Consider the following 115,343-nt stretch of genomic DNA (forward strand, 5'->3'; position numbering starts at 1 on the left):
CCTTCATGGGCCTGCTCCTGGTCTACGGACTCAACACCTGGCTGCCGAAACTGATGAACGACGCCGGATATCCCGTACCGGCGGCCGTGACACAGCTCCTCATCCTCAACGCGGGCGGCGTCGTGGGCCTGCTCATCGGCGGGTACGTCGCCGACCGGCGCGGCATCAAACGCACGGCGCTCCTCTGGTTCGCCGCGGCGGCGGTGATGCTGGGGAGTCTGAGCGTACGGTTCCCCAGCGATCTGCTGCTCAACACCGTCATCTTCCTGACGGGGACGTTCGTCTTCTCCGCGCAGGTGCTGCTCTACGCCTACGTCACCCAGTTCTACCCGGCGGACATCCGCGGCACCGCGCTCGGCGCGGCCTCGGGTCTGGGCCGCATCGGCTCCATCGTCGGCCCGTCGATCACGGGCGCGCTGGTGTCGGCGGGATTCGGGCACCCGTGGGGCTTCTGGTTCTTCGCCGTGGTGGCGGTGATGGCCTGTCTGGCGGTCGCCACCCTGCCCGTCACCGTACGCTCGCGCGACGCCGAGCCCGCCGGCTGACCGGACGGCGGAAGGACGGCGGCAGGACCCCGCGGTGGCCTTCCAGGCCGGGCACCGCCTCTTCCCCGCGGGTGATCCAGCGAGGCGTCACCATTCCGGAAGTCGGCCGAATAACGCCTCACTCGATAGATGAACACGGGTTTGCCCCTCTGCCGGGGTGTCAAGAGTTCCCATCGGATTCAGTTCAAGGGAGGGCACACCATCACGGCCGCAAAACGCTTGACGCCGAGGTCATGAAGGATGTCGGTACGGACGGAAGAGAATTCCGCCTGACATTTTCAGCTGACTCCATCGCATGGTGTGCCGCCCCAGGAAGCCGTTTCGACTCCACCGACACAGGGAGAAGAAGATGCGATTTTCCGGAAAACTCACCTCGGCTCTCGCCGCCGGTCTCATCGGCGCCGCGCTCGCGGTGGTCCCGGTGGCCCAGGCCGACGCGACACCGTCGGACGCTGCTGCCGCCGGCGTCAGCGTGGCGGCGTACAGCGACTGCCGTGCCGGGTACATCTGTTTCTGGTCGGAGAGGAACGGAACCGGGCAGAGGTGCCAGTGGAGTGAGAACGCCCCGAACGCGCGGCCGATGTGCTCGTGGATGAACTCGGGGACCAATGCCCGCTCCGTGTACAACCGCACCGGAAGTAGATTCCACTACTATCACCGGGCCAACTACGTCGACCGGATCGGGAGCACGGTCGCCGGAGACAGCGGAAATCTGGCCGGCACCTACACCATCGGTTCTCTGTGTGCGGGAAGCTGTCCCCGATAGTCCGCGCGGGAGATGATCGAGTCCGGGGACTGAGAATCGCTTCGATTGACAGACCCGCTAGCGGAGGATGAGTTTTTCGTTGGTGTGCTGCCAGCCGTTGCGTTGATACTCCCGTGGCGACATCCCGTGGGCGCGTGTGAAGACTCGGCTGAGGGCGGAGGCATCCGCGTAGCCGAGTGTCCGTGCGGCTTGACCGACCGGCATGCCCTCTTCGAGGTACTGGCGGGCCAGGGTCATGCGGAACTGAGCCCGCCACTGTGCGTAGGTCTGACCGGTGGCGCCGAGGAAGTCAAGACCGAGTGTCCTGGCGTCCACCCCGAGTTCCGTGCCCCACTGGACGAGCGTGCGTCGGCTCGCGGGTTCGCGTCGGAGTTCCTCGATGATCCGGCTGACGGCGGAGGTGACCGATCCGTCGGCGGTGGTGAAGAGATCCGGCGTGGAGGAGAGTTCGAGGAAGCGTCGTGTGATGCCGTTGGGATCATGTTGCTCAGGGCGGATAAAGCTGTAGTTCGCGACGGCCGTGTGCAGAAGGCAGTCCTCGGCCTGCGGCGGGAAGCTCTGGACGAGGACGTCTCTCGGCGAGGTCGCCGAAGGCCCCGGACGGGAGCCGAGCGGGAGCAGGAGCGCGCCGCGCGGGAGCGTGATGCTGTTACGCATTCCCGCCGGCAGCCATGCGACATCGCCTTGCCGCAACCGGCGCTTCCGTCCTCCGACGACGAGCCGCGCGGTCCCGCGGTAGGCCCAGACGAGCACATGGAAATCGTTGATCCGGTTCCAGGTCCGCGACGCCGGTATCGACGGCGGCTCCCCGATGACCCATCCGTCCGCTCCGCTGTGCACGCGGGCGTCGATCTGCGCTTCGAGAGGGTTCGGGAACGGTCTGGTTCCGGCCGGTCCGTCGCGACGCTGTTCCTTGTACTCGCTGGGGGTGACTCCGGTGTGCGCGCGGAACGCCTTCGTGAATCCCGCGGGGGTGGAGAACCCGACCTGTCTGCCGGTCCAGCCGATGTCGTGGCCGAGATCGAGATAGCTCGCCGAGGCGGCGACCCGTGCGGCGGTGCGCCACCGGGTGAAGGGGAGTCCCGTCTCCTTCAGGAACTGCTGCTGGAAGGTGCGGACGCCGATGCTGACCGACCGTGCCAGCTCATCGATTCCCGCTCTGTGGCTCGGATTCTGGAGCAGCGTCCGCGCGACGGTAAGGGCTTCGAACGACACGGGCAGCGGCGGGGTGGGCAGCGGGCCGCGGTGGTCGTGCGCCGGGTCTGCGGGGTGCGCGTTGGCCACGAGGTCGAGCAGCCCGCTGTCGTTCGCGGCGCCGCGAAGATAGCCGAGGCTGCGGGCGAACTGATAGACGAGCCAGTCGGACCAGCCGTCCGGGAAGTCGACGCGGAGAGGACGGTCGATCACGGTCGCCCCGGAGCGCGCGGCGGGGAAGATCGGAACCGCGACGGAACCCGCGTCGACATCGACCTCGTAGGGAAGACCGGCGGGCACCCAGAGGCCCTGGCCCGTCGTGAGGAGATGCCGTTCCGTTGCCGTCCGTACGCGGGCGGTGCCCGTGTGCATCCAGATCAGGGCCGGCTCACGGACGTTTCCCGGTGAGATCGCCCGAGCGGCAGGGACTTCCGGGGTCGGCGCGGTCTTGAGTCGTCGGCGTGTGGCCATGTCATCCCAGGTTCATCAGTCCATGAAACGTGCACATCAGGATAACCACCGGCCGCCAAGCAAGGTTAGCCTTACATAACTGGCCCCTGTGGCGATCTGACGCCTTGTCCCCCAGGCCCTGTCCCGTTCTCTCGAGGAGCTTCTCCGTGTCCGTCCCCGCGCGCCCGATGACCATGATCCCTGTGGCCTTGCGGGAACTGGCCGTCGCCCGGATCGTCGACGTCACGGCGGGACTGCGGCGTGTGACCCTGACCGGTGACCGGCTGGGTGCGTTCACCTCCGCGGACGGGACGCGGTGGCCGGCGTTCAGGTCGCCGGGTTTCGACGACGACATCCGGCTGCTGTTTCCGTACCCGGGTGAGAGCGAGCCCGTCCTGCCCGTCATCGAGGACGGACGTGTGACGTTCGCGGAAGGACGCCGGCCGATCGCCCGCGCCTATACGGTGCGCCGTCACGACCCGGTCGGACGTGAACTGGACATCGATGTCGTTCTCCATGGCGACGGCGTCGCGTCGAACTGGGCTCGGGCGGTGGCGCCGGGAGACCGCATGCACATCGCCGGTCCCGGGAAGACGCAAGGGATCCCGGTGGGCGCCGACCGGCTGCTGATCGCGGGCGACGACACGGCGATCCCCGCGATCGCGCGTCTGCTGGAGGAGCTTCCCGACGACACCCGCGGACAGGTGCTGATCGACGTCGAGCACGCAACGCACGCACAGGACCTGCGCGGCCCCGCGGGGGTCGACATCACCTGGCTCCCACGGGACCCGTCCGCCGTGTCGCGCCCCGGTGCGCTACTGGCGGCCGTCCGCGCGATGACCTGGGCGGACGGCGAATGGTTCGCCTGGCTGGCCGGTGAGCAGTCGGAGATCCAGAGTCTCCGCCGGTATCTGGTCCGCGATCGCCGTATGCCCAAGTCCGCGATCGACTTCACGGGCTACTGGAAACGCGAGGACGCCAACAGCACCCGCGCCCACCGGTCCTGACGCCCCCGCACCAGAGCCGACCCACTGTCCCGCCACTCACTCCGGCGTCCCTTCGTCGGCCGTCGGGGCAGCCCTGCCCTGTCCGTCCCCACTCCCGAGACAAGAACGGCACTCATGAACATGACCCGACGCGGCAGCTTCACCGCCTTGATAGGCGCGGCGCTGGCCGCCGCTCTCGTACTGACCGGATGCTCGTCCACGGCGGCACCCCAGAAGGCGTCGGCCGGCGACAAGTCGAGCCGGCTGCCGGCCGCCGAAGGGCGCACCTCCTACCCGCTGACCTTGGATTCGCCCTTCGGCAAGACCGTGTTGAAGAAGCGCCCCGAACGGATCGCGGCGGTCGTGCCGAACGCGATCGACACGGAACTGCTTCTCGCACTCGGTGTGACCCCCGTGCTCAGCTCCAGTTTCGTCAGCGAGGGCGGATACCTCGGCGAGCACGGTGGGGACGACATCGCGACCTACGAGTTCGTGATGGGGGAGAAAGTTCCGGTGGAAGCGATCGCCGCGAGCGATCCGGACCTCATCGTCGCCGTCGGTTGGACGGACGGCCTGGGCGGGGTGAAGCTCGCCGACCACTACGACCGGCTGGCGACCATCGCACCGGTCGTCACGAGCCCGGACACCGCGTCGCAACTGCTCATCCCCTGGCAGGACTCGGTTCGTGTGCTCGGAAAGGTACTCGATCTCGCCGATGCGGCGGAGCGCGTCGTCGACGACCACGAGAAGCACTTCGCGAAGGTACGTGAGGAGAACCCGGAGTTCGCAGGGCTCACGGCGACCTGGGCGATCAACTACGGCGCCGCCAACGGGCTCCAGTACCTCTCGCGGCCCGGTTCGGCACCGGAGGCGTTCCTGGGTGGGCTGGGCTTCGCCAAGAATCCGGGGGCAAAGGAGTTCTCCCGCGAGGCCAAGGTGAGCGACGAACTGCTGTCGAAGATCGACGCCGATGTGCTGCTGCTCGGTCAGAGCGCGGCCGCGCAGGACAAGGACATGCGGGAGCTGACCGGTCGCGATCTGTTCCGGAACCTCAAGGCCGTGTCCTCCGGGAACTTCGTACAGCTTGCTCCGAAGACCGATGACGGCGGGGATCTGCTGTGGGCGATCAGCAGTGGCGGGCCGATCGGGAACCGGTGGGCGGCCGGGCATCTCGTCCCGCTCATCGCCGACGTCCTCTGACATCCCGCGCGGGCGGGGCGTGCGCGTTGCCGCGCCCCGCGTCCGCCTGACCGAGGAGGACCATGACCACGGACGCGGCGCTCTCCGGCCCGTTGGAGAGGAAACGCACGGAGCGACTCCCGCACACCCGGCGGCTGCTCGGACTGGTGGCGCTGATAGGCGTACTCGCGGGTGTGCTGGCACTGAGCGTGAGCTTCGGAGCGAATCCGCTCCCTCTCCGGGACGTATGGCGGAACGTGTTCGATCCCGACGGGTCCGAGGCGGCGTCGATCGTCTGGAACCTGCGGGTGCCCCGTACCGTCGTCGGCATCGTCTCGGGTATCGCCTTCGGAGTCGCGGGAGCGCTGATCCAGGCGATCACCCGCAACCCGCTCGCCGACCCGGGCATCCTGGGCGTGAACGCCGGAGCGGGATTCGCCGTCACGATCGGTGTGGGCCTGTTCGGGGTGTCGGGCGTCACCGGGTATGTGTGGTTCTCCTTCCTCGGCGCGATCGTCGCCACGGCGGCCGTCTACACGATCGGTTCCTCTGGGCGCGGTGCCGCCTCACCGGTCACGCTCGTCCTCGCCGGTGTCGCCCTGGCCGCGGTACTGACGGCGTTCTCGACCTTGGTGATGCTCATGGACGAGGAGACCTTCCGGGCCTTCAGGAACTGGGGGCTCGGATCGATCGCCCGTACCTCGATCGCCGACACGCTCTCCGTGCTGCCGTTCATCGCCGTCGGGCTGGTGATCGCCTTCTGCCTGGGCGGAGCGCTGAACGCCGTCGCTCTCGGCGACGACCAGGCGGCGTCGCTGGGCGCCGGCGTCATCCGTACCCGCGTCGCCGGGATAGCCGCGGTCACACTGCTCGCGGGCGGGGCCACGGCCCTCACGGGAGGAATCGCGTTCATCGGGCTGATGGTCCCTCATGTCGTGCGCTGGTTCACCGGGCCGGACCAGCGGTGGATCATCGCCTACACCGTCCTGGCCTCGCCGACCGTGGTCCTCGCCGCCGATGTGATCGGGCGTCTCGTCGCCCGCCCCGGAGAGATCGAGGCAGGCGTGCTGACAGCCCTGATCGGCGCCCCCGTGCTCATCGCACTCGTACGCCGTAGAAAGGCGGCCGGACTGTGAACCGCTCCACCTCCCCGCCGAAACCGATCGACTTCGGCTACCGGCACTTCCACCTCCGGATCGGCGGCCTCGTCGCGGCACGCTTCAGCCTCCGAAGCCTCGCCGTCAACGCGGTACTCACGACGATCGCCCTCGGCGTCGCGGTACTGTCCCTCGGCTTCGGCGACTATCCGCTCACCCCCGTCCAGGTCGTACGAGCGCTCGCCGGGCAAGGCGACGACTTCCACCGGATGATCGTGGCCGAATGGCGGCTGCCGATGGCGATCGGCGCGGTCCTGTTCGGCGCGCTGCTGGGGATCGGCGGGGCGGTCTTCCAGTCCCTCACCCGCAACCCCCTCGGGTCGCCGGACGTGATCGGATTCGACGCCGGCTCCTACACCGGCGTCGTCATCACGATGCTGCTCCTCGGCTCCCACCACTACTGGTCGGTGGCGACGGCGGCGATCGCGGGAGGTCTTCTCACCGCGGGCGCGGTCTATCTGCTCGCCCATCGGCGGGGTGTGCAGGGGTTCCGGCTGATCATCGTCGGTATCGGCGTCTCGGCCATGCTCGGATCGGTCAACGCCTACCTCATCACCCGTGCCGACATCGACGACGCCATGAGCGTCGGGTTCTGGGCGGCGGGTTCACTGAGCCGCGTGGGCTGGGACGCCCTCGTCCCCGCCCTGATCGGCGGAGCGCTCGTCCTCGGATGCGTCACCGCACTCGCCCCGGCGCTACGACAGCTGGAACTGGGTGACGACGCGGCCCTCGCCCAGGGGGTCGGCGCCGCCCGCGCCCGGCCGGCGCTCCTGATCGTCGGGGTCGCCACGACCGCGCTGGTGACCGCCGCGGCCGGACCGATCGGATTCGTCGCGCTCGCCGCGCCGCAGCTCGCCCGCCGTCTGACCCGCACTCCGGGGGTGACGGTCGCCTCCGCCGCGTTCATGGGCGCCGCCCTCGTCGCCCTCGCCCACGCGTCCTCGCTGGCGATCGCGCAAGCGTACCGGCCCGTGCCCGTCGGCCTGATCACCGTCTGCCTCGGCGGCCTCTACCTGATCTGGCTGCTGATCCGCGAAACGAGACGAAGCATATGAGCCCTTCCCCCACCGCGACGCGCGTACAGCCGTCGAACCGTCCCCGGCTACGCGCGGAGGATGTGACGATCGGATACGGCGAACACCCCGTCAACACGCGGCTGTCCGTGCGGATCCCGGACGGATCGTTCACGGTCGTCGTCGGCCCGAACGCCTGCGGGAAGTCCACGCTGCTGCGCGGACTCGCCAGACTTCTGCGGCCCACGAACGGACGGATCGTCCTCGACGGCCAGGACATCCACACCTACAAGGCGAGGGACGTCGCGCGGCGGCTCGGGCTCCTTCCGCAGTCCTCGCTCGCCCCCGACGGCATCCGCGTCGCCGACCTCGTCGCCCGCGGCCGCTACCCGTATCAGAGGCTCATCCGCCAATGGACCGAAACCGACCAGCGGACCGTCGCCGAAGCGATGGCCGCGACCGGCGTCGACGAGCTGTCCGCGCGCCTGGTCGACGAGCTCTCGGGCGGGCAACGCCAGCGCGTCTGGGTCGCGATGGCGCTCGCCCAGCAGACGGACATCCTCCTCCTCGACGAGCCGACGACCTTCCTCGACCTGACCCATCAGATCGAGCTGCTCGAACTCTTCACCGACCTGCACCTGGCCGGCCGGACCCTCGTCGCGGTGCTGCACGATCTCAACCAGGCGGCGCGGTACGCGACACACATGATCGCGATGAAGGACGGCACCGTCGTAGCCGAGGGCCCGCCATCCGATGTCGTCACCACGGAACTGGTCGAGGACGTCTTCGGGCTGCGATGCCTCATCGCCGCCGATCCCGTCGCCGGCACCCCCCAGGTCGTTCCGATCGGACGCGACCGTCGGACGCGACCGTTCGATCCGGCGGGAGGACGCCCATGAAGCCTGAACACGAGAGCCGGTCGCGGCCGACCGGGCGCTCGCCTCTCGCGCGTGCGCTGCTTCCCAGCCTCCCGACGCTCGGCGTCGCCGCGTTCCTCGCCGCTCTGTCCGGGCTCTGCGGTCTCGGCGCGCTCTGGTTCACGGTACGGCTCCTCACCGACCCGACGCCCGCGTACGCCGTCCGGGCCTGTGCCGCGTGGATCACCGGCGGACTGCTGTCGGCCGTGTCCTCATGGACGGCTCACCGGGGCGAAGCGCGTTTCGCGGCACGCCTGCGACACGACGTCGCGGAACACCTCGTCCGGATGCCGACGAGTGCTCTGGCCAGGCGCGGCGGTGACGCGCTGCGCCGCCTGGTCTCCGACGACATCGCGGCGCTGCATCACACCGTCGCCCACCTGCCCGCCGAGACCGCGACGCTCGCGGTCGTCCCCCTGGCGAGCGCGATCGTCCTCCTCACCGTCGCGGGGCCGGCCGCGCTGCTCGCCCTCGTCCCGGGGCTGCTCGCCGCCTGCTACCACCTGCTCGTCGTCCCACGGACCTCCGCACGCCACGGGGCCGAGAGCGCCCGGGTGATGAGCGACATCGTCGCCGCGGTCGACGACCACGCCCGCGGAGTCCGGATCTGCCGCGTCTACGGGGCCCAGGGCGGCGCGGCGGCCGGATACGCGGCGGCGACCCGGCACTTCACCACGGGAATGGTCCGCTGGGTGGGACGGGTCGCGACGCTCGCCGCCGTCGCGGGAGCCCTGCTCCAAGCAGCCGCGACCTACGCCGTCGCGTACGCCGTCGGCCACGGCGAGGAACCCGCGACGCTCGCCGCGATGCTGCTGTTCGGCCTGGCGACCGTCACCCCGGCGCTGCGCCTCGGCCATGGGCTCGACTACGTCCGGGCGGGCCGCGCCGCCGCGGACCGCATCGCCGAGGTGTTCCGGGAACCCACCGTCACGCTCTCCTCGCGTCGAGCCGGCGAAGAGGCGACCACCACGGGAACGGCCCTGGTCCGCCTCACGGTCGGGAACCCCGAACACGTCCTGGTCCACGACGTCACGCATACCTTCGAGCCGTCGACGATCACCGCCGTCACCGGACCCAGCGGAAGCGGCAAGACGACACTCCTCCGGGTCGTCGCCGGACTCGAATCGGCCACCGCGGGGACTGTCGTCCTCCCGCCCGCCTCGACCGCGCGGTCATCCGCGCACGCGCCGTCAGGACCGGTTCTCCTCGTTCCGCAAGGCGGCGACGTACTCCCCGGGACGGTCCGCGACACCCTCCGCCTCTCCGCTCCCGACACGGACGACCGGGACCTCACCGAAGGGCTCCGGCGGGCACAGCTCGACATCCCGCCCGGAACGGAGACGACAAACCTCTCCGGCGGCGAGAGACAGCGCGTCGCACTGGCGCGGGCCTTCCTCACCGACGCGCCCGTGATCCTCCTCGACGAACCCACCAGCGCACTCGACGAGCGGACAGCCGCCCGGGCCATGGCCGAGCTGCGGCTCCTCGCCGACGAAGGGAAGACGCTGATCATCGTCACCCACGACCTCCGGCTCGCCGCGGCCGCGGACGAACGACTCACGCTCACCGAGGGGCACCTCACGACCACCGGAGGACGTCGATGATCACGCCCCCGCCCCGGGCACTGCCCGCCGCGGCGAAGCGGCGACTGATCCGGATCTCGTTCGGCTGGGCGGTCGTCGCCGTCGCGGAAGCGGCCGCGTACACGGCACTCGCCACGGCCATGACGAACGGACAGCCGCCCGGACCGGTGCTCGGCGCGGCGGCCGTGGCCGTCGCGACGACCGTGCTGGTCTCGCGCAGCGGCTATCTCACCGGCGCCCGGCTCGCGGGCGACCTCTACGACGCGCTCGGCACCGCGTTCGCGCGAGCCAGGCTCTCCTGGTTCACGGAGACCAACCGCGCACTGACCGGGACCGTCGCCGGACGCGCCATCCCGACGCTGATGAGCGTGCCCGCACATCAGCTGCAGACCTTCATCCTGTCGCCGCTGATCCCCCTGCTGCTGCTCGCGGGCATCGGGATCGTCAACGGGCCGTCCGCGATGCTGTTCGTGGGCGCGCTCCTGGCCGTGGCCTTCGTCGCGCAGAGCGTCGCCCAGCGCGCCCTGGCAAGGGCGGACGCCGACCGGGGCGAAGCCGAACAAGCCGCCGCCACGGCGTCACTGGAGTTCGTCGATCATCTCGAACTGCTCCGGACGGCCGCGGGCCCCGAGCGAGCCGTCGCCCGCCTCACGGCCACCTGGCGGGCTCAGGAAGCCGCACTCGCGCGCACGAACAACGCCTCCGCACCGGCGACCCTCGTCTCCGGCCTCGCCGGCGCCTTTCCGCTCGCCGGAGTCGTCGTGCTCCTCGCGGTCACGGGAATCGACGACCCCGCGGCGGCGCTCGCCCTCGTCATCCTGACCGGGCGGGCCGCGGCACCGCTGGACGCACTCGCCCTCGCGGGCCTGACGGTGAACGACCTGCGCACCACGGTCCGGCAGTACGGCACCGTGACCGGCGCGCCCACTCTGCCGGAGCCCTCGCGGAGCGCCCCGCGCAAGGGCCACGAACTGGAACTCGCGGGCGTCTCGCACGCGCCCGTGCTCCGCGATGTCTCCGCCGTCATCCCCGAAGGGGCGAGGGTGCTCATCACCGGCCCGACAGGAAGCGGCAAGAGCACCCTGCTCAACCTGCTCATGCGCTTCGACGACCCCGAGCAGGGGCGGGTGACACTGGGCGGAGCCGCCCTGACGGACCTGCGTTACGAAGACCTCGCCGCGCACATCGCCTACGTCCCTCAAGATCCGATCGTGTTCGACGGCACCATCGCCGAGAACATCCGGCTCGGCAACCCCACGGCCACCGACGACGAGGTCCTCGAAGCCTCCCGAACGGCACAACTGGACACCGTCGTCACCCGGTCTCCGCACGGCATCCATCAGCACGTCGGACACCACGGAAGCGCGCTCTCCGGCGGGGAACGCCAACGCGTCGCCATCGCTCGCGCCCTTCTGAAGAACGCACCGATCCTCATCCTCGATGAGGCGACGGCGGCACTCGACACGGCAGTGGAAGAGCGCATCGTGAAGTCGCTACGGCAACTGCCCAGTACGATCATCGCAGTTTCCCATCGCGACACCGGCGTCTGGGACGCCACGGATGTCATCACCCTTCGTGGGCACACCCCCTGCGCACGAGGCGACGAGGACCGACGCCGATGACTCGAATCGGGTGCGGCAGGGGCGCGGCACGACGAACCAGGGGTACCGGCACCGCTCGCGCTTGAGCCGTGCCTGTGCCCTGGTGACGTCGTACGAAAGGCTCTTGGCCCGCTGATGATCGAAGAAGCCCGGCGGAGCCTTCGAGGACACCGAGGCATGTCGCCTGCGCGTCGGTACGCCTGCGCAGACACGGCGTACCTCGGCCGCGGTCGGGACGCCTGCGCGGACGCGCCGTACCTCTCAGGAGAGGTACGGCACCACGGCCGCGGCGACCAGACCGCAGCCGAGGTAATGGTCCAGCATGTGGAAGTCGACCGCGGCGATGTGCTCCTCGTGGTGGGCGTCGACGTCGAACCGGTCGCCGAGTCGCCGGGGGACGGCCACCAGGTCACCGGGGTCCGCGATGTTCACCCAGCGCGCCAGGCGGGACGGTCGGCTGCCTCGCCCGTCTCGCGGCGTCGGATCCAGCATCTCGAACACGCCGCCGGGCAGCCCGAGCGGCGATCCGAGGGTCACCAGCAGTTCGACCTGGGGCAGCGCATGGGCGTGCAATGCCTCGTAGGCGACGATCGAACCGAGCGAGTGGGCGATGACCACCTTCGCCCCCGACGCCTGCACCGCGTCCGCGACCACGCGGCGGGCACCCTTTCGACGCGCCGGAGAAGCCAGGTAGCCGTACACCTCGGGCAGCAGGGCGACGGCCACCCGGGCCGTTCGCTCGGCCGACGCGGAGCCTCGCTGGGCGAACCATGCCAGCGCCTGACGGACCGGCATCGTGCCGAATGCCTGCCCCTCGGGCGGGTCCTCCGGCAGACCCGCCGCACGCAGCCAGGCCAACAGCAGAGCCTGTTCGTCGGCACTGAGATCGTCCACGTCGTCCACCACGGACTGTGCTTCGGCGTCGTTGAGGAGATCGGCGTAGTAGGCGGCATGAACGCGCGGTGAGGCCACGTGCCCGAGGCCGGCCGCCCGGTAGCCGTTCGCGAGGGCCCCGGCCCACTTCTCCGCGAGCACGGCCGCGGCCTCGGTCACGGGGACCCCCGGCAGCCAGTTCCGTACGCCGTGAACGACGACCACGTCGTGCTGTGTCACCTTGTTTCCTCCCCTGAAGCGGACCAGTCGAAGTACGAGACGCGCGATCCGGACGCGGCGAGCATCCCCGAGGAGGAGACCGCCAGCGGGCCCGTCCCGCCCGGAACCCGGACTTGTCCGAGTGGCTCCGATCGGTCGAATGGCGCCCAGGCACGGATGGTTCCGTCGTAGGAGGCGGTCACCACCCGCATGCGCCCGCCGCGCCGTGCGACGTGCAACCGCTCGAGCGGCAGGTCGGTGGCCTCGAAGGAGAACGCCGGGCGCCGGTCGGCGGTGAAGTGTCCGGTGACCCACCCTGACTCCAGCCCGCGCACCAGCACCGGCTCCCCCTCGTGCAGTCCGTACAAGGCGGCGATCACCTGTGGCTCCTCCTGGAATACAGGAACCTCCGGAAAACCCGGACCGTCGTTCCCGAGACCCGACAGCTCCGTGCGGATGAGTACGGGCAAGGGCTGTCCGACGTCGACCCGCCGGAGTTGTTCGGGGTGTTCGGCGTCCGCGAGGTACAGGCTGCCCGTGAAGTCGCGGACAGCCAGGAGGGGTCTGCCCCCGAGACTGGTCCAGAACAGGTGGCGTGGCCGTACGGACCAGCGCCAGGAGTGCCGGACGCTGCCGTCCGTCATGTCGACGGCCCGAGCCGTCCCCCTGACGTCGCCCACGAAGGCCACAGGCCGGTCCCGCACGACTCCCGCCGTGGCCGACTCCGCGTACGGATACCGGCCGGTGGACAGGCAGAGCCCGTCCTCGGTGTCCCAGGTGTGCAGCGCACCGCTCACGTCCAGGCTCAACGCGAACTGCCGGTCCCGGTGGCCGGTCATGGCGACACAGATCACGTCGTCGTCGTGTCCCTCCCAGGGGGCGAGCCGCTCCGCACTGTCGATGCGGTTGAGCACGATGACCCCGTGGTACTTCGACTCGGCGACCGCGAGCAGCCGGGCACCGTCACCGGCGAGGGCCCGCAGTCTCGTGCCCGCCGGGTGGAGGTGGGACCGCACGAGGCCGCCCGGCAGCGCCGGGTTCCGCAGCGAACGGACCTCGACCCGCTCGGCCCGTCCGATCGCGAGATGCTCCTCGCCGTTGATGTCGAGCAGCGCCGTGACCTGGTTCATGCCTGCGGAGTCCGGTACGTCCAGCACGGTGCCCGTGTCCATGTTCAGGACGCGGACACCGTCGTCCGCGCAGGTGACGACCGTGCGGTCGGTGCCGTTCCGGCTCGGCAGGAGGGTGTGCACGGAGGCGGAGTGCACGCGTCTGCTGCGATGGTCGCCACCGTCGGCGTCCCACAGTTCGACCGTGCCCACCGAGGTGCCCACGATCACCGTGGGGGTGCCGTCGAGTTCCGCGAGGGCGACCACGTCGGCCGAGGCGGCATGCTCCATCTGGAGCATGTACGGGTGTTCCTCGTCGCCTTCACTCGCGTCGAACCAGGTCCAGAGGAGGTCCACGTGCCACAGCCGTTCGCCGGTCCGTGTGTACAGGTAGAGCTCCTGCCGCGCGCAGACCGCCACGACCGGGGTGCCGCGGAGCGTGCCGAAGGCGATGGCCGTCACCGGGGCGGGCAGGGAATCCGACCAGGCGATCCGCCGATCGTCCAGGTGCCATACGGTCAGTTCGCCCGCCGCGGTGCCGACGGCGACCAGGAGGGTGTCGTCGGACGTCCCGGCCGAGAGCGCGGTGACCTCCTGGCCGTAGACCCGGAGTTCGTCCACCAGCCCTCCTGTCCTGGTGTCCCATACCTGTACACCGCCCCCCGCGTGCGCGGTCACCACGACGGGTCCCTCGTCGGACGGGACGAAGACCGCCCGTTCGGGGTGGCTCAGCGCGCGCTCCGTCTCCCGGGACTGGGACCCCCACTGGAGGACGAGCGGATCCGGTGGCCGGCTGTCCGGGCTGCGCAGAGCGTCGAGGCCGTGCTCCAGCCACTTCTCCTCCGCGCCGACGGCGCTGTTGCGCAGCCACTCCCAGCGCACCCAGGGGTCCTTCTGGGGCGCGAGCGCCGATTCGATGACCCGTGCGGTGTTCCGGGCCCGTAGGGAGCGGGCGTGCGGCAACTGCGCGCGCAGCTCCGTGGGGCTCGCGTGCACGAGGAACGCGGGCGACTTCAGCAGCTCGTCCAGTCGCCCGGCGGCCACCGCGTGCTCAGCGGCGTGCCGCAGTACGTACGGCAGGGCCAGGTCCCACGCCGGGTCGCCGCGTTCGTCCTTTCCGGGGACCGTGGCCACCAGGGCGTCGAGGAGTGCGCCGTGGTCCGACGAGGCCGGAGCGAGGTGGTCGGACAGACTCTGGTGGAAGAACCGGTAGAGCCGGCGTCCGTCGGTGTCCTTGCCGGAGCGGACGTAGAACGCGGCCGCCTCGATCGCCTGCTTGACGTCCGCGAGGTCGGGAGCCTTCTGTCCGGGAGCGGTGAACGCCTCCGCCACGGCACGGATGATCTCCAGGGGCATGCCCTGGCCGCGGCCGTGGGCGAGGGCGCGCAGCACGGCGTGGATGGCCGGCCGGTCCTTCGCCAGCACCCCCAGATGGAGATCGAGCATGCCGGGCAGGCCGTCGGGGACGCGCCGGACCGCCTCGTCCGCCTCCAGCGCGGTGTCGTGTTCGCCGAGGTAGTGCGCGAACACCGAGGCGAGCAGGAAGCCACCGCCGTGCGGAACGGCCGACAGCCTCCTCGCGACCGCCTTCGCCACGTCGTCCCGCAGCCCGGCCGTAGGGCGGCCGACGTAGCCGGGGGCCTCCTCCAGGAGGTCGGCCAGGTAGTTGCGGAGATCGGACTCGTGTTCCTCCCGGGGGGTACGGTCGAGGTCGACGCGGTCCGTCACATACGACGACCGCGGCCCGAGTTCGGGAAACCTGTCCCACCAAGGACGCACCCCGATCACGACTTTGCACACCGGGGGCCGGTCGCCGTCGGCGCCCTTCTGGGCCAGCGGCAACAGGACCGTGCGCAGCAGCTCCGTGTCGAGCGACGCCTCGTCCAGGGCGTCGACGATCACGACGGCCGGCGTGCCCGCTCTCCGGTGGCGCAGTTGTTCCAGCATGCCCTCGATCGTCCAGCCTCGCACCGGCCCGTTGCTCAGGCCGAGTTGGCGGGCGATGGACGCGACCACGGCGGCGGGGTCGCGCTGCCGGGCGTGGACGGCGGCGAGCAGCGGATGCCGGTCGAAGCGCAGATGGCGGGGGACGACGGAACGGATCGTCCGGGACACCTCGGCGAGTTGGGGGTGCGCCAGGCAGGCCAGGACACCCAGCAGGGCGGACTTCCCGGATCCGGGACTGCCGGTGACCACCATGGTCCGCGGCGCCCGGTCGTCCTCCAGCCACTCCTTGAGCTTCGCCAACTGCCGTTGCCGGCCGGTGAAGAAGCAGCGGCCCGCGATGTTCTGCTGGTGCGGTGTTCCGGAGGCGCGGGAGACGAAGTGCAAGGGGTCGAGCGCGGGGTCGACGGCGGACGCGAACTGCCACAGGCCGTTCTCCAGATGCTGCTGGTACCGGCCGGCCGGGGTTTCGCGGAAACCCGGGTTGCGGAGAAAGGGCGGTACCGGGACGTCGGCCTCGGGGTGTGCCGTCCGTAACACCCTCTGGGGAGGACCGCCCTGTGTGCGTGCGAGGCGGGCCAGCTCTCGGTCGATCTCCTGCGCGAAGGTCTCGACCGGCACGTGTGTCAGACCGGGAGACAGGTCCAGCCAGCCGAGCCGCAGCCGCTCCAGGACGGCGACGGTGGCTTGTGAGAAGCGTGCCCCGTATGCCTTGCGGTCCTCGGCGCAGGCGGCGATGACCCAAGCACGTCTGCGATCCGCCGGCAGGCCGTGCATCCACTGTTGCAGGGGGGCGCGGCCGGCGCCGCAGACGTCGAGGAGGAACAGTACGGGAGGCCCGCCGTCGGTGTTCTCCACTTCCTGGAGCCACGCACCGATGTCGGCGGCCGTACGGTCGGGGCGGCGGGAATCGGTGTTCTTGGCGGCCAGGTAGAGGGAGTTGCCGACCCGGCCGTTGATGCCGTGCCCGATGAAGTGCACGATCAGCCCGGTGCCGTTTCGCGCGCAGTCGTCGTAGGTGAACTCCCAGAGGTTCTGGAGGTCTTCGTGCACGAGGTCGAGGCGAGGGCTGTCGGCGTGCAGTGACACTCCGGGATGCCGGCCGAGTAGGGCGGCCAGCTCCGGTGCGACCGTTCGCACCGACGGCAAGGGGGCCAGTGGGGGCCGGGCCAAGGGGTCGTCGGGCAGTCGCTTGCTTTCGTCGAAGGTACTCATGCCGACTACGAGCGCTCTGACCACGGACCCTCCCCTGCCCCCTTGTGTACCGGATTCTAGAAGCACGGCGAGGGTCGAGGACCACCCCCGCTCACTGCGCCGCGCGCCCGTCAGCGGGCCGCCCGGCCAGTGGGCCGCCCCGTCGCCACAACGACCTGGACGTCCACACCCGGACCGGCTATGACGCGGTCGGCCGTGGCCGAGTTGGGGACCGGACTGATTCCCTGGGGTCGGGAGAACCAGGGGACACGTTCTTCTGGCTTGCTGACGTGTCGGACCCGGATGACTGGCCGATCGTCGCCCGGATGGCCGACGACTATGAGCCGGAGGACTGGCGCCGCTACGACATGCCGGTGGCCGAATTCCTCGGCAGAGTGCGGCTGGAACCGGGCTTCCGCCCCTTCGGAGTGGCTCGGTGGTTTCCCCGGCCGTTCTTCGGTTCATTTCCGGAGGATTCCGGCTGACGGCACATCAGCGGGTGTGTATCGCGCCGTCCGGAGCACCCTCGGGTAGGAGGCCGCTGAATCACGACTCGGCGCGGCGGGGCGGGCCCGTGAGTGCCGAGTCGTCCTCCGCGGGCCCCCGATGCCGTGGGCTGTTGCTCAGTGGTCGTCGGTGATGGTGGTGGCGATGCCGTTGCGGATGACCACCTCGGCGCTGAAGCCCTTCTTGGCGGCCTTCTCCAGTTCGGCCTCGTTGCACTGGATGCCCCCCTGGCCGCCTTCGCCCGTGTTGCTGTCACCGCAGACGTCTCCGTATCCCCAGATCATGGTCTTGTCGGAGAGGAGGAACTGCTGCTCGACGCCCTTCATGTCCGAGACGGTGTACTTGCCCGGCGCCAGGTAGGAGACATTGCCGAACCAGGTTCCGTTGACGCCCTTGCCCTTGTTGATTCCCTCGACGACGGTGTCACGGGAGCCTGTTCCGGAGGACGAGCCCGAATCCGATCCGGAGGAACCGGAGCCGGAGGACCCGTTGCCCTGCTGGCCGGCGCGCCGCTCGGTCACCAGGGTCGCGATGCCGTTCCTCAGCTCCACATCGGCGTTCACGGCGCCCTTCCCGGCGGCCGCCTCCAGCTGGTCGAGCGTGCACGGAGCGTCGACCTTGGACCCCGCCTCGCCGCAGATGACACCGGCGCCGTAGACCTCGGTCTCGTACGCGACCAGGAACTGCTGGTCGGTCTTGCCCGGGACGGACACGATGTACTTGCCGGGCGCGAGAAGGGTGACCTTGCCGTTCTTGAACGAACCGCTGACGCCCTTCTTCTGGTTCTTGGTGTCCGACGCCTTCTCCGCTGCCGCCGGAGTGCCGGCCGTGCTCGTCGCGTCGCCCTTGCCCGACGGCTTGTCGCTCGTGCCGTTCTGGCACGCCGCCATCAGCAGCGCGGCGCTGATCGCTGCGGCGGTGACGGCGGCCTTGCGCAGGTGACGGTTCATCAAGAGATCCTTAGCGATGGTGTGCGGTCCGGGTGAAGCAGGGCGCCGAGGTGTGTCCGCCGCCGCGCGCTTCCTGATGTCTATGAGGCGAGCGGAGAGCTGAACGTCGCACCCGTCTCCCCATCAGGACAGCGCCGTGGCAGGCCCGTTACAGAGCAACCGAGACACCGGATCCGCCGCCAGAGGAGTCGAGGATGGGCCGCTGACCGACATCACGTCCCTCACCGGGGCGCGCGTCGGCTGGGAGGTCGAGCCCGTGGTCATGGGCGGCACACGCTTCGACAACGCCCTCGCCGGCGAACCCGGGTTCCCACGCAGGCTTCGGCCCCGGGTTCCCACGCAGGCTTCGGCTACAGCATCCACGAGCGCTACGGGAGCCTCACCGTCGGTCTCGACGGCGACAGCCCGGCGTCTACCGTCACCGTGACATTCACCAGTGGTGGACGGCCGCCGCGGACAGGGCGGTTCGGAGCCAGGCCGTCGGCGCGGAACGCCCGGAGACCCGCGGGGACTGCCGGTCGGGCGCATGGCAGGTGATGTCCCTCGACGGCAGTTTCCCGGTCGTCAGATACGCGTCGGCCACGGCGATCGCGCAGGGGTCGGGGTCACCTGCGTACACCCCGTGGCCCCTGCCGCCCTCGACGAAGACCAGCCGCGAGCCCTTCATCGCCCGGCTCAGGCTCCGGCCGGAGGCCGGCGGGGTCGCGATGTCCCACTCGTGCTGGAGGATCAGCGCTCCGACCCTGTTGTCCACGACCGTGGCCGGCTCAAGTCCCCGGTCCCAGAAGGCACACGGCTTGATGTTGGCGGCATAGTCCCCCATCAAGGGATTGCGTGCCCTTTCTCGGATCGCGTCATGCCGGTACCGCTCCGGATCCCTGGGCCAGCCGGTCGTCACGTCACCGCAGAACAGCGACCACACGGCCGAGCCGTACTCGTCGAGCGGGACGTCCGGCATGGTGGGCGGCGGGGGGACGGAAGGACCGGAGTGTCCCTCGGCGGCCCGCCTGATCCCGGCGACGAACTCCGCCGCCTCCCGGGGCAGGTGGATCCACGAAGCCGTTCCGCTCCGGAGTTCGTCACTGCCGTACCGGACGCCGTCCAGTTCGACGGGTTCCCGGCCCGCCCGTGCCACCAGGCCCCAGAACGTCTCGCGGACTTCGTCGGGTGTGCTCCCCAGGTGGTATGTGGCCGACCGTGCGGCGGTCCACTCCGTCCACGCCGTGAAGGCGTGCTCCGCGGCCCTGACCTGCTCCCGGAACATGTCCCGCCAGACCAGCCCGGGGCCCACCGGGCTGTCGAGGACGAAGCGGTCGGCACGATGAGGGAACAGTTGCGTGTACACGGCCCCGAGGTAGGTTCCGTAGGAGAGGCCCATGTAGGAGATCTTCCTCTCCCCCAGGGCCGCCCGGATGGCATCCATGTCGCGTGCCGTGTTCCGGGTGGTGATGTACGGAATCCGGTCCGCCGACGAGGAGGCGCGGCATTTCTCGGCGACCTTGCGTGCCCACGCCACCACCTCGTCGAACTGCTCCGGCCGGTACGGATGGTTCTGCCGCCACGCCTCGTCCTGGGTCAGACCGCAGGCCACCGGAGTACTGCGTCCGACGCCGCGCGGGTCGAAGCCGACGAGGTCGTAACGGTCCTGTACGGCCTTCGGGAGGGTCGGCTGCATCATCAGGGGATAGGTGAGGCCCGGTCCACCCGGACCCCCGGGATTGAACAGCAGGACACCACGGCGCTTCTCCGGAACGCTCGTCCGGACACGGGACACGGCGATGTCGATCTTCCGGCCGCCGGGGCGCCTGTAGTCCAGCGGCACCTTCAGCGTCGCGCACTCCAGCGAGGCCGGGGTGTCCGGGCCACAGCCCGCCCAGACGAGCCGCTGTGGCGGGGACGATCCCGCGACAGGGGCGGAGTCCTCGGTCGCGGTGGAGGCGGTGGCCGGGGTCGCGGTGGGTCCGGGGGCGAGGGCGGCCACCGCGCTCACCGTCAGAGCCAGCACGGGCAGGACCAGCAGTCGTCGCAGCGGCACAGGATTCCTTCCGGTCGGTACCAGGGGCCGCCTCCCGCGGAATCGACGCCCTCGCGGGGACGGGGACGGGGAGAGGGCAGCATCAGATCCCGGAGGCAGCTGCGGAACCGCCCCCGGCGACTGTCGAGAAGTGCCCCCGGTCGGCCTGCGGCGATCCCGTGTGCCGACCGCTGCCGGGGCGGGGCGGCCGCCCGACGGCTGTACTGAACGGACACGCGCTTCCTCCGGCTTCTCGAGCCGCCCGACTCGGTGATCCGGATCATTCTTCTCGCCCGCGATCCGGATGTCCTTGTCGTTTCGTGCACACTCGTTGTCCGTTCGCGCACAGCGCGAAGGCACCTGCCATTCCGGTCCCGTACCGCCGTGCCCCGCGCATCGGGGCCGCACTGGCGTATCGGGTGATTCGCGAGCGCTCGCGCCCGGCCGACGGCCTCCTTGAGGACGGGTCGGCGTGGTGTGCATCAGCACGGCGGTGCGGTGCCCCTCACCGGCCGTGGGCCGTCGGGCGGCCGTGCGGTCGGTGAGGGGCTCATCTCATACGTGTTGCCGACAGGTCCGCCGGACGGGCGTGGTCAGCGGTTCTCAGGGGGTGCAGACGACGCCCGTGCACTGGCCGGGTTTGGAGTTGCCGCTGGCCAGATTGCCTCCGCCGTCGACGTTGCCCGAGTCGGCGTAGATACCCCAGCTGCCGTTGCCACGGGCGGTGTTGGTCTGAATGGTGTGGACGGACTTCGATACGAAGATGCCGTCGCCGAGGTTGGCGTTGGCGGTGTTGCCGACCAGACGGTTGCCGGTTCCGGCCGCCGCGTCTCCGACGACGTAGATGCCCTGTGAGCCGTTGCGGTTGGCCTGGTTGAGTTCGAGGAGGTTGTTGAGTGAGCGCTCCAGACTGATGCCGTCCCCGGTGGTGTCGTTCGCGATGTTGGACTGGATCAGGTTGTTGTCGGAGTCGCTCAACTCGATGCCGCCGGTGTTGCCGCTGACGTCGTTGCCGGTGATCGTGCTGCCGTCGGAGGACTGGAGGAAGATGCCGCTGTCGCCGCTGCCCTGGAAGGTGTTGGACAGGATGCGGTTGCCGGTGGAACCGGAGACGGTCAGCGCGGCATCCGCGTTCTGGGTGGTCGAGTTGCTCTGGACGAGGTTGTTGTTCGAGCCGAGCCGTAGGACGAACGCGCCGTCGCTGCTGCCGCCGACGGTGTTGGTCAGCAGGGTGTTGCTGCTGGAGCCCTCCAGGACCAGGCCGGCGTCACCGCTGCCGGTGATCTGATTGCCCTCAAGGCGGTTGCCGGTGGAGTTCTGGACGAAGACGCTCTCGCCCTGGTTGTTGCTGATCGTGTTGTCGGCGATCACGTTGTCGCTCGATCCGCCGGTTACCGTGACGCCCCTCTTGGACTGCCGGTCGATGAGGTTGCCGCGTACACGGTTGTTGTTGTCGGCGTCGTCGAGTTCGACACCAGAGAACTCGTTGTTCTGGATGGTGAGTTCTTCGACGATGGCGCCTGACGTGCCGGGGTTGAGTCTCACTCCGTAGTCGAACTCCTGCACCTCGGCGGGAGTGTTGCTGCCGTTGGTGACGGTGACGTTGTCGAACCCGCTGTTGCGGATCCCGACGCCCAGGCCGACGCCGTCGACGGTGTGTCCGTTGAGGTCGATGGTGATGCCGTTACTGCCGACGACCAGACCATCGCCGGGACAGTTGAGCAGGTCGGCGTCGAGAACGACGCTGGTCGTGACTGTCTGACCGCAGGAGAGATGCGCGGCGTACGCCGCCGGCGCGGACATCGACACACTGATGAGTGCGGTGGCCCCCACCACTGCTAACCACCCTGAAGACAGTGTCTTGGAAAGGCGAATCATGCAGAGACTCCTTCTGCCATGGCGTTGCGGACCGGCCTCACGGGCCGGGCACGGCCCGTTGAGGGTTGCGATGAGGCGGTTGGCTCGCCCCCTGCACAGGGTCAAGCGAAAGCATGCCCGAGGCAATGAAACGGAAAAGAATGTCCTGATACGGGCAGAGACTGACCGAATCGGCCATTCTCGACACAACTGTCATACCGGCTCGCCGAACCCTTCCTGTCCGGCTTGACGGGGCCCCTGCCCCTCGAAGCCGACCCGTCGTGGGCGTCGGCGGGCCGGGAACCGCCTCGGGCGGCCGCGTGCGGCGCCCTACAGCGCGCCGATGTGTACGGCGTTGCCTCGGGGGGACGCCCGGCCGGACCGGTGCAACGGGGAGCCGGGACATGGGAATCGGCGATTTCATCAGTGAGTGGCCTTTCGGCGAAAGACTGGTCGCTCCGGCGGTCCATCCATTCCCTCCGATTCCACGAGTATGCGGCCCGAGGCGATCATCTTCACTTCGACACACCTGAAATGCAAAGCGGAACGGTATACAGGATGACATTCGAGAACTGCAAACCATACGATCACCTTTACTGATCGTCGCTCGCATCCCCCGCTGATCCCCGAGGCGATTTACCGCGCGGAATGCCAGAGCCCCTGCCGAGCGTTTGGCTATTTCCTATTACGCGGAGGGCTCGACACCCGGTCGGCAGACGGATAACGACTACCGCCATCCGTCCACGAGCCCCACGGAAAGGAAATGAACGAAATCAAGAGAGACGCCTGGCTGCGGAAAATCACCGAAACCGGACCGACCGTGCCGAACGCTCCCCCGCCTTCCGGCGTCCCCAGGTCCTCCACCACGTAGCGCACGTTGGGCCGTGCCCTCTTGGCCCTGGCGTTCTCGATCAGGGGAGCACTCAGATCCAGACCGACGACTTCCTCGAAGCTGTCCGCCAGGGCCTCAACCGCGCGCCCCGAACCGCAGTCCGGAATCCAAGGCACGCTCGCCCTTCAAGCCCAGCCCGAGCAGCCAGGCGGTGTTCCGCCCCGGGAGAAGACTCATAAAGCGATCGTAATCGCGGGCGAACCGGTTGAAGGACTGAGGATCAACTATCTGCGTCATCCCTCTCCCGTACACGACATGGGCCCCCTGAGCCCAGAGGTTCGCCCGGACCGTCGGCGGATCGAATGAGAACTCGCCACGGCTCTCGCCAGATCACGTGCGCACTCGCCAGATCACACGCGACCCGACACGACCCGCTCAGCCGCCGGCCCACCACCCACTCCAAACCGATCCGCTCATCGCCTTTAACGCCCTTATGAATGAATGGTGTTCGTTTCAGTTCATCGAGTCGGCGCGGATTCCTGGGTGAGTTCACGGCTCGTTCCGTCCGCCATGGCCCAGTGGATCAGTACGTGGGACTGCCAGGGGCAGGGCCTCGCAGTCGCTACCAGGCGTCGGTACCGCATCGGCAGCAGTCGGCCGAAGTGCCCTTCGAGACGGTCCGTTTGGGCAACTGACGGAGGCTCTTCGCGTCCCGCCGCCGCACGACCGGCCGCCGGGCGGCGCGGTGGCGCTGGAACAGAAGTCTCCGGTTCCGGGACGGCGTGAGCGGACGGCTGAGCGGCCTCAGCCTTGGACTCGCTCGCGCAATGAGCCAATCGGTGTTCCGCCGTGGGCCCACGGAGTGACGCGCCAGGCGTCGGACGGCGGCTCGGGCGGCAGGCGTGGGGAGAGCTGGTACTCCTGTGCCCCGGGGGGGGAGATGATCCCGACGAACGGAGCCCTTCCCACCATGCGTGGTTCTCCCCGCAGACGGCGCCGCCTCGGCGCCCTGTTCTCGACCGCACTCGTCCTGGGTGCCCACGCGGTCGCCCTCGGCGTCGCCTTCCCCTCCACGGCCAGCGCGACGGTGCCCGGCACACCGGGCCTTCCGCAGCCGCCGACCGTGGTCTACGCGGAGGACTTCGAGAACGGCACCGGCCAGACGCCCATCCTGCTTCCCGCGTACACGGGCGCGGCACCGGTCAACGCCAAGTACACCGCCGCGCCGCCGTGGCTGAGCGCCGCGAACTGCAATGGCATCATCCTCAACCGGTCCGGCGCCAATCAGCCCGCATGCCAGGCCCAGTCCTCGGTCGGCATGGCCGAACTGAAGTTCATGGCGGCCGCTCTGGGGCAGGTCGCGGGCTCCTCCGCCCCGAACAACAACCACGTGGTCTCCGCGTACACGGACGGCGCGAACCCCGGCGCGAACCTGGTCGAGATCCAGACGGTCAACCCGGTCCCCCTGCCGACCTCCAACCGCTTCATCACCTTCTCGGTGGACGCGGCGGCGGTCAACTGCAACGTCTCCGCGCCGCTCCTCAACTTCTTCGCGACGGGCAACGGTCCCGATATTCCGCTCACCACCTCGCCGATCAACCCCTGTACGGACCCCCGGAGCCAGACGTACATGATCGGCCCGCGGGCGATCGAGGCGGGCTCGTTCCCCTCGAACAACTCGGTCCTCTTCACCGGTTCCTCCGTCGGCATCAAGATGACCAACGCCAACGGCAGCGGCCTGGGCAACGACCACGCGTTCGACAACCTCAGAATCCTCGATGTGACGCCGCAGCTCGACAAGGCGTTCAGCCCCACGTCGATCCCGCAGGGCGGCACCTCCACCGTCACCTTCACGGTCACCAACACGACCGACCTGGCGGCGAAGAGCGGCTTCGGCTTCACCGACACCCTCCCCGCCGGGGTGGACGTGGCCGCTGTTCCCAACGCCTCGACGACCTGCGGGGGCACCGTCACCGCCACCGCCGGATCCGACTCCATCGCCCTGAGCGGCGGCGCCCTCGCCGCCGGGGCCAGTTCCTGCACGGTCACGGTCGACGTGACCTCGACCTCTCTCGGGGCCCACGTCAACCAGCCAGCAGACATCACGGTGACCGGGCTCAACCCGCCCGGCCCCGCGACGCTGACGGTCGTGGCCCCCGGCTCCCCGACGATCACGAAGTCCGCCGACGCCTCGACGTTCGCGATCGGCCAGACGATCAACTACACGTACACGGTGACCAACACCGCGGCGACACCGCTCACCGATCTGGACGTGACGGACAGCGGGCCCGGCGCACCGACGGTGACCTGCATGGACACCACGCTCGCCCCGGGCGCGTCGACGACCTGCACCTCGTCCTACGTAGCCACGACGGCCGACGCGGTCACCGGGACGATCACCAACTCGGCGGTCGCCACCGGAACGGTCGGCGGCGCGACGGTCACCGGGCAGAGCAACCAGGTGGTCATCCCACTCCGCTCGGTCACGGTCACCAAGTCCGCGGACCAGCCCAACTTCAGCGCGGCCGGGCAGACGATCAACTACACGTTCACGGTCACCAACGACGGCCGGGTCCCGCTGAGCAACATCTCGGTGACGGACAACGGCCCGGGCGCCCCCACGGTGAACTGCCCGGTGGGCCCGGTGGAGCCCGGTGACTCGGTCGACTGCACCGCGGAGTACACCACGAAGTCCTCGGACGTCACCGCCGGGAACATCACCGACACGGGGACCGTCACGGCGACCGCGCCCGACGGGGAGTCCGCCGACGACACCAGCAACGAGGTCATCATCCCGTTCGTGCCGCCGACGGAGGTGGACCTGGAGGCGGACAAGACCGGACCGGCCACGGTAGGCCCCGGCGGGACCGTCACGTACACCATCACCATCACGAACAACGGCCCCGGTGACTCCTCGGGATACACCGTGAAGGACGTCATCCCCGCCGGTCTCCAGGACGCCTCCACCAGCACCGCCGGCTGCGGCATCGGCGCCGGCACGCTGACCTGCACCGCCGTCTCGCTGGCCGCGGGCGAGAGCACCACGATCACCCTGACCGGTACCGCCCAGTCCGGCGCGACCAGCATCGTCAACACGGCGACGGTCACCGGTGAGGACCCGGATCCGAAGCCGGACAACAACACCAGCACCTTCACCACGAACGTGACGCCGATCGAGGCCGACCTCGCGGCCGCCAAGACCGGCCCGGCCAGCGTGAGCCCCGGCGGCCAGATCACCTTCCAGATCACCGTCTCCAACAACGGCCCCGACGACTCCACCGGCTACACCCTGACCGACACCATCCCGGCAGGTCTGGCCAACGCCGCCACCAGCACCCCCGGCTGCTCCATCGCCGCGGGCGTCCTGACCTGCACTTCCAACGGCCTGCCCAACGGCGAGAGCACCACCGTCACACTGACCGGCACGGCCGCTCCCGGCGCCACCAGCATCGTCAACACCGCCACCGTCACCGGCGACAACGACGACCCGAACCCGGACAACAACACCAGCACCTTCACCACCAACGTCTCGTCCGTGGTGATCACCAAGAAGCAGAACGGCCCCTCCACCGTACGGCCGGGCGACAAGGTCCCGTACACCATCACCGTGACGAACAACGGCGGCGCGACCACGAACGCCTCCTTCACGGACGACCTCTCCGGTCTTCTCGACGACGCCGGTTTCAACAACGACGCCTCGGCCACCGTGGGCTCCGTCACCTTCAACTCGCCCGTGCTGGCCTGGTCCGGCACCCTGGCGCCCGGCCAGACCGCGACCATCACCTTCTCGGTCACCGTGTTCCAGCGGCCGTTCGGCGACCTGCGCCTCGACAACACCGTGGTCTCCACCACGCCCGGCAACAACTGCCCGAAGGGGAGCACCGACAGCCGCTGCACCACGCACGGCAAGGTCAAGGCCAAGGACAAGGACAAGAAGTCGCTGAAGCGGTCGGCCGAGGGGTCCGCGGAAGGACAGACCGACGGTACGGCCGGTACGGACGGGAGGACTCCGGCCCAGCGGGAGCCCGGCGCGCCCGGAGAGCCCCGGCAGGAGCGGAAGTCCGGTACGACGGTCTCCGGCACCGGGCACACCACCGGGACCACGGGACCGACGCACGCCGGCAGGGCGGAGCGCGCCTGACCCATCCCCGTGACCCACGCCTGAACAGCCCCTGAACGGCCCTACCAGACGGCCCCCTCCCGGCGGAGGGGGCCGTCTGACGTGTGCGGCGGTTCGGGCCGTCGGCTCTATGGCATTTTTGATGCCACATTCGCATCATGGCCGACGACACCGACTTCCAGCCCGGCGACGGCCCCAGCAGGAGTCGGCTCACCGAACAGCCCGGCACGCGCCTCCCGTTGACGCGGGCGTGGGCTTGGCACAAGGTGAAGTGCCGTGCCGATCCCGACAGGATGTGGAGTCCATGCGGTTATTGCGACGCACCACGCGAAACGTCAGGCGGGTACCCCCACGTGATCGCCAACCTGCCGACGAGCGAGGCTCCGGTTCGTACCGTCGATCCACCCCGATCGCGGTGCGCCCGACTCCCCCGTGTGTCCGATGAGTTCGGCTCCGGGGACACCGTCGCCACTGTCGGTGACCCGTCACTCGCTCCCCGCCCGCGACGTCCGCGACGTCCGGGGCGTCCGGGGCGTCCGGGGCGTCCGGGGCAGGCTCTGGCCGAGGTACGCGGCGGCGGTCTCGCTCCTCGCGATCACCGGCTGCGCCAGCGGTGTCAACTGCACCGACATAGGCGCGGACTCGGGTGTTTCCGTCACGTACGACCAGACGCCCGGCACGACCTACCGACTGTGCGCCGACGAGATCTGTGAGCGGTGGACCGCGGAGGAACCGGTCCCCTCGCCCGCCGCGCCGCACATCCTGCACGTCGTGCTGCCGGACGCGAAGGAGAAGCAGACGGTCTCCGTACGCTTCACGGCCACCCGTGCGGGCGAGTCCAGGGCTGTGATCGACGAACAGGCCACGGGCACCCTGCGCCCGTACTCCCCGAACGGGCCGGAGTGCGACCCCACTGTGCACATCGCGACCTTCCGGCACACCGCCGGTGAAGGACTCGTCAAAGAAGCCCGCGACTATGAAGGGGCAGGGCGGTGAAACGCCTGCGGTCGAGTGGGGCTGGGGTTAGGTCGGTACGAGGGAGTCGCTTTCGGCAGCGGCCCCGCAGCCGGTCGGGTGGAGTGGGGGCCTCGGGCCCCGTGCGCGGAGGCGGCGCGTACGGCGGTCCGGGGGTTCACGCGCGGCGGCCGTTCGACAGGTGACCGGCCGAGTGTGCCGGACCGGCGTGCGAACCGGGTCGACTACCGTGCCAGCGTCCCGTATGACCCGGTCACCGACGGCCTGCCCCACGACGCCGAGGGCGGTCACGCGGCGTGCCCTGGCATACTGGCGCGATGCCGCCGCAGCTCGACGTGGACCCCGAACCCATAACGGCCGACCCGCCCCATGCGGCGGACCGCCCCCTGCTCACCCAGTCCTGGCTCGATCTGGCCTTTCTCCACTGGGCCGCCGATCCCGCCGTCGTCGCGCCGCTGATGCCGGCCGGGGCGCGACCGGACACGCTGGACGGGGTCACGTACATCGGGCTCGTCGCCTTCCGGATGCACCGGGTGGGCTGGTTCCGCCTCCCCGGCATCCCCTACCTCGGTTCCTTTCCGGAGACCAATGTCCGCCTGTACTCGGTGGACGCGCACGGTCGGCGTGGCGTGGTCTTCCGTTCCCTCGACGCGTCCCGTCTGCTTCCCGTGGCCGTCGGACGGGCCGCGTTCCGCCTCCCCTACGTCTGGTCGAGGATGGAGGTCCGCCGCGAGAGCGACACCGTCACTTATACGAGCCGCAGGCGCTGGCCCGGTCCCCGGGGCGCGGACAGCAGAATTGCCGTACGGGTCGGCGGACTGGTCGAGGAACCGTCCGAACTCGAACACTTCCTCACCGCCCGCTGGGGCATGCACAGCGTGTTCTTCGGGCGCTCGCTGTACCTCCCGAACACCCACCCCCGCTGGCCGCTGCACCATGCCGAGCTGCTCCGCTGCGACGAGAGCCTCGTGGCCGCGGCGGGCTTGCCCGCGCCGGTCGGTGAGCCTGTGAGCGTGCTCTACTCCCCCGGGGTTCCGGTCCGGTTCGGACGCCCGCCCCGCACGCCGGGCGGTATCCCCACCCCTTGAGCCGGGTGACCGGCCATGCCGGCCGACGGCGGGGCGGTGCGCCGACGCGCGACGGCCGGTCGGACTGGCTGGCGGGCTGGCGGGCTGGCGGGCTGGCGGGCTGGCGGGCTGGCGGGCTGGCGGGCTGGCTGAAGGTAAGGGGCGAGCGAGGCGGCGGGCGGACGGTGTCAGGCCGACGCGGTCTGTGGAGCGTGCGCCGCGCGGACCGCGGCGAGGGCGTGCGCCACGGGCACGACGTCGGCGGCGGCCATGTCGATCCGTTCGTACGCCTCGGGGTTGAGGATGGTCGTGCCGTCGAAGTCGCCCGCGCTGAGGTAGACACCGGCCGGTGCGGTCCACGCCTGGAGGAAGCCGAACAGCGGGCGCAGGGCGTGCTCGATCACCAGGGCGTGGCGTTCGGTGCCGCCGGTGGCTGCGAGCATCACCGGTTTGGCCGCCAGGGCGTACTGGCCGACCAGGTCGAAGAAGTGCTTGAACAGTCCGGGGTAGGAGCCGCGGAAGACCGGTGTGGCGGCGATGACGACGTCCGCTTCTTCCACGGCGCGCAGCGCTTCCTCGACGGGTCCGTCGGCCGACTCGCGGTCGGGGGTGGCGGGGAGGGCCGTTCCCAGGGTGTGGAGTTCGATGACGCGCCCGGTGATCGCGGTGTGCCCGGCGAGCGCGGCCAGGATGAGTTCGGCGAGCGCGGTGGTCTTCGACGGTGTGCTGGGGCTGCCGACCACCGCCACCACCTTCAGGGGCTCGGTCATGACGCGGCCTCCCGTACGGCACGGGTCACGCCCTCGGGGGTGTGGGCTGCCGGGGTGTGGGGGGCCGGGGTGCGGGCCGCAATCTCCCGGCGTACGACCGGGGCGACCTCGGAGCCGAGGAGTTCGATCGCCTTCAGCATCTCCTTCTGGGGCAGGTTGCCGAAGCCGAGCTGGATCATCATCCGGTCGTGCTGGAAGACCTCGTGCTGGGCCATGATCTTGTCGATGACTTCCTGGGTGCTGCCGAGGAAGAAGGCTCCGGAGGGTGACGCCTGGGCCTCGTACGCGAGCTTCGGCATGGGGACGCCCTGTCCGCGCTGGTGGTGGTTGGCCATCCAGCCCGCCTGGAAGTAGGGGTGCGAGACCTCGATGGCCTCCTTGTGTGTGGGGGCGACGAAGCCGGGAGAGTTGACCGAGACCTTCAGCCGGTCCGGGTCGTGGCCGCTCTCGGCCGCGGTCTGCCGGTAGAGCTCCACGAACGGGGCGAACTGGCGGTAGTTCCCCCCGATGATCGCCAGGAGCCGCGGCCCGCGATGATCTCGGCCCGGCCGCCGGAGAGCAGGTCCAGGGTCGCGAACTGCTGGAACACCCGGACCGGGTCGTCCGAGCTGAGGACGGTCACGGCGCTGGGGAGCGGATGTCACGGGTGTGCTCGGCCATCGCGGCGAGGACGACGGCGGGTGCGGAGACGGCGAAGTCCGTACGGTGGTGCTCGCCGACGGCGAAGACGTCGAGCCCCGCCTCGTCCGCGGCCTTCGCCTGTTCCACGAGCTGGCGCAGCCGTACGCCGGGGGCCGGCGGACGGCCGGTGACCGGGTCGGGCGTCAGTTCGCCGAAATGGTAGAGGCCGAGTTCGAAGGCCATGGAGAGGTCTCGCTTTCACAGATAAATCGTTGATTGCTCAACTAATAACTCCGACATGGATGCCCCCATTCCTCACGGAGTCGTACGGTATGCGGCAGCGGTCGCGGCGGGCTCGACGCACGGCATCAGCCGGCAGGATCAGCCGACGGAGACGGGCGGTGGGGGGCCGTCGGCGGGGGGCCGACGGCTGGGGCTGGGGCTGGGGCTAGGGCGTCGAGGCGGAGGGTGTCTACGCCGCGACAGGCACGATCAGCAGGCGTTGGCCCGGTCGTCGAAGCCGAGGGTGCGCCAGATGTCGGCGAGTGAGTCGAGCTGTTCGTCGCTGAGCTTGTCGAGGAATTCGCCGCGCAAGTTGGTCTGGTGGACCTTGCGGGCGCGGCGGTAGGTCTTGCGGCCCGCTTCGGTGAGGACGGCGTCGAAGCCGCGGGCGTCGTCGGGGCAGCGCTCGCGGGTGACCAGGCCCTTGCGTTCCAGGTCGTCCACGATGCGGGTGAGGCCGCTGCGGCTGATCAGCAGGGAGGCGGCGATGTCCTTCATCCGTACCCGGCCGCCCGGTGACTCCGCGAGGGTCAGCAGTACCTCGAAGGAGGACATCGACAGCCCCGCCTCCGCCACCAACTCGCCGTCGAGGTTGCGCAGCAGCTTGAGGTGGGTGGAGAGGAAGCCGAGCCAGACCGCTCGCTCCGTGTGGCTGAGCGCGCGCGACGGTGAGCCGGCCCGCCGGTCGGCCGGGGGGCGGCTCTCTGCGGTGCCGTCGGTGATGACGCTCATGGCTCCTCGTCTGTTTCGTTCCACAACGAATGATAGAGGGATGAGAGCCAGGGGCGGTCCGGTACTGCCGGGCCACCCCTGGCGTACTGCCCCGCTCGGAGCGCTCGGCACCGGAAGCGGTCGGGGCTCGGAACGGTCGGCGCTGCGGAGCGGGCGGGTCCGGACCCGTAGCGGTCAGCGTACGTACCGATCAGTGCACGGACCGGGTCAGCGCACGGACCGGGTCAGGACTCGGCGCGGGGGAGGATGAGCTTCTCGAAGCCGGAGACCATGCCGTACTCCAGGCGCAGGGCCTCAAGGACCGAGTAGGCGTGGTACTTGGTCATGACGTCGGCTCCGGCGAGGCGCTGGGCCCAGGTCTGGCCGTTGTCGGTGACCTTCTCCAGGGTCTTCTTCGTGACGTAGTTGGTCATCTCGTTGAAGTAGTTCTCCCACAGGACCCAGGCGTTGCTGAAGCCGATGCGCTCGATGTATTCGAGTTCCTCGCCGTTGTCGAGGGCTTCCTTGGCGTAGGTGACGATGTCGTTGGTGTAGTCGCGGGACGCCTTGGCGTCCTCGGGGGTGCCGTAGCGGTTGACGTGGCCGGAGACGACGCCCTTGAAGTCGTACTGGAGGATCCAGTCGTGCGCCTCGGCCCAGCCGCGGATGTTCTCGGAGGCGTCGCAGTGCTTGAAGGCGGACCATCCGGGGCTGATGATGTCGATCGCCGCGAGCACCTTCTGCTGCGGTGCGTAGATGAAGATGTTGCCCGGAGTGTGGTTGACGCCGTGGTAGTCCAGGTGGAAGCGGACGCCGTTGACGTCGAGGGTGTCGCTGGCGGTGATGGTCTCGGTGGGGGTGGGCAGCGGGCGTCCGCCGCCGAGGTCGGGCCAGCGCTCGATCATCTCGCGCGTGTAGTCGTGGGCGATGACCTGCGGCTTGTCGGCCGCGAAGATCCCGGCCGCGCCGATGTGGTCGGAGTGCCAGTGGCTGTAGACGAGGTGGGTGACGGGTTCGTCGGTGACCTCGGCTATGGCCCGCTTGAGGTTCTCTCCCAGCAGGGGCGGGGCGTCCACGACGACCACGCCGTTGCCGGTGCGGACGAACATCGTGTCGTAGGCGCCCGAGGTGACGTAGTACGCGCCGTCGTGGATCTCCTCGACGTGGTAGCCCTTCGCGAGCCGGTCGGGCAGGAAGAGGGCACCGTAGCCGTCGGCGGGTACGGGGCGGTAGTCGGCGAGGGTGTTGAGCGGCATCCCGGCCGCGCCGAGCTGGTGGCGGTCGGTGGGGGTGCCGGGCTTCTGGAAGTCGGTCATGGTGCTGTGTCCTTCAGGGGGTTGGAGCGCCGTGCGGGTCGCGCGGACGCGGGGGGTGGGGGGCGGGGTGTCACTCCCCGACGCGCAGTACGGGCTTGATGGCGGCTCCGCTGCGCGTGTCGGCGACGGCTTCGTCGATCTCGTCGAAGTCGTAGGTGGTGATGAGCCGGTCGAAGGGGAAACGGCCCGTGCGGTAGAGGTCGATGAGCTGGGGGATGAACAGCTGCGGAATGGAGTCGCCCTGGGCGATGCCGCGTACGGTCCGGCCGCCGAGCAGCGCGTTCATGTCGACCTCGGCACGGGCTCCGGCGGGCGCGCCGCCGATGAGGGCGGCGGTGCCGAGCGGCGCGAGGGCGTTCACGGCGAGGGTGAGCATCCCGGGCCGGGCGGTGATCTCCAGGACGTAGTCGGCTCCTCCGTCGGTGATCTCCGCGATCCGCGCGGCGACGTCCTCCTCCCTGGCGTCGACCGTGTGCGTGGCACCGAGTTCCGCGGCAAGTTCCAGCCGCTCGGGCACGATGTCGACGGCGATGACCGGTGCCGCGCCGGCGGCCTTGGCCGCCATGACGGCCGCCAGGCCGACTGTGCCCGTGCCGATCACGACGAGGGACGACCCCGCCGGTACGCGCAGTGAGTTCAGGACGGCTCCCGCACCGGTCTGCAGTCCGCAGCCGAGCGGTGCGAGGAGCTCCAGCGGGAGATCGTCGTCCACCTTGACCACATTGCGTTCGGTCGCGAGCGCGTGGGTGGCGAAGGACGACTGGCCGAAGAAGTGACCGTGGACCTCGGCGCCGTCGCCGTCCCGGAGGGCGTTGGTGCCGTCCAGCCGGGACCCGCCGAAGTTCGCGGGGAAGGACCGGGCGCAGTACGCCGGGAAACCGCTGAGGCAGGGGCGGCAGTGGCCGCACGACTGGTACGTCATGACCACGTGGTCACCGGGGACGACGGTGGTGACCGCGTCCCCCACCCGCTCGACCACACCCGCGCCCTCATGACCCAGCACGGCGGGCAGTGGCGTCGGCAGATGCTGGTCACGGACGTGCACATCGGTCTGGCACACACCGCTCGCGACCACCCTGACCAGAACCTCGTCCGGGCGCAGGCGGGCGTCGAGAGTCAGCTCCTCCCTCACGAAGGGGCCGCCCGTCTCGCGCACCACGGCGGCCGTGACCGCGAGGACGGGACCGTCCGGACCGCCCAGCCGGGAACCCTGAGCTGTCGTCATGATCGTTTCTCCAAACCGGATGCGCTCCGGGGTCGGCGTCGGCCGTTCTCGGGGCGGTGATCCCTCTGACGCCCGAAGGGGCGCGGAATCGGGGTGGAAGATTCCGGGCGATCGGACGGCCGCTACGGAGGGCCGGGCCGTCGAGCCCATATAGTTCGTTGCGCAACGAAATATATGCACACATTCGAACGAGGGTCAAGCACCCACGGACGCCTCTCGACCCACCCCGGAAGCAACCTGCGGCACAGCGGCACCTCATCGCATATAGTTCATTGGCGAACGAACTAAAAAGCAACCTAGACTTATCTTGATCAGGGAAAATGCCAGAGACCTTGGCTCGGTATGGAACAAGAACACCCTCGGCAACCCGACCGGGAACCAGCCTGCCCGGCGTCCCCGCGAACGCGGGTGCCCGCACCCGAGGGCAGGGCGCGGCTCCCCTCGCCGACCGCCCGGCCGACGGAAATGGACACCGGAAAGCTCCCGCCACCGGCCGCCCCGCTCGGGTTCCTCCTCCCAGCGGCCGGGGCATCAGTGAGAAAGCGGAACCATGCCCCAGACACCTCCCCCTCCCCTTCGCTCCCGGCGGGCTCCCCTTCAGTCCCGGCGGACTCCTCTTCACTCCCGGCGGGACGAGGCCCCGGCCGCGGGGCCGCCCCTTGACAGTGCCGGCCCGGAGCAGTCACGGAGTGGGCTGCGGGCAGTCCTGCTGCCCGTCACGATCGCCGTGACCGTCGGAGCGATCTTCATCGGCGTCTATCTCTCCGCCTTCCACGCACCCGTGGCCCGCGATCTGCCCGTCGCCGTCGTGGGCGGACCCCGCGACGCGGCGGCCCTCCGGGAACATCTGGAGGAGTCACCCGCGGGCACCTTCCGGGTACGGACCGCACCCGATGCCCGGTCCGCCCGGCACGCCGTCGAACGCGGGGAGGTCTTCGGCGCGCTGATACCCGGCCGCGACGGCGACCGTCTGCTGTACGCGGGCGCCCACGGGCCGTCCGTCACAGCGCTGATCCTCGACGAGTTGGGGCACTCACGGCAGGGCGGCGGGGAGACCGAGGCGGTAGACGTCGTTCCGCCGTCCCCCAGGGACACCCGCGGCCTGGCGGTCTTCTACACGACCTTCGGCCTGGTGCTCGCCGGCTACCTGTACGGGATCATGACGTACCAGCTCGCGCCGCGGCTCCTCATACGACGACGGCTGACCGCCCTCGCCGCCTTCGGGGTCATAGGAGGGCTGACGGTGGCCGCCGTCGTCTCGGCGTTCGGCGTCCTGCCCGCACCGTTCGCGGGCGTCGCCGCCCTCGTGGCACTCGTGGCGCTCGCGGTCGGCGCGTCCACCATGCTGCTGGTCAGAGCCCTCGGCGTACTCGGATCGAGCGCCGCGGCCGTCCTCTTCATGACCGTCGGCAACGCCACCAGCGGAGGCAGCCTGCCACCCGAGTTCCTGCCCGTGTGGCTGGAGCCCTTCTCCTCCCTCCTGCCCGTCGGCGTTGGCGTACGGGCCGTCAACGGCGTCGCCTACTTCCACGGCGAGGGCGTCGTCGGAGCCGCCGCGATCCTGGCGGTCTGGACAGGGGCGGGCATCGGCGGGCTCTTCCTCATGGAGCGCATCCGCACCCGCCGCGCCGGGGCGAAGAAGACGGGACACCACCCCGCACCCCCGAGCCCTGATCACCACCCAGGAAACAGCCGTGACGCACCGAGCACATAGTTCATTGACCAGCCAGCCAAATGAACTCTCCCGACGCCTCCGGCTCCCCGCCACACCCCGCACCGCCCCGCCCAGCCGTCCGGACGAACCCACGGACCAGACGGATCCACGGACCAGACGGATCCGCGGACCGGACGGATCCACGGCCTCACGGACCGCGCCCGATCCAGCCGGAACACCCGGTTCCGCGCCCCGCCGCACCCGCACCGCCGCACCCAACAGTCCGGCGACGCACCGGCGACACAGCACACCACCCCCATTGGAGACATCCGTCATGACCACCGAAGGAACCCTGCACGCCCGTAACTTCATCGACGGCGTCTGGACCGACTCCGACACCATCGGCGAATCCACCGACCCGGCGACCGGTGAGGTCCTCGGCACCTACGCCGACGGCGGACGCGACGAGGCGACGGCCGCCATCGACGCCGCCCGGAAAGCGTTCACGACCGGGGACTGGGCCCGCGACCGGGATCTGCGCGCCAGGGCGCTGTTCGAGATGGCCGACCGGATGGCGGAGCGCCGGGACGAACTGGTCGCCCTGCTGTCGCGGGAGAACGGCAAGATCCCCTCCGAGGCCGCGCTGGAAGTCGACCTCACGATCTCCAAGATCCGCTACTACGGCGCACTCGCCCTCACCGAATCCGGGCGCGCTGCGGAGGTCAAGCCCGGCCTCTACTCCATGACCCTGCGGCAGCCCGTCGGCGTCGCCGGGGTGATCGCCCCCTGGAACTCCCCCGTCATCCTCTCCGTGCGCTCCTTCGCCCCCGCACTCGCCGCCGGAGCCACCGTGGTGCTGAAACTGCCGGGCCAGACCGCGCTCACCAACCACCTGCTGTACGAGATCGTCGCCTCCACCCGCAGCCTGCCGCGCGGGGTGTTCAACGCCTTCACCGAATCCGGCAGCCAGGGCGGACGGCTGATCGTCGCCGACCCCGGCGTGGACGTCATCAGCTACACCGGCAGCACCCGCGTCGGCCGCGCCATCATGGCCGACGCCTCCGCCTCGCTGAAGGGGATGTCACTGGAGCTGGGCGGAAAGACCCCGATGATCGTCTTCGACGACGCCGACCTCGACGCCGCTGTTCCCGTACTGACCAAAGCCGTCACCACCTTCACCGGCCAGTTCTGCATGACCGGCAGCCGGATCCTGGTCCAGCGCGGCATCGCGGACGAGCTGCGCACCCGCCTGACGGCGGCGCTGGAAGCCGTACGCGTCGGCCCCGGCACCGACCCGGACAGCGAGATGGGCCCGCTGATCGACCAGGCCAACGCCGACCGCGTCCACCGGATCGTCGAGGACGCCTCCGCCTACGCCAAGATCCTCGTTCGCGGCGGCCGGATCACCCAAGGCCCCCTCGCCAAGGGCGCTTTCGTCCGCCCCAGCCTGGTGGAAGTCACGGAAATCGACCGGCCCATCGTCCAGGAGGAGGTCTTCGGCCCCGTCGCCACCTTCGAGGTCTTCGACGACGAGGCCGACGCCATCGCCCGCGCCAACGCCACCGAGTACGGACTCGCCGCCTCCGTCTGGAGCCGAGACGCCGACCGGCCGCTGCGCGTCGGACGCGAACTCGACGCCGGCACCGTCTGGGCCAACACCTGGGCCGTCATCGTCGACCAGATGGAAGAAGGCGGCTTCAAGCAGAGCGGCAGGGGCCGCCTCAACGGCGAACGCGCCCTGGAGGAGTTCCAGGAGATCAAGCACTTCGTCCACCACGCACCCCGCACACCCTGACACCCCGCACGCCCTAGCACCCCGCCACCAGGTGGCGCGTACCGGACGGCCGTCGGCCCGTGACGGGCCCGCGCCGACGAATCCGCGCGCGTTCCGGTCCGGCGACCGTCAGGCGCGAATTCCCGCGCGAACCGTCCCGGCGGTCGTCCGGCCACCCGGAACACTCACAGGCACACCCCCGGAACCGAGGCCCGACTCGGGGACCCGACTCGGGCCCGGCTGGGTCCCCGGCTCAGGGGCCCGGCTCAGGGGCCCGGCTCAGAGGCCCGGGGCCTGCCGGAGCCGTACGCCGGCTGGCGTCGGCGTCAGTCGAGCACGGCCGTGCACTCGACTTCCACCATCAGCCCCGGAAGCGCAAGTCCCGTCACGCCCACGATCGTCTGCGGCGGGTTCGCCGCGTCGCCGGTGACCTCGCGTACGGCGGTGCCTATCGTCGCCAGTTCGTGCGGGCGCGTGGTGTAGATCGTGCGGCGCACGATGTCGTCCCAGCCGACGCCCGCCGCGGCCATGGCCTTCTGAAGATTCCGCATCGACGCGACCACCTGCTGGTGCAGATCGTCCGGACCGATCACCGCGAGGTCCGAGTCGAGCGCGACCTGCCCGGCGAAGTACACGATCTTCTGCCCCTCGGCGATCGCCAGGTGGCTGTAGGTCGGCGCGGGGTGCATCTCGGGGGGATTGACCAGTCTGCGTGCCACAGTTGCTGTCCTCTCGGCTCGTGTCCACCTCACGGCGGACAGCAAAAACGTATACTCATTAGGGACCCCTTGACAACAGATCATGGTGATGTGGAAGCTAATAGAGCCTAACCAATAGACCCTTAGGTGGTTGTCATGGCGAAAATCGAGAGACTGGCGCATGTGGGTATCCATGTCCGTGACATGGATCGGTCCTTGGCCTTCTACCGAGATGTCCTCGGGCTGCAGGTCACCGACGACGACAGCGCCCACGGCATGGTGTTCCTCAGCTCCCGGCCGGAGATCGAGCACCATGAGGTGCTGCTCTGCGGCGGGCGTACGGCCGGGGATGACGTGCTGCTGCTCCAGCAGATCTCATTCCGCTGCCCGACGCTTGAGGACGTGCTCGCGTTCTACCGGCGCTTCCGCGAGCACGATGTCCGCATCGAGTACACGGTCACGCACGGCAATGCCATCGGCGTCTACTTCTTCGACCCCGACGGAAACCGCTGCGAGGTGTACTGGCCCACGGGGCTGACGGCCAAACAGGGATACCTGGAAGCACTCGACTTCACCCGCCCCGCCGAGGAACTCGTCGAGCAGGTACGGCGCTCGGTCGCCGAACACGGTGCCGACGGATACGTCGACTCGCAACTGCTCCGCGGCATCGACGTGGCCGCCGACGAACACGTCGCCGGATCCTGATCCGGCCCTGATGTGAGGGAGACGCCATGGACACCGCACTGCTGATACTGCGCCTGGCCCTCGGCCTCGTTCTCCTCTGTCACGCCGCGCAGAAGGCGCTGGGCTGGTTCCGCGGGCCGGGGCCGGCCGGCAGTGCGGCGTTCTTCGACGCGCTCGGACACCGGCCCGGCCGGCGGATGACACAGCTGGCCGTGGCGTGCGAGGCGGTCTCGGGCGTGCTCCTGCTGCTCGGACTCGGTACCCCGCTCGCGGTCGCCGTCGCGACCGGGACGATGCTCGTCGCCGCGCTCTCCATGATCGCCAAGGCGGGCGTCTTCTGGAACACGCTCGGCGGCGGGGAGTACCCCTTCCTGCTGGCGGTCATGGCGGCGTCGATCGGGTTCGCCGGACCGGGGCGGTGGTCGCTGGACGAACTGCTCCTGGGCTCATGGCCGGGGTGGAGCGGTCCGGCCGCGGTGCTGCTCGCGATCGTGGCGTCGGCGGTGCCGGTGTCACGGGCGATACGGGTGCTGCGGGCCGAGACCCCGGTGGGGCGCGACTCCGCCGGGTGACCCGGGCCGGGCGGCCGCGGGGCCGGGCCGGGCACACCCAGCCTCCCGCGACCGCATCACTGGCATCACCCCGCATCACCCCACGTCACCCCACGTCACCCCGCATCACCCCGCATCACCCCGCATCACCCGCTGAACAGACTCGGTGAAGTGCGCTTCCGTTCCGACGCCGTCGGCACGCCGGTCCCGGCCGTCGTCCGGCAGAAGGACCGGCGGCCGGATTCGCCTGACCGCTGAGCCGTACGTCGTCGGCATCGCATACGTCACCCGGCATCGCGCACATCGCCAGGCGTCACCCGCACCGGCCCCTTCCACGGTTCCTCACACACTGATCACCTCGAACCGCACCAACCACATCAACCGCACCAACCACATCGATGACTGAGAGAGGGCCTGACCTATGAGGCTCATCGGATTCCGCGACGGCCGCGACCGCTGGATCGGCGCCGTCGACTCCGCGGGCAGGATCTCCCCGATCGCCCTGGCAGACGCGTTCTACAGCGATCCCGTCCGCCTGCTGGAGGCCGCCCGCCAGCGACCCTCGTCCTGGGTGGAGCCCGGTACGGACACCGAGCCCGCGCCGCCCGTTCCGGCGACCGCGAAGGTGCTCTGCGTCGGACTGAACTACCGCGCCCACGCCGACGAGGCGAACGCCGAGGTCCCGGACCACCCGACCGTGTTCGGCCGCTGGGAGTCCACCCTGATCTGCGACGGCGAGGCCGTCCCCGTGCCCTCGGCCGAACCCGGCCTGGACTGGGAGGGCGAACTCGCGGTCGTCATCGGCGAGACGCTGACCGACGTCTCCGAGGAGGACGCCCTGCGCGGAGTACTCGGATTCACCTGCTTCAACGATGTCAGCGCCCGCGGACGGCAGTTCGACACCACGCAGTGGACCCTCGGCAAGAACCCCGACCGCAGCGGGCCCATCGGCCCGGCCGTGGTGACGGCGGACGAGTGGGGCGGCCCGGATGGCTGGTCCGGCCGGAAACTGACCACCCGGGTCAACGGCGAGGTCGTGCAGTCCGCCGACACCTCCGAGATGATCTTCCCCATCAGCCGGATCCTCTCCTATATCTCCCAGACCACCACACTCCGTCCCGGAGACGTGGTGGCGACCGGCACCCCGGCCGGCGTCGGCTTCATCCGTACCCCTGCGCGACTGCTCACCCCCGGCGATGTCGTCGAGGTCGAGATCGAGGGAATCGGAGTCCTGCGGAACCCGGTCGTGGGCCCCGAGGGCCGGCCATGACGTCAGGAGCCCTGGCCGACCTGGTCGACTGCCCGGTGTGGCGGCCCGTCGGCCGGGCGGCGGGATGGGCGGGAACCGCGGACGTCCTGGGCTTCAACCGGGCCTGGGACCCCCGCCCCGAGTCCGTCGTCGGCGCGGTCACCGCCGACGACGTCTCCGCCGCCGTCCGGTTCGCGGCCGGGCGGCAGCAGAAGGTCGCGGTCCAGTCCACCGGACACGGGCTCGTCCACGACGCCGCCGACGCCGTCCTGATCAGCACCCGCCGGATGAAGGGCGTCACCGTCGACCCCCTTCGCCGTACGGCACGGGTGGCGGCGGGCGTCCGCTGGTCCGAGGTCGTCGAGGCCGCCGCACCGTACGGACTCGCCCCGCTCAACGGCTCCTTCCCCGGCGTCGGGGTCATGGGATTCACCCTCGGTGGGGGCCTGGGACCGATGTCACGGGCGTACGGATTCGCGGCGGACCACGTCCGCGAGATCGAACTGGTCACGGCCGACGGCAGCGTGCTCCAGGTCGACGAGGACACCGACCCCGAACTGTTCTGGGGCCTGCGCGGCGGCAAGGGCAACTTCGGGATCGTCACCGCGATGGAATTCGGCCTCGTCCCCGTCGCCCGGTTGCACGGCGGCGGGATCTACTACCGCGCCGAATCCGCCGCCGACGCTCTGCACACCTATGTCGACTGGACCCGTGACCTGCCCGAAGAGATCACCACCTCCATCGCACTGCTCCGGCTGCCGGCCGCCCCGGAGATCCCGGAGCCCCTGCGGGGCAGGTTCGTCGTCCATCTGCGCGTCGCGTATCTGGGGGATCAGCGGACGGCCGAACCGCTGCTCGCGCCGATGCGCCGGGTCGGCGGCATCCTGGTGGACGAGGTCGGGGACATGCCGTACACGGCGATCGGCTCCATCCACAACGATTCGCCGGTCCCGCTGGCCTTCTGGGAGCGGAGCGCCATGCTCGGCCTCCCCTCCACGGCCGACCTCGACGCGCTGCTGAGCGTCGCCGGCCCCGGAGCCGAACTGCCCCTGGGGATGGTCGAGCTGCGCCAGCTCGGCGGCGCGGTCCGCCGTACGCCGTCCAGCCCCAACGCGGTGGGCGGCCGGAACGCCGAGTTCGTCCTGCTCACCGTGGGCGAACTCGCCACCGAGGGATCCGGCCGCCACGACGGCGCGGGAGAGGTGCCCGAGGCGGGGGCGCGGGTGATACGGGCCATGGCCGCCTGCGACACCGGTGGCACCCTCCTCAACTTCCAGGGCGCCGACATAGCCCCCGAGCAGGTGAGACGCGCCTTCGACGAGGAGTCGTACACGCGCCTGCGCCGGCTGAAGCAGATCCACGATCCAGGTCATAGGTTCGGATTCGGGCATGTGATTCCCGCAGGCACACAGGAGTGACCATGGCGAACGCGCGAAGACGGCCGGACGACGGCCGCACCCTGCTCCTGCACGGCGGGACGATCCATCCGCTCGGCTCCGACCCCGGCGCCCATGAGGCCATCCTGCTGCACGACGGCCGGGTCCTCGCATTCGGCGACCGCCGGGACCTGCTCCGCGATGCCGGACTCCGGACGACGGAGATCGATCTCCACGGCAGAACGGTCATGCCGGGGCTGATCGACATCCACCCCCATATGATGCAGCAGGCCGCCCAGCTCGCACCGCTGGTGGATCTCACCGACGCGGTGGACCACGCCGACATCGTCGCCCGCATCGCCGAACGCGCGCGGTCGACGCCCCCCGGCGAGTGGATCATCACCACACCGGTCGGCGAACCCTTCTACTTCCTGCGGCGTTCCTACCGGGACCTCGCCGAGGGAGTGCTGCCGGACCGCAGGGTGCTCGACCGGGCTACCAGCGAGCATCCCGTGCTGATCCAGGCGTGGGCGCCGGTCACCCCGAACATCTGCGCCTTCAACACCGCGGGCCTGCGGCGCGTGGGCATCACCGACTTCATCCCGGACCGGGTGTGCGACGTCTGGATCGACAAGTACCCCGGCCCGTCCGACGGCGGAGACGGCTCGGTGACCGGGATCCTGCGGGGATCGGTCAACCAGATCTACAACTTCGACCCGTTCTGGACGCAGATCCTCAGACAGTTGCCCCTGATGACCGCCGACCCGGCGGAGGTCACCCGCGCGGCCATGGCCTCGTACAACGCACTCGGTGTGACGAGCGTCTACGAACCGCACAATATGACCCCCGCCTTCCTCGACGGCTACCGCCGACTCCATGCGGAGGGCGCGCTCACCACCCGAGTCGCGGTCTCCATGGAAGTCGAGAACTGCGCCCGGCCGCCCTTCCAGCCGTTCACCATGGCCGAGTTCGAGGAGTCGATGGTCCGGGGCCGCGAGGCGCTCGACGACGGTGACGACCTGCTGCGGGTCACCGGACTGACCCTCGCGGCCTCGGGTGCTCCGTGCTGGCCGGGACATATGCAGATGCCGGAGCCGTACGACGATCCGTACGGGCGGCCGACCAAGGGGACGCAGTTCATCTCACCCGAAAAGATCGAGGCGTTCGCTCGGTTCTGTCTGGAACACGGCATCCGGGCCAACTTCCTCGCCTCCGGACTCACCGACCACGACACCATCCTCGGTGTGCTCGACACTCCGGACATCGGCTCCCGGCTGCCCGGCCGGTCGTGGATCGTGCAGCACGCCCCCGTCATCACCGAGCCCCAGGCCCGCCACTACCAGCGCCTCGGATTCGACCTCACCACCTGCCCCGGGTTCGCCTGGGCGAAGGGGGAGATGTACGGGGAGCGGATCGGCCCGCACATCTGGCGCGACGCCGGGCCGCTCAACCGCCTCCTCCGGGCCGGTCTGACCGTCGCGTGCGGCACGGACTGGGGGCCGAAGAACCCATTCGAGCAGATGCAGCTCGCCCAGACGCACACCTTCGCCGTCAGCGGGCGCGGCAATGCGACGCCGGACCACGCGGTGACCCGGCGTGAGGCCGTCGACATGTGGACGACGAACGGGGGGCGGGTGCTCCGCTCACCCGGCCTGGGCACCTTGGAGCCCGGCGCGGCGGCGGACCTGATCGTCCTCGACCGCTCCCCGCTGACCTGCGACATCGATGAACTGCCCGGCACTCGGGTGGAACTGACACTGCTGGCGGGCCGGGCGGTGCACGATCCCGGCGGCCTTCTCGGCTGACGCCCGCCGGGCCGACCCCATCGGCTGACGCCGCTCCGTCAGCCTCTCCATCGCCTTCCCCCCGGCCTTCTCCGCGGCCTCGGCAGGGGGCTTCCGGCTTCCGGTCCCGGCAGGACCGTTGCCCCCTTGTCCCACCCACGCCCTCCGGCGTGCGGACCCACCCCGTCCGCACGCCCACCCGACCGCGCACTCCCCGTGCGCCCGTCTGTCCGCCCGTGCCTGCCAGGGCTCACACCGCCATGGCCGCGCGGTCGGGAGGACGGAACGAACCGTCGTGAGGGCCCACCCCTGGAAACCGCCTTCAGGGCCGGTGCCCCTGAGCAGAGCCGGTGACCCCGAGCGGGGACACCTGCCGCGACGCCGTACCCGCTCCGCCACCGCCACCGCCCGGAGCCGTACCAACCCCTTCACCGCCCCGGCCCACGCCACAAGCCCACGCCGGGGCGAGTGCTCCCCACACCGTCATCCCCCCCTCATCCTTCATCCGGTCCGGTACATCCGGGAGGTTCGAGATGCGAGACCCCGTCAGCGCGACCCCGCCGCCCGCGCCCACATCAACGCCCACGCCCACGTCAACGCCGACGCCCACGCCCGCGCCCGCGCAGGCCGGCAACCCGCGCCGCGTCGCCACGGCCTGCATGGTCGGCACCATGATCGAGTGGTACGACTTCTACATCTACGGTCTGGCCGCGGCCCTGGTCTTCGGCCCGCAGTTCTTTCCCAGCCTCTCCCCGCTCGTCGGCACCCTCGCCTCCTTCGCCACCTTCGCCGTGGGCTTCGGCGCCCGCCCGCTCGGCGGTGTGATCCTCGGTCATTTCGGTGACCGGGTAGGCCGTAAGACCGTCCTGGTGGTCGCCCTGCTGCTCATGGGCCTGTCCACCTTCGCCATCGGCCTGCTGCCGACGTACTCCCAGATCGGGATCTGGGCGCCCGTCCTCCTCGTCCTCCTGCGCTTCCTCCAGGGCGTCGGCCTCGGCGGGGAGTGGGGCGGAGCGGCGCTGATGGCCGTCGAACACGCCCCGAAGAACAAGCGCGGACTGTACGGAAGCGCGATCTCGCTCGGGATTCCCGCCGGTCTCGTGCTGGCGAACATGGCCTTCCTGGTCATGGCCAGGGTGGCGCCCGGCAGCGCCTTCGCCGACTGGGGATGGCGGCTGCCGTTCCTCTTCAGCGCCGTACTGGTGCTGGTGGGGCTGTGGGTCCGCATGAACGTCGCCGAGAGCCCGTACTTCCAGCAGGCGCGGGAACGCGAGGAGAAGCAGCGGCTGCCGCTGACCGAACTGCTGCTCAAGTACCCGAAGCAGGTACTGCTGGCGGCCGGATCATTCATCGGCAACAGCGCGATCGCGTACATCGTGATCGTCTATCTGCTGACGTACTCGACCACTGTTCTGGACCTGCCGAGGCAGCGGATCATGTGGATCATCCTCATCAGCATGAGTGCTCTGGCGGCCTCCATCGCCCTGTCGGCGTACTACTCCGACCGGCTGGGGCGACGCCGGGTCTATCTGGCGGGTTCGGTCGGCTGTCTGCTCTGGTCGTTCGCGTTCTTCCCGCTGATCGACACCGGCTCGACGGCTCTGATCGCGGTCGCCGTCACGGTGATGAACACCTTCTCCGGGATGGTGCTCGGACCCCAGCCCGCCCTGTTCGCCGAGATGTTCACCACGAAGGTGCGCTACAGCGGGGCCTCGCTGAGCTACCAGCTCGGCGCGCTGCTGGGCGGTGCCATCGCGCCGATCGCGGCCGCCTCCCTCTACGAGTGGGCGGACCATTCCTGGTCGATCACCGCCTATCTGGTGGCGATGTCCCTGATCAGCCTGATCTGTGTGTGGGCGTTCAACGAGACGCACAAGCGGGACCTCGGTGAGGACCCCCGCCCCGGGCGCGGCGCCGCGCCCGCACCGCGGCCCGGCAAGGGACTGGAAGGCGCGGCCCGATGACCCTGCCTTCCGGGACGACCACGCGACCCGGACTCTCCGGCACCTTCGGCATGGTCTCCTCCTCGCACTGGCTCGCTTCCGGAGCCGCGATGGCCATGCTGGAACGCGGCGGGAACGCCTTCGACGCGGTGGCCGCCGCGGTGTTCACGCTCCAGGTCGTGGAACCGCACCAGAGCGGCCCCGGCGGGGACATGGTGGTGATCTTCGCCGGTGGCGAGGGTTCGTCGGCCACCGTCCTGTGCGGGCAGGGGCCCGCTCCGGCCACCGCGTCGATCGGGGCGTTCCACGGGTTCGGGATGGACCTCGTCCCCGGATCGGGGCTGCTGCCCGCGACGGTGCCGGGGGCCACACCCGCGCTGCTGACGCTCCTGCGTGATCACGGCACCATGCGGTTGCGCGAGGTGATCGAACCGGCCGTCGGATACGCGAGGTCGGGTTACCCGCTCGGAGCGGCGGCGGCCGGGACGATGGAGGCGATGTCCGAGGTCTTCGCCACGCACTGGCCCTCTTCGGCGGCGGTCTATCCGAGCGGGGCGCGGGCGCCGCAAGCGGGTGACCTCTTCACCCATGAGCGGCTGGCCATGACGTACGAACGGCTCGTACGCGAAGGGGAGGCCGCCGGGTCGGGGCGTGAGGCTCAGCTCGACGCCGCGCTGTCCGCCTGGAGCCAGGGCTTCGTCGCCGAAGCGGTGGACTCCTTCACGAGCCGGCCGACGCCGGACGCGACGGGAGTGCGGCACCCGGGATTCCTCTCCGGTCAGGACATGGCGCGGTGGAGTCCCGGATACGAGGCCGCCGCCTGCGTCGACTTCCGCGGATACACCGTGTGCAAACCCGGTGCGTGGAGCCAGGGGCCGGTCCTGCTCCAGCAGCTGAAGCTGCTGGAACCGCTCGATCCTGCCCCCGGTACCGAGGAGTTCGTCCATGTGGTGACCGAGTCCGCGAAGCTCGCTTTCGCGGACCGGGAGGCGTGGTACGGGGACGGGCCCGATGTGCCCCTGTCCGAGCTGCTCTCCTCCGGGTACGCGGACGAGCGCCGTGCGCTGCTCGGCGAGGAGGCGTCGCTGGAGCTGCGGCCCGGCGCGCCCGGCGGGCGGGCTCCCCGGCTGCCGGACCTGGCGGCGACGGCGGCGGGGCGCACGGCGGATGTGACCACCGCCGAGCCGACCCTCGGGACGGCGGCGGCCGGGTCCGGTGCCGGGAGCGCGGCCGGTGGGAACAGAAGGGGCGCGGCCGGTGGGAGGGGGGCGACCGGTGGTGACACGGTGCATGTCGATGTGGTCGACCGCTGGGGCAATATGGTCGCCGCGATGCCAAGCGGCGGCTGGCTGCAGTCGTCGCCGGTCATCCCCGAACTGGGTTTCGCGCTGGGCAACCGGCTGCAGATGACCTGGCTCCAGGAAGGGCTCGCCGGTTCGCTGGTGCCCGGCCGCCGACCCCGTACGACGCTGTCGCCCACGCTGGCGCTGCGTGACGGGCGGCCGGTGCTGGGCTTCGGGTCGCCGGGCGGGGACCAGCAGGACCAGTGGCAACTGCTGTTCCTGCTGGGGCATGTGACCGGCGGACGGGACCTCCAGGCCGCCATGGAGACTCCGGTGTTCCACAGCGCGCACTTTCCCGGCTCCTTCTACCCCCGGCAGGCGCGTCCGGGGCAGTTGGTGGCGGAGGAGCGGCTGGGGGACCGTGTGCTCACCCGGCTCGCGGCGCGCGGGCACGATGTGCTGCGGGTGCCGGACTGGTCGCTCGGCCGGATGTGCGCCGTCGGCCGCGCCCCGAACGGCCTTCTGTCGGCCGCGGCCGATCCTCGGGGCGGGCTGAACTACGCGCTGGGACGGTGAGGCGGTGCCCCGGCCTCCGACGGCCGGGGCTCCGTCGTGTGGGGCTCCGCCATGCGGGGTGTGCCCGCGGCCTGATCGCGGTCCGGCTGCCAGCCCGCGTCCGGGACCGTCCCCCAGGAGATGTCGGGGTCCGTCCGGGGGTTCGCGGCCGCCGCCACCTCGTCTGCGGGTGTGGTCATCGGATTGAGCGCATGGCGTTCGGCGGCTCTGCCCGCGGCTGCGACGTCGCCCGCGATGATCGCCTGCACGAGATCGATGTGGATGTCGAGGCGGTGCCGCTTGTACTTCGCGTGCTCCTCCAGGGTGTGGTGCGGTACCACGTCCGCCGCCTGGTCCTGGATGAACTGCACCAGCCCCAGGTACATGGTCTGCAGGATGTGGTTGCGCACGATCTGGGCGATCCGCTCGTGCAGTCGCCAGTTCGCCCGCAGGAAGCGGGCGGGGTCGTGGACGGCCTCGGCCATCGCGTCGATGAGGACGCGGAGATCGGCGATGTCCCGGGCGCTCCGGAACCGCGCGGCGTCGCGCGCGACGACGGGTTCGAGGCCGTCGCGCACGGTGAGGGCGTCGATGACGCTCACCGGTTCGCTGTGCACGGTGAGCAGGGTCTGACCGAGTCTGACCACCGGGTCCGTGGGTGCGACGAACAGCCCGCCGCCGGGGCCGGGGCGGAGGATGACCCGGCCCTGGGCCTGCAGGAGCCTGACCGCTTCGTTCACGGTCGCGCGCGCCATTCCGCTGTCCCGGCGCAACTCGTCCTTGGTCGCGATGCGGTCACCGGGCGTCAGTCGTCGGCGGGCGATCAGATCTTCGATGTATTTGGCCAGAGTGTCGGCCTTTGGAGCGTTTCCAGACAGCGCCATGGAACGAGTATAACCAAAAAGCCCTGAGGGGGATTGACAGCGGATGCTGGCGGTAGGCACGCTCTAAATGAACCTAATCATTAGGTTCATTCGGATCACTTCCCGATGTCGGTGCCAGGTCATGCCCGGCCACGCTCATCGCCCATGCCACTCGCGGCCGCCCGGCCGCACACCCGGTCCCGTGGCCCCGCCGGACGTCCCGGCGACCACGTGTCCTCCGCTACGAGAGCCACCCATCCGCCGAGCAAGAGAGCAGGGCCCGCCCGTGACTGGATCACCACTGGACGCCCATGGGGTCACTCCCCCGGCCGACACCGTCCTGACCAATGGCAACATCCTCACCGTCGACGCCGACTTCAGCTCGGCGCGCGCCCTGGCCGTGACCGGCGGGCGGATCGTCGCAGTGGGCACCGAGGACGACGTACGGCCGTATATCGGCCCCGACACCCAGGTCACCGACCTCGGCGGCAGGACCGTCCTGCCGGGCTTCATCGACACCCATGGGCATCTCGGCCTCTTCGGCCAGGAGAAGCATCTGCTCAATCTCGACGGGGCGGATTCGATCGCCGAGATCTGCGCCCGCATCGCGGAGGCCGCCGCGACCACTCCGAAGGGTGAGCCGATCGTCACCACCCCGGTCGGCGACCACCCGTACTTCTTCCGGGTGCCCGAGTGCATCGCGGAGGGACGCCTCCCCAACCGGCACGATCTGGACGCGGTCGCGCCGGACCACCCCGTCTACATCACCGCGCCCACCAACCGCGTCCCCAACAACGCGATCTTCAACACGCTCGCGCTGCGGCTCGCCGGACTGCTCGACGCGGAGCCCTTCGCCAAGGCGCTGGCCGGGGAGGGCATGGAGGGCGTCTCGGTCACCGACGAGTCGTACTGGCTGGACGGCATCGAGGTGGTGCGGGATCCGGAGACCGGCATCCCCACCGGTGAACTGCACAATATGCAGCCGATCTACAACCCGTCCCGCTTCTACGACCGGATCACCCCCTTCGTGCCGCCGGCGACGTACGAGTCGATCCGCGAGGGCATCCGGCTGATGGCGCCGGACTTCCTCGCCCGCGGCACCACCACACTGCTGGAGAACCACCTCACCGTTCCCGAGGAGGCACGGGCCTTCGCCGAGCTCGACCTGCCCCTGCGGATCTTCTACGCCCATGAGATCGACGCGACCCGGCCCCTGGACGAGATCGAGCGGATGATCCGCACCGTCTCCTTCACCGGCACCGAGGGCTTCGGCAACGACCACCTGGGGTTCGTCGGCATCAGCATCGGTGTCGACGGTCCGCACTGGCACGGGACCGGAGTGTCCCACCAGCCCTACCGAGGCCCGGACGGCACGATGATCAACCCCGATCCACTGGTTCCGGAGGAGACCTACCGCGCCGTCATCGGCATGGCGGCGCGGCACGGGGTACGGGTCCACACGGCGGCCGCCGGCACGAGAGCCATCCAGATCGTGCTCGACGCCTTCGACGCCGCCGACAAGGAGTTCCCCATCGCGGACCGCCGGTTCGTTCTGGAGCACTGCGAGTTCCCCTCGCAGGCCCAGATGGCCGAGTTCAAGCGCCTCGGCGTGGTCCCCACCACCACGACCAACTTCCTGTGGGGCAAGGTCGACGAGGTCTTCATCGGCCGTCTCGGCGGCGGGGACTTCGCGGAGAACGCCATCCCCCTGCGCTGGTGGCTCGACGCCGGACTCCCGGTCTGCCAGGAGACGGACTGGGGCCCGATGAACAACATGTTCACGATCTGGCAGTCGATGGCCCGGCAGTCCGGTCTCACCGGCGAGGTCATCGGGGCGCACCAGCGCATCAGCCGTGAAGAGGCCATCCGCCTCTTCACGACCAACGGCGCCCACGCCCTCTTCAAGGAAGACGATCTGGGCTCCATCGAGGTCGGCAAGTTCGCCGATCTGATCGTCGTCTCGGACGACCCCATGACCTGCCCCGAAGACGCCATCAAGGACATCGAAGTCCTCGTCACCATGATCGACGGCAAGGCCGTTCACGGACACGAGGCACTGGCCCGGCTCAAGGAGACCGTATGACCACCGCGCAGGACATCCACTTCACACCGGCGAGCGAGCTGGCCCACCGGATCCGCAGGCGGGAGCTGTCCCCGGTGGAACTGATGGAGACCGTCATCGCCCGGATCGAGGACCGCAATCCGGAGATCAACGCCATCATCCACAAGGCGTACGACGAGGCCCGGGAGCGGGCGCGCGCCGCGGAGAAGGCGGTGATGAGCGCCGCCCTGGGTGCGGACCTCGGCGTGTTCCACGGGGTGCCGACGGTGATGAAGGACCTCTTCGACTTCAAGCCCGGCTGGCCGTCCACGATGGGCGGGGTGCGTGCTCTCGCCGGCTATGTGCCCGACTTCTCCTGCGTCTGGGTGGAGCGGATGGAGCGGGCCGGCGCCATCATCGTCGGCAAGACGAACACCCCCGTGCTGGGCTTCCGCGGCCATACGGACAACCCGATGTTCGGCCCCACCAGCAACCCCTTCGACGTGACACGGAATGCCGGTGGCTCCTCGGGAGGCAGCGCGGCGGCCGTGGCGGCGGGCATGGTGCCCTTCGCCGAGGGCACCGACGCGGGGGGTTCCATCCGGGTCCCCTCCGCCATCTGCGGGGTCTACGGCTTCAAGTCCTCCGCGGGGCGCGTGCCGGCGGTCATCCGGCCCAACGCCTTCGGCGGTGTGAGCCCGTTCGTGCACGAGGGCATGATCACCCGTACCGTCCGGGACGCCGCCATAGGAACGGGAGTGCTCTCCGGGGCCGACCCCCGTGACCCCTTCAGCTTCGGCCTCCCCGCCGACTTCTCCGGCGACCTCCACCGCGATGTGCGGAACTGGCGGATCGCCTACAGTCCCGACTTCGGCACCTATCCCGTGGATCCGAAAGTCGCCGCGATCGTGGAACGCGCCGTCCGGGTCTTCGAGAACGCGGGGGCGAAGGTCGAGAAGATCGACATCGATCTCGGGTTCAGCCACCGCGAGCTGAGCGACCTGTTCAACCGTCATATCGCCGTACAGAACATGGAGACCGTCCACAATCTCAGGTCCCAGGGCGTGGACCTCCTCGGGGAACACGCCGACGACATGCCGCGCGAACTCCATGAGTCGGTGGCCGCCGGGGAGCGAATGTCCGCCTCCGACGTCTCACGGGACCAGATGCTGCGGACGCGGGTCTACGACGTCCTGCAGGGAGTGTTCGATGACCACCAACTGCTGCTCACACCCACGGTCGGCACCACGGCCGTCCTCAACGCGACGAACGGAGAGACCAAGGGGCCGCACGAGATCAACGGCGAACTGGTGGAGCCGCTCCTCGGCTGGTGCCTGACCTATCTCATCAACATGACCGGCAACCCCGCCGCCTCCATCCCCGCCGGGCTGACCGCCGAAGGGCTGCCCGTGGGGCTCCAGATCATCGGCCGTCGACAGCAGGACGGTGACGTGCTCGCGGCCAGTGCGGTGTTCGAGGACCTCCAGCCCTGGCAGCACACCTATCCGGGACGGACGGAGGCCGCGACTTCCTCCTGACCCCGCCTCAATGGGACACGTGATCAGCCTCGCGGGCCTCTCGGTGAAGGGACGGACCGCCGTCGGGAGCACGGACCGCCGTCGGGGAGCGCCGACTCTCCGGGCGGCCCGCCGAGGCTGAACTCGAGATGCCGCCATGGTCACTCGGCGCCGACGCGCGGCCGCTGCCGGGCTCCCCCGCGTCGGCGAGCCGCGTCACCAGCGCGGCGGTGAATCCCGCCGAACGACGGTGTCGACCCGGTCCGGCCGGGCATAATCTGGCCGAATTCAGCCAGTCCGGGGGGCAACGTTCATGGCAAGAAAAATCACTCAAAGCCACAGCCCAGGGGAAGCGCCGAGCTTCAGCACTGAACTGCGACGGCTCCGGGACGAGGAGGGTCTGACGCTGCGCGCGCTGGCGCGCGAGTTGCGGTGGAATCCCGGAGATCTCAGCCGGATAGAGCGCGGGCTGCGCCGCCCCAGCGTCGAGTTCGCACGCATGTGTGACCAGGTGCTGGACGGCCGAGGTCGCTTGCTGGCCCTGCTCCCGGAATCGGAAAGCGGGAGCGGGAAGGGTCACGGACAGGTGCCCGCGCGACCCGCCGGGCCGCAAGCGGCGGGTGCCCGGAGCGCCGGGGTGTCTCAATATCCGACTCCATCCGATCCGGACGGGGAGGACGGTCGACGCGCGAAGGAGAAGCGGCGCGTGGGAGAGGCCGCCTGGATAGCCGACCCCCGCGATTCCGCCGCCGTCGCGACCGTGTTCCGGGCGTCGGCGGCACGGTTGAGGGAACTCGGCCGGCAGGTGCCCGCGCGGATCGTGCTGCCCTCCGTCGCCGAACAGGCCGAGACGCTCCGGGAGACCGCGCTCGCCGGCCGGACCCCGGACCGCTCGCTGCTCCGGCTTGCCGCGCACACCGCCGAGTTCGCGGGCTGGATGGCCCAGGAGTGCGGAGCGAACACCTCCGCCCGACGCTGGACGGCCGAGGCCGGACAGCTGGCGTCGCGAGCGCGATTCCTTGATCTGCGCGGCTACAGCAAGGTGCGTCAGGCCGAGTTGGAACTGTACGCGGGCCGCGCCGACGAGGTCGTCGAACTGTCCGAGCGCGTCCATCACGACGACCGGTACGGCCGACGCGTACGGGCCTTCGCGGCACAGCGTGCCGCCCAGGGGTACGCGCTGCGCGGCGAGGCCGTCGCCAGCATGCGCGCCCTGGACCAGGCACGCGAACTCTGGGGCGACCAGCCGGACGAGTCACCTGACGGGCTCCCGCTCGGCTCGGCGGTCATCGGCGACGCCGATCAGTTCGCGCGCGGCTGGTGCTGGTTCGACCTCGGCCGGCCCCGGCTGGCGGCCGAGCTGCTCGGCCGGGGGCTGGGTCGCGCCAACCACATCGAAGGGCGGCGCGTGCGCGCGCTCTTCGGGGCACGGGCCGCGCGGGCGCTGGCCGAGGTGGGCGAGATCCAGGAAGCGGTGGAAATGGGCCGACGCTCCCTCCAGGCGGCCTCGAAGACCCAGTCCGCGACGGCACTGGGCGAACTACGGCTCCTGGCCACGGCGCTGGAGCGTGCTCCGCACCACCCCCCGGCAAGGCACCTGGCGCGGCGGCTGCGCTCGCTGCCGGCCTGGAACGCCGCGGACCTCCGAGGGATGTCGTGAGCGACACGTCCCACCCGGCGGCGAACAGCCGGGCACAGAGACCCGCGTCCGCTCCGGGTCCGGGCCGGGCGTCCGGCGCAGCCGTGGGGAACCCGTACGCTCCGGCAGGTCCGAAACCCTCGAGGGCTCCGTCAAATCCGCTGGGTCCGGGTCCGGCAGGTCCGGGGGGTCCGGCGAATGCGGCCGATCCGGCGGTCCCGGCGGCCGAGGGGGATCCGGCAGCGGGGCCGGAGAGCTGTGCCTTCTGCCCGCTGCTGGCCGAACCCGCCCACCCCGCCGTCGTACGGCGCTGGCCCGAGGCGGTGGCGCTCATCCCGCGCGCGCCGGTGACCGAAGGCCACCTCATCGTCGTGCCGTACCGCCATGTCATCGATATGGCCGCGGATCCCGGGGTGTCGGCGGCGGCGATGTACCACGCCGCGGAGCTGGCGCGCGAGTGCGGACCGTGCAATGTGATCACGAGCCGGGGCGTCGAGGCCACCCAGAGCGTGTTCCATCTCCATCTGCATGTGGTCCCGCGCCGGGTGGGCGACGGGCTGGTCCTGCCCTGGGGTCTGCCGCGAGGCTGAGGCGGACACCGGTGCGTGCCCGCCCCCGCCCCCGCCCCGTAAGAACGGCCGAGCCCGGCCATCGGCCCTGGCCGGATGGTCGGCGGAGCGCCAAGCGGATCAGACCCTAGCCCTTGGGGGATCAGGCCCCGCCCCTGTTGGAAACCCGGCTGGGGGCTGGCCCCCGGCCCTCTTCGAAACCCGGCCGGGGTCCGGCCCCGGCCCGAAGCCAGGACTCACTCCTTGACCACTTCCCACACCGGCTGATGGACCAGCACCGGCCTGCTCTGGTCCTCCTCCGTCGTCATCACCGGCATCCACAGAGCACGCGTGCCCCGGCGGTTGACCAGCGGACACCTGGTCCCGCAGCCCGGACAGCGGATCGGGCCCGATGTCAGTTCCCGTTCCGGCACGCCGAAGTAGCCGAAGGCGTCCACCCCGCCATTCCGGTCCGGGGCGGCCAGAAAAGCATCCCAGTCGAATGCGCCCGGAGTCCGGCCGGGCGAGGAGCATCGGGGGCAGGGGATCCGTACGTCGGACCAGAACCGCTTCTGGACGACCTCGGGGTCGTGGAAGCCGAAGAGTCGGTTCATGGCCCAGGCGAGTGGGCGGGCCGGCCCGCTCGGGGCGATCTGCGCTTCGGGCGCCGCGGTGACCGGATCGCAGTTGTTGATGAGGAGCCTCAGCCGCTTGACGTGCTCGATCGTCGGCAGCGGGAGCCCGATGTCGTCCAGAGCCGCCCGCAACGGCCGTGTACCGGGACTGCCGTGCTGGGTGAGCAGAGCGCCGTCCAGTCGGTGCCGGGGCAGGAGGCTCTTGTCCGCGGGGTTGCGTCTGGACGTGCTGTACAGCAGATACACGATGCACATCAGCTCGCCGACGCACCAGAAGGAGTCGAGGTAGTCGTCGGTCAGATAGACGATGGCGCGACGGGCCGCGTTGATCTCGCGCAGGAGCCGCGCGATGCCCTCCCACATCTGGGCACGGGTCACCACCTCGGTGGCGTACGAGTACTCGCAGGGCGGGACCATCCTGACCGTGGTGCCGTGCTCGCGCTCGAAGCCGGCCCGCCACTCCTCGGCGTCCCGCTGATGTGAGCCCCGGAAGCTGAGGAAGTGCTCGGCAGGCTTGTCGTACATCCAGTAGTGCCCCGGATGCGCGGGCGACTCGCCCTCGTCCGATCCGTCTACGCCGAGACGGATCCGGAGTTGCCGGGCCAGCCACGCCCCTATCCGGTCGTTGTCGAAGACCTCGCCGTGCACCGGGGCGAACTGGTTCAGCGCCAGGACGTTGCGCGGCAGCGGGGTGCGGCTCACCAGGATGTTCTTTCGGCGGGTCTTGGTCAGCATGCACAGCGCGTCGTAGACGCCGCGCTCGTCCTCCACCGAGGCGTCCCAGACGATGCAGTCGGTACGTCCGTACTCCGCGCGCACCGCGTGGGCACGGTTCATGGGCGGCCGGACGACGTTCAGCGTCATGCCGAACCTGCTTGCCAGTGAGGATATGTGACGGTCCAGCAGGTCCTGGCCGCCGTCGGTCGCGGGCACGAATGCGGTCAACCGGTTCACGGCCGCAGAGCGTAGCGGCCACGGCCGCGCGGGCGACACGGTTACCGAATGGTCGGCAACAGCGCAACAGGGCGAGCTACGCCGCGATCCGGCGCAGGCACCGCGCCCGGCGTACGGCTCCGCGCGGCCCCGCGCAGCGCACCGCGCGCCCCTGGTACGCCGTCACGCCCCTCGCACGGCGTCGCCCGACCCTGATCGTCGCCCGACCCTGATAGGTACTGCAGGCACCGCGACCGGCCGCGATGCGCGCGGCCCGTCGCCGCATTCCCTCGCGGGCAACACCGCAACACTGCCGCCCCCTCCCCCGTGTCGCACACACTCGGTCCGACAGCACGAAGCAGTGGTGCCGGGGCCGTTCGGCCTGCTGGGAGGAGTCGGCATGTCAGCGAAGAACACCGGTGGAGACGGCACGGTCAAGGTCGCCGCCGCCGTCGATTTCGGTACGCACGGAACGGGATTCGCCTGGGCGCTCATCGAACCGCTGAACGACGAGCCGGAGCACCGGAGGATCAAGTACTCCGACGACCGTCTCGCCCGCGACCACCTCTCACAGGCGAAGAACCTGTCGGCCGTCCTCACGAACTCGGCCGCCGAGGTCGTCGAATGGGGTTTCCAGGCCCGGCACGACTGGATCGACAAGTTGGAGCGGGGACGCACGCACGGGTGGGGCTACGCGACCGGATACAAGATGGCGTTGCGCGCGGACACCGGGGCGCTGGGGGTCGCCCAGGCGCGGGGGAGCGCGGATGTCAGCCGGCTCGACTCGGTGCGCAAGCTCGTGGTCGGCTGCCTCAGCAGGGTGCGCGCCGCCGCCGAGCGGGAGATCACCGCCGCCGGGCCGCTGGCGCACGAGATCCGCTGGTGCGTGACGGTGCCGGCGATCTGGGACGAGGACGACCGGCAGTTCATGCGCGAGGCCGCCGTCGACGCGGGCTTCCCGAACGACCCCGACCGGCTTCTGCTGGCCATCGAGCCGGAGGCCGCGGCCATCACCGGCTACCTGAGGCTGTGGTCGCTGATCGACGGCACCGGCCGGAAGGAGCAGGTGCCGCTCACGAGCGCCGGTACCCGGTTCATGGTGGTGGACTGCGGCGGCGGAACGATCGACATCACGGCCTACGAGTCGTTGAAGGACGACGAGGTCCAGCTCGCGGAGACCGGTCAGGCGTGTGGCGGCAGGCTCGGCTCGGACTTCCTCAACCTCGCTTTCCGCACCGAGCTGCTGGCAGACCGGCTCGGTGCGGACATCGTCTCCCGACTGGCCGTCGAGTACCCGCGTGAGCTTCAGCGGATGGACGACATGTGGGAGAACTTCAAGGTCGGCGATCTGATGACCGAGTCCGACGACGACGGGACCGTCCGGCTCGCCGATTCGGCGGTGCTGTATCTCGATGTACCCGGCCCGATCTGGGAGTTGCTGGACGAGGGCCGGAAGCGGGAACTGACGACGGCGGTCGGCCGCCCGTACCGCCTGGTGTTCGAGGCGAAGGAGGTCCAGCCGCTCTTCGACGCGTTGACCGAACCGATCCTGGAACTCGTCGACCAGCAGCTGACCGCCATGGAGGAGGCTCCGCGCCAGGCCGGGAACGGCGGTGTGCCGCACGAGAGCCTGCTGATGGTCGGCGGCTTCTCGCGCTGTGGCCTCCTGCGGGACCGGGTTCACCAGCGGTTCGGGAGCCGGATCCGCGTGCTGTACCCGGAGCACCAGGCTCCCGCCGTGCTGACCGGTGCCGTCCACATCGCGTACGACCCGGGCATGGTCGTGTCCCGGCTGGCCCGGCACACGTACGGGATAGAGCTGGCCACGCCGTGGGAGGAGGAAGACGGCGCGTCCCGGCGGACGGTGGTCGACGGCGTGGCGATGTGCGAGGAGCGTTTCAAGGTGCTGGTCAACCGGGGCCAGGCGGTCCAGATCGACGAGTCGGCCGAAATGTCGGTCGCGCCGCTCACTCGCCGTTCCAAGCGGATGGCGATCAGGTTCTTCCGGACCATGGCGGCCCGGCCCCGCTATGTCGACGACTCCGGTTGTGAGCAGATCGCGACGATCCTCGTGCCCCTCCGCCGTCATCACCGCAAAAGCGAGGACGGCTTCACGCTCAAGTTCTACTTCGGCAAATCGCAGATCGAGGTCGAGGCGATTGACGACAAGACCGGCGAGTCCACCCGCGGCACGGTCGACTTCCGCCGGATGCACTGACCGCTTCCGAAGACACAGGGAACCGGCACCACGACGGCCCCGAACCGGGGCCGGTGAGCAGAAGGAGGCCACGAGATGCCTCAGAACGGCAAGAGCGGGCGACCGTCCACCGGCGGAGGACCGTCGGGGCCGACCTCCCGGACGTATCTGACACGGCAGGAACTGGAGGCGGTGGAGATGTTCGAGACGCTGAAGTGGATGATCTGGGGTAGGGCCGAGACGCTCGACCAGTTCGAGCAGATGAACCAGAGTCTCGACTCGATACACCAGGAGTTGACGAGGACCACGTCGAAACTCGACGACGTACAGAGGCAGTTGTCCGTGTACCGGGAGAGGGTGGACAACCTCACGAGCAGGATCGTCGAGCTCACGGACGACCAGTTCCCCCACCACTCCGCGATCGCCGATGAATGGCAGCAACTGCTGACCGGCCGTGCCCTCGCCCACCTGGTCGAGAAGGCGGTGGCCATGGACGAGGCACCGAGCCGCGTCGGGTCCGCTGGAGCGGATGTGACCGGCGGAGCGGGATACTCCCCGGAGGCACATCTTGTGCGGATGTGGCGAGAGGCCGAACTGACCCGCCGCTGCGCGGAGTCCCTGATCCAGGGGGAGGAGATCGACCGGCCGGCCCTCGCGAATCTGCTGCGACTGTCCGAGCAAGGGAACGACCCTCAGAGGTGGGAGGAACTGGACAGACTGGTGGCCAAAGCCGTCACGCTGCACCAGAATGCGAGCCATCTCAGGGTGCGGCCCGAGTTCGACTTCAGGGCGTCGTCCGCCAAGGCCGACACCGTGACGCTCTACTCACCGGAGTGCGGCTACGACAGGCCGGTCGCCCTCGTGGTCCTTCCGGCCTACCGGATCGAGGACAAGCGGCTGAGCCTGCCGACGGTCATGACGGCCGTGCCGCCCGGAGGAGTGCGATGACCGTCATGGATCTGCGGATCCTCGCCGAACAGATCCCGCTCGCGGGTGACCGGGCCCTCGCGGAGATCGTCAACAGCACCCAGACCGCCGCCCATCTCTCAGGCTTCCGGGCGCGGGAGGGATTCTTCCACCGCCGCTGGTCGCGGCTGACCGGCGCCGACCGCAAGCGCGAGGTACAGAGCGCACAGGCCCTCGCCCACGCACAGCGGCTGACCGTCGACCTGGTCCGGGACCTCGGCGAACACCTCTCCTTCACCAGCCTCAATGTCGCTTTGGTCGCGACCCGCCTGGACGAACTCGCCCAGGAGACCGAGGACAGCGGACTGCTGGCCCGCCAGAGCCTGGCGGAGGTGTCCGAACTGGCCTCGGTGGTGACCTCGTTCATGGACATCACCACCCGCCGACTGTCGGCGGTCGAGCAGCGGCTGGACGAGCACTCCGCTCTGCTGGACGCCCATGGCACCGCCCTGCTGGAGCTGGAGCGCCGGCTGGTCCACACCGAACTCTGGCAGGTGTCCCGTGACACGACCGACATCCTGCTGCGCCGCTGGCGGACCCAGGGGATCTACCGAACGCTGCCCTGGCCCTGCCAGATCATGCTGCTGGCACGCCAGTTGGCTTCCGGCAAGGCCGGCGAACACGAGTCGGCGGTCGGCGACAGGGGGTGGCGCGAACGCCTCGCCGAAGAAGCGCTCGCCGACGACGGCCTCGCAAGGCTGCGGGAAGAGCTGGGGTGGCGGGAACGGCTGCCGCTGAGCACGCTGCTGGAGCATGTGCTGAACGAACTCCCCAGCGAGGAAGACCGGTTGATGGTGGCCGAGCTGCTGGGTTCCGGACTGCCTCCGGCACTGCGGCCGCCGCACCGGCCGCTCGGCCATGCCGTGGCCCGTACGCTGGAGCGCTCGGTTCTCCAGCCCTCCGAGTCGCGGGACGTGGTGATCCGGCAGGCCCGGCAGGACACCGTCCGGGAGTGCCAGAGCCAGCCGGGCGCGATGACCGTTCAGGAGTTCGTACGCTGGGCGGTGGACGAGCAGGCGGACGCGGCCCGCGCGGTACGGAGCCGCCTCGGACACCGGCCGCCGGAAGACGAGAAGGCGGATGCGCCGCCGTCCCTGGCCCCGGCCGACGGTCCGGAGGAAGCCCCTGCCGGACCCGTTCCGCCGGGCCGGACGCTCGGACGGACCCTCTGATGGCCGGGCACGGACCGGACCGGGAAGCGCCGGAGGTCTTCCGCAGCACCCCGGCACAGGCCCCGGCCTCCGCGAACGAGAGTGACCCGCCCGACGACAGCCCCGACGAAGACGGCGGGGAGATCGCCGGGCTCATCGCCCGTTCCAGGGCGCTCCAGAACCGCCCGGTCCCGCCGCCGCCGACCCGTCGGCCGGTACGGCCGCCACTGCCCACCGCGCCGCCTCCCCGGCACCGGATCGGTCTCGTCCTGGCCGGCGGCGCGGCCAAGGGCGCGTATCAGATCGGCGCGGTGCAACGCCTCGCCGAAGCGGGAGTCGAACTGACCGCCGTCGCCGGGACCAGCATCGGCGCGCTCAACGCCGCCGTACTCGCGTCGGCCCCCGATCTGTCCACGGGCGTGGTCCGCCTCTCCGAGGCATGGGAGTGGTTCACCCAGCGCTTCGGAGACGGGCCCTTCGGCGACCCGGACGGCGTGGACGAGGGCTTTGTCGCGCAATTCGGCAATCTCGCGCCCCGTCTGGTGCGGATGCTCGGCAGGCGGGGTGATCTGGAGACGTTGGTGCGCACCGCCGTGGACCCGGACGCGGTACGCGGCGGCATCCCGTGCCGCGTGGCGGTCTACCCGGTCGGCGTGCCCATTCCGCTCATCTTCTTCCGACTGCGCGCCGCGCAGACGGCCGGCCAGTTCCTGCGCCGCGCGGTGGGCGTCCGCTCGCGCATGGTCGAGCTGAACACCCTGGCCGACCAGGAGATGCTGGACACGGTGCTGGGGAGCGCCGCGCTGCCGTTCCTGTTCCCGCCGCGCAGCGCGGGCGGCTCGTACTACCGTGACGGCTTCCTCGGGGGTGACAACACGCCGATCCGCGCCCTCGCCGACATCGATCACTGCGACATCGTCATCGTGGTGCATCTGACTCCGGGCGAGACCGTGCGTCCGAAAGAGCACAAGAACCTCACCCTGCTCCAGGTACGGCCCGAGACCCCGCTGACGCCGTCCGGCCCGCTGGGCGGGGTGAGCGGACCGCTGGACTTCTCACCGGCCCGCTCCCATGTCCTGCGCCGACGCGGATACGAGGACACCGGAGCCCTCATGGACGAGTTGGACGCGCTCCTGCGCAGCGTGGCGAACGTCCGGCACAGCACCGGACTGATGGCCGAGCGGGTGCAGCGGGTCCTCGACAACTCGCCGGGGCGGCAGGGCGATCAGGAGCGTGAGTAGTCGTGACCGGAGAGCTGTGGAGCTTCACGTCATTCCCCGGCAGCAGGGTCAGGGAGGGCGGCCTGCCCCCACTCATAGTTCCCCTCGGACACTGAAGCGTTCGACGAGCGTCTTCAGGGTGTCGAAGGCGGGCTTGGGAGAGTAGTCATCGGTGGTGAGCCCGAATTGATGGAACAGTCCTGTTTGGGTGCTGTCGGCGTCTCGCAGCGCGAAATGTGTGTAACCGCTCAGGTGGAGTCGCTTCGATTGGGCGGCGATCGCCTTCACCACGGTCTCGACGACGTCAGCCTGCCGGTGCGGGTGGCGATCGGGTCCGGTGGGCCAACCGTGTTCGGTGATGTGCAGCGGTAGGTGTCCCAATCCGGAGGGCGCCAGCACCGAGTCACGGTGGTGGCGGAGCAGTCCTTCGACAGCGTGCGTGAGGTCGGACGCGTCAATGGGCTGGAAGACGTCGGGAAAGAAGTCCAGGCCCACGTAGTCCAGATCGGCGATGAAGTCCTCGCCGCCGCGGTCGGTCAGGTCGGTGACGAAGGAGGCGGCCGGACCGAAGAGAGGAGTCGTGTTGAATCCGGCCCGTAGGTCTGTGTACCCGAGTTCACGTGCGCGCGCTTTGACGGCGGAGACCCCACGGACGATCGCCTCGCGCACCGCCGGATAGTAGCCGTCCAGCGTCGGGTTCGACGTGACGTTGGGCTCTTCCGCCACTTGCAGCGTGCTCGTGACCGCGCCGTACTGCTCGACCAGTCCGCGCAGGAAGTCGCAGTAGCCGTCGACGTCTCCGACTGTGGACTGGTACTGCGCCACCAGGTCCAAGCGGCGCCCCCTGATGGCGTATTGGGCCGCGTCGGCCGGCGTCGCGGTCGGGTGTGGCTCGCCGAGGCGGGTGGCGTCGTCGAAGCTTATGTAGGCGCGTACCAGGAACGGGCGGTCTGGTCGGCCCTGGAGGCGGTCGAGTGCACTCGATACGAGGGCCGGGTCATCGGGCGGGCCACTGGCCAGGCCCCCGGTGTCATCACCGGCGACTCCGCCCGGGTAGATCCCGAAGAGCATGCCGTCATGCGCTGTCGGTGTCACGCGTTCGATTCCTTTCGGTTCGGCGCTTCAGGGGGTGCGGAGGTTGTCGCCGCATCGGTCGGCCACGTCAGTGAGCCGGTGCGGATGTCGTCGATGACCGAGTCGATCCATGCCGTCTCGGCGCGAGCGAGACACAACGCGTATTCGGCTTCGATGACGTGCAGGCGGGGTACGCCGGCGGCCAGGGCCTCCGTGAGTCGTTCTTCATCGGCTGCCGTGCGCTGCCGGAGGCGTTGGGCACGCTCGGCCAGGGCCTCCCCCGCACCGCTCACCCCGAGGGCGCCGAGATAGGTGACCGCGCCCAGGAACTGCGAGAACTCGCGCTCCGGGTTGCGGATCTGGGAGTCCAGCCGTCGTACGAGTTCGTCGCGGCCCTCTTCCGTGAGGGCGTAGACGGTCCTCTCCGGACGGTTTCCCAGGCGCTGCCGGCCTTGCGAGGCAAGCCATCCCGCTTCGGTCAGGGCGGCGACGGTGTTGTAGAGGGTGCCTCGCGTGATCGCGGCCGCGTGGTTGTCGCTGCGATTTCGCAGTTCGGCAAGCATCTGGTGCGGGTGCGAGGGCTGTTCGAGCAGGAGACCCAGCACGGCCAGAACGATCGGATTGTCGAGAACGCGACGCGGCATAGTCGAACTCTATCAGTCTAAATAAACCATTAGACCCTGGCGAGGCCACGGCAGTCACAGAGCACTGCACGCCACCTGGCGGTAGCGATACGAGAACAGGGCCTCGCCGGGGACCGGTCACGACCAGGACCGGCAGGAGGAGCCGTCGGCGACGGCGAGCAGGTTGGAGCCGTGTCGCAGACGTCGGCGACGCGCCCGTGATGGTCGTCGGCGAGGGGTTCGCCTTCCCGGACCCGGGCCCCGGTCTCCCGGAAGTTCCGTGCGGGTTCCGGGGTTTCCGCTCCGCGGCACCGCGGGCTCGCGTTCCATGATGTCCGGCCGAAGTTCGCACCGACGTACGAGAGAACCCGGCCTCGCGTGGAGGGGGCGGGCATCGAAACGGCGGACGGAGTCGGAGCACCACCCCCTGACGGCACGACTCCCGTGAACCGACGCTTCGAGCCGCTCCGAGGTCTCCCGACCACGACGATTCGTCGATCGAGAGGGAACTCGGCATGAAGATCGGAATGAAGAAGCGAGGCAGGTCGCGGATATGGCTCGGCGCGGCCCTGGCGGCCCTGATGTCGTTCGCGTCGACACCGGGCGCCGCACAGGCCGACTCCGGACGTCGTTGCTCAGGGGGCTACGCGGCCATCACCTTCGACGACGGCCCGACGGACAGCACGACCGCGTATCTGATAGGCGCTGCGTGACGCGGGACGGGTCAGGGCCACGTTCTTCGTGACCGGCACGCTCGCCCAGGCACAGCCGGACGGGACCCGGCGGATCGTCGCCGAGGGCCATCAGATCGGTAACCACTCCTACACCCACCCGGACCTCGTCCAGCTCGACGCGCCTACCGCGTTCGCGGAACTGCGCGACACCAGCCGGACCGTCCGGGCTCAGACGGGCCGTGCGCCGACACTCTTCCGTCCGCCGTTCGGGAGCACCGACGCACGGACTCGGCAGGACGCTGCCGGACTCGGGATGACCGAGGTGATCTGGACGGCCGACACGGTCGACTGGAGCGGCATCTCCACGGACGCCATCGTGGCGAACGCCCTCACGGTGCGGCCGGGCGGCATCATCCTGCTCCACGACGGCCTGCAGACGACGCTCGCGGCCATCCCGAAGATCGTCGAGGGACTGGCCGAACGCGGTATGTGCGCGGGCAGGATCGTCTACTCGGCCACGCCGGTCCAGGCATGGCCGGGCCTGACCTTCCACGCCAAGGCCGCGCGCTGGCAACGTAGCGGTCCCGGCCCCGGCAGCGGAACCCTTGACGCGAACGCGAACGCGATCCGCCGCGTCGTCCGCCGCGGCCCCCTGACCGCGCCGTCGGCCGTACGGGCCCACCCGCCCGTGCGGTCTGCGGCGGGCGGCCTCGGAGCGAGGCGCGTCGGGCCGCTCGTCCGGCACGAACCCGCCCGCGCCCAGCAGGCCCGGCAGGCCCGGCGGAACCCGTTGGCGCACCGGTCGTCGCAGCCGTCACCCGGTGGCTCCTGGCTGCCCCTGGCCACGGAGTGACGGCACCGGCCACCGCCCCAGGGCTCCGGTCCCCCTGCCACAGAGGTCGCACGACCTGCGCCGACAGACACAATCAGGCATATCGCCATGAATCCGTCCGGGTTTGGGGACTGTGTCCGTAAGACACCCCGGTACGGAAGAATGTGCGCCGATGACCGACAGCGCCACCGCCCCCCAGCCCCGGCCCGACGGATACGGCCCCTTCGCCCATCTCACCGTGCAGAACACCGCGCTCTACCGCCAGGTGATGCGGGTGTTCGTCGGCGCCAAGGAGCGGTTCGCCGTCCATCTGCGGCCCGAGGACGTGTACGCGGCCCTGCCCCCCGACGTGCGTCCCGCCGAGCCGGACGCCGTGGTCAAGGCGCTGGACAGCCTCGTCGGGTGGGGAAACCTGCGGGCCGACCCCGACACCGCACGGGTCACCGCCGTCGAGGACTTCTACCGCAAGCGGTTCATCTACCAGCTCACCCGTGCGGGAGAGGCGGCCGAGGAGGCCCTCGCCGGATACGACGAGGCGCTCGGCCGGCGCGGAGCCCTCCAGGCGGTCGCGCTGCACGACATCGTCACCCAGCTGCGGGCCCTCCTCGTGCTCTCTGCGGAGGAGGAGCCCGACCCCGCCAAGACCCATCTCGCGCTCGACGCGCTGGCCAGCCGTTTCGGGGCCCTCGCCGACAACGCCCGCGCCTTCATGGGGTCGCTCCAGCGCACCATCGACCTCCACGAAGCGCGGGAGGAGGTCTTCCTCGGCTACAAGGACCGGCTCATCCAGTATCTGGAGCGGTTCATCCAGGACCTGATCACCCTCGGCGGGCGCATCGCCCAGCTCATCCTGGAGCTGGAGGCGGGCGGTCGTATCGAGGTCCTGCTGCGCGCCGCCGCCGGACGTGAGGCGGCCGACGCCGCGCCCGAGGAGGCCGGGCACGCCGAGCAGGAGGCGTACGCGCGCTGGGCGGGCCGCTGGGACGGGCTCGCGGCGTGGTTCATCAGCCGGGACGGGCGCGAGTCGCAGGCCCGGCTGCTGCGCGGCCGGGCGCTCGGGGCGATCCCCCAACTGCTGGCCGTCGTACGGGCGCTGAGCGAGCGCAGGGCGGGCCGCTCCGACCGGTCCGCCGACTTCCGTACACTCGCCCGCTGGTTCGCCGAGGCCCCCGACGACGACTCCCGGCACCGGCTGTGGCGTACCGCCTTCGGGCTCCATCCCGCGCGGCATCTCTCCGTCGACGCCGACACCGTCGCCGCCCGCGCGGCCCGGCCGGTGCCCGCCGCCACGTCCTGGGCGGCGGCCGAACCGCTGCGGATCAGCCCCCAGCTCCGCCGTACCGGAAGCTACGAGCGGCGCGGCAAGCCCAGGAAGGTCGAGGACCGCCGGGAGCGGCTGCGCCACCTGGCCGAGGTGGCCGCCGAACAGGCCGCCGAGACCGCGGCGGCCCGCGCCCGGCTCGTCACCGACAAGGTGACCCGCCTCTCCGAGCTGGGCGAACTCGACCCGGCGGCCTTCGGGCTCTTCCTCCAGCTGCTCGGCGACGCCCTCGCCACCTGGCGGCCCGGTATGCGGCGGACCGTGGCCACCAGCAACGACGGCTCCATGGAGATCCGGCTCAGCGCGCTCGCCGACGGTGTCACGGCGCGGATCCACACTCCTTCGGGCGTCTTCCACGGACCCGATCACCTCATCGAGATCGTCGATCTGACGGCGGAGGCCGCGGAGGGAGGGCACGCCCGATGACCACGATCCCCACAAGGCCCGCGGACGGCCTCACGCACCCCGAGGGAGCGCCCGCAGCACCCCCGGAAAGCCTCCCAGTGCCTGCGGAAAGCCCCACAGCACCGGAAAGCCCCGCACGCCCCGCACACCCCACAGACAGGAGGGTCCACCCGTGACACCCGTGCCACCCGTGACCACTCCGCTCGCCGAGGTCCTCGACGGACAGCACGCCGCCGACCTCCGCAAAGCCGCCCGCGCCCTGCTCAAGCAGCCCCTGCTGCTCTCCCGCGGCCGGTACGCGGACGAGTTCCGTCTCGTCCGCCGCCACTCATCCGAACTGCGCGAGTGGTTCGACCGCAACACCGGCTGGTCCCTCCACACGGACGCCGAGGCCGCCCGGCTGCGCAAGATCCCCGGCCTCCTCACCGACCCCACCCACCCCGCCCGTGAAGCCAGCCGTGCCGCCTCCCCGTTCACCCGCCGCCGTTACGTCCTGCTCTGCCTCGCCCTCGCCGCCCTCGAACACGGGGAGGCCCAGATCGCCCTCGGCCGCCTGGCCGACCAGGTGGTCATCGACGCCGCCGACCCCAAGCTCGCCGAGGCGGGGATCCGGTTCTCCCTGGACCGCCGCGACGAACGCCTCGACCTCGCGGCCGTGGTGCGCCTCCTGCTGAGCCTGGGGGTACTGCGGCGGGTCGCGGGCGACGAGGACGCGTACGTCAGCGGCGCGGGGGATGTGCTGTACGACGTCGAGCGGCGGGTGCTGGCCGGGCTGCTCGCCACCCGGCGCGGCCCCTCCACCGTGCTGGCCGAGAGCTTCGGCGAGCGGCTGCGCGAACTCGTCGCCGAGACGGCCCTGGACAGCGACGAACTGCGCTTCCGCGCCATGCGGTGGCATCTGACCCGCCGTCTCCTGGACGACCCGGTCCTCTACTACGACGAGCTGACCGACGCCGAACTCGCCTATCTCACCCGTCAGCGCGGCTTCCTCACGGCCCGGATCACCGAACTGACCGGGCTGGTCGCCGAGGTCCGGGCCGAGGGCATCGCCATGGTCGACCCCGACGACGACCTCACCGACCTACGGATGCCGGAGCAGGGCACCCACGGCCACATCACGCTGCTGCTCGCCGAGCATCTGGCCGCCGCGCCCGGCCCGGTCACCACCGAGGAGCTGGCCCTGCGGGTCCGCGAACTCGCCGCCGAACACGGGGGCTTCTGGGCCAAGTCCGCGCGCGAACCGGGCACCGAGGCCGAACTCGCCGAACAGGCCGTCGTCCGGCTCACCGCCCTCGGGCTGGTCACCCGCACGGCCCGCGGGGCGACGCCGCGCCCGGCCCTGTCCCGTTACGCGGTCGGCGAGACCGTCGTCCGCGAACCCGGCACCGTACGCACGCCCGCGCAGCGAAAGGCACCGCAGCCGTGACCACCAGCCACCCGCAGCCCCCTGCCGACCCATCCGCCGAGCGGGCCGCCGGCCCGTCCGCCGACGCCCCCGCCGACGCCCCCGGCGGCGCGCTGCCCGCACCGCTGCGCTCGCGCTGGCAGCCTCTGCGGATCGGGCTCGTCGACCTCTTCCACTACGACGTGGAGGAGTTCCGCTTCCGGGACGGACGGCTGTTGCTGCGCGGCAACAACGGAACCGGCAAATCCAAAGTGCTCGCCCTGACCCTGCCCTTCCTCCTCGACGGCGATCTCGGCTCGCGCCGCGTCGAACCGGACGGCGACCCCGGCAAGCGGATGGAGTGGAACCTGCTCCTCGGCGGCGAGCACCCGCACCCCGAACGCCTCGGCTACACCTGGGTCGAGTTCGGCCGCCGTGACGAGAACAGCGGCGAGGAGCACTTCCGTACGCTGCTGTGCGGGCTGAAGGCCGTCAGCGGACGCGGTATCGCCCGCCACTGGTACGCGGTCACCAGCAGGCGCGTCGACCACCGGCCCGAGGCGTCGCCCGCCCGGACCCTCAGCCTGCTCGACGCCACCGGCACGGCCCTGACCCGGGACCGGCTCGCCGAGGCCATCGGGGAGCACGGCATGGTGTACGACCAGGCCAGGACGTACCGCAGGGCCGTGGACGAGGCGCTGTTCGGGCTCGGCGAACAGCGTTACGGAGCCCTGGTCGACCTGCTGATCCAGCTCCGCCAGCCCCAGCTCTCCAAGCGCCCCAACGAGGCCGCTCTCTCCCGTGCCCTGACCGAGGCGCTGCCTCCCTTGGACCAGGCGGTCATCGCCGATGTGGCGGAGGCGTTCCGCTCGCTGGACGAGGAGAAGGGGGAGCTGTCCGCCGCCGTCGCCGCCGAGCGGGCCGCCGCCGCCTTCCTGGACCACTACCGGCGCTACGCCAGGATCGCCACCCGCCGCCGCGCCCGCCTCCCGCGTACCGAGCACTCCCGCTACGAGCAACTGCAACGGGACCTCTCCGAAGGGCAGAACGAGCGCGCGAGGGCCGAGGAGGAACGGGAGGCGGCCGAGCGGCGCATCGCCGCGCTGGACGAGACCGAGGTACGGCTGCGGGCCCAGGACACCACCCTGCGCGAGGGCCCCGAGATGCGGGACGCGCGGGAGTTGGAGCGGGCGGCCCAGGCGGTGGAGGGCACGGCTCAGGCCCTGCGCCGGGCAGTGGACGACCGTGACCAGGCCGCCGGTCACCACACGCGGGCGCTCGGGAGGCTCGGCGCGGCCGAGAACCGGTCGCGCGCCGCCGCGCGACTGGTCGAGGACACCTTCGACCGGGCGCGGGAGGCGGCCACCGCCGCCGGAGTCGACCTGCCCGCCGAAGGCATCACGGCCCCCGCTGACGGGACCGCGGCCCCTGCCGACGGCACCACGGTCCCTCCGGCCGCCCGAACCGACGCTCCGGCCTCCGGGGCCCCGGCCCCCACCCCCGCCGCCGCCAGAACCGGCCTGCCCGCCGCCCCCGCGCCGTCCGAGCCCGAACTGCGCCGCGCCGTACAGGAGTCGGTGGACCGGCGGCACCGCGCGCTCGCCCACGCGGAGGGCCTGGCGGAGACGGCCGAGCGGCTCGCCGCCGAGCGCCGCGGCGAGGCCGTACGGGCCGACGAGGCCGGAGTCGAACTGGACCGGACCGCCGAGGCGCATCTGCGGAGCGAGGAGGCCGTCGCGGCGGCCGGGCGGGCGCTGCTGGACGGCGTACGGGAACGGGCCCGCGCGTGGACCGAACTCGCCTACCCCGACCCGGCCGGGCTGCTGGACGAGCTTCAGGAGTGGACCGGACGCCTCGACGGCCCCTATCCGGCGCGCGTGCACGCGGCACGGGCGCACAGCGCCGCGTCGGCGCACCTCGCCGACCGGGCGGCCGAGGCCACGCGGTGCCGCTCGGAGCTGACGGCCCGGATCGAGGGTGTACGGAGCGAACTCGCCGCGCTGGAAGGCGGCGCGCGCCGGGGGCCGGAGCCGCCGCCGACCCGCACGCCGGGGCTGCGCGAGCGGTTGCCGGGAGCGCCGCTGTGGCGGCTGGTGGACTTCGAGGGCGGGCTGCCGGAGCCGGACCGCGCCGGTCTCGAAGCGGCCCTGGAGGCGTCCGGGCTGCTGGACGCCTGGGTGCTTCCCGACGGCAGCGTCCTGGCCGCCGACGGGCAGGGGTACGACGTGCTGCTCGCCCCGGCGGCCGGGCCGGTCGCCGGGGCCTCGCTGACCGGACTGCTGCGCCCGGCCCTGGACCACGGGGACGCGCAGGCCGCGGCGGTGGGCGAGGAGACGGTCGCCCGGCTGCTCGCCGCCATCGGGGCCGACGCGGAGAGCCGGGCGGGGACCTGGGTTGCGCGGGACGGCCGCTTCCGCGTCGGCGCGCTCACGGGCCGGTGGGCGAAGCCGGTCGCCGAGTACATCGGCGAGGGCGCGCGCGAGGCGGCCCGACGGTTCCGTATCGCCGAACTGAACACCGAACTCATCGCTCTCCAGCACGAGTTCGCGGCGGTCGCCGCCGAGGCCGAGGAGATCGCCGCCCGCCGCCGTACCCTCGACGCCGAGTTGGCCGACGTACCGGACGAGGGCGCTCTCACCCGTGCGCACGCCGCCCTGACCGCCGGCGCCGAGGCCGTGCGACGGGCGCGCGTGCGGCGCGAGGAGCGCGCCGCGGCCCTCGCCGAGGCGGTCGAACGCGCCGAGCGTGCGGCGGCCGAACTCGCCGGGACCACCGCCGACCTCGGTCTGCCCGCCGACCGGCCCGGTCTGGCCGCGGTGCGCGACGCCCTCGGCTCCCTCGCGACCGTCCTGGCGGCCCTGTGGCCCGCGCTGCGGGAGCGGGGCGAGGCGGCCCGCCGGGCGGATGAGGAGCGTGCCGAGGCCGGGCAGGCGGCGGAGCGCGCCGAGGAACTCGCGCTCCGCGCGCGGGAGGCCGGGCGGGAGGCGGCCGGCGCGGACGAGCGCCACGCCACCCTGCGTTCCACGGTCGGCGCGGCCGTCGCCGACCTTCAGCGGCGGCTCACGGAGACCGCCGAGGCCCTGCACGCCTGCGAGAGGGACCGGGGGCTCGCCCGGCGGCAGCACTCCGATGCCGAGAAGGCGGCGGCGCGGGCCGAGGGGAGCATCGGGCAGTTGGAGAAGGGCCTCAAGGGCGCGGCGGCGGCGCGCGCCGACGCCATCGCGGCGTTGCGCGGCTTCACCGCCACCGGCCTGATCACGGTCGCCCTGCCGGAACTCGCCGTTCCGGACCCGGACGACGGCCCCTGGGCGGCCAGCCCCGCCATCGCGCTGGCCCGCGCCATCGAGGCGGGCCTGTCGGGCGTCGACGACTCCGACGGGGCGTGGGAACGGGTGCAGCGGCGGCTCAGCGAGGAACTCAAGACGCTCCAGGACACCCTCTCCCGTCACGGGCACTCGGCCTCCGCCCGGATGGTGGAGGAGGGGATGGTCGTCGACATCGTGTACCAGGGCCGGGAGCGGGGCGTACCGGAACTCGCCGAGGCGCTGACGGCCGAGGTCGCCGAGCTGACGCGGATCCTCTCCGCCAGGGAGCGGGAGATCCTCGAAACCCATCTGATCACCGAAGTCGCGGGCACGCTCCAGGAGTTGATCGGCACGGCTGAACGGCAGGTGCGGGACATGAACGCCGAACTGGACGATCGCCCCACCTCCACCGGCATGAAGCTCCGCCTCGTCTGGCGGCCCTCCCGCAGAGCCCCCGCCGGTCTCGCCCGCGCCCGGGAGCGGCTGCGGCAGTCGGCCGACGCCTGGACGCCCGCCGACCGCGCGGCCGTCGGCGAGTTCCTCCAGGAGCAGATCGCCCGGCAGCAGAGCGACGACACCGCGGGCAGTTGGCTCGAACACCTCACCGCCGCGCTCGACTACCGCTCCTGGCACGAGTTCGGCGTCGAGCGGCACCAGCACGGCCGCTGGGTCCCCGCCACCGGACCCGCGTCGGGCGGTGAGCGGGTCCTCGCCGTCTCCGTGCCCCTCTTCGCCGCCGCCTCCTCGCACTACGCCAGCGCGGGCAGCCCCCACGCGCCGCGCCTGGTCACCCTCGACGAGGCGTTCGCGGGGGTGGACGACGACTCGCGCGCCAAGTGCCTGGGCCTGCTGCACGCCTTCGACCTCGACGTGGTGATGACGAGCGAACGGGAATGGGCCTGCTACCCGCAGGTGCCCGGCATCGCGATCGCCCAGCTCTCGCGGATCGACGAGGTGGCGGCGGTCCTCGTCACCCGCTGGGAGTGGGACGGCACCGCCCGGACCCGGCGCGACGACCCCGTACGGTCCGGGCACACCGTTCCCGGACCGCGCGCCGAGACCCCGGCCGGTCAGGAGCGGCTGCGGCTCTGACGCCCGCGGCCGCCCGGGTACGAGCGTGGCCCGGCCGCCCGCAGCCGGACCGGAACGCCATTGGTCCGACACTCGCCTCCCACAGGGGCTCCCGTGGAGCTGACACCGACCGTCCCACCGGCGCCCCGTGGAGCTGACACCGGCCGTCCCACGGGGGCGTCTGTGGCGCATGCAGAAGATCCACGACGGACACGCCACCGTAGCCGTCGGCGGAATCCCGGGAAACTGGCCTGAACCGTTCGGAATGGGCCGCCGGAAATGCCCCCGACCATCAGCCCCGAACCTGTTCAGCGCTTTGTGCACCACTGGCCATGGATCGACGTGATCACCGGCGCGATCCAGCGACAAGTGAATTTTCGGGAGTCATCGGGGGCCGACTCGCGTTACCGAACGGGCACTTCGGCCCATTTCGGCAAACTGGGGGACATTCCCCCGGCAGGGTCGTCAATGAGTCGGAATAAAGCGCTGCACCTGGATCGCTCAGAGCCAGGCCGGAAAGGCAGAGTGCGGCCTCGCGAAGTGGCATTGATCTGCAAGAAAAGGGTTTCCGCGAGTTTCCGGACGACGCAGACCGGCCCCGGCCATCCCCAGCCAGCTCCGGCCAGTGCGGACTTCCCATCACTTGACAATTTCCAGGTGTCGCCAATGCTCGTCCGATGACGCTCCCCCTCGACGTCCACCAACCGCTTACTTCGGTCGGCGCTGCCACCTCGGGACCTGAATACCTCCATGAATCCCCGCATAGCCGTTCCGCGACACCGTCTGCCCGTCTGGCTGATCCCCACACTGTGGACCCTCGCCCTCGGCTCATGGGGGCTGTCGCGGCAGCACAGCGTCTGGCGGGACGAAGCGGCGACCTGGCAGGTGGCCGGCCGGTCAACCGCCGAGATCTGGCATCTGCTGGGGCACGTCGACGCTGTTCACGGGCTCTACTACCTGCTCATGCACGGCCTTTTCGAGTGCTTCGGGCCCAGTACCACAACGCTACGGCTGCCCTCCGTCCTCGCCATGGCAGCGGCGGCGGCGTGTGTGGCCCGAATCGGCCACCAGCTGGCCGGTTTCTGGGCGGGTCTGGGGGGAGGGCTGGCGTTCGGACTCCTTCCGGCCGTGCAGTTCCACCTGCAAGAAGGCCGACCGTACGCGTTGGTCGCGGCTGGGGCCGGGATCTCAACACTGCTCTTGGTGACCGCAATCAAAGGGCAGTACCACAGGCCGACGCTCTGGACGACATACGGCGGCGTCATACTGTTATGCGGGCTATTGAACTGGTTATCGCTGCTGATACTGCCCGCTCACCTGGCGACCTTGGTCTGGACGCGGTCCCGACGCGGGACACTGACAGGCTGGGCGGGGGCCTCCGCAGTTGCCACAGCGTGTGTACTGCCGCTGATCCTGTTCAGCCGGGGTCAGTCAGGACAGATTTCCTGGATACCGCCGCTGTCCTGGCACATGATGATCGGCCCGGCAGTCCTGCTGGCGATCGGCATTGTCGGGGCCTTGGTGGACCGGCGGCGAGTAGGCCGGTTATCGGTGGCGGCCGTCGGGCTACCCCTGCTGGCGGTGCCGCAGATCGCCCTGATCGGCATCTCCCTGATCCAGCCGATGTTCTTGGAACGGTACATCCTGTTCAGCCTCCTGGGTCTGACGTTGCTGATCGGGACGGCACTGGGTGCGGTGGTACGAGCGGCGGCGCCGAAGTTCCCCAGGGCATCAGCATGGATTCTCCCCGTGGTGACTGCCGCGGCGATGACGGCACTGCTGCCGCAGTCGTTGGCCAAGCGGTCCCCGGCAAGCCGGGTGGACGATGTACTGGCCGTTGCGGCCGACGTGCGGCAGCTCAAGAGGCCCGGAGACGCGGTGCTCTTCGTACCGGCAGCGCGGCGCGACACCAAGTTGGTCTCCCCTGACGCCTTCACCGGTCTCGAAGACGTCGCCCTGGCGGAGAGCGCGGAGGCGTCCGGGACCCTCAAGGGCGTGGAAGCACACCCGGCGCGGATCAGAGCCGTGATGCTGACACATCCGGAGATACTGCTGATCACGGATGCGGCGGAGGTGGCGACACCCGTCTCGGCCACCGGAGACAAGGTGAAGCTCTCCGTACTGAACGAGTACTTTGCGGTAGTGGCGGACGAGCAGGTCCGCGGTCGGCGGGTGACGGTGTACCAGAGGCTCGAACCCTCTGGATCCCGAGCCCGATCCTTGCCGACTTCGGCTCGTCCGACCCGGTCGGCGGCCACCAACCGACAGGAGCAACCGTGGACCTCACGCCCGACGCCGAGGTGGACACGGCCCGGCTGCGCCGTCTTCTCGGGGATCCCGGCCTCGCCTGGCTGGTCGAGCGGGCGCGGCAGCGTCTGGAGCGCGGGCAGCCGCTCACCGGGCCGGTCTCCCTCGGTACGCCGACCGACGACCAGCGGGCCGCCGTCGAGCGCCTGTTGGGCCGGTCTCCGGGGCGCGGGCGCTCCCTGACCGTCCGGCTCGACGCGGTGGACGACGTCCTGCGCCGCTCGGGCGTCAGCGCCCGGGGCCTGGGCCCGGCCGTGATCGCGCTGACCGGGCCGGTCGTCCCGCGCGACGCGGCGCGCGAGGCCGAGGAGCGCGCGTGGCGGGAGGCGTACTCCGCCCTTGACGCCCTCGTGGACCGGAGCCCGGACCTCGCCCCCTGGGCCGCGCGGCTCCGCGACGACGGTCTGGTACGGCGTCTCGCCAGAACGCCCGCCGCCGCCCGCGAACTGCTCGACCGGGTCGCCACCGCTCTGCGCGTACTCCCTTTGGACGAGCCGGAGTCCCTACCCGCCTTCGCGGCCCGGCTCCTCGGCGGTGCCCATGCCCTGGACGACGGAACCCCGCTCGCCACGCTGACGCTGTCCGGGGTCCGGGCGCTGACCGGCTTCCCGGACGGCGGCGGGGCCGAGTGGCGGCGGCAGGCGTGGGCCTCGGCGGGGCTGCTCCGCGACGAGCTGTCCTCGACCGTCCTCACCCTGAACCTCCGCGGCACGCCCGCCCTGGACTGGCTGGCCGACTCGGGCGAACCGGCCGTGCTGACCCTGCGACAGCTCATGCGCCATCCGCCCGCCGCCTCCGACCGTGGATCCGGCCGCCTGGCCGTCCGGATCTGCGAGAACCCCGCCGTGCTCGCCGCCGCGGCGGACGCGTACGGCCCGCGGTCCGCGCCGCTGGTGTGCCTCCAGGGCCAGCCGTCCGCGGCCGCCCTGACCCTCGTCCGCCGTCTGCACGAGCAAGGGGCCACGCTCCACTACCACGGGGACTTCGACTGGGGCGGGCTGCGTATCGCCGCGGCGCTCCGGCGTCACGTCCCCTGGCGTCCCTGGCGGTACACCGCCGCCGACTACCGCGCGGCCGTGCTCGCAGGCGACGGCGGTCCGTCGCTGACCGGCCGGCCCGCCGAGGCCCCTTGGGACCCGGATCTTCCCCCGGCCCTCATGGAACTGGGCGTCCGCGTCGAGGAGGAGTCGGTGCTCGGCACGCTCCTCGCCGACCTGCGCTGACGGCGGGCCGCGCGGTCACACGCCCGGCACCACGGTGACGGATCCGATGTACTCCTGGGTCTCCGCGTCCGGGAGGCGTACGGACTGGGCCCAGTAGTACACGACCAGGCTGAACGCGGTGACGATCACCATGTCCCACCAGAGCGGAATCGCGTCGGTCGCGCCGCAGGACGCGGACGACGCCGGCCCGGTGCTGCAGAAGCCGCCCTGCCAGGAGATCACTCCCATGCCGACGAGGTACACCGGCAGCCACTGCGCGGACCACCAGTCCATGTGCGGAACCCTCGGGTTGAGCTTGAGGAGCGCGGAACCGCCGAGGAGCAGATACCCGATCACGATCGCGACCCCGAGCCGCCACAGGGTGTCCCAGCCCGACCAGTAGATGATCAGATTGGACACGACGAAGGCCACCGGGGCCCAGAACAGCCCGCCGGGCAGACGGTACGGGCGGGGCCGGTCGGGATCCTGTTTGCGCAGGCATCCGAGGGCGAGCGGCGCGCCCGCGTACATGAGCACGCTCGCGGAGGTGACGAAGCCCACCAGCTTCTGCCAGGTCGGGAAGGGCAGGAACACGATGAGTCCGACGATGAAGGTGAACAGCAGGCTGAACCAGGGGACGCCACGGCTGGTGGTGCGTTCAAAGAGGACGGGGACGTAGCCGTTGCGGGAGAGGCCGTACGAGACCCGTGACGCGGCCGTGGTGTAGATGAGGCCCGTGCCGGAGGGTGAGATGACGGCGTCGATGTAGAGGATCGTGGCGAGCCAGCCGAGCCCGACCGAGATGGCGAGCCCGGCGAAGGGGCCGGTCTTGTCGGCGAAGGTGAGGTCGGCCCAGCCGTTGACGAAGGCGCTCTGCGGCAGGGCCCCGATGAAGACCACCTGCAACGCCACGTAGATGAGCACGCCGAGCAGGATCGAGCCGATGACCGCCAGCGGGATGTCACGGGCCGGATTGCGGCTCTCGCCGGCCAGTTGGTCGGCCTGTTCGAAGCCGAGCAGCGCGAAGATGATGCCGCCGGTGCTGATGGCGGAGAGCACTCCCTGCGCGCCGAAGGGGGCGAAGCCCCCGTAGCCGAAGTTGCCGCTGTGGAAGGTGGTCGCCGCCAGGACGATGATGGTGAACACGGGGACGGCGATCTTCAGCCAGGTCGCCACGCTGTTGGTGTGGGCGAGCCATCGGATGCCGAAGAAGTTGACGACGACGAAGAACGCCATGAAGGCGACGGCCAGCCCGTATCCGGCGGCGGTCAGCTGGTTCTTCCCCGTCTGCACCCACTCGGCGTGAACGCTGAGGTAGTTCAGCGACGCCATGACCTCGATCGGGGCCGTGGCGACGGCCTGCAGCCAGGAGAACCAGCCGAAGGACGCGCCCGCGACGCTGCCGAAGGCGTAGTGCGGGAAGCGCGCGGTGCCGCCCGCGACCGGGTACATGGCCCCCAGTTCCGCGTGGACGAACGCGAGGACGATGATGGCGAGGGCCCCGATCCCCCAGGAGACGAGGGCCGCGGTACCGGCCGCCTGCGCGGCGAAGAGCGCGCCGAACAGCCACCCGGATCCGATGATGGATCCCTCGGAGGTCCAGATGAGGCCGATCAGCCCGATCTCCCGCTTGAGTCCGGGGTTCCTGGGCGACTCGGGCGCGACCGCTTCGGGCATCTGAACCCCTGTTCCGCTGAGGACGAGTCACGGACGTCGATAGGCGTCCACGGGACGTCCCCACGATGTCCGGGCGGTCGGCGGAGCACGCGGAGACGTGCGGGGCTTGCGCCACACGGGTCGTCCGCGCACCCGGAATGCACCAAGGCCCCGGCCTCTCGCGCGCCGCGCCGGCCCCCTGCGGATCGCCGCGCCGACGGAGCCGGTACGCCGCCTCGCCCTGCCTGCGTCACCCCGTCGCGGCGTACGGCGACCCCACGGCATCCGGCCGGGGGCACGGCGGTCAGCACGAACCGGTGTCGATCTCCGCCCACACGGTCTTCGCGCTCGGCGGGCACGGCCGGCTCCCCCACCGGTCCGCCAGCGCGCCGACCAGAAGCAGCCCACGGCCGGACTCCCCGTCGTCCGGGACCTCCTCCGGCGGTACGAGGGGCCGGTCGCCCCGAGCGTCGGTGACTTCCAGCCGGAGGGTGCGGGCGTCAGTGTCGTACGAGAGCCCGAGCCGGAAGCCGCGCTCCCGGACGCGGGCGTGGAGCGCGGCGTTGGCGGTCAGCTCGGCGACGACGACCTCGGCGCGGTCGATGACGGCGGCCGGAACGCCCCAGCGGCGCAGCTCCCCGACGGTGAGCTGCCGGGCCAGCCGCGCGCCCCGGCGGGTGGTGGGCAGACGCTGGGAGAACACACGTACGGTGAGCGGGTGTTGAGGTGCGGTGAAGTGCATGGCCGACACGATGACGGCGGCTCCGGGGCCTCCACCAGCGCCGAACCGTGTACGCGCGGCCCGCGTACGCGGCTGTTCGATGGACAGTACGCGAACGGCTCGATCACTCTGGGTGAGTTCCGCTCGGGGCGCGCGCCCCACGCAAGGACCCGGAGGTGTGGCGAATGACCATCGACGATACCGAGACGACGGTCGGCGACTGGGAACGGGAGCCCGACCCGTCGGACAGTCTGCGGACGTTCGGCGCGGTCGTCCAGGCGTTACGCGAACACGCGGGCCTGAGCCGCGCCGAGTTCGCGGTCGCGGTCCGCTTCTCCAAGCACACGGTGGCGTCGGTGGAACTGGGCCGCCGGATGCCGGACGAGGCGTTCGTGGAACGGGCGGAGGAGGTACTGGGGAACACGGGGGCGCTGCGGAAGGCGGCGCGGCATCTGACCAGGGGGGAGCCGGGGTTGGCGGCGTGGTTCCGGCGGTGGGCCAAGCTGGAGCGGGTGGCGGTGAGCCTGAGCACGTATGAGTGCAGGCTGGTGCCGGGGTTGTTGCAGTCGGAGGGGTACGCGCGAGCGGCGTTCGCAAACAGCGTGCCACCCCTGTCCGACGAACAGATGGAGGCACAGGTCGTTGCTCGCATGGAGCGCCAGGAACTCATCCGCTCAAGGCCCAACACCTCTTTCAGCTTCATCCTGGAGGAACACATCGTCCGCCGGAGTCTCGGGGGGCCCGGAGTCCTGCGCAGCCAACTTGATCAGATCCTGGAGCACACCGAGCTGCGCAATGTGACCGTGCAGATCATGCCGATCGACAGCTCGTGTCACGCTGGTCTCGATGGTCCGCTTGCTCTCCTGGACGCTCCGGACGGTCGGCGTTTGGCCTATTCCGAAGGGCAGAAGAACGGCCGTCTCATCGCTGACGTGGCACAGGCCACCGTGCTGCATCAGCGATATGCAACACTCCGCTCACAGGCCCTCGATCCCAACGCCTCCGTGGGTCTGCTGATGCGCCTCCGAGGAGACCTATGAGTGACACAACCGAGCCGACATGGTTCAAGTCCAGCTATAGCGGCACAGAGGGCGACAACTGCGTCGAGGTCGCCATCACCGAACAGGCGGCCCACATAAGAGACTCCAAGGACCTGGCACGCCCGCCCTTCGCCGTCGGGCGGAACGGCTGGTCCACGTTCGTTCAGTACGTCCGAGGCTGACCCCTCGGAACAGGCTCGCCCCGTACAACGAACCCCCAGGGGAACACAGCCGAGCCCGCAAACAAGCGCAGGCCCGGCTGTGGGTGAGGAGCGCACGATGAGCAGGAGAGCAGAACTCTCTTGGTTCAAGTCCAGCTACAGCGGTACTCAAGGCGACAACTGCGTTGAGGTCGCCGTCACCGAACAGGTCGTCTGCGTACGGGACTCCAAAGACGTGACACGTCCCCACTTCGCCGTCGGGCGGAACGGCTGGTCCGTGTTCGTTCAGTACGCCCGAAGCTGAGACTCCAGGCTCAGTCGTACAACCATGTGATTGAGCAGATCTTGGGCCCGCCCGCAAGGAGCGGGCCCAAGCCATTGGTAGGGAGTGCACGATAAGCAACCCACCGACACTCACCTGGTTCAAGTCCAGCTACAGCAGCGCCCAGGGCGACAGCTGCATCGAGATCGCCGCCACCGAGCAGGCCGTTCACGTCCGGGACTCCCAAGGACCTGACACATCCCCACTTCGCCGTCGGGCGGGACGGCTGGTCCACGTTCGTTCAGTACGTCCGAGACTGACCCCTCGAATCAGGCTCAACCCATCGCGGACGGCGCGATCGTCTCCGACGCGGTCGCGCACGTCCTGGGCTGGGTCCCGAGGCACCTCTTCGCGCCCGAGGCATCCCTGGAGAATGCCTACAGCACCTACAACTCGGTGGTCACCAAACGGGACGACGAAGGCACGGCCTTAAGTTCCGTATCCGCTCCGCAGATCCAGGTATTCATGCCGGAACAGGCCGAGATCCGGCCTGGGATGCGGGTCCTGGAGATCGGTTCGGGCGGTCTCAACGCCGCCTACCTCGCTGAGCTGGTCGGAGAGGCCGGCGAGGTCACCACGGCAGACTTTCACCGGCATGTTCCGCATCCACCCAGACACCGCCGCCGTCCCTCCGTACCATGATGCGAACGCGAGCGCGAAGACTGCTGCGGCCAGCCGCACTGCCCGCCTCCTCAACCCCTGTCAGGACGCGGACCGTACCCAGAACCCGAACGAGCTTCCGGCGATCCGTCCGGCACGTTAGCGCACCACCGTGACCACCACTCATCCCGCCTCGGAGGAATCATGCGCAAACCCGACACTTCCGTCCCCCACTCAGCACGTATCTGGAACTACTGGATGGGCGGCAAGGACAACTACGAAGTCGACCGCACGGCTGGAGACGCCTACCTCGCACTGGCCCCTCAAATCGCGACGATGGCCCGCGAGTCCCGCAAATATCTGATCCGTTCGGTCACTCACGTCACGCGCGACCTCGGTGTGCGCCAGTTCCTCGACATCGGCACGGGCCTCCCGACGTACGACAACACCCACCAGGTCGCCCAGCGGATCGCCCCGGACGCCAAAGTCGTCTACGTCGACAACGACCCGATCGTCCTGACACACGCCGCAGCCCTGCTCCCCGGCACCCCCGAGGGCATCACCACCTACATCAATGGGGACCTGCACGACCCGGAGACGATCCTGGACGCGGCGGGCAAGATCCTCGACTTCCGCGCCCCCGTCGCATTGATGCTCATGGGCATCCTCGGCCACATCCAGGACTTCGGTGAGGCACAGGCGATCGTCCGCCGCCTCCAGGCCGCTTTACCCTCGGGCAGTTACTTCGTGCACTACGACAGCGTCGGTGTCAACGACGACCTCACAAAGGCACAGGAAGGGTACGACGACACCGGCGCTGTCCCGTACGTCCTGCGCAGCCCTGAGCAGATCAGCACCTACTACGAGGGGCTCGAACTACTGGCCCCCGGGATCGTCTCGTGTCCCCTGTGGCGCCCTGACCCGGGCACCTCCCCGGAGCCGACGGACATCTACGGGGGCGTCGCCGGCAAACCGTAGCGCGCTTGCCGATTGTCGTGGACGCGGGTGCCGTGGCCTTCGTCTAGCCTCCCCGTTTCGCTTTGCGTGGCTGAGCTGGCCGGATAGCGGTGAAGTGGTGGTGTTGGTTGCTCGTGGCCGGGTGGGCCGGAGCGCCGCGAAGGCGTCTCCGGCCCCGCACAGCTCGTCGTGGGCTGCCCTCGGTTCTGCCCACCCGATCGGAGCGGGTAAGAAAGTCGGCGATGTCCTTCCGGCCTGGTCGGCGGGCTCACTCCAGAAGAGCCAAACTCAACCGGTGTCCCGGCGCACGCTGCGATGTGGAGAGCGTCGACTATTCCGCCCGGCGTGGGTCGCGTCGGACCAATCGGCGGGCCGGATTCACTCGAACACTCGGAGGCCCGTGGTTCCATTGGCATGTGCCACCGGCACCTGACCGATATCCCTACGCCCCCCGTACCCGGCAAACCGACCAGCCCTGTACATCCCGGAGCGTACGCGCACTACGCCGATCGGCTCCGGCAAAGCGGCACCGATACCAGAGTGACGATGACCGGTTGAGTGTGTTTCGCGAAACGCTTGCGGTAGCCATCTGCTCCTGTGCAGGATCTTCACGGTCGGAGCCCGGGCATTCCCCGGAACTCTGACTGACGCATCGTCACATGACGTGCGATTACCGGGTGGAGGGGTCCATCCGGCATACGGGGGCGGCCTGGCCGCAGCAGGGGGGATCGCGGGTGTCCGCGCAGAATCTACGCGTGTCCGAGAGAGCCGACGGCCTGGCGGCGCCGCAGCCGCAGCAGGCGGCACCGCCGCCGCTGGTCGTCGCCGGACCGGTGCTGCGCCGGGTCGACGACCAGGGGGTGACCGTCTTCGTCGTCACCCGCGAGCCACGGAAGGTCACCGTCGAGGTGATCCCCGGCTCCGGTCCGGCCGACGCGGAGCCGCTGTTCGCCGGGACGGCGGACACCGAAGCGCTCGGCGCGCACGCCCATGCCGTCGCCGTCACCGCGACCGTCGTGGCGGGCGGCGCGGCGCTCGAACCCGGTACCGCCTACCGCTACCGGGTCGGCTTCACGGTCAACGGTTCGAGCCGGCAGGACCTGATGGACGCCGGTGTCGCCGCCGCCACGCCGGAACTGGCCCGCGCGCTGTTCTGCTACCCGGCTCCCGGAGAACCGCAACTGCCCGGATTCGTCACCCCGCCCGCCACGGCGGACGGTCTGCGCGTGCTGCACGGCGGGGCGCGGCGGCCCCACGCCGACGGTCCGGACATGCTCGCCCACGCCGACACGGTCATCGCGCGCGCGGTGTCCGGCCCGGCCACCGGCCGTCGCCCGCATCTGCTCCTGCTGCACGGCGACCAGATCAGCGCCGCCGACGTCGCCGACACCACTCTGTCCATGGTCCGTTCGGCGGTCGCCGCCCTCGGCATCCGGGACGACGTACTGCCGGGAGGCGCCGCCCAGCAGCCCGGTGTCCTCGGGCCCGGCACCCGCGCGGCGCTGTGCGAGAGCGTCAAGCTCCCCACCCCCTCGCCCAACCATCTGCTCTCCTTCGCCGAGTACGCGGCGATGCAGCTGATGATGTGGACGGACACCCTCTGGCCCGCCGAGCCGCCCGCCGTCGAGACAGTGCGCCCCGACCCGGGCTGGGCCTCGTTCCCCGCCGCGCTGCGCGACAAGATCCTCAAGCGCAAGCCCTATCAACCGACGGCCGCCCAGAAGCCGCTGGCCGACCTCCTCGCCGCCTGGCGCGACCAGTCGGCGGCGCTGAAGTCCTTCCGGGCCGGACTGCCCGCCGTCCGCCGGGTCCTGGCGAACGTCCCGGTCCTCACCGGGCTCGGCGAGCACGACATCAGCCCCGGCTGGAACCGCGGTACGGCCGAGGCCACCGCCCTGCTCAGCGACGCCACCGGGCGGCGCGTGGTGCAGAACGCGCTCGCCGCCCACGCCGTGCTGCGCGCCTGGGGCAACACCCCGGAGCAGTTCTCCGGCGCGGCCTCGCCGGGCAGGCTGCTGCTGGACGCGCTCACCGGCTGGCTGAACTCCCCCGCACCCGGCGAGGACGCCCACAGCGCCGCCGTCGCCGCCCGCGCCGGTGTCCCCGACACCGCGCTCGCCCGGCCGTCGGGCGCGCTCGACTACCACTATCTGGTGACCGGCCGGGGCTGGCGGCTGCTGGTGCTCGACGTCGCCACCCGCCGCTCCCTCGCCGTGGTCGGCCAGGACCGCAGACCCGTCGGCGACAGCGCCCTCGACGCCATGCTGGACCTGCTGCCCGAGGCCCGCCCCGACACCCTCACCCTGGTGGCGTCGGCCGTGCCGCTGCACCGGGTGCGGCACACCGACGACCGTACGGAGGCCACCGACCAGACCGGGTCCTGGGCCGCCGACACCGCCGGGTACCACTACGCCCTCAACCGGCTGGCCACCCGCAAGGTGCCGCCGACCGGGACGGATCAGGTCCGCCGACGCCAACTCCTGGTACTGGCAGGCGGATCGGGCCACGCCTTCGCCGACACCGTGCAGCTCTCCGCCGAACGCGCCTACCGCACACCGGGCACCCCCCAGACACAGCCCGTGCTCGGCGAGGCCGTCATCGGCCATCTCGTCGCAGGCGCCCTGCGCGGCACCTCCGCCGCCGATCGGGCCCTGCACTCGGCGGGCTACTCCAACGCCGAAGGAGAGCGGGGCCGGCGCGGCTGGGCAGGCTGGGACGACCCGGCCCCGGCGGTCACCGCCGGGGTACAGCTCACGGCGGAGGGGCCGTCGATACCCTGGCAGGTCACCGGGCATCCGCAGGTGGGCGAGCTGAACGCGCTGCGCCGACTGTCCCGCCGACCCGAGTGGTACACCGAGGTCACCCCGGCGATCTCCGCACCCGGCGACAGCGAGGCCGCGCCCCGGCCCGGCACTCCGCTCCCGGTGGAGAGCGTGGTCGAGGACGCGAACGTGGTGGACGAGGACGGCTCCCCCGTCTTCGTCTCCCAGGTGACCGCCCAGACCTTCGTCGACTCCATCCTCAACCACCGCCGCTACCGCACCGCCTGGAACCCCGGCAGCCAGATCGTCGGCCGCGAGTCGCTGAGCGAGGTGTCCGTCACCTTCATTCCGGAACGCCAAGTCGCCGTCCAGGCGGTGCACTTCGCCATCGAGCAGACGACGGGCACCACCATCGCGCCGTACAGCGCCTTCCCCGTCGTCCTCGACAGGCGTCGGAGCCTGTACGTGCCCGGTCTGTACGCCTCGCTCGCGCTCCGGCGGGGCGACCGCGATCCGCACAACGGCGCCACCGGCGTCTACGCCGGTGTGAACACCGCGGCCGGCACCCATGTCCGCGATCTCCAGAACGATCTGGCCGAGCTTGGCTTCGCGATCGTCCGGGGCGATACGGCGGGCGTCTTCGGGCACCACACCGAGTGGGGCGTGCGCGAGTTCCAGACCTACGCGCAGGGCCGCACCGTCGCGTACGAGGCCGAGGTCTCCAGCCCGCCCGCCCGGTACGCCGCCAGGCTGGCCGCCGCCACCGTCGCCGACGACCAGTGGTACGCGGGACGGGTCAGCGGTGTCGTCAACGCCCAGACCCGGTGGGCCATCGGACTGTGGAAGCGGGAGCGGTGGCGCTGCCCGGTGGTGGTCGAGGCGTACATAGGCGGAACAGGAAGCGCGCACTCCAACAACCCGGCTCCGGGCATGGGCAACATCTGGCGGCACACCGAGCCGGGCGTGAACTCCCGGTCCATCTACGTCACCGACTTCACCGGACGCCACCCGGTTCCCGAGGCGCACCGGGTCGCCCAGCCCAGCGGCCTGCCCGCGGGCGTCTTCCGGACCCGGCTCGCCTACTGGATGGACTACCACCAGGTGTACAAAGGGACGGACGAGAACGGGCCCGGTGCCGCGGACGACGTCCCGTACAAAGTCGACGTGCAGTTCGACGGCGGCGGGGGAACCTCGGCCACGTCCAGCTGGCACCCGGACAGCGAGGTGCTGCCGGAGAGTCTGCTGCCTGCCCACGAGGGAGTCCACCCGACCCTGGCGGATCTGGTCACGGCGGCGACCGACGATCCCGACGACGGCCGGCTCTCCACCTTCAAGGTGGTCCGGGCCGTCTCCGACGTGGAGTCGATCGGCTACTTCGACGTGCTCAACTCCTATGACAGCGCGTTCCTCTCGGGGGGCCTGTTCCACTGGACGATGGGCCCCACGGCGGTGCCGGGCGAGAACTATCCAGTGGTCGCGGGCGCGCCCACACCCACGCCCAACGTAGGCGACACCTGGGCGGCCCGCCGGGGCGAGATGTGGGCCTTTCTGTCGCTCCTCAAGCTCCGCCACCCCGTCGCCTACCAAGAACACTTCGGGGTCACGGGGATCAATCCCCTTGAGGAGTGGAACGACAACGCCGTCTGGGACCGGATCGGACGGGTGTACGTCTCCAGCGCGCGTCAGGACACCGAGACGGGCGCGGTGCCCGTCCCCCGGACCGTCCTCGAGTACAACCGATTCCGCGGCTGGCACTGGTACTACCGCCTGGCCACGGCCTTCCGGACCGAGGACGCCATCCGGCGGGAGATGTGGGGCGCCACCCGCCAGCGGATCGCGGATGTGCTCAGCGTCCCCTGGTCCCCGACCGCCCAGGCACCCCAGATCAACAACGCCCACCTTCTGAACGTCACCGATCCCGACGGCACCACCAGACGCCCCACCATCGGGGAGGTGTTCACCTCCGAACGCGCCATCGGGCTGATCACGCGCTGGCACGTCAACCGGCCCGCCTTCATCGTCAAAGGCACCACCCAGGCGAACGTCGTGCATCCGAGCGCCGGTTCCAAGCTCCGCAGCGCGCTCCAGTGGGCACGTACCAACTGCGGTGCGAACGCCGACCTGTTGCAGCCCCTGGCCGACTGGGGCGACGCGGAGGAGGATTGGCTGGTTCGCGGAATGATGAACAACGTCCCCAACGATGACTTCGGCGTCACCGTGCAGTCCGTCTACGACTGGCCCGCGGAGAACGCGCCCAACCACTGGACCCTGCCGGTCAACACGGCGCTACCCGTCGCCGACCCGCCCACCGCCCCCGAACCGAGGCGCGAGTTCAGCGAACGCCAGCTGCGCACCGACCGGAACAGCTTCCGGTTCGACGCGACGGATCTGCCCTGGACGGGCATCCCGCACTGACGGGTACGGGCGCACCGGCCGGTCACTTGTGCCGGCGCGCCCGGCACACCGCCGCGTCAGCGCGCACCGACGGGACCGTCTCGTCGGCCGGCGGGCGCTCAGCCATCCGTTGCTCAGCCATCCGTTGCTCAGCCGTCTTTCGCCCGGCCGGCCCGCCGCCGCCTCGACCGGCCGTGGCTTCGGCCGGCACCGCACCCACCCATCCCTCCTCCCCCGCACCCTGCTCCCGGGGCCGTCGCCACCGGGACACACCTCCGACCTGCCGTCAGGACGATGCCGCCATGGGCGATACCCAGAACCAGGACCCCCGCCGGGAACTCCTCGGCAACCCGCTCCCGGACCCCCGCCACGACCGTGATCTCCTCGAACGCGTCTGGCGCGAGATCCAGTCACTCGTCCGCCCCCTGCTGGACGCCGCAGGCGATCCGGGCCGCCGCCACGCCCTCACCGAGGAGCTGGGCTGGGATCTCGCCGCCCTCGGCCAGCAGCTCGGGATCGGCGATCCGGCCCGGCTGGAGGAGCAGTTCGACACCTGGCTCGCCGCGCTCAGGACCGCGTACGCCGAACTGGACCGCCAGCTCGACGCCGGGCTCCCCGGCTCCCTCGAAGAGGTCAAGAAGCGGGCCGAGCAGGCCGGGAAGGCGGCAGGGGCGCTGAAGGCCCTGCCGCCCGTCTGGCAGGCGTCGGCCCCAGACCCGCAACTGCTGCCCGCGCTCGGCGAGGATCTGGCCTCCCATCTGGCGATCCGCTACCTCAGCACCCACACGCCCGCGCTCTACCACACGCTGGTCCTGCTGGGGCTGATCGAGCAGGCCGGGCCGCCGACCACCCGCGCACCGATGCCGGCGCCGCCGGAGGCCCCCGTACGGCTCGCGGTCTCCCGCGACCGGCTGCGGCCCGACCGGATCAGGCGGCTGCTCACCGAACCGGACGCCCTGCTGGGCGAGCTGTACCCGTGGCACCCCGACCTCACCAGCCAGGAGGCGGACGCCACCGCCGCCGCGCTGTTCCCCCGGATCGCCGCGCTGCTCACCGCCCTCGGGCTGGACGCGGGGTACGGCACCGTGCCGGGCACCGGCCCCGCGCAGAGTTCCACGAGCGCCGAGCTGACCTCCCGCATGCTGGGAATCTCCGGCGGGGTCGGACAGGGCTCCGACCGCGTCGAGTGGGGCGCCGGGATCGCGCTCTCGCCGAAGGACCGGGGCGGCCTCGGCGTCGTCGTACTCCCCTGGGGCGAGCTGGCCCTGTCGGCCGCCGCGAGCGGCTGGAACATCGGCATGGAACTGGCGGGCGGCACGGCCGGTTTCGCCTGGGGGCCCGGCGGCCTGGTCGTGGTGGACGGGCCGCCGGACGTACGGTTCGCGCTCACCGCCGAACGCCGGGGCGCGGCCGGCGAACCCGCCTGGACCTTCGGTGCGCCCACCGGCACCCGGATCGAACTCGGGCGGCTGTCGGCGAGGGCCTTCGCCGAGCTGGGCGGCGGCCAGAGCGACCGGGGTGACTGGGGCCTGTCGTTCGACGCTGCGGAGGGCGCGGTACGGATCGCGCCCGCCGGAGGCGACGGCGACTCCTTCCTCCGCCGCATCCTGCCCGATCAGGGGCTGGTGGTGCCGTTCGACCTCGGCCTCGCCTGGAGCCGCCGCACCGGGCTGACCTTCACCGGGCGCGCCGGTCTGGAGACCACCCTTCCGCTGGGGATCGCGCTCGGGCCGCTCACCCTGGAGCAGCTCCATCTGGCCCTGCGCGTCGGCACCCCCGACGCCGGGCCCGCCGATCCGGTCGCCACCGTCGAGGCGTCGGTCAGCGCGCGGCTCGCCCTCGGCCCGGTCCTCGCCTCGGTCGAACGCCTGGGCCTGAAGACCTCGGTGGCGTTCCCGCCCGGCGGCGGCAACGCCGGCCCGATGCATCTCACCACCGGTTTCAAACTGCCCAGCGGTATCGCGCTCTCCGTGGACAGCGATCTGGTCAGCGGCGGCGGCTATCTCTCCATCGACGAGGAACGCGGCAGCTACGCCGGAGCCGCCCAGCTGAGCGTCATGAACTACCAGTTGTCCGCCGTCGGCCTGCTCAACACCCGCCAGGCCGACGGCCGTCCGCTGCGCGACAAGTCGGGCCGGGACATCTTCTCCCTGCTGGTCATCGCCACCGGCATCGCGCCCGCTCCGCCCAGCCCCGGCTTCGCCCTGGAGGGCCTGGGGGTCCTGGTCGGACTGCACCGGGCGGCCGACGCGGACGCGCTGCGCGCGGGCGTACGGACCAAGGCGCTGGACGCCGTGCTGTTCCCCGCCGACCCGGTCGCCAACGGCCCGCAGATCGTCTCCTCGCTCTCCCAACTGTTCCCGGTCGCCCCCGACCGCTACCTCCTCGGGCTGATGGCCCGGATCACCTGGGGGCCGCGTACGCCCGACCGCTCGAACCCGTCCGCGCCCGCGAAGGCGCTGGCCGTCGCCGACCTCGCGCTGTTCGTGGAACTGCCCGCGCCGGTACGGATCGGGCTGCTGGCGCGGGTCACCATCACGCTGCCCGCGCCCGTCGCCCCGGTGGTGGTACTGCGGATGGACGCGGTCGGCCTGGTCGACCTGGGGCGCAAGGAGGCATCACTCGACGCCAGTCTGGTGGAGTCGCATGTGGCGGGCTTCCCGGTGACGGGCGATATGGCGCTGCGCGCCTCCTGGGGCGCGAAACGGGAGTTCACGCTCTCCATCGGCGGGTTCCACCCGCGTTTCACCGGCCGGCCCAAGAACTTCCCCGACCTCCGGCGGGTCGCGATCTCGCTCGCCAAGGGCGACAACCCGCGAGTGAGGGTCGAGGGCTATCTCGCGGTCACCTCCAACACCGTGCAGCACGGCGCGCTGGTCGATGTGAAGGTCGAGAAGGCCGGTTTCACGGTGCTGGGGCGGCTCGGCTACGACGCGCTGATCCAGTTCTCCCCGTTCGGTTTCATCGTGGACATCCATGCTTCGGCGTCGGTCAAACGCGGTTCCCGGACGATCCTCGCCATCGATCTCGCCCTCCAGCTGTCCGGGCCGAGCCCCTGGCACGCCAAGGGCCATGCCCGGATCAAGCTGTGGTTCATCTCGGTCTCGGTCGGCTTCGAGATCACGGCCGGGCGCTCCGGTCCCAAGGTGCTGCCCAAGACGGTCGACCCGACGGAGGCGGTGCTCACGGCGCTCGCCGATCCGGCGGCCTGGTCGACCGTGCCGCCCGCCGGGCAGAGCGTGGTGTCCCTGCGGGAGACATCGCCCGCGCCCGGCGAGGTGCTGGCCCATCCGCTCGGCGGTCTGACGGTCGCTCAGCAGGTGCTGCCGCTGGGGCAGGCGATACGCCGGATCGGCACCGATCCGCTGGCCGCGCCCACCTCGTACGACATCGCGGGGGCGGTCTACGGCGAGGGCCCGGACCGGACCGACGCCGTCCTGGGCGCTCCGGTCAAGGACTGGTTCGCGCCCGCGCAGTACAAGGACCTGGCCGACGCGGCGAAGCTGAGCAGCGCGTCGTTCGAGCGGTTGCGGTCGGGCATCGGCATCGAGGCCGGGAAGCTGCGGGCCGGGACGGGCAAGGGTCCGGGGCCGGACGGCGGCACGGAGCGGGGGGCGTACGTGACCCTCGGGTACGAGCCGGTCATCGTGGACGGGCCGGGGGCGGTGGCAGCGGCAGGCGCGGAGGCCGACGGCGACGCCAGGTCCAACGGCTTCGCGCACTCCGGGGCCGAGTCCATCCAGCCGGAGTCCCGCGCAGCCGAACCCCTCGCGTCGGAATCGCTCGCGCCCCAACCCCTCGCACCCGAACCCCTCGCACCGGAATCGCTGTTCGCGCTGGCCGGTTTCGGGCCCGCGGCCCGCGCCCGGACGGGCTCGCGGTTCCGGCCGAGGGCGGCCGGAGTCACGGTGGGCGATCACACCTGGCGGGTCGGCGCGGCGGGATCGGACGACCGGCTGGACGGTACGGCCGTACGGACCGCGACGGAACGGTACGCGGCCGACCCGGCCGGTGCAGAGGGCTCGGAAGGCACGACCGGCCGCCCCGGCACGGCCGACACCTACACAGAGGCATGGGACATGGCGACAGCGCTGCACGAGACCCGACCGGCGGCCGGGCCGACCGAGGTCCGGGCACCCGGCCGGGCCCCGCGCGTCGCGGCGGTCACCGTGCCGTCGGCCGCTCCGGTCTCCCTGGCGGGAGCAGCGCGATGAGCGACACCACCGGCACGACCGAGGGAAACGCGGCGACCGGCCGGGACACCGATACCGATGGAGGCCCGGCGAGCGCCGGGACCACGAACACCGGCGAGAGCAGGGCGACGGACCGGAACATGACGACAGATCAGAGCAGCACGACAGACCGGAGCGGCACGGCGGACGAGAGCGGGACGCCGGACGAGAACCTCGCCTCGGACGCGAACCCGGCGACCGGTCGGAGCAGTTCGGCCAGTCCGACCAGTTCGACCAGTTCGGTCGGCCCGATCAGTTCGGTCGGCCCGATCAGTTCAAACAGTTCGACCAGTCCGGCCGGTGACACCGCCGTCGGCGGCCTCCGCTTCCTCCCGTGGGTCCGGGACGGACTGGCGGGCGGCCTGTCCGAGACGGACGACGGCAGCGGTCCGGCCCGCGCTCGCGCCGGGGTCAAGGTCGGCCTCACCGTAGCCCGCAGCGTCGACGGCGCCGCCGCGGTCCCGCTCGCCGTGGACCCGGTCACCGTGACGCTCCTCGGGCCCGGTGACGTCACCGGCTTGGACGCCGCCCAGATCATCCGTACCTTCCCGGAGCCCGGGACCGAGGGCGTCGAGACCACCGGCTTCGCCTCCGTCGAGTTCGACCGGCCCGATCTGCCGTGGATGTTCTCGCCCGGCGGACCGGACCCTCAAGGCCGGCTGCGACCCTGGCTGGTCCTGGTGGTCGTGGCCGAGGAGCTGGCGACCTTCGCGCCCCCGGCGGCGGAGGGCGCACTGCCGTCGCTGACCTGCCCGGTCGATTCGCTGCCCAAGCTGGAGCGTTCCTGGGACTGGGCCCACGCCCAGCTCGTCACCGCCGAGAACGCGGACCCGCTCGACGTGCTCCGCGGCTCGTCCGACCTCTCGCTGTCACGGATCATCTGCCCGACCCGGCTGGCGATCACCACCCGGTACGTCGCCGCTCTCGTTCCCGCGTACGAAGTCGGGGTGCTGGCCGGTCTGGGGCTGTCGCTCGGCGACAGCGCCACCGGGCCGCTCGGCCCCGCCTGGCAGGGCACGGCGGGCAGGATCACCCTGCCCGTCTACCACTCTTGGCGTTTCGGCACGGGGCTGGGCGGTGACTTCGAGCATCTGGCACGGAAGTTGCGCGCCCGCACGTTCCCTCAAGCCGGGGCCCGGCCGATGGACCTCTCACGGGCGGGGGTTCTGCCGCTCACTCCGGGAACCCCCGAAGCCACCGTCTGGCTCGGCAGCGCCCTGCGCGCACCGGGGCCGCGTCCGGTCTGGCCCGCGGCCGACGCCTGGCGCGCGGCCATGCGGGGTAGGTTCTCGACCGCCGCCGACCGGCTGCCGCCGCCCCTGTACGGCGGTGCGTACACGGCCACTCCGGGCCAGGGCACGCTGCCCCCGGACGGGACCGGGCCGAGCTGGCTGACCGCCGTCAATCTGGAGCCGCAGCACCGGGCGGTTGCGGCGCTCGGGGCCCGGATCGTCCAGAACCACCAGGAGGATCTGGTGGCGGCGGTACAGGAGCAGGCGGCCGCCCTGCGCGAGGCCAACGGCCTGCTGGGCCTCGCGAGGCTGGCACGGGGTGCGGGCTCCGCCCTGCACTCCCGCCGCATCGCCGGGCCGACGACCAGCGGTGTGGCCCCGGCTCAGGGGGCGGCTGCCGCCCCGGACACCACCGCGCTCGCCGCCTCCGGCACCACCCGCGCCTTCAGGGACGCCGAACTGCTCGCCCTCACCCGGCCCGTACACGACCTGATCGACGCCCCCCAGGGAATCGCGACCCGCCAAGAAGCCACCGCGAAACCGGAAGCCACCGCACCACACGACGCCGCCGCACCGCAGAAAGCCACCGCACCACAGGACACTGCCGTACCGCAGGAAGCCACCGCACCGCAGGACACTGCCGCGCCCCAGGCAACCCCACCCCCACGGCTCGCCGCCATGGCCGCCCGCAGCCTCGCCGACATGGTCGACGGCAACCCGGGCGTCGCCGCCGCCACCACGACCGCCTTCCGCCGTACGACCCGCTCCACGCCCCGCTCGGACGGCCCCGGCGCGCCCCCGGCCGACGCGGGCGCGGCCGTCACCGCGCTGGCGACCGGCGCGACCGCGCCCGTACCGCCGGCCCAGCTCCCCACCGGTGCCGTGGCGGACTCGGTGCTGCGGGACGCCGCCGGAAACCCGCTGCCGCTGGAGCGGCTCAGCGCCGCCTTCATCGGCTCCGCCGACCCCTGGTGGCTGACCCCACCGCCCCTGCCGTACATCCCGGTGAGTCTCTGGGCACGCCAGCCCACCTCGACGCCGGTCGTCACCGACAACCGCATGTTCGTGCTGGTCGGCTCCGACGACAGCTGGGGCACCAGCGGCTATCTGTACGAACTCGCGCCGCTGGGCCCGGACGGCGCGCTGGTCTGGCGCGCCCACACCGTCCCCGAGAGCTACGGCACCCCCTCCTTCGAGGGTGATCTGGCGGTCGTCCCCGGTCAGCGCCGGGTGTTCGGCATCAGGGTGAGCGGTCTGGGCTCGGGTGTGGTGACCGAGCGGCGCTGGGACGGCGACCGCTGGATCTGGGTGGACCATCCGATGCCGGGCGGTCAGAGCCCGAGGTACTACACCTCGCCGGCGATCGCCGGCGACTCCCTGTGGGTCAACACGGCGTCGATGGGCCTGGCCCAGCTGAACCTGACCACCGGCCAGTGGACCGACCACGGCAGTCCCGGCTCCTTCCTGCTCGACCTGTCCGGCACTCCGGCTCCCCTGGCGAACGGACGCCAGACCTATGTCCTGACCCGCTTCGGCACTCTCCACGAACGCCGGATCGAGGCGAACGGCACAGCGCAGTGGCTCTCCGTGCCCATGCCGTCCGCGACGTTCCAATCCATCGTGCCCGTCGGCTCGACCGGAGTCCGGGCGCTGTCGAACGACGGGGCCCTGTGGGAGTACCGCCCGGGGCAGAACCCCGCCTGGCGTTTCTATCCCATGCCCTTCGGCGCCATCACCGCGATCGCGCCTCCGGCCGGTGAGTACCAGCAGGTCACCCTCTCGGACGGGACCTGGGCGCAGGGCCTCGACTTCCACGGATCACCGTGGTGGAAGCGGTACGGATGGTCCGGTCATCCGGCCGCGTCCGGGCACTCGCCCGCGCAGGACCTCGCCGACCCGGGCCGCGCGTTCACGGTCACCGCGGACCAGCGGGTGGCCCGTGTGACGTACACCGGCGCGGGTGCCACCGGCGTGGAGGACTTCGGCACCCCGGCCGACCCCGGCGGCCAGGGCAACTGGACCGACCCGGCGTTCAGCGACCGGCGCCGCTTCGCGCCCAAGGTGGGTCTCTTCAGCTCGGTGCTGGTCTCCCACCTCGACTACAACCCGCCGCCGGGCACGACCGCCATCCGCTCCCGCGTCGGCGCCGACCTCAGCCCCGACGCGACTCCCCGGAGTGGCTGGACCCCGGACCGTACGATCGTCCCGAGCGTCGCGCCCTCGTCGCGGGAGTCGCTGCTCGCCACCGCGACCGCCGATCTCACCGGGAGCGGCCGGCCGGACCTGGTGGCGCTGACCCGCCTCGACACCGGGATGGGGCACGCTCTCATGTACCGGGTCGGGACCGACCTCGCCCCGGACGGCACGGTCACCGGCGAATGGGAGCCTCCCCGCACCCTGCCGGAGGGAATGAGCAAGGTCCACGCGGTCGACATCGCGCTGGCCGACCTCGACGGCGACGGCCGCCCGGAACTGGTGGTCGCCTATGTCACCGGCGAGGCGAACAACCCCCGCCTCGCGTACCGGATCGGCTGGCGGCTGGACGCGAAGGGACGGGCCACCGGCGGCTGGAGCCTGACCCACAGCCTGCCCCAGCCAGCCGGCCCGGTCTACCAGATCGGTATCGACATCGCCGATGTCACCGGCGAGGACACCCCCGATCTGGTGCTGGTCACCGCCGAGTCCGGCACGCCTCGGGACCGGATCACCCACCGGATCGGACGCTCCGTCAACCGGCGCGGTCTGGTCGTCGGCGGCTGGACCGATCCCGTCCCGTTCGGCGGTGCGCCCGCCGACGGGACACGGCTCTCCGGGCTCTCCCTCGCGGCCGCCGACCTCAGCGGCAACGGCCGGCCCGATCTGATGATCCTGCGTACCACCGTCGCGGCCCCGGTCCACCAGGCGGCGCTGTCCGTGGCGATCGATCTGGACGCCGCAGGCGTGCCCGCGAGCTGGCGCGGTGACATGGCCCTTCCGGGCGGTCTTTCGGCGCGGGTGTCCGGGGCGTCGGTGACCGTCGCCGACCTCGATCCGGCTCTGAGCAAGCGCCGCGCGGACATGGGCACCCGGTTCATCGAGGCGGCGATCCGGCACCAGACGGTGGTGGCCGCCAGCCAGGCGCTGACCCGACAGCCACCGCCGCCCCGGGTGCCGGTGTCCGACGCGGCGGCGGTGCTGCGCACGGCGCTGAATCCGCTGGCCACCGTTCCCGAACGGGCGCTGGCCCGGATCGAGGTGGACGGCACGCCCCTGTCCGAGGTGGTCCCCGCGGGCGTCGATCCGCTGCGCCCTCTGGTGACGGGCGTCGCGTTCCCCGAGCCCACCTACGAGCTGCTGCGCGAGCTGTCACCCGATCATCTGCTGGGCGGGGCACAGGACATCCCGGCCGAGACGGTGACCCTGCTGGAGACCGATCCCGCCTTCGTCGAGGCGTATCTGCTCGGCCTCAACTCCGAACTGGGCCGGGAACTGCTGTGGCGGGAGGTGCCGGTGGATCTGTCCACCACCTTCTTCCGGCAGTTCTGGGACGTACGCGGCGGCGCGCCGGACGGCTCCCGTCCGCCGGGCGCGCCGGTCGCCGACATCCCGCCGATCGCGCGGTGGGGCGGCGGCGCGCTGGGCAGCCATGCCACGGGCGTGGGCGGGCCCGGAGAGGGCGCGCTCGTCCTGGTGGTACGGGGCGAACTGCTGCGCCGCTACCCGAACGCGGCGGTCACCGCCCGGCGCGCGTCCTGGACCGGGCAGCCGGGCGGGGCCCGTACGGTCACGGCGGGAGCGGAGCAGCTGCTGCCGCTGTTCTCGGCCCGGTTCGACCCGGACATCCAGGTGTTCTGCTTCCCGCTGACCCGGGCGGCGGCGATCGGCGGCGGTGACGATCCGGGCTGGTTCTTCTCCTTCTGGGAGCAGCCGACGGCGCTGCGGTTCGGGGTGGACGAGGGGGAGCCGGAGCCGGCCGACCCGTACAACTCGGCGCATCTGGCGGCGGCGCTGGTGCAGCGGCCGGTGTTCGTGGCGATCCACGCCGACGACATGCTGGCGGCGGTACCGGCCGCCGGCGTGGGCGCGGATCCCGGTACGCCCGTCGGCCCCGGCCTGAACCGGGAGCCGGAGCCCGCCCCGGCACCCGGCCCTCACCCCGATCCGGCTCCTGCCCCCGATCCCCAGCCTGCTCCGGCCTCCGGCCCCGGCCCGGACGACCCGCTTCCGTCCCCCGGCGTCCCATGGCCCACCGAACCGCGCCCGCACGACCCGTCCGCGAACGACCCGGAGGACCCGCAGTCATGACACTTCCCGTGTCAGCCCCACACCGTCTGTACGAGCGTCGGCGGGGCGGCGAGACCGCGCGGCCCGACGGCTGCGGGACGTCCCGGCGAACCGACTCCACAGCATCCCGGCCTACCGGCCACACCACACCCCGGCGAACCGCCGACCGCGACACACCCCCGCGAACCCACTCCACCACACCCCCGCCGACCAGCCACACCACACCCCGGCGAACCGCCGACCACCACACGCCCCCGCGAACCGACTCCACCACACCCCCGGCGACCAGCCACACCACACCCCGGTCGGCCGCACTCACCGTCGAGCCGCCCGCGGTGGCTCACCCGGACCGGACCACGAGCACCTCACTGGTGCCCGCAGCAGAAAGGGCCCACCAGTGACCTCCCTTCCCGAACCGGCCGCCCCGGCAGCCACACCGGCTCCGACGGCCCTGACGGTCCCGACGGCTCCGGTCTGGACGCTCTCCACCGGCTACCCGCTCGCGCTGCTCCCGGTCCGCCTGGAGACCCGTTTCGCGGGCCCGGAACACGAGAGACTGCTCGTCCGGATCTTCCCCGACGCCCTCCACATCGACAGCCACGAGGGCGCGTTGACGCCCGACGAGGACCAGGCGGGCCGCGACTACTGGCTCGCGCTGTGGCGTGCCGCCGGCGACACCGCGCGCGAGGAGGCCGCCTGGGCCCGTCTGGTGGCCCTCACCGACCCGACCCGCGCCGGCTGGGTCGCGCGGGTGATGGAACCCGACCCCGGTGGCCGCCCGACCGTTCCGCTCCCCGATGACGCGCGGATCCCGGTGCCGAAGGGCTTCAGGCCCCCGCTGCCCCGCTTCCCCGACCCTCAGCCCCGTACGGCCGACTGGACCGAGCCGGCGGTCGCCCGGGGCCTGCCCACCCGGTGGGTCGTCCTGGCCGTGAGCAGCGGCCAGCAAGTGCGGGCCGTCTCCCAGCCGGTACGGCCGGATCTGGTGGTCGGCCTCAACCCGGCCGCCGACGTCTCCGGCGTCCCGGACCACCTTCCCCCGACGGACGCCACCACCGAGTGGCTCACCGACTACTCGGCCGCCGTCACCGCGGGCATGGCCGTCACCCTCGAACTGCCGCCGGGCGTCCGTTCCCGGATCGACCGGCTGCTGGTCTACGGCGTCCACGAGACGGCCACGCCCGAGACCGCCGCCCGTTCGCTGAGCGATCTGCTGGAGGCGCACGCCGCCACCGGCGGGCTGTCCTGGCTGCCGCCCGGCACGCCCACCAACAACACCGACGATCTGCCGTCCGGTTTCTCCAGCGCGCTGCCCCCGGCCCCCGTCCGGCACACGGACACGACTCCGCCGGAGGACACCTCGACGGGCCGGGCGGCCCTGGCGCTGGGACTGGGCGCGGGGACGGAGGCGGGTGACGTGCTGACCACCGCCCGGGGGCAGTTCCCGCGTCCGGGCGCGCCCACGGCCGCCGCCCGCGCCGCGCACGGCGGGGACGACGAGGACGCTCCGGCACGGCTGGTCCAGTCCGTGCTGTGGCCCGCCACCTGGGGCTACCACCTGCGGCACATGATGGCGGGCGCCGCGGACGAGAACACCATCGGCAGCATCCGGTCCCACTATCTCGACTGGGTGCGGGCCGAGGGGCCGCTGCCGTCGTTCCGGGTCGGGGCCCAGCCGTACGGCATCCTGCCGGTGATGGAGACGGGCCGCTGGCTGCCGCTGCCGGGCGAGAGCGACGACCGGGTCGGCATGGGTTTCGTCACCCGGCTGCACACGACGCTCTGGAAGCCGTCGGTGCCGCAGGCGCCCCGGCTGGGCGCGGCGACCGGCGGGACGCCCGAGCACAATCTCGTACGGGTCCTCGGGAGCGACGCCCGTACCCGTGAGGTGCGGGCCCGCAGCCTCCTCGGCGGCGACTACGCCCTGTGGCTGTGGCGCTTTCTGCGGCTGCGCCTCAACTCGGGCTGGCAGACCACTCTCTACCAGGAGACCTCCCAGTTGCTGCGCGGTCTGGGACTGCCGGACACCATGCCGCTGGCCAAGGCGGTCTTCGCCACCGGTTCGTTCCGGCTGGCGACCCCGCTGGCGACCGGACCCGACGGACTCCTCGGCTATCTCACCGAGTTGGCCGGCCGTAGCCCCGACCAGCTCAAAGCGGCCGCCGACCTGACCGGCGGGCCCACGCCGCTGCTGTACCGGCTGGTCCGCGCGGGTCTGCTGTTCGAGGTGTCCCGTGCGGCCCACGCCCTCGGCGCGAGCGAGCCGGTCGAGCCGCAGCTGCTGGACATCGAGGAGGGCGAGACGACGGCGACGCTCTGGCGGCGGCTGGCCCGTCCGGCGCCGGAGGCACCGGCACGTACCCTCGGCGAGTATCTCGCCGACCCTCCCGCCACCGATCCCGCGACCCGGTCCCTGCGCGACTACCGGACCGATCTGCGGAGCTTCGCCGCGCTGCCCGCCCAGACCGCCGAACGCCATGTCGCCGGGGCCCTCGGCCTGAGCAGCCACCGCGTCGACGCCTGGATGACCTCCTTCGCGACCAAGCGGCTGGCCACCCTACGGGCGGCCCGGCGCACGGGAGTCCACCTCGGCGCGTACGGCTGGGTCACCGAACTGGAGCCCGCCGCCCCCCGTACCCCGGTGGCCGTCCCGCCGCCCGGCGAGGCCGGTGAGAGCCGTCCCCTCCTCCAGGCCGCCGAGGGCACCGGCTATGTACTGGCCCCGTCGATCGCCCAGGCGACCACCGCGGCAGTGCTGCGCAGCGCCCACCGTTCGCACGGCGGCACCGGGGGCACCGGGGGCGGCAACGGCCCGCTGGCGCTCGATCTGTCCTCGCGCCGGGTGCGGATCGCGGAGCAGCTGCTCCAGGGGGCCCGTTACGGCCTGCCGCTCAACGCCCAGCTCGGCTACCGGTTCGAGCGTGGTGTGCACGACAGCCCGCGCGGTCTGCTGGACCGGTTCCTGCCCGCGTTCCGTGCCCTGGCGCCGCTGCGCACCACCCGGATCGGCGACGACGGCACGGCCGTCCCCTCGACCGCGCCCTCGTCGGTCGCCGACGGACTGGAGCTGTACTCCCGGTACGCGGCCGGCACCCTGCCCTGGGGCTCGGCCGGTCTGCCGTCGCTCGGCAGCCCCGATCAACTGGCGCTGAAGGCCGTCCTGGACGACCTCGGCGACGCGGTGGACGCGGTCCATGACGCGCTGCTCGCCGAGGGCGTCCACCAGGTGGCGCAGGGCAGGCCCGAGCGGGCGGGCGCGGCACTGGACGCGCTGTCGCGGGGCGAAATCGCCCCGCCCGAGCTGGAGTTCCCGCGTACCCCGCGCGCCGCGACGGCGGTCACCCACCGGGTGCTGCTGGCGGGCAACCTTCAGGCGCCCGACCGGATGGCGTGGCCGGCGGCGGTGAGCAGCCAGCCCCGGATCGTCTCGGCCGCCTTCACCGACAGTGTCGCCTCGGCGCTGCTTCCGCCGCCGAGCCGGGTGGTCTGCCGACTGCACTGGCAGTCGCCGGAGGGCGTGGCGGACGGCACGATCCAGCACACCAACGCCATCGCGCTCAACTCCCTGGAGATCGGGGCCGTCGACTATCTCGCGATGCCGCCTCGCGGACTCGCCCCGTGCGGGGCCGAGCTGGAACAGCGGATCGCGCTGGCCGCCTGGCAGCAGGTCAGGCCGGCCGGGGCGGACGCCGACTGGACGCTGACACCGTCCTTCGACCGGGAGGCGAACTGGCCCGCCGACCGGCTCTCGGTCACCGAGTTCCTGGCCGCGCTCGCCGCCGTACGCGCACTCTTCGACAACGCCCGGCCGCTGACCGCGACGGATCTGGCCGAGCCCGGGGCCGAGGCCGGGGAGGGGGTGCATCCGCAGGACACCGTCAACCGGGCCGATTTCACGCTCGCCCACGTCAGAGACACCCTGGCGGCGCTCACGGCGGCACGCGGAACCGGCGGCTCCGGCCCCGGAACCGGCAGCGCCGACGGTACGAGCGACTCCGGCACCGATATGGACAGTGCCGACGATACGGGCGGCTCCGGCACCGGTACGGGCGGCGGCGACGCTACGGCTGCCGCGGGCCCGGACCGGGCGGCGCTGCGGACCGCCCTGCTCAGGGCTTCGGGCGCGGGCATTCCGGGAGCCGTGCCGCCCCCGGCGGGCGCCCGCGACGAGGACCGGCAGCTCGGCGAAGCCGCCGTGGCCGCCGAACGCGAACTCCACGCCCGGCTCGCCGCCCACGACCGGGTGGTCGCCGAATACACCGCCGCGCACCCCCCGGCGGCTCCCGTCCCCGACCACGCCACCCGAAACGCCCACCACCAGGCGCGTATCCAGGCCCTGTTCGGGACGGACCTGCCGCTCCTCACCAGGTTCCTCGCCCCCGCCGACAACGGCCTCGGCCCATCCCTGGCCGTGTCGGAGCAGCTCCAGGGCGGACCGGGCGAGGGCCGCCGCTGGCTGCGGCAGACGAGCCGGGTACGGGCGGGCGCGGGCCGCCTCCAGGAGGCGTTCGACCTGGCCGACGCGCTCGACGCCCCCGCCGGTCGACTCGCCGACCCGGTCCGGGTCGCCCAGCTCCCCCATCTGCCGAACGACCGCTGGTGGGGCGCGCGGCGGCCCGCGGACGCGCCGAACGGCGGCCGGCTCTCGCTGGTCATCGGCACGCTTCCGGGGGCCGCGCTCGATCTGACCGAACCGGTGTACGGCCTGGCCGTCGACGAGTGGACCGAGACCGTGCCGGACACCGCGCACACGGCTGCGGCCACCCTGGAGTTCCGCGCGCCGAGCGCCGCTCCCCCGCAGACGGTGCTGCTCGCCGTCCCGTCGGAGAGCGTCAACGGAGTCTGGGCGGGCGAGAACGTGGAACGCCTGCTCCACCAGACCCTGGACCGGGCCCGCACCCGCATGGTCGACACCGACGCGCTGGGCCGGGCGGGCCAGTTCCTGCCGGCGCTGCACCTCCCGCTCAACACCGACGGCGGCACGGTCTCGACGGACTTCCGCCCGGACGCCGCACCGCACTGAACCGAGTCGTACGGGGTCCGGTGCGCCGCACGCCGTCCGGCGGCGCACACCGGACCCCGGCACACCGCGCCTCCGTCCCTTCTCTCTCCACCGAAACCACCCGAGCACCCCCGAACCACCCTCGAACCGCCCCTGGGCCACCTCTGAGCCAGCCCGGTTCACCCCGCTTCACCCCGCTTCACCTCCGCCCCGCCCTCGCAACGCCATCCGAACATCAGGAGTCCGACGTGCCGCAGGAACCGTCCATCACCTCGTGGACCCGGCTGGAACCGCGCTGCCGGGCCGCCGACATGTCAGCGGGTCTCCAGGCACGGACCGCCGACCCGCTCTGGATGCTCGGCCGGCAGTGGCAGGTCGGTGAGTTCCAGGGGGACGACGCCGGATCGCCCGTTTCCGTACGGCTGCGCGCCGAATCGGCGAAACTCACCCGCTACCAGGGCCACGCGGACCCCTCCCCGATACCGCTGGACCCCGAACTCCCCCTGGAGGCCCTGGTCGAACGCGAACCGGCGGCATCCTCCCTGGACCGCCGTACCGCCGCCCAACTCGGTCTGGAGTACGCCCGCCTCCTGCGCGCGGAGGGCGCGGCCGATCTGGTGTCCCCGCTGGTCGCCGCCTACCCGATCAGCGCGGCCCCCGGGCCGATCGCGGACGACGCCACCACCGGCTATCTCTCAGCGGTGGCCGGACGCGCCGCCGACGGTCTCGCGCTCCTCGCCGAACTCGCCCCGCCCACCGGCCAGTCCCGTGACACCCCTGCCCGTATCACCGTCCCGCCCGAGCTGACCGACGCGGTGGTACGGGCCACGGCGGCCTGGCGCCGACTCCTCGGGCTGCCCACCACCGCACCCGAGACCGGCGGTTCATGGCAGCCGCAGCGGCTGGAGCACGGCTTCTCGGTGGCCGCCCGGCACACCACGGGCGAGATCGTCCTCGAAGCGGCCGAGTACCCCGGCGGCCGGCTCGACTGGTACGCCCTCGACCACCGCCCCGGCGCGACCCTCGGCGCACCCGACGGCCCGCGGGACCAGCCGGAACAGGTGGTCCGTACGGTCCTGCCGACCGTCGCCGCCTACCCCGGTATGCCGTCGCCGCGCTGGTGGGAGATGGAGGACGCCCGCGTGTACTGGGGCGGCATCACCGCCGAACGCACCGACCTGGCCCGTCTGCTGCTCGCCGAGTACGCCTCCACCTACGCCAACGACTACTTCCTCGTCCCGCTGGAACTCCCGGCCGGCACGGTCACCCGGCTCACCTCGGTCGTCGTCACCGACACCTTCGGCGAACGGATCCTGCTGCCGCCCGCGCCCGACGACTGGTCGCTCTTCCGCCCCACGGTCACGGGCACCCGCGGAGCCGCCGACGTCCTGGTCCTCCCGCCGGGCGCGGTCGACGCGCTCGACGGAGACCCGGTCGAGGAGGTGCTGTTCCTGCGCGACGAGGCCGCCAACATGGCCTGGGCGGTCGAGGAGGCCGTGGCCGGCGCGGCGGGCCACCGCATGGACCGCCACCGCCTCGTCGCCGTCGCGGGCGGCCTCCCGGCGGCCGACGCCACCCCGTCCGGCCCCGACGCCGTACGCCGCTACCGCCTCCAGACCCCGGTCCCCGAACACTGGATCCCACTCGCCCCGATCCCGGACCCGACCGCCCCCGGCCGCACCCTGCTCCACCGCTACGGCGCCGGAGTCCGGGGCCGGGTCCTCGAACCCGGCGCCGTCCTGCGCCTGCCCTCCGAGGAGGTCCCCGCCGAGGGCGTCCGCGTCACCCGCCGCTGGCAACTGGCCCGCCTCGCGGACGGCCACACCGCCCTGTGGACCGGCCGCACCACCCTCCCGGGCCGGGGCCAGGGCTCCAGCGGACTGCGCTTCGACACCTCGGACTTCGAACCGGCCGAATGAACCGCGTTTCAGGGGCCGAAGGCTCTCAGGGTCGCGTCGACGAGTGAGTCGGCGTACGCGACGGTCAGCGGACCGCCGCGGTGGAGCCACCGCTGGAAGAGGGGGGCGTAGAGCACTTCGAGGGCCAGGTCGAGGTCGGCGGCGGCGTCGAGCTGGCCGGCCTCCTGGGCGCTGCGCAAGCGCGCCCTCTTCGCCTCTTCCAGAGGCTGGGCCAGCTTCTCCCGGTACTCGGCCGCCAGTGCGGCATCGTTGGCGATCTCGGTGTTGAGGGCCCGGATCAGCCTGTCGAAGGCCGGGTCGGCGAACTCCTCCACCGTGGCACGCATGACGAGCTTGAGGTCGGCCTCGAGGTCGCCCGTGTCCGGCAGTGCGACAGACTGCCCATCCGCATCCTCACTCAGAGCCAGAACGGCGGCGAAGACGACCGCGCTCTTCGACGGCCACCGCCGATAGATCGTCTGCTTGCCGACGCCGGCACGGGCGGCGATGGCTTCGACTGTGACCTTCTCGTACGCCTCCTCCGCGACCAGGGCACGGGTGGCCGCGAGGATTGCCAGCCGGGATCGTTCCTTGCGCCGGGAGTGGTCCGGCCCCTTCTCGTCAGGCATGCGTTCAGTCTAGCCACCAAGCGAAACGAGACGACCCGTATTGATATCACCAAGGGCGATGCCCTATCCTCCAAGCGAACCGATACGGACCGTTTCGTTTACGGAGAGTGATACATCGTGGCGGATTCAAGAGTCTGGCTCATCACCGGCGCGTCCCGCGGCCTGGGCAGGGCCTTCGCCGAAGCCGCCTTGGCGAGCGGCGACCGCGTCGTGGGTGTCGCCCGCGACGTCGAGCCCCTGGAGGGACTGACCGAGAAGTACCCCGACCGCCTTGTCCCGCTTCCGTTGGACGTCGCCGACCGCCGGGCCGTGTTCGACGGGGTGGAACGGGCGGCAGCCGCGTTCGGCAGGCTGGACGTCGTCGTCAACAACGCCGGCGGCATGCTCTACGGCATGGTGGAGGAAGCCACGGAGGAGCAGATCCGGGCGCATCTGGACGTGAACTTCTTCGGTGCCGTGTGGGTGGCTCAGGCGGTCCTTCCTCACCTGCGCGCCCAAGGGGGGGGACGGCTCCTCCAGATCACCTCGATGGGCACCGGCGGCGGCATGGCCACCGTCGGCTTCTACTGCGCGGGCAAGGCCGCGCTGGACTCGGTCAGCGAGGCGCTGGCGATGGAGGTCGAGGGGTTCGGCATCAAGGTCACGATCGTGCAGATGGGCGGCTACAACACCGGCCTGTTCACCACCGGCACCACGACCACCGAACCCCTGGCGCGGTATCAGCCCCTGCGCACCGAGATGGAGGCGATGTGGGGCGACGCCGTCGCCCCGGAGCCGAGCACCGCCGCTCCGGTCGTCATGGAGCTGGCCGCACTGCCGAACCCGCCCCGACGGCTGATCGTCGGCAGCCAGTCCTTCGATCACGTCTTGGAGATGGAGCAGGCCCATACGGATCTGTACCGGTCCTGGGAGCACCTCAGCCGCATCGCCCCGGGCTGACCGGGTCCGCGCCCCGCGATGTGCCGGTCGGTGTGTGAGCCGCGGGACCGTCAAGAGGTGCGTGCGGCCGAGGAGGGCCGAGGGACATCCGAAGCTCCGGCCCGGTCGTCGCGAACGGCGGTGGCCGGACCGTGGGAGCAACCCCCGCCTCGGGCCTGAAGCCGGACCGTACGGCCCCGCGTTCAACTCCGCTGACCAGGCGTTTCACCTACCCGGCGCGGCTTTGCTCAGGTTTGACTTTTATTCTCTCTTTACGATTGTGTATGGAATCCAATTCATCACATTCGGGGGGTCGCTCATGCGCCGTTCCATCCGCACTGCCGCCTGCGCAGTGGCCGCCGCGGGTCTCGTCTTCGGGCTCGGCGCCTGCAGCGAGGCCAGTGAGGCCGCGAAGGACGAGGCCGTCAAGCAGATCGACAAGGCCGTGAACGAGGAGTACGAGGTCACGTACGAGGTCACGGGGAAGAACGTCGACTCCATCGAGTTCGCGGCGGGCGGCGGCACCGCCCTGGAGCCGAAGACGGACAGCGTGGACAAGCCGGCGCTGCCGTGGACGAAGACCGTGACTCTGCGCGGAATCCTTCCTCCCTCGGTGATGCCCATCGCGATCGACACGTCCGGCGCAGAGGTCACCTGCAAGATCGTCTACAAGGGTAAGACCATCGCGGAGCAGTCGGGCGAGGGCCTGGCCACCGCCGGAGGCTGCGTCGCGGTCTCGCCGATCGCCGACTAACGCCGCCCAGCGCCTGGGCGCGGGGCGAGGCCAAGGGATGACCGGCCCCGGCGCACCGCGGGTCGTCCACGAACTCGGCCGGGGGTACGTCGGGCCGGTGACTCCCGCGCACCGCACGCGTCCACCCGCCCGCCGACCGGACCGGCACCCCGCACTCCGCGGCCCGGCGGGAGTGTCAGTGGTGACCTCTACTCTTCTGGGCAGTGGGAACGGGTGGAAGGAGACCGCCGGTTCCATCCTGGGGAGGGGTCTGCCGTGTCTCGCACCACGACGTATCTGGAGCTGTCGCAGGACAGCGGAGCAGCGCACAAGTTCTACGAGGTGATCGTGGAGGGCACGGTCGTCTCGGTGCGCTACGGCCGGATCGGCGCGACCGGGCAGTCTCAGGTCTCCTCGTTCCCGACGGCGGAGAAGGCGCGGGCGGCGGCCGCGAAGAAGATCGGCGAAAAGGTCCGCAAGGGGTACGCGCCCGCCGTTCAGGGCGTGCGGGCGGCCCGCCCGGTGACGCGTCGTCAGGTGGTGTCCGCACCGTCGACGGCGCGGTCGGTGGCACCGGTGCTGTGGAGGTTCAGCACCGGGTCGGCGGCCTTCGGAATCCACATAGACGAGGACCGCTGCTGGGTGGGCAACCAGGCGGGCGACGTCTACACCGTCAGTCACAGCGGCGAGGTCCTCGCGCGCTACTCACTGCCCGACGGCGTCAAGTGCCTGGTCGCGGACGACTTCTGGATCTACGCGGGCTGCGACGACGGCACGGTCTACGACCTGTCGTCGAAACTCCCGTTCGCGGCCTACGACATAGCGGCGGACGTGGACATCTTCTGGCTGGACATCCGCGAGGGCGTGCTCCATGTGTCGGACGCCCAGGGCGCGCTGACGGTCATCGACCACGAGGACGAGCACCAGTGGGCGCGCAGGTCCTCCGGCGGGCACGCCTGGATGGTCCGGGCCGACGAGCGCGCGGTCTACCACGGACACCAGAAGGGTGTGACGGCCTACGCGCCCGACGGAAGCGGCGAGTTGTGGCACACCGCGACGACGGGAGCGGTGCTGTTCGGCTGGCAGGAGGACGATTCCGTCTACGCGGGCACCGGCCGCCACGTGGTGCAGCGGCTGTCGAAGGCGACGGGCGTGGTCGAGGCCACCTTCCGCTGTGACACCGCCGTGTACTCGTGCGCGACCTCGCCGGACGGATCCCATGTCTTCGCGGGCGACTCGTCGTCCTCGGTGTACTGCTTCGACGCGGCGGGGAACAGGCTGTGGAAGCTGGGCACGGGCGGCGGTTCGGCCCTGTCCATGCAGTATCTGGACGAGAAGCTGTACATGGTGACCACGGACGGTTCGCTGGTGTGCCTCGACGCGAGCGACGCGGCGATAGCGGCGGCCCAGCAGGGCACGGTCCCGGTGGCCCGTGACATCAAGTTGGCGGCCGCGCTGCCCACCTACACCCCCGCGGCCTCACCGGCCCAGGTCACCACGGTGGCGACCGCGCCCGCGGGCGGAGTGGTGGTGCAGTGCGTCCAGGAGAGCGGCCGGATGCGGGTCCACGTGGTGTCCGAGGGCTTCGAACCCACCTGGAACGTGCAGTTCCCGCGCGGTATACGGGAAGCGGGCGCCCGGTATGTGGTCGACTCCCTCCACGCGTCCTCGGGCGGCTTCTACCGGGTGCGCGGCGAGATACGCCGACTGATCTGACCGGCCGGCGCGGGTCGTTCCCCTCGGCGGCTCCGGCCGGGGGCGGTCGCCGTCCGGCCGGGGCGGCTCCGGGGCCGCCGGCCACCCGGCCGGGAACTCCGTCAGCGCCGTCAGCGCTCGGCGGGCAGAGTGATCGCGTACGCCTTGCGGAGTGTCTCGTGGACGGTCCAGGTCGTACGGTCGCCCCGGCGCAGCACGCCGAGGTCGCCCGGACCGATGCGCAACGTGGGGCCGTCCTCGACCTCGACCGTGGCCCGGCCGCTGACGACCACGAAGAGCTCGTCCTCCTCGGTGTCCGTCACCACGCCCGGCGTGATCTGCCAGATCCCGCGGAGCTGCCGCCCGTCCGCCGACTCCCAGAGCAGCTTTCCGCTGACCTCGGGGGTACCGGAGACGATCTGCGAGGGATCGAGCGGGTCGGGTTCGAGCGAGGCGTCGGGAATGTGCACGGCGAAGCTCTGGTCCATGGCCGGGGCGGTACCTTCCATTGCGTACAACTGCGTTTGGCTGAATCTTTTCGCTGACGATCTCACAGCCCCTCGGCCCCGACCCCGGCAGGGGCGGCCTCACCGCGGGTCGGCGGGAATGCCGCCATGAGCGGTGGCCGGGGCCATGTCGCCACAAGGTGCCGCAGGCTCCGGTTCCCGCCGGAGTACCGGCATCAGGGCCAGTTGGAGACGGCCTTCATCGCACGGCACGACTCCCTGGACCTGATCACCGGCTCAAAGGGTCCGTACCACCCGTTCCGCTACGCGGACCTGGGCCGCGAGAACGGGACCGCGTGGCTCGGAGAGCACACGAGGTCCCTCTGGTCCCAGGGCTGACCGCCTGGTCGGCACCGGCTGCCCGCTCCGGGGGCGCTGCACCGGTGACCCGGTACCAGTGGCCCGGCCCGGCGGCTCAGCCCCGTGCCGGTCCGGTCGCCACCGGTCGTGCCGGGTCACGCGACCACTCCGACCAGGAGCCCGCGTACAGGGCCGGGGTGAATCCGGCGAGTTCGAGTGCGAGGGCCTGCTGCGCGCCCGAGACGCCGGAGCCGCAGTAGACGCCGATCTCCTGACCGGCGTCCGAGGCCCCCAGTTCGGAGAAGCGCGACGCCAGCACCTCGGGTGGCAGAAAACGGCCGTCGGCGTCCAGATTCTCGGTCGTCGGGGCCGAGACCGCGCCCGGAATATGGCCGGCCACCCGGTCGATCGGCTCCACCTCGCCCCGGTAGCGCTCCCCCGCGCGGGCGTCCAGGAGCAGGCCCGTGCGGGCCAGGGCCGCCGCGCTGTCCGCCGTCAGCAGCGGGAGCGCGCCGGGGGCCGGCTTGAAATCGCCGTTCGCGGGCTCGGGGGCTCCGGTCTCCAGCGGGCCGGTCCAGGACGCGAGGCCGCCGTCGAGGACACGTACATCCCTGTGCCCGGTCCAGCGCAGCAGCCACCAGGCACGGGCCGCGCCCCACCCCTTGTCCGCGTCGTACACGACGACGGAGGAGTCCGCCGACACCCCGGCCCGGCGCATCACCGCGGCGAACTCCTCGGGGTCGGGCAGTGGATGACGGCCCGCGTCGCCCGGCGGACCTGCGAGTTCCGCGTCCATGTCGACGAAGACGGCGCCGGGAAGGTGTCCCGCGTCGTACTCGGGCCGTCCGTGCGGGCCGCCGAGCCGGTAGCGGACGTCCAGCAGGACCGGCGGGCGGGGCCCGGCCAGTGCGCTCGCGAGATCCGCGGCGGAGATGATGGGCTTCATGGCCTCATCCTCGCGCAGCGACGGGCCGTTCCAAAATAACACCGAATCGGACCTATCCCACTGAAACGGTCTTCCACCCATCGAGAACCCGCCAAAAACGGCGCGGCCGGGGGGCACTCGGTGCCAGAGGGTGAAAACATGCGCACGGGGCGCACGGCTACCGCACAAGGCGCACACCCCATCCCCCGTACGGCCACCACGATGGTCCGAGGAGAGAGTGACGATGACCGAGGCGACTCGGCACACACCCGGCGCACCCTGCTGGGTGAGCTTGATGGTGCACGGCCTTGACGCGACCGAGGCTTTCTACGGCGAACTGTTCGGCTGGGAGTTCGCCCCCGGCCCTCAGCAGCTCGGCCCCTATGTCCGTGCGCTGCTCGACGGCAAAGAGGTGGCGGGCATCGGGCAGTTGCCCGCGGACCGGCAGCTGCCGGTCGCGTGGACGCCGTATCTGGCGACGGACGATGTGAACCTGGTCGCCGAGTTGGTCCGGTCGTGCGGCGGCACGGTGGGCGTCGGCCCGCTGGACGCGGAGGACGCGGGCCGGCTGGCCATCGTGACGGATCCGGCGGGCGCGGTGTTCGGGCTCTGGCAGCCCTCCGCGCACCGGGGCGCCGCGGTGCGCGGCACTCCGGGGACGCCTGTCTGGAACGAGTTGCTGACCGCGGAGACCTCGTCGATCGCCAAGTTCTACCAGACCGTGTTCGGCTATGAGCTGGATCCCGTCGTCTCCGCGGACCACGACTATGTGACCCTGCAGCTGGCGGGCCGTCCGGTGGCCGCCCTGCACGGTGTGGGCCGTGCGCTGCCGCGCGGCCGGGGGACGTACTGGATGACCTACTTCGAGGTCAAGGATCCTGATCTGGCCGCACATCAGGTGGTCGAGTTGGGCGGGCAGATCCTCCAGCGGCCACGGGAGAGTCCCCATGGCCGGATCGCGACGGTCGCCGACCCCGAGGGGGCGGTGTTCACGGTCGTACGGTCGAGCCGCTGAGCCGGCCGTCGGGTGCGGGGTCCACCGGCAGCACGTCCGGGGAGATGGCGGCCGCGCGGGCGCTCGCGGCCGTCATCCGGCGGCTGTGGTGGCGTCGGCACAGCACCTCGTACGCCACCTCCGCGCCCACGTTGACGTCTCCGACCACGACCTGGGCTCCCTCGACGACCATGGTCCCGCCGACCGTACGGGCATTGTGCGTGGCCCGCGCACCGCACCAGCAGAGCGCCTCGACCTGGAGGACCTCGATCCGGTCGGCGAGTTCGACCAGCCGCTGCGAGCCGGGAAAGAGCTTGGAGCGGAAGTCGGTGGTGATGCCGAAGGCGAAGACGTCCAGCTCCAGATCGTCGACGACCCGGGCGAGCTGGTCGATCTGCTCGGGTGCGAAGAACTGGGCCTCGTCGGCGATGACATAGTCGCAGCGCATGCCACGTGAGAGCCGGTCGACGAGATACGCGTAGAAGTCGAAGTCCTCCGTCGCCTCGACCGCGTCGGTGACCAGGCCGAGCCGGGAGGAGAGCTTGCCCTCACCAGCGCGGTCGTCGCGGGTGAAGATCATGCCCTGGAGGCCGCGGGCGGACCGGTTGTGCTCGATCTGAAGAGCGAGTGTGCTTTTGCCGCAGTCCATCGTTCCGGAGAAGAACACCAGCTCGGGCATGGGAGGTTGAGGACCTTTCGGCGCGATCGGGGTACGGGGCGAGGTACGGGGACGAGCCTGCGCGCGTGAGTCCGTCGGAGGTGGGCCGGCGGGCGCGGCTGACGGACACGGGCTTGCCACGGGGTGCCCGGGGATGGGGTCAGGAGCGCACTTCGAGCAGCGGCACGAACTGCTCGCCGGGCGTCATGGAACCGTGCACTCCGACCATCGCCGACTCATTGGGCTCGCGGACGGAGGCCGTGATCAGCACATCGTCGCTGGCCGCGGCGACCACATCGCCGATCCGGCCGGTGACCCGCTCGTCGACCACGGGCCCGAACCAGCCCGCCGCGATCGCCTCCTCGCGGCTCGCCACCCAGAACCGGTCGCCGAGCACCTCGCGCCAGACCGCCAGCACATCGGCTTCCGCGCCCGGCACGGCGTACACATGGCGGGCCCTGCCCTCACCGCCCAGCAGGGCGACCCCGGCGCGCAGCTCCCAGTCCTCGTCGAAGTCGATGCGCGACTCCTCGTCGAAGGGGATGTCGACCATGCCGTGGTCGGCGGTGACGTAAAGGGCCGCGCGGGGCGGCAGTTGCTCCGCGAGCCGCTGCACCAGCCGGTCGGCGTACATGAGCTGGCCGCGCCAGGCGTCGGAGTCGACTCCGAAGCGATGCCCCTTGCCGTCGACCTCGCTGTAGTACGTGTAGACGAGCGAGCGGTCGCCCGCGGCGAGTTGCTCCGCCGCGAGGTCCATCCGCTCCTCGCCGCCGAGCCGTCCGTGAAACGTTCCGCCGCTGAGCGCGATCGTGGTGAGCGGGGTGTGCTCGAAGATCGGGGACGAGACCTGGGCGGTGTGGACTCCGGCCTGGTCGGCGAGGTGGAACACGGTCGGGTACGGCTGCCACAGCCGGGGATCGGTGTAGGGCTGCCAGCGCAGCTGATTCATCAGCTCCCCGGTGTCGGGGTCGCGCACCAGGTATCCGGGCAGTCCGTGCAGGCCGGGTGCCAGACCGGTGCCGATGGAGGCCAGCGAGGTGGCCGTGGTGGCGGGAAAGCCGACCGTGATGGGCCGTCCGGTGCCGCCGCGCGAGGTGTGGAGGAGCGAGGTGAGAAACGGGGCCTCGTCGGGATGGTTCCTGATCTGCTCCCAGCCGAGCCCGTCGATCAGGAAGACGCAGTTCCGGTCGGCGGGGGTGAGTTCGGGGATCGCCGGAGCGAGTCCCGGCACGCCCTGGCCCGCGGCGAGCGTCGGCAGCAGATCGGCGAGCGAGCCGGTGCCGTACTCGGGGACGGGGGCCGTGTCGACGGCGAGCGGGGCGGGTTCCTCGGGCCAGACTGCCGGTGTCGCGGACTGGACCATCAGTTCGTGGCCGAGGTGGCGGCAGCGGCCGAGGTAGCGGCAGGTGCCGACGTGGCCGCGGTGGCCTCCGAGAGCGCCTGGGCGAAGACGAGCGTCTGGCGGACCGTGTCCGGGCCGTCACCGGCCTCGCTGACCCGCAGGCTCAGGTCGTCCGCGGTGGAGTTGCCGGTGTAGCCGTGGTCGGCCTCGCAGTTCGGGTCGCCACAGGCGGCGGGCTCCAGATCCAGCCGGGACACCGCACCCCAGCCGATGGTGAGAACGACCTCGCGCGGCAGGGTGCCGGGCGTGTACGACTCCGGGTTGGCGACGACCCGGCTGACGACGACCGACGAGATCCGGTCGAGTTTGACCGATTCGGTGGAGGTCGTGGCGAACGGTGTCGGGGAGCTGGAGTCGGCGGTCTGCTCATCGGTGTGGCTGACGATGAAACGGTTGGACGTCAGCACCAGGACGGTGACATGGCGGCGCACCTCGTTGGCGTCGAACGTCGTCTCCTGGTGCACCAGGTACGACGCCACCTGCTCACCTCCGACGGCGGCCTCCACCGCCTCGGCCACGAGAGCCGGGTAGTAGCCGCTGCGCTCGATCGCCGCGCGCAGCCCCTGGGTCGTCGTACCGGTCTTCGCCATGTGGTCCATCCTACGGGCCCCGAAGGGCGTCGAACGCTCGGTGGTGCCGAGCAGTGCTCAGTAGCTGGGGAGTCGGCGTGGGCCGAGGTCGGTGAGGGTGAATGACGGCGCGAGCCGTACGGAAGCTCCGAGAACGGAGAGCCCTTGTTGAGCGACAACGACTGGTTCAAGACTGATTCCGATCACTTCTGGGTGATCGTCGACCAGTTGTGATACGCGCAACAGCAGCTCTTCGAGCGCGGCGGTATCGACGGGCGCTGAGCCGCGCCAGCCGAAGAGGAGGGGGGCGGTCCGGATGCTCCGGATCTGCTCGGCGGCGTCACGGTCGGTGACGGGGACGAGCCGGTGGGAGGTGTCCCCGAGCAACTCGGACGGAGCGCCCGCGAGCCCGAAGGAGAGGTACGCGCCGGCCGCGGGGTCGACGACGGCCCGTACGACGGTGTCCACACCGCGCGGCACCATCGCCTGGACGACCGGCTGGAGCTCCACGGGCTTCCCGAGCAGCTCGGTCAGCTCGCGGTACGCCTGCCGCAGTTGGTCCTCGCCCGCGAGGTCCAGCCGTACGCCCCCGAGGTCGGCGCGGTGCCGCAGATGGGGCGCGGTGGTCTTGAGCGCCACGGGGTAACCGAGCCGTTCGGCGGCGCGTACGGCTTCGTCCGGGCCGGGCGCGGGCATCGTCGGCCGCACATGGATGCCGTACGACGCGAGCAGACCGTGCGCGTCCTCGGTACCGAGGGTGAGTCCACGGGAGTCCGGGCCCTCCCCGAGCAGCCGGTCGATCCGCACGGCGGCTCCGGCCTCGTCGACGTCCTCGTACTCGGGCACCTTCCCGGGTTCCGCGGCTTGCCTGCGCCACCGGGCGTACTTCACGGCCTCGGAGAGCGCCCGGACGGCCCGCTCGGCGGCGGGATAGGCGGGGATACGACGCGTGGCGGGCGCGGGTGCGGTGACGGCGGGGTCGGCGGCGGAGGCCGGGCGGGAGGTGGCGGAGGTGCCGGGACCGCCGACCGGAGCGCCGCCGGCCGACCGGTCACGCGCCTCGCCCGCGTCCGTGCGCGTGCGGGTGTCCAGGCCGGTACCTGCACGGCTGTCCGTATCCGTAGGCGATCCGGCGCCGGCGGGGGAATCCGTCCGGCCCCCGACCGGCGCTCCGTCCGCACCCGTACCCGTACCCGCCGGGGAACCGGCCTTACCCGCGGAGGCCGCGCCGTTCGGCCGGGGAACCGTGCTGCTCGCCGCCGCGAGCGCGTCCGCGAGGCCGCCCAGTTCCACATGGACCACCGCCACCGGCTTCGCCGGAGCGGCGGCGGACGCGTCCCGGAGCGCGGCCGCCAGTACCTCGCCGTCTCCGGACTCGGTGGTTCCGTTGTCGCCGACCCACGGGATGGCCGTGACGACCGCGGCGTCACACCCGTCGTCCGCCAGCGCCCGCGCGAGCGCCGTACGGAAGTCCGCGGGGGTGGCGGCGGTGGTCAGATCGACCGGTGGCAGCGGACGGAGTCCCTCCGCGAGGCAGGCGTCGTACGCCAGCAGCCCGAGGGACTCGGAGTTGCCGAGGATCGCCACGCGCGGGCCCGCCGGCAGGGGCTGGCCCGCGAGGAGGAGACCCACGTCGACGAGTTCGGTGACCGTGTCGACGCGGATGACGCCCGCCTGCCGCAGCAGCGCCCCGACGGCCGCGTCCGGGATCCGCGCGACCGGCACCGCGTGGCCCGGCGGCGCACTGCCGCTGTGGCGCGCGCCCTTGACCACCACGACCGGCTTCACCGCCGCCGTGCGCCGTGCGAGCCGGGTGAACTTCCGCGGGTTGCCGAGGGACTCCAGGTACAGCAGGGCCACATCGGTGTCCGGGTCCTCGTACCAGTACTGGAGAAAGTCGTTGCCGGACACATCCGCCCGGTTGCCGGACGAGATGAAGGTCGAGAGCCCCGCTCCCCGTCGGTGCAGCCCTGACAGCAGCGCGATGCCGATCGCCCCGGACTGGGTGAACAACCCGATCCGCCCGGCCGCCGGGGACTCGGGCGCGAGCGACGCGTTGAGCCGGACCGCCTCCGCCGTGCTGATGACGCCGAAGGAGTTCGGGCCGATGATCCGCATGCCGTAGGACCGGGCCTGGCGCACCAGCTCCCGCTGCCGGGCCAGCCCTTCCGCGCCGCTCTCCGCGTAACCGGCCGTGAGGACGACCAGCCCGCGCACTCCGTGCTCACCGCAGTCGGCGACGGCGTCCGGCACCCGTTCGGCGGGCACGGCGACGACCGCGAGATCGACGGGCTTCCCGGTCTCGGCGACGATCTCGCCGATGGAACGGAACGCCGGTACCCCGTCCACTTCCCATCGCGACGACGGCGCTGACGGCGATGACGGCGGTGCTGGAAACGCGTGGTTCACGGCGTACGCACGACCGGTGTACCCCGCGCCCAGCAGGTTGCGCAGCACGGTCCGTCCCACGCCTCCGGCGGCCCGCCCGGTGCCGACGACCGCGACCGCCCGGGGCGCGAGCAACCGCTGCACGGAACGTGCCTCCGCGCGCTGTTCGCGGCCGCGCTGCACCGCGAGGGACTCGGCGGTCGGTTCGAGGTCGAGCGTCAGATGGACGGAGCCGTCCCCGAAAGAGCGCTTCTGGGTATACCCGCCGTCCCGGAACACCTTGATCATCTTGGTGTTCGCGGGCAGGACCTCGGCGGCGAACCGCCGGATGCCGCGCTCACGCGCGACCGCGGCGATGTGTTCGAGCATCGCGGAGGCGATCCCGCGCCCCTGGTGGGCGTCCTGGACCAGGAACGCGACCTCCGCCTCGTCCGCGGGCGCTCCCGCGGGACGGCCCTGCTCGTCGATGCGGTCGTAGCGGACGGTCGCGATGAACTCCCCGCCGACCATGGCGGCGAGCCCCACCCTGTCCACATAGTCGTGATGGGTGAACCGGTGCACGTCCTTCGGGGACAGCCGCGGGTAGGGCGCGAAGAAGCGGTAATACTTCGACTCGTCCGAGACCTTCTCATAGAAGCTGATCAGCCGGTCGGCGTCATCGACGGTGATGGGCCTGATACGCGCGGTGGCGCCGTCACGCAGCACCACGTCCGCTTCCCAGTGGTCGGGGTACGCGTGATCGCCGTCCGTCTGCATGGCAGAAAGCCTACGGCGCGGCCACCGTTCAAGGGGGGCTCTCCGCGATGGTCACTGGCCGCTGCGGCGAGGTCACAGGTCGCGGCCGGTGCTCCGGCACGGCAATCTGGGAGCGCCGACCGACCGGAAGGCCGGGACAATGCCGGGACAAGCGGTCGGTACGGAGAACACCGGCCCGTCGTGAGAGACTGGTC

General features: G+C 71.2%; 78 protein-coding genes and 3 pseudogenes (1 of these 81 running past the window's edge). 53 read left to right on the plus strand and 28 right to left on the minus strand.

The genetic code is table 11. The features are described from left to right. Together ACWEFL_RS08235 and ACWEFL_RS08240 are read left to right on the plus strand one after the other, a co-directional pair. Nucleotides 1-545: the final stretch of an MFS transporter gene (locus ACWEFL_RS08235; RefSeq protein ID WP_451709178.1), read on the plus strand. Its footprint begins 709 nt before the window's first position; the window shows 545 of its 1,254 coding nt (coding positions 710-1,254); its start codon lies beyond the left edge, outside the window; the stop codon is at nt 543-545. A gap of 349 nt (nt 546-894) precedes the next feature. Then, nucleotides 895-1,311 carry a peptidase inhibitor family I36 protein gene (locus ACWEFL_RS08240; protein ID WP_451709180.1) on the plus strand — a complete coding sequence of 139 codons (417 nt, stop codon included), beginning with the start codon at nt 895-897 and terminating at the stop codon, nt 1,309-1,311. Nucleotides 1,312-1,368: 57 nt separating this feature from the next. Here the strand turns inward: ACWEFL_RS08240 and ACWEFL_RS08245 are convergent, their stop codons facing one another. Then, nucleotides 1,369-2,976, minus strand: coding sequence for a helix-turn-helix transcriptional regulator (locus tag ACWEFL_RS08245; protein ID WP_451709183.1), 1,608 nt, complete (start codon nt 2,974-2,976; stop codon nt 1,369-1,371). 146 nt (nt 2,977-3,122) lie between these two features. Between ACWEFL_RS08245 and ACWEFL_RS08250 the strand changes: the two genes are divergently transcribed. The 7 genes from ACWEFL_RS08250 (at nt 3,123) to ACWEFL_RS08280 (ending at nt 11,412) form a co-directional block, all read left to right on the plus strand. After that, complete coding sequence (locus tag ACWEFL_RS08250) at nt 3,123-3,962, plus strand: siderophore-interacting protein (RefSeq protein ID WP_451709186.1); 840 nt, start codon at nt 3,123-3,125, stop codon at nt 3,960-3,962. Between the two features lie 114 nt (nt 3,963-4,076). Next, nucleotides 4,077-5,141, plus strand: coding sequence for an ABC transporter substrate-binding protein (locus ACWEFL_RS08255; protein WP_451709189.1), 1,065 nt, complete (start codon nt 4,077-4,079; stop codon nt 5,139-5,141). 62 nt (nt 5,142-5,203) lie between these two features. Beyond that, entirely contained in the window at nt 5,204-6,256 is a 1,053-nt protein-coding gene (locus ACWEFL_RS08260; protein ID WP_451709192.1) for a FecCD family ABC transporter permease, read from the plus strand. Beyond that, the gene (locus ACWEFL_RS08265) at nt 6,253-7,332 is read left to right on the plus strand and encodes a FecCD family ABC transporter permease (protein WP_451709195.1); all 1,080 of its coding nucleotides are present in this window, start codon (nt 6,253-6,255) and stop codon (nt 7,330-7,332) included. The genes ACWEFL_RS08260 and ACWEFL_RS08265 overlap by 4 nt, the downstream gene beginning before the upstream one ends. Further along, entirely contained in the window at nt 7,329-8,189 is an 861-nt protein-coding gene (locus tag ACWEFL_RS08270; protein WP_451709198.1) for an ABC transporter ATP-binding protein, read from the plus strand. Before ACWEFL_RS08265 ends, ACWEFL_RS08270 begins: the two co-directional genes overlap by 4 nt. After that, on the plus strand, nt 8,186-9,811 hold the full coding sequence (locus ACWEFL_RS08275) for an ATP-binding cassette domain-containing protein (protein ID WP_451709201.1): 1,626 nt from the start codon (nt 8,186-8,188) through the stop codon (nt 9,809-9,811). Before ACWEFL_RS08270 ends, ACWEFL_RS08275 begins: the two co-directional genes overlap by 4 nt. After that, nucleotides 9,808-11,412, plus strand: coding sequence for an ATP-binding cassette domain-containing protein (locus tag ACWEFL_RS08280; RefSeq protein WP_451709204.1), 1,605 nt, complete (start codon nt 9,808-9,810; stop codon nt 11,410-11,412). The genes ACWEFL_RS08275 and ACWEFL_RS08280 overlap by 4 nt, the downstream gene beginning before the upstream one ends. A gap of 240 nt (nt 11,413-11,652) precedes the next feature. Here the strand turns inward: ACWEFL_RS08280 and ACWEFL_RS08285 are convergent, their stop codons facing one another. Then, nucleotides 11,653-12,504 (minus strand): serine peptidase, encoded by an 852-nt coding sequence (locus tag ACWEFL_RS08285; RefSeq protein ID WP_451709207.1) that lies wholly within the window; start codon nt 12,502-12,504, stop codon nt 11,653-11,655. Continuing rightward, on the minus strand, nt 12,501-16,751 hold the full coding sequence (locus ACWEFL_RS08290; RefSeq protein WP_451709209.1) for an AAA family ATPase: 4,251 nt from the start codon (nt 16,749-16,751) through the stop codon (nt 12,501-12,503). Before ACWEFL_RS08290 ends, ACWEFL_RS08285 begins: the two co-directional genes overlap by 4 nt. 305 nt (nt 16,752-17,056) lie before the next feature. Here ACWEFL_RS08290 and ACWEFL_RS08295 point away from each other — a divergent pair, with 305 nt between their 5' ends. Continuing rightward, the gene (locus ACWEFL_RS08295) at nt 17,057-17,215 is read left to right on the plus strand and encodes a hypothetical protein (protein ID WP_451709211.1); all 159 of its coding nucleotides are present in this window, start codon (nt 17,057-17,059) and stop codon (nt 17,213-17,215) included. A gap of 138 nt (nt 17,216-17,353) precedes the next feature. Here ACWEFL_RS08295 and ACWEFL_RS08300 read toward each other — a convergent pair whose 3' ends face one another. The 4 genes from ACWEFL_RS08300 to ACWEFL_RS08315 form a co-directional block, all read right to left on the minus strand. After that, nucleotides 17,354-18,187, minus strand: a complete 834-nt coding sequence (locus ACWEFL_RS08300) for a hypothetical protein (protein ID WP_451709213.1) — start codon at nt 18,185-18,187, stop codon at nt 17,354-17,356. Between the two features lie 430 nt (nt 18,188-18,617). Further along, nucleotides 18,618-20,222: an alpha/beta hydrolase gene (locus tag ACWEFL_RS08305; protein WP_451709216.1), complete on the minus strand. Its 1,605-nt coding sequence runs from the start codon at nt 20,220-20,222 to the stop codon at nt 18,618-18,620. 582 nt (nt 20,223-20,804) lie between these two features. Further along, a complete protein-coding gene (locus ACWEFL_RS08310) occupies nt 20,805-22,079 on the minus strand; it encodes a right-handed parallel beta-helix repeat-containing protein (RefSeq protein ID WP_451709219.1) in 1,275 nt (424 codons plus the stop codon). Between the two features lie 654 nt (nt 22,080-22,733). Continuing rightward, entirely contained in the window at nt 22,734-23,066 is a 333-nt protein-coding gene (locus ACWEFL_RS08315) for a class I SAM-dependent methyltransferase (protein ID WP_451709222.1), read from the minus strand. Nucleotides 23,067-23,860: 794 nt separating this feature from the next. Here ACWEFL_RS08315 and ACWEFL_RS08320 point away from each other — a divergent pair. The 3 genes from ACWEFL_RS08320 (at nt 23,861) to ACWEFL_RS08330 (ending at nt 29,073) form a co-directional block, all read left to right on the plus strand. Next, nucleotides 23,861-27,031, plus strand: coding sequence for a DUF7507 domain-containing protein (locus ACWEFL_RS08320; RefSeq protein ID WP_451709225.1), 3,171 nt, complete (start codon nt 23,861-23,863; stop codon nt 27,029-27,031). 456 nt (nt 27,032-27,487) lie between these two features. Continuing rightward, on the plus strand, nt 27,488-28,006 hold the full coding sequence (locus ACWEFL_RS08325; RefSeq protein WP_451709228.1) for a hypothetical protein: 519 nt from the start codon (nt 27,488-27,490) through the stop codon (nt 28,004-28,006). 296 nt (nt 28,007-28,302) lie between these two features. Next, complete coding sequence (locus tag ACWEFL_RS08330; protein ID WP_451709230.1) at nt 28,303-29,073, plus strand: YqjF family protein; 771 nt, start codon at nt 28,303-28,305, stop codon at nt 29,071-29,073. A gap of 167 nt (nt 29,074-29,240) precedes the next feature. Here the strand turns inward: ACWEFL_RS08330 and ACWEFL_RS08335 are convergent, their stop codons facing one another. The 7 genes from ACWEFL_RS08335 to ACWEFL_RS08365 all read right to left on the minus strand — a co-directional run bounded on the left by ACWEFL_RS08335 (nt 29,241) and on the right by ACWEFL_RS08365 (nt 33,977). After that, complete coding sequence (locus tag ACWEFL_RS08335; RefSeq protein WP_451709233.1) at nt 29,241-29,822, minus strand: NAD(P)H-dependent oxidoreductase; 582 nt, start codon at nt 29,820-29,822, stop codon at nt 29,241-29,243. After that, complete coding sequence (locus ACWEFL_RS08340; protein ID WP_451709235.1) at nt 29,819-30,298, minus strand: LLM class flavin-dependent oxidoreductase; 480 nt, start codon at nt 30,296-30,298, stop codon at nt 29,819-29,821. The genes ACWEFL_RS08335 and ACWEFL_RS08340 overlap by 4 nt, the downstream gene beginning before the upstream one ends. Continuing rightward, nucleotides 30,244-30,444, minus strand: a complete 201-nt coding sequence (locus ACWEFL_RS08345; RefSeq protein ID WP_451709237.1) for an LLM class flavin-dependent oxidoreductase — start codon at nt 30,442-30,444, stop codon at nt 30,244-30,246. The genes ACWEFL_RS08340 and ACWEFL_RS08345 overlap by 55 nt, the downstream gene beginning before the upstream one ends. Beyond that, nucleotides 30,441-30,686, minus strand: a complete 246-nt coding sequence (locus tag ACWEFL_RS08350; RefSeq protein WP_451709240.1) for an LLM class flavin-dependent oxidoreductase — start codon at nt 30,684-30,686, stop codon at nt 30,441-30,443. The genes ACWEFL_RS08345 and ACWEFL_RS08350 overlap by 4 nt, the downstream gene beginning before the upstream one ends. 249 nt (nt 30,687-30,935) lie before the next feature. Further along, nucleotides 30,936-31,457, minus strand: a complete 522-nt coding sequence (locus ACWEFL_RS08355) for a MarR family winged helix-turn-helix transcriptional regulator (protein WP_451709244.1) — start codon at nt 31,455-31,457, stop codon at nt 30,936-30,938. A 224-nt stretch (nt 31,458-31,681) separates the two neighbouring features. After that, a complete protein-coding gene (locus ACWEFL_RS08360; RefSeq protein ID WP_451709247.1) occupies nt 31,682-32,752 on the minus strand; it encodes an MBL fold metallo-hydrolase in 1,071 nt (356 codons plus the stop codon). Between the two features lie 70 nt (nt 32,753-32,822). Then, nucleotides 32,823-33,977, minus strand: coding sequence for an NAD(P)-dependent alcohol dehydrogenase (locus ACWEFL_RS08365; RefSeq protein WP_451709250.1), 1,155 nt, complete (start codon nt 33,975-33,977; stop codon nt 32,823-32,825). Nucleotides 33,978-34,704: 727 nt separating this feature from the next. Between ACWEFL_RS08365 and ACWEFL_RS08370 the strand changes: the two genes are divergently transcribed. Then, nucleotides 34,705-35,691, plus strand: a complete 987-nt coding sequence (locus ACWEFL_RS08370; protein ID WP_451709253.1) for an ABC transporter permease — start codon at nt 34,705-34,707, stop codon at nt 35,689-35,691. A 274-nt stretch (nt 35,692-35,965) separates the two neighbouring features. After that, nucleotides 35,966-37,426, plus strand: a complete 1,461-nt coding sequence (locus ACWEFL_RS08375; RefSeq protein ID WP_451709256.1) for an aldehyde dehydrogenase family protein — start codon at nt 35,966-35,968, stop codon at nt 37,424-37,426. A 305-nt stretch (nt 37,427-37,731) separates the two neighbouring features. Here ACWEFL_RS08375 and ACWEFL_RS08380 read toward each other — a convergent pair whose 3' ends face one another. Further along, entirely contained in the window at nt 37,732-38,124 is a 393-nt protein-coding gene (locus tag ACWEFL_RS08380; protein WP_451709258.1) for a RidA family protein, read from the minus strand. 135 nt (nt 38,125-38,259) lie between these two features. Between ACWEFL_RS08380 and ACWEFL_RS08385 the strand changes: the two genes are divergently transcribed. The 7 genes from ACWEFL_RS08385 (at nt 38,260) to ACWEFL_RS08415 (ending at nt 47,549) form a co-directional block, all read left to right on the plus strand. Next, a complete protein-coding gene (locus tag ACWEFL_RS08385; RefSeq protein ID WP_451709261.1) occupies nt 38,260-38,808 on the plus strand; it encodes a VOC family protein in 549 nt (182 codons plus the stop codon). Nucleotides 38,809-38,834: 26 nt separating this feature from the next. Next, entirely contained in the window at nt 38,835-39,359 is a 525-nt protein-coding gene (locus ACWEFL_RS08390; RefSeq protein WP_451709263.1) for a DoxX family protein, read from the plus strand. 400 nt (nt 39,360-39,759) lie between these two features. Further along, on the plus strand, nt 39,760-40,608 hold the full coding sequence (locus ACWEFL_RS08395; protein WP_451709266.1) for a fumarylacetoacetate hydrolase family protein: 849 nt from the start codon (nt 39,760-39,762) through the stop codon (nt 40,606-40,608). Then, nucleotides 40,605-42,005 carry an FAD-binding oxidoreductase gene (locus tag ACWEFL_RS08400; protein WP_451709269.1) on the plus strand — a complete coding sequence of 467 codons (1,401 nt, stop codon included), beginning with the start codon at nt 40,605-40,607 and terminating at the stop codon, nt 42,003-42,005. Before ACWEFL_RS08395 ends, ACWEFL_RS08400 begins: the two co-directional genes overlap by 4 nt. 2 nt (nt 42,006-42,007) lie before the next feature. Then, nucleotides 42,008-43,768, plus strand: coding sequence for an amidohydrolase (locus tag ACWEFL_RS08405; protein WP_451709272.1), 1,761 nt, complete (start codon nt 42,008-42,010; stop codon nt 43,766-43,768). 512 nt (nt 43,769-44,280) lie between these two features. Next, nucleotides 44,281-45,711: an MFS transporter gene (locus ACWEFL_RS08410; RefSeq protein ID WP_451709275.1), complete on the plus strand. Its 1,431-nt coding sequence runs from the start codon at nt 44,281-44,283 to the stop codon at nt 45,709-45,711. Beyond that, nucleotides 45,708-47,549: a gamma-glutamyltransferase family protein gene (locus tag ACWEFL_RS08415; protein WP_451709278.1), complete on the plus strand. Its 1,842-nt coding sequence runs from the start codon at nt 45,708-45,710 to the stop codon at nt 47,547-47,549. The genes ACWEFL_RS08410 and ACWEFL_RS08415 overlap by 4 nt, the downstream gene beginning before the upstream one ends. On the opposite strand, the gene ACWEFL_RS08420 is transcribed toward ACWEFL_RS08415, so the two are convergent. Then, complete coding sequence (locus tag ACWEFL_RS08420; protein ID WP_451709281.1) at nt 47,531-48,412, minus strand: FadR/GntR family transcriptional regulator; 882 nt, start codon at nt 48,410-48,412, stop codon at nt 47,531-47,533. The two genes, ACWEFL_RS08415 and ACWEFL_RS08420, sit on opposite strands and share 19 nt — an antisense overlap. Nucleotides 48,413-48,677: 265 nt before the next feature. On the opposite strand from ACWEFL_RS08420, the gene ACWEFL_RS08425 reads away from it, so the two are divergent. The 5 genes and pseudogenes from ACWEFL_RS08425 to ACWEFL_RS08445 all read left to right on the plus strand — a co-directional run bounded on the left by ACWEFL_RS08425 (nt 48,678) and on the right by ACWEFL_RS08445 (nt 54,178). Continuing rightward, nucleotides 48,678-50,474 (plus strand): amidohydrolase, encoded by a 1,797-nt coding sequence (locus ACWEFL_RS08425; RefSeq protein ID WP_451709284.1) that lies wholly within the window; start codon nt 48,678-48,680, stop codon nt 50,472-50,474. Continuing rightward, a complete protein-coding gene (locus ACWEFL_RS08430) occupies nt 50,471-51,970 on the plus strand; it encodes an amidase (protein WP_451709287.1) in 1,500 nt (499 codons plus the stop codon). The genes ACWEFL_RS08425 and ACWEFL_RS08430 overlap by 4 nt, the downstream gene beginning before the upstream one ends. A 292-nt stretch (nt 51,971-52,262) precedes the next feature. Further along, nucleotides 52,263-52,478, plus strand: a pseudogene (locus tag ACWEFL_RS08435) (helix-turn-helix domain-containing protein); the annotation flags it as partial. A 177-nt stretch (nt 52,479-52,655) separates the two neighbouring features. After that, the gene (locus ACWEFL_RS08440; protein WP_451709513.1) at nt 52,656-53,609 is read left to right on the plus strand and encodes a hypothetical protein; all 954 of its coding nucleotides are present in this window, start codon (nt 52,656-52,658) and stop codon (nt 53,607-53,609) included. A gap of 83 nt (nt 53,610-53,692) precedes the next feature. Next, nucleotides 53,693-54,178: an HIT family protein gene (locus ACWEFL_RS08445; protein ID WP_451709290.1), complete on the plus strand. Its 486-nt coding sequence runs from the start codon at nt 53,693-53,695 to the stop codon at nt 54,176-54,178. A 215-nt stretch (nt 54,179-54,393) separates the two neighbouring features. Here ACWEFL_RS08445 and ACWEFL_RS08450 read toward each other — a convergent pair whose 3' ends face one another. Then, complete coding sequence (locus ACWEFL_RS08450; protein WP_451709292.1) at nt 54,394-55,725, minus strand: hypothetical protein; 1,332 nt, start codon at nt 55,723-55,725, stop codon at nt 54,394-54,396. Nucleotides 55,726-56,104: 379 nt separating this feature from the next. Between ACWEFL_RS08450 and ACWEFL_RS08455 the strand changes: the two genes are divergently transcribed. From ACWEFL_RS08455 to ACWEFL_RS08470, 4 genes are all read left to right on the plus strand, one after another. Further along, nucleotides 56,105-57,922, plus strand: a complete 1,818-nt coding sequence (locus ACWEFL_RS08455) for a hypothetical protein (protein WP_451709295.1) — start codon at nt 56,105-56,107, stop codon at nt 57,920-57,922. A gap of 75 nt (nt 57,923-57,997) precedes the next feature. Continuing rightward, a complete protein-coding gene (locus tag ACWEFL_RS08460; RefSeq protein ID WP_451709298.1) occupies nt 57,998-58,849 on the plus strand; it encodes a hypothetical protein in 852 nt (283 codons plus the stop codon). Then, nucleotides 58,846-60,039: a hypothetical protein gene (locus ACWEFL_RS08465; RefSeq protein ID WP_451709300.1), complete on the plus strand. Its 1,194-nt coding sequence runs from the start codon at nt 58,846-58,848 to the stop codon at nt 60,037-60,039. Before ACWEFL_RS08460 ends, ACWEFL_RS08465 begins: the two co-directional genes overlap by 4 nt. Beyond that, nucleotides 60,039-61,259, plus strand: a complete 1,221-nt coding sequence (locus tag ACWEFL_RS08470) for a patatin-like phospholipase family protein (protein ID WP_451709302.1) — start codon at nt 60,039-60,041, stop codon at nt 61,257-61,259. The genes ACWEFL_RS08465 and ACWEFL_RS08470 overlap by 1 nt, the downstream gene beginning before the upstream one ends. A gap of 72 nt (nt 61,260-61,331) precedes the next feature. On the opposite strand, the gene ACWEFL_RS08475 is transcribed toward ACWEFL_RS08470, so the two are convergent. Further along, nucleotides 61,332-62,309 (minus strand): hypothetical protein, encoded by a 978-nt coding sequence (locus ACWEFL_RS08475; RefSeq protein ID WP_451709492.1) that lies wholly within the window; start codon nt 62,307-62,309, stop codon nt 61,332-61,334. 20 nt (nt 62,310-62,329) lie between these two features. Further along, complete coding sequence (locus ACWEFL_RS08480) at nt 62,330-62,956, minus strand: PadR family transcriptional regulator (RefSeq protein WP_451709305.1); 627 nt, start codon at nt 62,954-62,956, stop codon at nt 62,330-62,332. Nucleotides 62,957-63,450: 494 nt separating this feature from the next. On the opposite strand from ACWEFL_RS08480, the gene ACWEFL_RS08485 reads away from it, so the two are divergent. The 7 genes and pseudogenes from ACWEFL_RS08485 (at nt 63,451) to ACWEFL_RS08515 (ending at nt 75,457) form a co-directional block, all read left to right on the plus strand. Beyond that, a complete protein-coding gene (locus tag ACWEFL_RS08485; RefSeq protein ID WP_451709308.1) occupies nt 63,451-63,648 on the plus strand; it encodes a hypothetical protein in 198 nt (65 codons plus the stop codon). Between the two features lie 28 nt (nt 63,649-63,676). Further along, nucleotides 63,677-64,462 carry a polysaccharide deacetylase family protein gene (locus ACWEFL_RS08490; RefSeq protein WP_451709311.1) on the plus strand — a complete coding sequence of 262 codons (786 nt, stop codon included), beginning with the start codon at nt 63,677-63,679 and terminating at the stop codon, nt 64,460-64,462. 151 nt (nt 64,463-64,613) lie between these two features. Next, a complete protein-coding gene (locus ACWEFL_RS08495) occupies nt 64,614-66,188 on the plus strand; it encodes a TIGR02677 family protein (RefSeq protein WP_451709313.1) in 1,575 nt (524 codons plus the stop codon). Between the two features lie 169 nt (nt 66,189-66,357). Continuing rightward, complete coding sequence (locus tag ACWEFL_RS08500) at nt 66,358-67,593, plus strand: TIGR02678 family protein (protein WP_451709495.1); 1,236 nt, start codon at nt 66,358-66,360, stop codon at nt 67,591-67,593. Next, a complete protein-coding gene (locus ACWEFL_RS08505; RefSeq protein WP_451709315.1) occupies nt 67,590-71,948 on the plus strand; it encodes a TIGR02680 family protein in 4,359 nt (1,452 codons plus the stop codon). The genes ACWEFL_RS08500 and ACWEFL_RS08505 overlap by 4 nt, the downstream gene beginning before the upstream one ends. Nucleotides 71,949-72,677: 729 nt before the next feature. Then, nucleotides 72,678-74,117, plus strand: a pseudogene (locus ACWEFL_RS08510) (glycosyltransferase family 39 protein); the annotation flags it as partial. Nucleotides 74,118-74,227: 110 nt separating this feature from the next. After that, nucleotides 74,228-75,457: a TIGR02679 family protein gene (locus ACWEFL_RS08515; protein ID WP_451709497.1), complete on the plus strand. Its 1,230-nt coding sequence runs from the start codon at nt 74,228-74,230 to the stop codon at nt 75,455-75,457. 15 nt (nt 75,458-75,472) lie between these two features. Here ACWEFL_RS08515 and ACWEFL_RS08520 read toward each other — a convergent pair whose 3' ends face one another. Both ACWEFL_RS08520 and ACWEFL_RS08525 read right to left on the minus strand, forming a co-directional pair. After that, a complete protein-coding gene (locus ACWEFL_RS08520) occupies nt 75,473-77,113 on the minus strand; it encodes an APC family permease (protein WP_451709318.1) in 1,641 nt (546 codons plus the stop codon). 283 nt (nt 77,114-77,396) lie between these two features. Further along, nucleotides 77,397-77,834: an ATP-binding protein gene (locus tag ACWEFL_RS08525; protein WP_451709321.1), complete on the minus strand. Its 438-nt coding sequence runs from the start codon at nt 77,832-77,834 to the stop codon at nt 77,397-77,399. Between the two features lie 164 nt (nt 77,835-77,998). Between ACWEFL_RS08525 and ACWEFL_RS08530 the strand changes: the two genes are divergently transcribed. From ACWEFL_RS08530 to ACWEFL_RS08575, 10 genes and pseudogenes are all read left to right on the plus strand, one after another. Then, a complete protein-coding gene (locus ACWEFL_RS08530) occupies nt 77,999-78,853 on the plus strand; it encodes a helix-turn-helix domain-containing protein (protein WP_451709323.1) in 855 nt (284 codons plus the stop codon). Continuing rightward, nucleotides 78,850-79,035, plus strand: coding sequence for a DUF397 domain-containing protein (locus tag ACWEFL_RS08535; RefSeq protein WP_451709326.1), 186 nt, complete (start codon nt 78,850-78,852; stop codon nt 79,033-79,035). The genes ACWEFL_RS08530 and ACWEFL_RS08535 overlap by 4 nt, the downstream gene beginning before the upstream one ends. Nucleotides 79,036-79,132: 97 nt before the next feature. Then, complete coding sequence (locus ACWEFL_RS08540; RefSeq protein ID WP_451709328.1) at nt 79,133-79,318, plus strand: DUF397 domain-containing protein; 186 nt, start codon at nt 79,133-79,135, stop codon at nt 79,316-79,318. Nucleotides 79,319-79,618: 300 nt separating this feature from the next. Continuing rightward, nucleotides 79,619-79,921, plus strand: a pseudogene (locus tag ACWEFL_RS08545) (methyltransferase, FxLD system); the annotation flags it as partial. A 219-nt stretch (nt 79,922-80,140) separates the two neighbouring features. Beyond that, a complete protein-coding gene (locus ACWEFL_RS08550; RefSeq protein WP_451709331.1) occupies nt 80,141-80,914 on the plus strand; it encodes an SAM-dependent methyltransferase in 774 nt (257 codons plus the stop codon). A gap of 734 nt (nt 80,915-81,648) precedes the next feature. After that, on the plus strand, nt 81,649-86,070 hold the full coding sequence (locus ACWEFL_RS08555; RefSeq protein ID WP_451709334.1) for a peptidoglycan-binding protein: 4,422 nt from the start codon (nt 81,649-81,651) through the stop codon (nt 86,068-86,070). Between the two features lie 281 nt (nt 86,071-86,351). Then, nucleotides 86,352-90,263 carry a DUF6603 domain-containing protein gene (locus ACWEFL_RS08560; RefSeq protein ID WP_451709337.1) on the plus strand — a complete coding sequence of 1,304 codons (3,912 nt, stop codon included), beginning with the start codon at nt 86,352-86,354 and terminating at the stop codon, nt 90,261-90,263. After that, a complete protein-coding gene (locus ACWEFL_RS08565; RefSeq protein ID WP_451709339.1) occupies nt 90,260-95,797 on the plus strand; it encodes a hypothetical protein in 5,538 nt (1,845 codons plus the stop codon). Before ACWEFL_RS08560 ends, ACWEFL_RS08565 begins: the two co-directional genes overlap by 4 nt. 376 nt (nt 95,798-96,173) lie before the next feature. Beyond that, nucleotides 96,174-100,799 (plus strand): hypothetical protein, encoded by a 4,626-nt coding sequence (locus ACWEFL_RS08570; RefSeq protein WP_451709341.1) that lies wholly within the window; start codon nt 96,174-96,176, stop codon nt 100,797-100,799. A gap of 227 nt (nt 100,800-101,026) precedes the next feature. Beyond that, nucleotides 101,027-102,697, plus strand: coding sequence for a hypothetical protein (locus ACWEFL_RS08575; RefSeq protein ID WP_451709343.1), 1,671 nt, complete (start codon nt 101,027-101,029; stop codon nt 102,695-102,697). An 8-nt stretch (nt 102,698-102,705) separates the two neighbouring features. Here ACWEFL_RS08575 and ACWEFL_RS08580 read toward each other — a convergent pair whose 3' ends face one another. Beyond that, on the minus strand, nt 102,706-103,305 hold the full coding sequence (locus ACWEFL_RS08580; protein ID WP_451709346.1) for a TetR/AcrR family transcriptional regulator: 600 nt from the start codon (nt 103,303-103,305) through the stop codon (nt 102,706-102,708). Nucleotides 103,306-103,422: 117 nt separating this feature from the next. Here ACWEFL_RS08580 and ACWEFL_RS08585 point away from each other — a divergent pair, with 117 nt between their 5' ends. From ACWEFL_RS08585 to ACWEFL_RS08595, 3 genes are all read left to right on the plus strand, one after another. Beyond that, on the plus strand, nt 103,423-104,244 hold the full coding sequence (locus ACWEFL_RS08585; protein ID WP_451709348.1) for an SDR family NAD(P)-dependent oxidoreductase: 822 nt from the start codon (nt 103,423-103,425) through the stop codon (nt 104,242-104,244). Between the two features lie 298 nt (nt 104,245-104,542). Beyond that, nucleotides 104,543-104,977 carry an MmpS family transport accessory protein gene (locus tag ACWEFL_RS08590; RefSeq protein ID WP_451709351.1) on the plus strand — a complete coding sequence of 145 codons (435 nt, stop codon included), beginning with the start codon at nt 104,543-104,545 and terminating at the stop codon, nt 104,975-104,977. Between the two features lie 255 nt (nt 104,978-105,232). Next, complete coding sequence (locus tag ACWEFL_RS08595; RefSeq protein ID WP_451709353.1) at nt 105,233-106,672, plus strand: WGR domain-containing protein; 1,440 nt, start codon at nt 105,233-105,235, stop codon at nt 106,670-106,672. A gap of 110 nt (nt 106,673-106,782) precedes the next feature. Here ACWEFL_RS08595 and ACWEFL_RS08600 read toward each other — a convergent pair whose 3' ends face one another. Continuing rightward, the gene (locus tag ACWEFL_RS08600) at nt 106,783-107,139 is read right to left on the minus strand and encodes a cupin domain-containing protein (protein ID WP_451709356.1); all 357 of its coding nucleotides are present in this window, start codon (nt 107,137-107,139) and stop codon (nt 106,783-106,785) included. Between the two features lie 126 nt (nt 107,140-107,265). On the opposite strand from ACWEFL_RS08600, the gene ACWEFL_RS08605 reads away from it, so the two are divergent. After that, entirely contained in the window at nt 107,266-107,496 is a 231-nt protein-coding gene (locus ACWEFL_RS08605) for a hypothetical protein (RefSeq protein ID WP_451709358.1), read from the plus strand. A 76-nt stretch (nt 107,497-107,572) separates the two neighbouring features. Here ACWEFL_RS08605 and ACWEFL_RS08610 read toward each other — a convergent pair whose 3' ends face one another. Continuing rightward, nucleotides 107,573-108,403, minus strand: coding sequence for a sulfurtransferase (locus ACWEFL_RS08610; protein ID WP_451709360.1), 831 nt, complete (start codon nt 108,401-108,403; stop codon nt 107,573-107,575). A gap of 223 nt (nt 108,404-108,626) precedes the next feature. Here ACWEFL_RS08610 and ACWEFL_RS08615 point away from each other — a divergent pair, with 223 nt between their 5' ends. Beyond that, the gene (locus tag ACWEFL_RS08615; RefSeq protein ID WP_451709363.1) at nt 108,627-109,397 is read left to right on the plus strand and encodes a VOC family protein; all 771 of its coding nucleotides are present in this window, start codon (nt 108,627-108,629) and stop codon (nt 109,395-109,397) included. Here ACWEFL_RS08615 and ACWEFL_RS08620 read toward each other — a convergent pair. The 4 genes from ACWEFL_RS08620 to ACWEFL_RS08635 form a co-directional block, all read right to left on the minus strand. After that, nucleotides 109,372-110,055 carry a thymidine kinase gene (locus tag ACWEFL_RS08620; RefSeq protein ID WP_451709366.1) on the minus strand — a complete coding sequence of 228 codons (684 nt, stop codon included), beginning with the start codon at nt 110,053-110,055 and terminating at the stop codon, nt 109,372-109,374. The genes ACWEFL_RS08615 and ACWEFL_RS08620 overlap by 26 nt on opposite strands. A gap of 139 nt (nt 110,056-110,194) precedes the next feature. After that, nucleotides 110,195-111,397 (minus strand): alkaline phosphatase family protein, encoded by a 1,203-nt coding sequence (locus ACWEFL_RS08625; RefSeq protein ID WP_451709368.1) that lies wholly within the window; start codon nt 111,395-111,397, stop codon nt 110,195-110,197. Continuing rightward, the gene (locus ACWEFL_RS08630) at nt 111,397-112,026 is read right to left on the minus strand and encodes a DUF5998 family protein (RefSeq protein WP_451709370.1); all 630 of its coding nucleotides are present in this window, start codon (nt 112,024-112,026) and stop codon (nt 111,397-111,399) included. Before ACWEFL_RS08630 ends, ACWEFL_RS08625 begins: the two co-directional genes overlap by 1 nt. Before the next feature lie 57 nt (nt 112,027-112,083). Next, on the minus strand, nt 112,084-115,149 hold the full coding sequence (locus tag ACWEFL_RS08635) for a bifunctional acetate--CoA ligase family protein/GNAT family N-acetyltransferase (RefSeq protein ID WP_451709373.1): 3,066 nt from the start codon (nt 115,147-115,149) through the stop codon (nt 112,084-112,086). Between the last annotated feature and the right edge of the window lie 194 nt (nt 115,150-115,343).

Source organism: Streptomyces sp. NPDC004838 (assembly GCF_053600955.1).

Coding starts and splice junctions, on each gene's coding strand:
- ACWEFL_RS08240 (WP_451709180.1), top strand. CDS start 895: ATGCGATTTTCCGGAAAACTCACCTCGGCTCTCGCCGCCGGTCTCATC.
- ACWEFL_RS08245 (WP_451709183.1), bottom strand. CDS start 2,976: ATGGCCACACGCCGACGACTCAAGACCGCGCCGACCCCGGAAGTCCCT.
- ACWEFL_RS08255 (WP_451709189.1), top strand. CDS start 4,077: ATGAACATGACCCGACGCGGCAGCTTCACCGCCTTGATAGGCGCGGCG.
- ACWEFL_RS08260 (WP_451709192.1), top strand. CDS start 5,204: ATGACCACGGACGCGGCGCTCTCCGGCCCGTTGGAGAGGAAACGCACG.
- ACWEFL_RS08270 (WP_451709198.1), top strand. CDS start 7,329: ATGAGCCCTTCCCCCACCGCGACGCGCGTACAGCCGTCGAACCGTCCC.
- ACWEFL_RS08275 (WP_451709201.1), top strand. CDS start 8,186: ATGAAGCCTGAACACGAGAGCCGGTCGCGGCCGACCGGGCGCTCGCCT.
- ACWEFL_RS08280 (WP_451709204.1), top strand. CDS start 9,808: ATGATCACGCCCCCGCCCCGGGCACTGCCCGCCGCGGCGAAGCGGCGA.
- ACWEFL_RS08290 (WP_451709209.1), bottom strand. CDS start 16,751: ATGAGTACCTTCGACGAAAGCAAGCGACTGCCCGACGACCCCTTGGCC.
- ACWEFL_RS08295 (WP_451709211.1), top strand. CDS start 17,057: ATGGCCGACGACTATGAGCCGGAGGACTGGCGCCGCTACGACATGCCG.
- ACWEFL_RS08300 (WP_451709213.1), bottom strand. CDS start 18,187: ATGAACCGTCACCTGCGCAAGGCCGCCGTCACCGCCGCAGCGATCAGC.
- ACWEFL_RS08310 (WP_451709219.1), bottom strand. CDS start 22,079: ATGATTCGCCTTTCCAAGACACTGTCTTCAGGGTGGTTAGCAGTGGTG.
- ACWEFL_RS08320 (WP_451709225.1), top strand. CDS start 23,861: ATGCGTGGTTCTCCCCGCAGACGGCGCCGCCTCGGCGCCCTGTTCTCG.
- ACWEFL_RS08330 (WP_451709230.1), top strand. CDS start 28,303: ATGCCGCCGCAGCTCGACGTGGACCCCGAACCCATAACGGCCGACCCG.
- ACWEFL_RS08335 (WP_451709233.1), bottom strand. CDS start 29,822: ATGACCGAGCCCCTGAAGGTGGTGGCGGTGGTCGGCAGCCCCAGCACA.
- ACWEFL_RS08350 (WP_451709240.1), bottom strand. CDS start 30,686: ATGGCCTTCGAACTCGGCCTCTACCATTTCGGCGAACTGACGCCCGAC.
- ACWEFL_RS08355 (WP_451709244.1), bottom strand. CDS start 31,457: ATGAGCGTCATCACCGACGGCACCGCAGAGAGCCGCCCCCCGGCCGAC.
- ACWEFL_RS08360 (WP_451709247.1), bottom strand. CDS start 32,752: ATGACCGACTTCCAGAAGCCCGGCACCCCCACCGACCGCCACCAGCTC.
- ACWEFL_RS08365 (WP_451709250.1), bottom strand. CDS start 33,977: ATGACGACAGCTCAGGGTTCCCGGCTGGGCGGTCCGGACGGTCCCGTC.
- ACWEFL_RS08375 (WP_451709256.1), top strand. CDS start 35,966: ATGACCACCGAAGGAACCCTGCACGCCCGTAACTTCATCGACGGCGTC.
- ACWEFL_RS08385 (WP_451709261.1), top strand. CDS start 38,260: ATGGCGAAAATCGAGAGACTGGCGCATGTGGGTATCCATGTCCGTGAC.
- ACWEFL_RS08390 (WP_451709263.1), top strand. CDS start 38,835: ATGGACACCGCACTGCTGATACTGCGCCTGGCCCTCGGCCTCGTTCTC.
- ACWEFL_RS08395 (WP_451709266.1), top strand. CDS start 39,760: ATGAGGCTCATCGGATTCCGCGACGGCCGCGACCGCTGGATCGGCGCC.
- ACWEFL_RS08400 (WP_451709269.1), top strand. CDS start 40,605: ATGACGTCAGGAGCCCTGGCCGACCTGGTCGACTGCCCGGTGTGGCGG.
- ACWEFL_RS08405 (WP_451709272.1), top strand. CDS start 42,008: ATGGCGAACGCGCGAAGACGGCCGGACGACGGCCGCACCCTGCTCCTG.
- ACWEFL_RS08410 (WP_451709275.1), top strand. CDS start 44,281: ATGCGAGACCCCGTCAGCGCGACCCCGCCGCCCGCGCCCACATCAACG.
- ACWEFL_RS08415 (WP_451709278.1), top strand. CDS start 45,708: ATGACCCTGCCTTCCGGGACGACCACGCGACCCGGACTCTCCGGCACC.
- ACWEFL_RS08420 (WP_451709281.1), bottom strand. CDS start 48,412: ATGGCGCTGTCTGGAAACGCTCCAAAGGCCGACACTCTGGCCAAATAC.
- ACWEFL_RS08430 (WP_451709287.1), top strand. CDS start 50,471: ATGACCACCGCGCAGGACATCCACTTCACACCGGCGAGCGAGCTGGCC.
- ACWEFL_RS08455 (WP_451709295.1), top strand. CDS start 56,105: ATGTCAGCGAAGAACACCGGTGGAGACGGCACGGTCAAGGTCGCCGCC.
- ACWEFL_RS08460 (WP_451709298.1), top strand. CDS start 57,998: ATGCCTCAGAACGGCAAGAGCGGGCGACCGTCCACCGGCGGAGGACCG.
- ACWEFL_RS08465 (WP_451709300.1), top strand. CDS start 58,846: ATGACCGTCATGGATCTGCGGATCCTCGCCGAACAGATCCCGCTCGCG.
- ACWEFL_RS08470 (WP_451709302.1), top strand. CDS start 60,039: ATGGCCGGGCACGGACCGGACCGGGAAGCGCCGGAGGTCTTCCGCAGC.
- ACWEFL_RS08475 (WP_451709492.1), bottom strand. CDS start 62,309: ATGCTCTTCGGGATCTACCCGGGCGGAGTCGCCGGTGATGACACCGGG.
- ACWEFL_RS08480 (WP_451709305.1), bottom strand. CDS start 62,956: ATGCCGCGTCGCGTTCTCGACAATCCGATCGTTCTGGCCGTGCTGGGT.
- ACWEFL_RS08485 (WP_451709308.1), top strand. CDS start 63,451: ATGAAGATCGGAATGAAGAAGCGAGGCAGGTCGCGGATATGGCTCGGC.
- ACWEFL_RS08495 (WP_451709313.1), top strand. CDS start 64,614: ATGACCGACAGCGCCACCGCCCCCCAGCCCCGGCCCGACGGATACGGC.
- ACWEFL_RS08520 (WP_451709318.1), bottom strand. CDS start 77,113: ATGCCCGAAGCGGTCGCGCCCGAGTCGCCCAGGAACCCCGGACTCAAG.
- ACWEFL_RS08525 (WP_451709321.1), bottom strand. CDS start 77,834: ATGCACTTCACCGCACCTCAACACCCGCTCACCGTACGTGTGTTCTCC.
- ACWEFL_RS08530 (WP_451709323.1), top strand. CDS start 77,999: ATGACCATCGACGATACCGAGACGACGGTCGGCGACTGGGAACGGGAG.
- ACWEFL_RS08535 (WP_451709326.1), top strand. CDS start 78,850: ATGAGTGACACAACCGAGCCGACATGGTTCAAGTCCAGCTATAGCGGC.
- ACWEFL_RS08540 (WP_451709328.1), top strand. CDS start 79,133: ATGAGCAGGAGAGCAGAACTCTCTTGGTTCAAGTCCAGCTACAGCGGT.
- ACWEFL_RS08550 (WP_451709331.1), top strand. CDS start 80,141: ATGCGCAAACCCGACACTTCCGTCCCCCACTCAGCACGTATCTGGAAC.
- ACWEFL_RS08560 (WP_451709337.1), top strand. CDS start 86,352: ATGGGCGATACCCAGAACCAGGACCCCCGCCGGGAACTCCTCGGCAAC.
- ACWEFL_RS08565 (WP_451709339.1), top strand. CDS start 90,260: ATGAGCGACACCACCGGCACGACCGAGGGAAACGCGGCGACCGGCCGG.
- ACWEFL_RS08580 (WP_451709346.1), bottom strand. CDS start 103,305: ATGCCTGACGAGAAGGGGCCGGACCACTCCCGGCGCAAGGAACGATCC.
- ACWEFL_RS08590 (WP_451709351.1), top strand. CDS start 104,543: ATGCGCCGTTCCATCCGCACTGCCGCCTGCGCAGTGGCCGCCGCGGGT.
- ACWEFL_RS08600 (WP_451709356.1), bottom strand. CDS start 107,139: ATGGACCAGAGCTTCGCCGTGCACATTCCCGACGCCTCGCTCGAACCC.
- ACWEFL_RS08605 (WP_451709358.1), top strand. CDS start 107,266: ATGAGCGGTGGCCGGGGCCATGTCGCCACAAGGTGCCGCAGGCTCCGG.
- ACWEFL_RS08610 (WP_451709360.1), bottom strand. CDS start 108,403: ATGAAGCCCATCATCTCCGCCGCGGATCTCGCGAGCGCACTGGCCGGG.
- ACWEFL_RS08615 (WP_451709363.1), top strand. CDS start 108,627: ATGACCGAGGCGACTCGGCACACACCCGGCGCACCCTGCTGGGTGAGC.
- ACWEFL_RS08620 (WP_451709366.1), bottom strand. CDS start 110,055: ATGCCCGAGCTGGTGTTCTTCTCCGGAACGATGGACTGCGGCAAAAGC.
- ACWEFL_RS08625 (WP_451709368.1), bottom strand. CDS start 111,397: ATGGTCCAGTCCGCGACACCGGCAGTCTGGCCCGAGGAACCCGCCCCG.
- ACWEFL_RS08630 (WP_451709370.1), bottom strand. CDS start 112,026: ATGGCGAAGACCGGTACGACGACCCAGGGGCTGCGCGCGGCGATCGAG.
- ACWEFL_RS08635 (WP_451709373.1), bottom strand. CDS start 115,149: ATGCAGACGGACGGCGATCACGCGTACCCCGACCACTGGGAAGCGGAC.